105 protein-coding genes and 8 pseudogenes (1 of these 113 running past the window's edge) are annotated in these 111,957 nt (G+C 71.0%); 70 read left to right on the top strand and 43 right to left on the bottom strand.

The annotated features are described in order from the left end of the window. The 6 genes and pseudogenes from ACFZCP_RS21190 to ACFZCP_RS21165 all read left to right on the top strand — a co-directional run. Window positions 1–3,117: the 3' portion of an amino acid adenylation domain-containing protein gene (locus ACFZCP_RS21190; RefSeq protein WP_391428775.1), read on the top strand. Its footprint begins 135 nt before the window's first position; 3,117 of the gene's 3,252 nt are visible here — the last part of the coding sequence; the start codon falls outside the window, past its left edge; it ends in the stop codon at window positions 3,115–3,117. Between the two features lie 47 nt (window positions 3,118–3,164). Beyond that, window positions 3,165–4,169 carry a TauD/TfdA family dioxygenase gene (locus tag ACFZCP_RS21185; protein WP_391428773.1) on the top strand — a complete coding sequence of 335 codons (1,005 nt, stop codon included), beginning with the start codon at window positions 3,165–3,167 and terminating at the stop codon, window positions 4,167–4,169. Then, window positions 4,166–5,236 (top strand): 2,3-diaminopropionate biosynthesis protein SbnB, encoded by a 1,071-nt coding sequence (gene sbnB, locus ACFZCP_RS21180; RefSeq protein ID WP_391428771.1) that lies wholly within the window; start codon window positions 4,166–4,168, stop codon window positions 5,234–5,236. Before ACFZCP_RS21185 ends, sbnB begins: the two co-directional genes overlap by 4 nt. A 37-nt stretch (window positions 5,237–5,273) precedes the next feature. Then, a complete protein-coding gene (sbnA, locus tag ACFZCP_RS21175; RefSeq protein WP_391428769.1) occupies window positions 5,274–6,299 on the top strand; it encodes a 2,3-diaminopropionate biosynthesis protein SbnA in 1,026 nt (341 codons plus the stop codon). A gap of 203 nt (window positions 6,300–6,502) precedes the next feature. Beyond that, on the top strand, window positions 6,503–6,913 hold the full coding sequence (locus tag ACFZCP_RS21170) for a cupin domain-containing protein (RefSeq protein ID WP_391428767.1): 411 nt from the start codon (window positions 6,503–6,505) through the stop codon (window positions 6,911–6,913). Between the two features lie 37 nt (window positions 6,914–6,950). Beyond that, window positions 6,951–7,986 (top strand): annotated as a pseudogene (locus tag ACFZCP_RS21165) (zinc-binding dehydrogenase). 108 nt (window positions 7,987–8,094) lie between these two features. On the opposite strand, the gene ACFZCP_RS21160 reads toward ACFZCP_RS21165, so the two are convergent. Beyond that, the gene (locus ACFZCP_RS21160) at window positions 8,095–8,745 is read right to left on the bottom strand and encodes an NAD(P)H-dependent oxidoreductase (RefSeq protein WP_391428765.1); all 651 of its coding nucleotides are present in this window, start codon (window positions 8,743–8,745) and stop codon (window positions 8,095–8,097) included. A gap of 123 nt (window positions 8,746–8,868) precedes the next feature. Here ACFZCP_RS21160 and ACFZCP_RS21155 point away from each other — a divergent pair, with 123 nt between their 5' ends. Further along, on the top strand, window positions 8,869–9,234 hold the full coding sequence (locus tag ACFZCP_RS21155; protein ID WP_391428763.1) for a winged helix-turn-helix transcriptional regulator: 366 nt from the start codon (window positions 8,869–8,871) through the stop codon (window positions 9,232–9,234). Between the two features lie 200 nt (window positions 9,235–9,434). Further along, window positions 9,435–9,878 (top strand): VOC family protein, encoded by a 444-nt coding sequence (locus ACFZCP_RS21150; RefSeq protein WP_391428761.1) that lies wholly within the window; start codon window positions 9,435–9,437, stop codon window positions 9,876–9,878. A gap of 49 nt (window positions 9,879–9,927) precedes the next feature. Here ACFZCP_RS21150 and ACFZCP_RS21145 read toward each other — a convergent pair. The 3 genes and pseudogenes from ACFZCP_RS21145 to ACFZCP_RS21135 form a co-directional block, all read right to left on the bottom strand. After that, window positions 9,928–10,425: pseudogene (locus tag ACFZCP_RS21145) on the bottom strand (acyl-CoA dehydrogenase family protein); the annotation flags it as partial. Window positions 10,426–10,851: 426 nt separating this feature from the next. Further along, window positions 10,852–11,868 (bottom strand): hypothetical protein, encoded by a 1,017-nt coding sequence (locus ACFZCP_RS21140; protein WP_391428758.1) that lies wholly within the window; start codon window positions 11,866–11,868, stop codon window positions 10,852–10,854. A gap of 127 nt (window positions 11,869–11,995) precedes the next feature. Further along, window positions 11,996–13,534 carry an AMP-binding protein gene (locus ACFZCP_RS21135; RefSeq protein WP_391428971.1) on the bottom strand — a complete coding sequence of 513 codons (1,539 nt, stop codon included), beginning with the start codon at window positions 13,532–13,534 and terminating at the stop codon, window positions 11,996–11,998. A 265-nt stretch (window positions 13,535–13,799) separates the two neighbouring features. Between ACFZCP_RS21135 and ACFZCP_RS21130 the strand changes: the two genes are divergently transcribed. The 3 genes from ACFZCP_RS21130 (at window position 13,800) to ACFZCP_RS21120 (ending at window position 17,149) form a co-directional block, all read left to right on the top strand. Further along, window positions 13,800–14,447, top strand: a complete 648-nt coding sequence (locus tag ACFZCP_RS21130) for a TetR family transcriptional regulator (RefSeq protein ID WP_391428756.1) — start codon at window positions 13,800–13,802, stop codon at window positions 14,445–14,447. Between the two features lie 109 nt (window positions 14,448–14,556). Beyond that, complete coding sequence (locus ACFZCP_RS21125) at window positions 14,557–16,053, top strand: carboxylesterase family protein (protein WP_391428754.1); 1,497 nt, start codon at window positions 14,557–14,559, stop codon at window positions 16,051–16,053. 151 nt (window positions 16,054–16,204) lie between these two features. After that, window positions 16,205–17,149, top strand: a complete 945-nt coding sequence (locus ACFZCP_RS21120; protein ID WP_391428752.1) for an MBL fold metallo-hydrolase — start codon at window positions 16,205–16,207, stop codon at window positions 17,147–17,149. 70 nt (window positions 17,150–17,219) lie between these two features. Here ACFZCP_RS21120 and ACFZCP_RS21115 read toward each other — a convergent pair whose 3' ends face one another. Then, window positions 17,220–17,933 carry an Lrp/AsnC ligand binding domain-containing protein gene (locus tag ACFZCP_RS21115; protein WP_391428750.1) on the bottom strand — a complete coding sequence of 238 codons (714 nt, stop codon included), beginning with the start codon at window positions 17,931–17,933 and terminating at the stop codon, window positions 17,220–17,222. 112 nt (window positions 17,934–18,045) lie between these two features. Between ACFZCP_RS21115 and ACFZCP_RS21110 the strand changes: the two genes are divergently transcribed. Then, the gene (locus ACFZCP_RS21110; RefSeq protein WP_391428748.1) at window positions 18,046–19,479 is read left to right on the top strand and encodes an amidohydrolase family protein; all 1,434 of its coding nucleotides are present in this window, start codon (window positions 18,046–18,048) and stop codon (window positions 19,477–19,479) included. Between the two features lie 100 nt (window positions 19,480–19,579). On the opposite strand, the gene ACFZCP_RS21105 is transcribed toward ACFZCP_RS21110, so the two are convergent. Then, window positions 19,580–19,768, bottom strand: coding sequence for a hypothetical protein (locus ACFZCP_RS21105; RefSeq protein ID WP_391428746.1), 189 nt, complete (start codon window positions 19,766–19,768; stop codon window positions 19,580–19,582). A 319-nt stretch (window positions 19,769–20,087) separates the two neighbouring features. Between ACFZCP_RS21105 and ACFZCP_RS21100 the strand changes: the two genes are divergently transcribed. Together ACFZCP_RS21100 and ACFZCP_RS21095 are read left to right on the top strand one after the other, a co-directional pair. Beyond that, window positions 20,088–20,516: a hypothetical protein gene (locus ACFZCP_RS21100; protein WP_391428744.1), complete on the top strand. Its 429-nt coding sequence runs from the start codon at window positions 20,088–20,090 to the stop codon at window positions 20,514–20,516. 385 nt (window positions 20,517–20,901) lie between these two features. Next, complete coding sequence (locus ACFZCP_RS21095) at window positions 20,902–21,810, top strand: hypothetical protein (protein WP_391428742.1); 909 nt, start codon at window positions 20,902–20,904, stop codon at window positions 21,808–21,810. Between the two features lie 49 nt (window positions 21,811–21,859). On the opposite strand, the gene ACFZCP_RS21090 is transcribed toward ACFZCP_RS21095, so the two are convergent. From ACFZCP_RS21090 to ACFZCP_RS21080, 3 genes are all read right to left on the bottom strand, one after another. Next, window positions 21,860–22,423, bottom strand: coding sequence for a hypothetical protein (locus ACFZCP_RS21090; protein ID WP_362696350.1), 564 nt, complete (start codon window positions 22,421–22,423; stop codon window positions 21,860–21,862). A 285-nt stretch (window positions 22,424–22,708) separates the two neighbouring features. Beyond that, a complete protein-coding gene (locus tag ACFZCP_RS21085) occupies window positions 22,709–23,767 on the bottom strand; it encodes a DUF1152 domain-containing protein (RefSeq protein WP_391428740.1) in 1,059 nt (352 codons plus the stop codon). Continuing rightward, window positions 23,764–25,200, bottom strand: a complete 1,437-nt coding sequence (locus tag ACFZCP_RS21080; protein ID WP_391428738.1) for a radical SAM protein — start codon at window positions 25,198–25,200, stop codon at window positions 23,764–23,766. Before ACFZCP_RS21080 ends, ACFZCP_RS21085 begins: the two co-directional genes overlap by 4 nt. A 216-nt stretch (window positions 25,201–25,416) precedes the next feature. Between ACFZCP_RS21080 and ACFZCP_RS21075 the strand changes: the two genes are divergently transcribed. From ACFZCP_RS21075 to ACFZCP_RS21055, 5 genes and pseudogenes are all read left to right on the top strand, one after another. Then, window positions 25,417–26,670: an ATP-grasp domain-containing protein gene (locus tag ACFZCP_RS21075; RefSeq protein WP_391428736.1), complete on the top strand. Its 1,254-nt coding sequence runs from the start codon at window positions 25,417–25,419 to the stop codon at window positions 26,668–26,670. A 5-nt stretch (window positions 26,671–26,675) separates the two neighbouring features. After that, entirely contained in the window at window positions 26,676–27,929 is a 1,254-nt protein-coding gene (locus tag ACFZCP_RS21070) for an ATP-grasp domain-containing protein (RefSeq protein WP_391428734.1), read from the top strand. Further along, window positions 27,926–29,170: an MFS transporter gene (locus ACFZCP_RS21065; protein WP_391428733.1), complete on the top strand. Its 1,245-nt coding sequence runs from the start codon at window positions 27,926–27,928 to the stop codon at window positions 29,168–29,170. Before ACFZCP_RS21070 ends, ACFZCP_RS21065 begins: the two co-directional genes overlap by 4 nt. Then, on the top strand, window positions 29,167–30,222 hold the full coding sequence (locus ACFZCP_RS21060) for a peptidogalycan biosysnthesis protein (protein WP_391428730.1): 1,056 nt from the start codon (window positions 29,167–29,169) through the stop codon (window positions 30,220–30,222). The genes ACFZCP_RS21065 and ACFZCP_RS21060 overlap by 4 nt, the downstream gene beginning before the upstream one ends. Window positions 30,223–30,317: 95 nt before the next feature. Beyond that, window positions 30,318–30,415 (top strand): annotated as a pseudogene (locus ACFZCP_RS21055). A 142-nt stretch (window positions 30,416–30,557) separates the two neighbouring features. On the opposite strand, the gene ACFZCP_RS21050 reads toward ACFZCP_RS21055, so the two are convergent. Beyond that, entirely contained in the window at window positions 30,558–31,667 is a 1,110-nt protein-coding gene (locus ACFZCP_RS21050) for a hypothetical protein (protein WP_391428728.1), read from the bottom strand. A 130-nt stretch (window positions 31,668–31,797) separates the two neighbouring features. Further along, entirely contained in the window at window positions 31,798–32,583 is a 786-nt protein-coding gene (locus ACFZCP_RS21045; protein WP_391428726.1) for an SDR family oxidoreductase, read from the bottom strand. A 214-nt stretch (window positions 32,584–32,797) separates the two neighbouring features. Here ACFZCP_RS21045 and ACFZCP_RS21040 point away from each other — a divergent pair, with 214 nt between their 5' ends. From ACFZCP_RS21040 to ACFZCP_RS21025, 4 genes are all read left to right on the top strand, one after another. Beyond that, on the top strand, window positions 32,798–33,454 hold the full coding sequence (locus ACFZCP_RS21040) for a TetR family transcriptional regulator (protein WP_362696332.1): 657 nt from the start codon (window positions 32,798–32,800) through the stop codon (window positions 33,452–33,454). A 1,007-nt stretch (window positions 33,455–34,461) separates the two neighbouring features. Continuing rightward, a complete protein-coding gene (locus ACFZCP_RS21035) occupies window positions 34,462–34,866 on the top strand; it encodes a hypothetical protein (protein ID WP_391428725.1) in 405 nt (134 codons plus the stop codon). A 16-nt stretch (window positions 34,867–34,882) separates the two neighbouring features. After that, complete coding sequence (locus ACFZCP_RS21030; RefSeq protein ID WP_391428724.1) at window positions 34,883–35,254, top strand: peptidase inhibitor family I36 protein; 372 nt, start codon at window positions 34,883–34,885, stop codon at window positions 35,252–35,254. Between the two features lie 20 nt (window positions 35,255–35,274). Next, on the top strand, window positions 35,275–36,090 hold the full coding sequence (locus tag ACFZCP_RS21025) for an SDR family NAD(P)-dependent oxidoreductase (protein WP_391428969.1): 816 nt from the start codon (window positions 35,275–35,277) through the stop codon (window positions 36,088–36,090). A gap of 1,340 nt (window positions 36,091–37,430) precedes the next feature. On the opposite strand, the gene ACFZCP_RS21020 is transcribed toward ACFZCP_RS21025, so the two are convergent. The 5 genes from ACFZCP_RS21020 to ACFZCP_RS21000 form a co-directional block, all read right to left on the bottom strand. Continuing rightward, on the bottom strand, window positions 37,431–39,827 hold the full coding sequence (locus tag ACFZCP_RS21020) for a glycosyl hydrolase family 65 protein (protein WP_391428721.1): 2,397 nt from the start codon (window positions 39,825–39,827) through the stop codon (window positions 37,431–37,433). Continuing rightward, window positions 39,824–40,567 (bottom strand): beta-phosphoglucomutase family hydrolase, encoded by a 744-nt coding sequence (locus tag ACFZCP_RS21015; protein ID WP_391428719.1) that lies wholly within the window; start codon window positions 40,565–40,567, stop codon window positions 39,824–39,826. The genes ACFZCP_RS21020 and ACFZCP_RS21015 overlap by 4 nt, the downstream gene beginning before the upstream one ends. A gap of 134 nt (window positions 40,568–40,701) precedes the next feature. Next, a complete protein-coding gene (locus ACFZCP_RS21010; RefSeq protein WP_391428717.1) occupies window positions 40,702–41,793 on the bottom strand; it encodes a glutamate--cysteine ligase in 1,092 nt (363 codons plus the stop codon). Window positions 41,794–42,103: 310 nt separating this feature from the next. After that, window positions 42,104–43,117 (bottom strand): SRPBCC family protein, encoded by a 1,014-nt coding sequence (locus ACFZCP_RS21005; protein ID WP_391428715.1) that lies wholly within the window; start codon window positions 43,115–43,117, stop codon window positions 42,104–42,106. A 3-nt stretch (window positions 43,118–43,120) separates the two neighbouring features. Next, complete coding sequence (locus ACFZCP_RS21000; protein ID WP_391428713.1) at window positions 43,121–44,185, bottom strand: histone protein; 1,065 nt, start codon at window positions 44,183–44,185, stop codon at window positions 43,121–43,123. A 146-nt stretch (window positions 44,186–44,331) separates the two neighbouring features. On the opposite strand from ACFZCP_RS21000, the gene ACFZCP_RS20995 reads away from it, so the two are divergent. The 8 genes and pseudogenes from ACFZCP_RS20995 to ACFZCP_RS20960 all read left to right on the top strand — a co-directional run bounded on the left by ACFZCP_RS20995 (window position 44,332) and on the right by ACFZCP_RS20960 (window position 48,251). Beyond that, on the top strand, window positions 44,332–44,697 hold the full coding sequence (locus tag ACFZCP_RS20995) for a gas vesicle protein GvpO (RefSeq protein WP_391428711.1): 366 nt from the start codon (window positions 44,332–44,334) through the stop codon (window positions 44,695–44,697). Between the two features lie 31 nt (window positions 44,698–44,728). Continuing rightward, complete coding sequence (locus ACFZCP_RS20990) at window positions 44,729–45,217, top strand: gas vesicle protein GvpJ (RefSeq protein WP_391428709.1); 489 nt, start codon at window positions 44,729–44,731, stop codon at window positions 45,215–45,217. A 2-nt stretch (window positions 45,218–45,219) separates the two neighbouring features. Then, entirely contained in the window at window positions 45,220–45,933 is a 714-nt protein-coding gene (locus ACFZCP_RS20985; RefSeq protein WP_391428707.1) for a GvpL/GvpF family gas vesicle protein, read from the top strand. A 12-nt stretch (window positions 45,934–45,945) separates the two neighbouring features. Continuing rightward, the gene (locus tag ACFZCP_RS20980) at window positions 45,946–46,200 is read left to right on the top strand and encodes a gas vesicle protein GvpG (RefSeq protein WP_362696298.1); all 255 of its coding nucleotides are present in this window, start codon (window positions 45,946–45,948) and stop codon (window positions 46,198–46,200) included. A 21-nt stretch (window positions 46,201–46,221) separates the two neighbouring features. Further along, a complete protein-coding gene (locus ACFZCP_RS20975) occupies window positions 46,222–46,665 on the top strand; it encodes a gas vesicle protein GvpJ (RefSeq protein ID WP_391428704.1) in 444 nt (147 codons plus the stop codon). Further along, window positions 46,658–47,485, top strand: coding sequence for a GvpL/GvpF family gas vesicle protein (locus tag ACFZCP_RS20970; protein ID WP_391428702.1), 828 nt, complete (start codon window positions 46,658–46,660; stop codon window positions 47,483–47,485). The genes ACFZCP_RS20975 and ACFZCP_RS20970 overlap by 8 nt, the downstream gene beginning before the upstream one ends. Beyond that, a pseudogene (locus ACFZCP_RS20965) lies at window positions 47,482–47,697 on the top strand (gas vesicle protein); the annotation flags it as partial. The gene ACFZCP_RS20970 and the pseudogene ACFZCP_RS20965, both read left to right, overlap by 4 nt. A gap of 128 nt (window positions 47,698–47,825) precedes the next feature. Then, the gene (locus ACFZCP_RS20960; protein WP_362696290.1) at window positions 47,826–48,251 is read left to right on the top strand and encodes a gas vesicle protein K; all 426 of its coding nucleotides are present in this window, start codon (window positions 47,826–47,828) and stop codon (window positions 48,249–48,251) included. 139 nt (window positions 48,252–48,390) lie between these two features. Here ACFZCP_RS20960 and ACFZCP_RS20955 read toward each other — a convergent pair. Then, window positions 48,391–48,772: pseudogene (locus tag ACFZCP_RS20955) on the bottom strand (TIGR03557 family F420-dependent LLM class oxidoreductase); the annotation flags it as partial. Window positions 48,773–48,914: 142 nt separating this feature from the next. On the opposite strand from ACFZCP_RS20955, the gene ACFZCP_RS20950 reads away from it, so the two are divergent. Then, the gene (locus ACFZCP_RS20950; RefSeq protein WP_362696289.1) at window positions 48,915–49,088 is read left to right on the top strand and encodes a CsbD family protein; all 174 of its coding nucleotides are present in this window, start codon (window positions 48,915–48,917) and stop codon (window positions 49,086–49,088) included. A gap of 229 nt (window positions 49,089–49,317) precedes the next feature. Next, window positions 49,318–50,292, top strand: coding sequence for a hypothetical protein (locus tag ACFZCP_RS20945; RefSeq protein ID WP_391428699.1), 975 nt, complete (start codon window positions 49,318–49,320; stop codon window positions 50,290–50,292). A gap of 375 nt (window positions 50,293–50,667) precedes the next feature. Here ACFZCP_RS20945 and ACFZCP_RS20940 read toward each other — a convergent pair whose 3' ends face one another. Beyond that, window positions 50,668–52,803, bottom strand: coding sequence for a SpoIIE family protein phosphatase (locus ACFZCP_RS20940; RefSeq protein WP_391428697.1), 2,136 nt, complete (start codon window positions 52,801–52,803; stop codon window positions 50,668–50,670). Window positions 52,804–53,334: 531 nt separating this feature from the next. On the opposite strand from ACFZCP_RS20940, the gene ACFZCP_RS20935 reads away from it, so the two are divergent. The 3 genes from ACFZCP_RS20935 to ACFZCP_RS20925 all read left to right on the top strand — a co-directional run bounded on the left by ACFZCP_RS20935 (window position 53,335) and on the right by ACFZCP_RS20925 (window position 55,393). Next, window positions 53,335–53,526, top strand: coding sequence for a hypothetical protein (locus ACFZCP_RS20935; RefSeq protein WP_391428695.1), 192 nt, complete (start codon window positions 53,335–53,337; stop codon window positions 53,524–53,526). 459 nt (window positions 53,527–53,985) lie between these two features. Next, window positions 53,986–55,125 (top strand): inorganic phosphate transporter, encoded by a 1,140-nt coding sequence (locus ACFZCP_RS20930; RefSeq protein WP_391428693.1) that lies wholly within the window; start codon window positions 53,986–53,988, stop codon window positions 55,123–55,125. Between the two features lie 40 nt (window positions 55,126–55,165). Continuing rightward, window positions 55,166–55,393, top strand: coding sequence for a hypothetical protein (locus ACFZCP_RS20925; protein ID WP_391428691.1), 228 nt, complete (start codon window positions 55,166–55,168; stop codon window positions 55,391–55,393). A gap of 361 nt (window positions 55,394–55,754) precedes the next feature. Here ACFZCP_RS20925 and ACFZCP_RS20920 read toward each other — a convergent pair whose 3' ends face one another. Continuing rightward, complete coding sequence (locus ACFZCP_RS20920; RefSeq protein WP_391428689.1) at window positions 55,755–56,315, bottom strand: hypothetical protein; 561 nt, start codon at window positions 56,313–56,315, stop codon at window positions 55,755–55,757. 279 nt (window positions 56,316–56,594) lie between these two features. Here ACFZCP_RS20920 and ACFZCP_RS20915 point away from each other — a divergent pair, with 279 nt between their 5' ends. The 5 genes from ACFZCP_RS20915 to ACFZCP_RS20895 all read left to right on the top strand — a co-directional run bounded on the left by ACFZCP_RS20915 (window position 56,595) and on the right by ACFZCP_RS20895 (window position 59,528). Further along, window positions 56,595–56,717, top strand: coding sequence for a lasso RiPP family leader peptide-containing protein (locus tag ACFZCP_RS20915; protein ID WP_362696274.1), 123 nt, complete (start codon window positions 56,595–56,597; stop codon window positions 56,715–56,717). Window positions 56,718–56,780: 63 nt separating this feature from the next. Then, the gene (locus tag ACFZCP_RS20910) at window positions 56,781–58,523 is read left to right on the top strand and encodes a lasso peptide isopeptide bond-forming cyclase (RefSeq protein WP_391428686.1); all 1,743 of its coding nucleotides are present in this window, start codon (window positions 56,781–56,783) and stop codon (window positions 58,521–58,523) included. A gap of 8 nt (window positions 58,524–58,531) precedes the next feature. Next, the gene (locus tag ACFZCP_RS20905) at window positions 58,532–58,786 is read left to right on the top strand and encodes a lasso peptide biosynthesis PqqD family chaperone (protein ID WP_391428684.1); all 255 of its coding nucleotides are present in this window, start codon (window positions 58,532–58,534) and stop codon (window positions 58,784–58,786) included. Next, window positions 58,783–59,217, top strand: a complete 435-nt coding sequence (locus ACFZCP_RS20900; protein ID WP_362696268.1) for a lasso peptide biosynthesis B2 protein — start codon at window positions 58,783–58,785, stop codon at window positions 59,215–59,217. Before ACFZCP_RS20905 ends, ACFZCP_RS20900 begins: the two co-directional genes overlap by 4 nt. 182 nt (window positions 59,218–59,399) lie before the next feature. After that, the gene (locus ACFZCP_RS20895) at window positions 59,400–59,528 is read left to right on the top strand and encodes a hypothetical protein (protein WP_362696266.1); all 129 of its coding nucleotides are present in this window, start codon (window positions 59,400–59,402) and stop codon (window positions 59,526–59,528) included. Between the two features lie 67 nt (window positions 59,529–59,595). Here the strand turns inward: ACFZCP_RS20895 and ACFZCP_RS20890 are convergent, their stop codons facing one another. The 3 genes and pseudogenes from ACFZCP_RS20890 to ACFZCP_RS20880 form a co-directional block, all read right to left on the bottom strand. Beyond that, entirely contained in the window at window positions 59,596–59,973 is a 378-nt protein-coding gene (locus ACFZCP_RS20890) for a VOC family protein (protein WP_362696264.1), read from the bottom strand. A gap of 79 nt (window positions 59,974–60,052) precedes the next feature. Further along, entirely contained in the window at window positions 60,053–60,667 is a 615-nt protein-coding gene (locus ACFZCP_RS20885) for a GNAT family N-acetyltransferase (RefSeq protein WP_391428680.1), read from the bottom strand. A gap of 116 nt (window positions 60,668–60,783) precedes the next feature. Continuing rightward, window positions 60,784–60,927: pseudogene (locus ACFZCP_RS20880) on the bottom strand (short-chain dehydrogenase); the annotation flags it as partial. A gap of 284 nt (window positions 60,928–61,211) precedes the next feature. On the opposite strand from ACFZCP_RS20880, the gene ACFZCP_RS20875 reads away from it, so the two are divergent. Continuing rightward, on the top strand, window positions 61,212–62,390 hold the full coding sequence (locus ACFZCP_RS20875; RefSeq protein ID WP_391428678.1) for a hypothetical protein: 1,179 nt from the start codon (window positions 61,212–61,214) through the stop codon (window positions 62,388–62,390). 124 nt (window positions 62,391–62,514) lie between these two features. Here ACFZCP_RS20875 and ACFZCP_RS20870 read toward each other — a convergent pair whose 3' ends face one another. Next, complete coding sequence (locus ACFZCP_RS20870) at window positions 62,515–63,363, bottom strand: SDR family NAD(P)-dependent oxidoreductase (RefSeq protein ID WP_391428676.1); 849 nt, start codon at window positions 63,361–63,363, stop codon at window positions 62,515–62,517. A gap of 102 nt (window positions 63,364–63,465) precedes the next feature. Here ACFZCP_RS20870 and ACFZCP_RS20865 point away from each other — a divergent pair, with 102 nt between their 5' ends. Further along, window positions 63,466–63,927, top strand: a complete 462-nt coding sequence (locus ACFZCP_RS20865) for a MarR family transcriptional regulator (protein ID WP_391428674.1) — start codon at window positions 63,466–63,468, stop codon at window positions 63,925–63,927. Between the two features lie 172 nt (window positions 63,928–64,099). Next, on the top strand, window positions 64,100–64,675 hold the full coding sequence (locus ACFZCP_RS20860; RefSeq protein WP_391428672.1) for a dihydrofolate reductase family protein: 576 nt from the start codon (window positions 64,100–64,102) through the stop codon (window positions 64,673–64,675). Between the two features lie 329 nt (window positions 64,676–65,004). Here the strand turns inward: ACFZCP_RS20860 and ACFZCP_RS20855 are convergent, their stop codons facing one another. Then, a complete protein-coding gene (locus ACFZCP_RS20855) occupies window positions 65,005–67,431 on the bottom strand; it encodes a CehA/McbA family metallohydrolase (RefSeq protein ID WP_391428670.1) in 2,427 nt (808 codons plus the stop codon). Window positions 67,432–67,689: 258 nt separating this feature from the next. On the opposite strand from ACFZCP_RS20855, the gene ACFZCP_RS20850 reads away from it, so the two are divergent. Then, the gene (locus ACFZCP_RS20850) at window positions 67,690–68,031 is read left to right on the top strand and encodes a hypothetical protein (protein WP_391428668.1); all 342 of its coding nucleotides are present in this window, start codon (window positions 67,690–67,692) and stop codon (window positions 68,029–68,031) included. 189 nt (window positions 68,032–68,220) lie between these two features. Here ACFZCP_RS20850 and gcvH read toward each other — a convergent pair whose 3' ends face one another. From gcvH to ACFZCP_RS20835, 3 genes are all read right to left on the bottom strand, one after another. Continuing rightward, window positions 68,221–68,601: a glycine cleavage system protein GcvH gene (gene gcvH / locus ACFZCP_RS20845; RefSeq protein WP_391428666.1), complete on the bottom strand. Its 381-nt coding sequence runs from the start codon at window positions 68,599–68,601 to the stop codon at window positions 68,221–68,223. A 196-nt stretch (window positions 68,602–68,797) separates the two neighbouring features. Further along, the gene (locus ACFZCP_RS20840; RefSeq protein ID WP_391428967.1) at window positions 68,798–69,448 is read right to left on the bottom strand and encodes a response regulator; all 651 of its coding nucleotides are present in this window, start codon (window positions 69,446–69,448) and stop codon (window positions 68,798–68,800) included. Between the two features lie 2 nt (window positions 69,449–69,450). Next, window positions 69,451–70,665, bottom strand: a complete 1,215-nt coding sequence (locus ACFZCP_RS20835) for a histidine kinase (RefSeq protein ID WP_391428664.1) — start codon at window positions 70,663–70,665, stop codon at window positions 69,451–69,453. Between the two features lie 268 nt (window positions 70,666–70,933). Here ACFZCP_RS20835 and ACFZCP_RS20830 point away from each other — a divergent pair, with 268 nt between their 5' ends. Genes ACFZCP_RS20830 through ACFZCP_RS20820 form a run of 3 tightly spaced genes read left to right on the top strand, consistent with a single transcriptional unit; the run spans window position 70,934 to window position 73,254 of the window. Beyond that, complete coding sequence (locus tag ACFZCP_RS20830) at window positions 70,934–71,449, top strand: YceI family protein (RefSeq protein ID WP_391428662.1); 516 nt, start codon at window positions 70,934–70,936, stop codon at window positions 71,447–71,449. Window positions 71,450–71,485: 36 nt separating this feature from the next. Beyond that, window positions 71,486–72,451, top strand: a complete 966-nt coding sequence (locus ACFZCP_RS20825) for an ATP-binding cassette domain-containing protein (RefSeq protein ID WP_391428659.1) — start codon at window positions 71,486–71,488, stop codon at window positions 72,449–72,451. Further along, window positions 72,448–73,254, top strand: coding sequence for an ABC transporter permease (locus tag ACFZCP_RS20820; RefSeq protein WP_391428657.1), 807 nt, complete (start codon window positions 72,448–72,450; stop codon window positions 73,252–73,254). The genes ACFZCP_RS20825 and ACFZCP_RS20820 overlap by 4 nt, the downstream gene beginning before the upstream one ends. Window positions 73,255–73,375: 121 nt before the next feature. On the opposite strand, the gene ACFZCP_RS20815 is transcribed toward ACFZCP_RS20820, so the two are convergent. Both ACFZCP_RS20815 and ACFZCP_RS20810 read right to left on the bottom strand, forming a co-directional pair. Next, entirely contained in the window at window positions 73,376–74,464 is a 1,089-nt protein-coding gene (locus tag ACFZCP_RS20815; protein ID WP_391428656.1) for a SpoIIE family protein phosphatase, read from the bottom strand. 276 nt (window positions 74,465–74,740) lie between these two features. Next, entirely contained in the window at window positions 74,741–75,478 is a 738-nt protein-coding gene (locus ACFZCP_RS20810) for an NAD(P)H-dependent oxidoreductase (RefSeq protein WP_391428654.1), read from the bottom strand. Between the two features lie 401 nt (window positions 75,479–75,879). Here ACFZCP_RS20810 and ACFZCP_RS20805 point away from each other — a divergent pair, with 401 nt between their 5' ends. Next, window positions 75,880–78,174, top strand: a complete 2,295-nt coding sequence (locus ACFZCP_RS20805; RefSeq protein ID WP_391428652.1) for an FUSC family protein — start codon at window positions 75,880–75,882, stop codon at window positions 78,172–78,174. Between the two features lie 320 nt (window positions 78,175–78,494). Beyond that, window positions 78,495–78,872 (top strand): VOC family protein, encoded by a 378-nt coding sequence (locus tag ACFZCP_RS20800; protein WP_391428965.1) that lies wholly within the window; start codon window positions 78,495–78,497, stop codon window positions 78,870–78,872. A gap of 89 nt (window positions 78,873–78,961) precedes the next feature. Here the strand turns inward: ACFZCP_RS20800 and ACFZCP_RS20795 are convergent, their stop codons facing one another. Together ACFZCP_RS20795 and ACFZCP_RS20790 are read right to left on the bottom strand one after the other, a co-directional pair. Beyond that, window positions 78,962–80,479: a hypothetical protein gene (locus ACFZCP_RS20795; protein WP_391428650.1), complete on the bottom strand. Its 1,518-nt coding sequence runs from the start codon at window positions 80,477–80,479 to the stop codon at window positions 78,962–78,964. 181 nt (window positions 80,480–80,660) lie between these two features. Continuing rightward, complete coding sequence (locus tag ACFZCP_RS20790) at window positions 80,661–81,392, bottom strand: NAD(P)H-binding protein (RefSeq protein WP_391428648.1); 732 nt, start codon at window positions 81,390–81,392, stop codon at window positions 80,661–80,663. Between the two features lie 167 nt (window positions 81,393–81,559). Between ACFZCP_RS20790 and ACFZCP_RS20785 the strand changes: the two genes are divergently transcribed. From ACFZCP_RS20785 to ACFZCP_RS20770, 4 genes are all read left to right on the top strand, one after another. Further along, window positions 81,560–82,036: an Rrf2 family transcriptional regulator gene (locus ACFZCP_RS20785; protein WP_362696410.1), complete on the top strand. Its 477-nt coding sequence runs from the start codon at window positions 81,560–81,562 to the stop codon at window positions 82,034–82,036. 211 nt (window positions 82,037–82,247) lie between these two features. Further along, complete coding sequence (locus ACFZCP_RS20780; protein WP_391428646.1) at window positions 82,248–82,907, top strand: zinc ribbon domain-containing protein; 660 nt, start codon at window positions 82,248–82,250, stop codon at window positions 82,905–82,907. A gap of 359 nt (window positions 82,908–83,266) precedes the next feature. Then, window positions 83,267–84,769: a glycosyltransferase family 39 protein gene (locus tag ACFZCP_RS20775; RefSeq protein ID WP_391428643.1), complete on the top strand. Its 1,503-nt coding sequence runs from the start codon at window positions 83,267–83,269 to the stop codon at window positions 84,767–84,769. 119 nt (window positions 84,770–84,888) lie between these two features. Beyond that, window positions 84,889–85,296: a hypothetical protein gene (locus ACFZCP_RS20770; protein ID WP_391428641.1), complete on the top strand. Its 408-nt coding sequence runs from the start codon at window positions 84,889–84,891 to the stop codon at window positions 85,294–85,296. A gap of 238 nt (window positions 85,297–85,534) precedes the next feature. Here the strand turns inward: ACFZCP_RS20770 and ACFZCP_RS20765 are convergent, their stop codons facing one another. After that, window positions 85,535–85,921 (bottom strand): DUF6082 family protein, encoded by a 387-nt coding sequence (locus tag ACFZCP_RS20765; protein WP_391428639.1) that lies wholly within the window; start codon window positions 85,919–85,921, stop codon window positions 85,535–85,537. 218 nt (window positions 85,922–86,139) lie between these two features. Beyond that, window positions 86,140–86,427: a hypothetical protein gene (locus ACFZCP_RS20760; RefSeq protein ID WP_391428637.1), complete on the bottom strand. Its 288-nt coding sequence runs from the start codon at window positions 86,425–86,427 to the stop codon at window positions 86,140–86,142. A 453-nt stretch (window positions 86,428–86,880) separates the two neighbouring features. Here ACFZCP_RS20760 and ACFZCP_RS20755 point away from each other — a divergent pair, with 453 nt between their 5' ends. Further along, window positions 86,881–88,197 (top strand): DUF5933 domain-containing protein, encoded by a 1,317-nt coding sequence (locus ACFZCP_RS20755; RefSeq protein WP_391428962.1) that lies wholly within the window; start codon window positions 86,881–86,883, stop codon window positions 88,195–88,197. 159 nt (window positions 88,198–88,356) lie between these two features. Then, window positions 88,357–89,493 (top strand): substrate-binding domain-containing protein, encoded by a 1,137-nt coding sequence (locus ACFZCP_RS20750; RefSeq protein ID WP_391428634.1) that lies wholly within the window; start codon window positions 88,357–88,359, stop codon window positions 89,491–89,493. Window positions 89,494–89,626: 133 nt separating this feature from the next. Here ACFZCP_RS20750 and ACFZCP_RS20745 read toward each other — a convergent pair whose 3' ends face one another. The 3 genes from ACFZCP_RS20745 to ACFZCP_RS20735 all read right to left on the bottom strand — a co-directional run bounded on the left by ACFZCP_RS20745 (window position 89,627) and on the right by ACFZCP_RS20735 (window position 92,941). Beyond that, entirely contained in the window at window positions 89,627–90,904 is a 1,278-nt protein-coding gene (locus ACFZCP_RS20745) for a protein kinase (protein WP_391428632.1), read from the bottom strand. 247 nt (window positions 90,905–91,151) lie between these two features. Then, complete coding sequence (locus ACFZCP_RS20740) at window positions 91,152–91,763, bottom strand: hypothetical protein (RefSeq protein ID WP_391428630.1); 612 nt, start codon at window positions 91,761–91,763, stop codon at window positions 91,152–91,154. A 197-nt stretch (window positions 91,764–91,960) separates the two neighbouring features. Next, complete coding sequence (locus tag ACFZCP_RS20735; RefSeq protein ID WP_391428628.1) at window positions 91,961–92,941, bottom strand: pirin family protein; 981 nt, start codon at window positions 92,939–92,941, stop codon at window positions 91,961–91,963. An 82-nt stretch (window positions 92,942–93,023) separates the two neighbouring features. On the opposite strand from ACFZCP_RS20735, the gene ACFZCP_RS20730 reads away from it, so the two are divergent. After that, window positions 93,024–93,515: a carboxymuconolactone decarboxylase family protein gene (locus tag ACFZCP_RS20730; RefSeq protein ID WP_391428626.1), complete on the top strand. Its 492-nt coding sequence runs from the start codon at window positions 93,024–93,026 to the stop codon at window positions 93,513–93,515. A gap of 74 nt (window positions 93,516–93,589) precedes the next feature. Here the strand turns inward: ACFZCP_RS20730 and ACFZCP_RS20725 are convergent, their stop codons facing one another. The 3 genes from ACFZCP_RS20725 to ACFZCP_RS20715 form a co-directional block, all read right to left on the bottom strand. Beyond that, window positions 93,590–93,814, bottom strand: coding sequence for a hypothetical protein (locus tag ACFZCP_RS20725; RefSeq protein ID WP_391428624.1), 225 nt, complete (start codon window positions 93,812–93,814; stop codon window positions 93,590–93,592). An 89-nt stretch (window positions 93,815–93,903) separates the two neighbouring features. Next, on the bottom strand, window positions 93,904–94,032 hold the full coding sequence (locus ACFZCP_RS20720) for a hypothetical protein (protein ID WP_391428622.1): 129 nt from the start codon (window positions 94,030–94,032) through the stop codon (window positions 93,904–93,906). Window positions 94,033–94,619: 587 nt separating this feature from the next. Next, entirely contained in the window at window positions 94,620–95,639 is a 1,020-nt protein-coding gene (locus ACFZCP_RS20715; RefSeq protein WP_391428619.1) for an ArsR/SmtB family transcription factor, read from the bottom strand. 415 nt (window positions 95,640–96,054) lie between these two features. Between ACFZCP_RS20715 and ACFZCP_RS20710 the strand changes: the two genes are divergently transcribed. Continuing rightward, complete coding sequence (locus tag ACFZCP_RS20710) at window positions 96,055–96,411, top strand: hypothetical protein (protein WP_391428617.1); 357 nt, start codon at window positions 96,055–96,057, stop codon at window positions 96,409–96,411. A gap of 394 nt (window positions 96,412–96,805) precedes the next feature. Here the strand turns inward: ACFZCP_RS20710 and ACFZCP_RS20705 are convergent, their stop codons facing one another. Next, window positions 96,806–97,576, bottom strand: coding sequence for a transposase (locus ACFZCP_RS20705; protein WP_391428615.1), 771 nt, complete (start codon window positions 97,574–97,576; stop codon window positions 96,806–96,808). 119 nt (window positions 97,577–97,695) lie between these two features. On the opposite strand from ACFZCP_RS20705, the pseudogene ACFZCP_RS20700 reads away from it, so the two are divergent. The 5 genes and pseudogenes from ACFZCP_RS20700 (at window position 97,696) to ACFZCP_RS20680 (ending at window position 103,185) form a co-directional block, all read left to right on the top strand. Then, window positions 97,696–98,247, top strand: a pseudogene (locus ACFZCP_RS20700) (hypothetical protein). Between the two features lie 358 nt (window positions 98,248–98,605). Further along, the gene (locus ACFZCP_RS20695; RefSeq protein ID WP_391428612.1) at window positions 98,606–99,364 is read left to right on the top strand and encodes a GNAT family N-acetyltransferase; all 759 of its coding nucleotides are present in this window, start codon (window positions 98,606–98,608) and stop codon (window positions 99,362–99,364) included. 185 nt (window positions 99,365–99,549) lie between these two features. After that, window positions 99,550–100,968, top strand: coding sequence for an MFS transporter (locus ACFZCP_RS20690; RefSeq protein ID WP_391428610.1), 1,419 nt, complete (start codon window positions 99,550–99,552; stop codon window positions 100,966–100,968). A gap of 70 nt (window positions 100,969–101,038) precedes the next feature. Continuing rightward, a complete protein-coding gene (locus ACFZCP_RS20685) occupies window positions 101,039–101,821 on the top strand; it encodes a response regulator (protein WP_391428608.1) in 783 nt (260 codons plus the stop codon). Then, window positions 101,818–103,185, top strand: coding sequence for a HAMP domain-containing sensor histidine kinase (locus ACFZCP_RS20680; RefSeq protein WP_362696200.1), 1,368 nt, complete (start codon window positions 101,818–101,820; stop codon window positions 103,183–103,185). The genes ACFZCP_RS20685 and ACFZCP_RS20680 overlap by 4 nt, the downstream gene beginning before the upstream one ends. A 4-nt stretch (window positions 103,186–103,189) precedes the next feature. Here ACFZCP_RS20680 and ACFZCP_RS20675 read toward each other — a convergent pair whose 3' ends face one another. Next, window positions 103,190–104,158 carry a TAXI family TRAP transporter solute-binding subunit gene (locus ACFZCP_RS20675; RefSeq protein ID WP_391428604.1) on the bottom strand — a complete coding sequence of 323 codons (969 nt, stop codon included), beginning with the start codon at window positions 104,156–104,158 and terminating at the stop codon, window positions 103,190–103,192. A 119-nt stretch (window positions 104,159–104,277) separates the two neighbouring features. Here ACFZCP_RS20675 and ACFZCP_RS20670 point away from each other — a divergent pair, with 119 nt between their 5' ends. The 3 genes from ACFZCP_RS20670 (at window position 104,278) to ACFZCP_RS20660 (ending at window position 105,967) form a co-directional block, all read left to right on the top strand. Next, entirely contained in the window at window positions 104,278–105,048 is a 771-nt protein-coding gene (locus tag ACFZCP_RS20670) for an isoprenyl transferase (RefSeq protein WP_391428960.1), read from the top strand. A gap of 96 nt (window positions 105,049–105,144) precedes the next feature. Further along, window positions 105,145–105,534, top strand: coding sequence for a Rid family hydrolase (locus ACFZCP_RS20665; RefSeq protein ID WP_391428602.1), 390 nt, complete (start codon window positions 105,145–105,147; stop codon window positions 105,532–105,534). 37 nt (window positions 105,535–105,571) lie between these two features. Next, entirely contained in the window at window positions 105,572–105,967 is a 396-nt protein-coding gene (locus ACFZCP_RS20660; RefSeq protein ID WP_391428600.1) for an Imm7 family immunity protein, read from the top strand. Here the strand turns inward: ACFZCP_RS20660 and ACFZCP_RS20655 are convergent. Both ACFZCP_RS20655 and ACFZCP_RS20650 read right to left on the bottom strand, forming a co-directional pair. Further along, the gene (locus ACFZCP_RS20655; RefSeq protein ID WP_391428598.1) at window positions 105,964–107,259 is read right to left on the bottom strand and encodes a glucuronyl hydrolase; all 1,296 of its coding nucleotides are present in this window, start codon (window positions 107,257–107,259) and stop codon (window positions 105,964–105,966) included. The two genes, ACFZCP_RS20660 and ACFZCP_RS20655, sit on opposite strands and share 4 nt — an antisense overlap. Window positions 107,260–107,350: 91 nt before the next feature. Further along, window positions 107,351–107,500, bottom strand: a complete 150-nt coding sequence (locus tag ACFZCP_RS20650; RefSeq protein WP_391428596.1) for a hypothetical protein — start codon at window positions 107,498–107,500, stop codon at window positions 107,351–107,353. A 699-nt stretch (window positions 107,501–108,199) separates the two neighbouring features. Here ACFZCP_RS20650 and ACFZCP_RS20645 point away from each other — a divergent pair. The 4 genes and pseudogenes from ACFZCP_RS20645 to efeB all read left to right on the top strand — a co-directional run bounded on the left by ACFZCP_RS20645 (window position 108,200) and on the right by efeB (window position 111,850). After that, window positions 108,200–108,961, top strand: a complete 762-nt coding sequence (locus ACFZCP_RS20645; protein ID WP_391428593.1) for a polysaccharide deacetylase family protein — start codon at window positions 108,200–108,202, stop codon at window positions 108,959–108,961. A 36-nt stretch (window positions 108,962–108,997) separates the two neighbouring features. Beyond that, window positions 108,998–109,285: pseudogene (locus ACFZCP_RS20640) on the top strand (hypothetical protein); the annotation flags it as partial. Window positions 109,286–109,421: 136 nt separating this feature from the next. Beyond that, window positions 109,422–110,618 (top strand): imelysin family protein, encoded by a 1,197-nt coding sequence (locus ACFZCP_RS20635; protein WP_391428591.1) that lies wholly within the window; start codon window positions 109,422–109,424, stop codon window positions 110,616–110,618. Further along, complete coding sequence (gene efeB, locus ACFZCP_RS20630) at window positions 110,615–111,850, top strand: iron uptake transporter deferrochelatase/peroxidase subunit (protein ID WP_391428589.1); 1,236 nt, start codon at window positions 110,615–110,617, stop codon at window positions 111,848–111,850. Before ACFZCP_RS20635 ends, efeB begins: the two co-directional genes overlap by 4 nt. Window positions 111,851–111,957: the final 107 nt, after the last annotated feature.

Raw genomic sequence — 111,957 nt, 5'->3', positions numbered from 1 at the left:
GTGGCGGAGTCGGTACGGGGGCTGGTGGGGCAGCTCGCAGTACCGGTCAGCGCCCTGCTGCTGGCGGCGCACGCCAAGGTGCTGGCCGCGCTGTCCGGTGAGCGGGAGGTGGTGACGGGGTACGCCGCCGGGGTGCGGGGCGAGCCGCTGCCGTGCCGCCTGACGGTTCCCCCGGGCTCCTGGCGCACGCTGGTCTCGACCGCTCAGCAGGCCGAGGCGGACCTGCTGGCGCACCGGGAGTTCCCGGTGGACGAACTGTGCCGGGAACTGGGCGCGGACCAGCCGCCGTACGAGATCGTGTTCGGTCCCCGAGGGGCCGAGGACGCTCCTGCCCATGAAGGCGTCCTGGACGTGCGCTGGTCCGACCGGGACGGACGGCTCAGGCTTCGGCTGCGCTACCGCACCGACGTGCTGGATGCCGCGGGCGCGGCCCGGATCGGCGGCTACCATCTGACGGCCCTTCGGCTGCTGACGGCCGACGTGGACGCCGAGCACGCACGGCAGGGTCTGCTGTCGCCCGACGAGTTGCACGAGCAGCTGGAAGGGCTGGCCGGGCCCCGCCGTCCGCTGCCGGACGCACGGGCGCACGAACTGTTCGAGCAGCGGGTCAAGGCGCATCCGGACGCGGTGGCGGCCGTCCACGGCGAGCAGCAGTGGACGTACGCGGAGCTCAACGGGCGGGCGAACCGCCTGGCGCGGGCGCTGGTGGAGCGGGGACTGGGCCGTGAGGACGTGGTCGCCGTGGTCACCGAACGCGGCCTGGACTGGCTGGCCGCGACGCTGGCGGTGTTCAAGGCGGGCGGCGCGTACCTGCCGATCGAACCGCACTTCCCTGCCGACCGTGTCGCGGCAACGTTGTCACGCGCCGGATGCCGGCTGGTCCTGACCGAGGCCGGCAGCACCCAGATGCTCGACCGGGCGCTCGAATCGGTGCCCGGAGCCGAGAAGCTGCTGATCGAGACGGCCTATGCCGAACCGCACGCCGCCGGCGATCTCGGGGTGAGGGTCGACGCCGGTCAGCTGGCCTACATCTACTTCACGTCCGGCTCCACCGGCGAGCCGAAGGGCGCGATGTGCGAGCACGCGGGCTTCCTCAACCATCTCCACGCCAAGATCGACGACCTGGGGATCGGCGAGGGCAGCGTGGTGGCACAGACCGCCCCGCAGTGCTTCGACATCTCGCTGTGGCAGCTGGTGTCCTCGCTGCTGGTGGGCGGGCGGACGCTGCTGGTCGGGCAGGACGTGATCGTGGACGTGGAGCGGTTCGTCGACACGCTCGTGCGCGGCCGGGCGGCCGTGGCGCAGCTCGTGCCCTCCTATCTGGAGGTCGTCGTCTCGTATCTGGAGCAGCATCCCCGCGAGCTGCCGGACCTTCGGTGTGTGTCGGTGACCGGTGAGGCGCTCAAGCGGGAGCTGGTCCAGCGCTGGTTCGCGATCCAGCCGGGCGTCAGGCTGGTCAACGCCTACGGGCTGACCGAGACGTCGGACGACACCAACCACGAGGTCATGGACGCGGTCCCCGAGCGCGTCCTGCTGGGGCACGCCGTCAACAACGTGCACGTCTACGTCATGGACGAGCATCTGTCGCTGGTACCGCTGGGCGCCCCGGGGCTGATCGCGTTCTCCGGTGTCTGCGTGGGCCGCGGATACGTCAACGATCCCGAGCGGACCCGTGAGGCCTACCGGGAGGACCCGTACCGGCCGGGTGAGCGGCTCTACCTCGCGGGTGACTGGGGGCGCTGGCACCCCGGCGGCAAGCTGGAGTTCCTCGGCCGACGCGACAACCAGGTCAAGATCCGCGGCTTCCGCATCGAGATCGGCGAGATCGAGAACGCCCTGCTGCGGGTCGCCGGTGTGCGGGACGGTGCGGTGGTCGTCGCGGACCGCGGCGGGCAGAACAAGCACCTGATCGCCTTCTACACGGGCCGGCGTCTTCAGACGCACGAGCTGCGCGAGGCACTGGGCGCCGTCCTGCCCGTGTACATGGTCCCCTCGGCCTTCCACTGGCAGCCCGGCCTTCCGCTGACCGGCAACGGCAAGATCGACCGGAAGGTGCTCACCGCTCTCGCCGAGCAGACGGAACCGGCCGTGGCCGACGAGCCCGAGTCCGCCCCGCTCACCCCGACCGAGCGGAGGCTGGCAGCCGTCTGGGCCGAACTCCTGGGCATCCCCGAAAACCGCATCGGCCGCAAGGACCACTTCTTCCACTCCGGGGGCACCTCCCTGACGGCGGTCCGGCTCACCGTCGCGCTCGACCGCGCGGTGTCCCTCAAGGACATCACCCGGCACCCCGTGCTCGCCGACCTGGCCGCCCTCCTCGACGGCACGGCACGGCAACGCACGGAGCTGCTGCAGCCGCTGACGGCCGCGAGCGGTGCGGCGGAACGCGCCCTGGTGTGCTTCCCCTACGCGGGCGGTAATGCGGTCAACTACCAGCCGATGGCGAGTGCGCTGGCGAGCACCGGCACGGCGGTCTTCGCGGTGGACCTGCCCGGTCACGACCTGGCGGCCCACCACGAGCCGTTCGCCTCGATCACGCAGGTGGCGAAGCAGGTCGCCGCCGAGATCGCCGCGCGCGGCCTGACCCGGGTCCTGCTGTGGGGCCACTCGTCGGGCACCGCACAGGCCATCGAGACGGCCAGGAAGCTCAAGGAGCACGGCGTGGACGTGCCCCGGGTGTTCCTCGGCGCGCAGTTGCTCGGCACCACCGCCGAGCGGCAGGCCGCCGTCGAGGATCTGACGCGCCTGAGCAACGCCGAGATCGCGGCCCGGCTGACCGCGCAGAGCGGCTACACCGAACTCTCGGAACTGAACGCGGAGCACGCCGAGCACATCGGTGCCGCCTACCGGCACGACTGCGTGTCCGCGCACCTCTACTTCTGTGCCGCCCTGAAAGACCCGGCGCCGGTGAAGCTGGCCGCACCGGTCTCGGTGGTCGTCGCCGCCGACGATCCGCACACGGCCGGCCACGCCAAGCGCTATCAGGACTGGCTGCTGCTGGCCGAGCACGTGGATCTGCACGAGCTGGCCGACGGCGGCCACTACTTCCCGCGCACCTGCCCGGCCCAGGCGGCACAGGCCGTCCTGGGCGTCGTGGCTCCCCTGTCCTCCTCCTGACCCAACCCCCACAGAGCCCCCAGACGGGCAACCGAAGGGAAACCGAGATGTCCTCCTCACCCCTCGCAGCACCTCTCGACGTGGAGCTGCGGCCGGACAGACCCGCGATCCTGCACGTCGACTCCCCCGGTGACGCATCGAGTTGGGCAGCCGAGTGGCGCGAGTCGCTGCGTGCGCAGGTCACCCAGCACGGGGCCCTGCTCGTCCGTGGCCTGGAGCTGCGGGAGGAGTCCCGGGCCGGTGCCGTCCTCGCGGGGCTCGCCGGCACCCTCATGCCGGAGCGAGAGGCCTTCGCCCCCCGGCAGGCCTACGGCCCCGGGCTGTACTCCTCCACGAGCTGGCCGGCCAACCAGCCGATGTGCATGCACCACGAGCTGAGCTATCTGCTGGAGGTTCCCGGCCTGATGCTGTTCGCGTGTCTGACCGCGCCCGCCCAGGGCGGGGCGACCGCGGTGGCGGATGCGGAAGCGGTGCTCCAGGCGCTGCCCACCACGCTGACAGAACGGTTCGAGCGCGAGGGCTGGTTGCTGACCCGCTCCTACAACGACGAGATCGGGGCGTCCCTGACGGAGTCGTTCGGCACCGAGGACCGCACCGCGATCGAAAGTTACTGCCGGGCCAACGGCATCGACTTCACCTGGCTGGCGGACGGCTCCCTGCGCACCGAGCAGCGCCGCAGCGCCATCGTGCGGCACCCGCTCACGGGCAAGCGCTGCTGGTTCAACCAGATCGCCTTCCTCAACCAGTGGACGCTGGCCGAGGAGGTGCGCGAGTACCTGGTGGACGTCTACGGGGAGGACGGGCTGCCGTTCAACACCCGCTACGGAGACGGTTCCCCGATCGGGGAGGACGTCGTCCAGCAGCTCAACGCCACCTACGAGGAACACACCCGACGCGAGCCCTGGCAGGCCGGTGACCTGCTGCTCGTCGACAACATCCGTACTGCGCACAGCAGAGAGCCCTTCACCGGAGAGCGGCAGGTGCTGGTCGGCATGGCCGAGCCCCGCCGTCTGGCCGACTGCTGCCCGACCCCGGAGGCAAGTCAGCGATGACCCGTATGTCGTCCACCGCAACCCAGCCCGCCGTCCCGCAGGGGGCCTCGGCGCCGACGTTCGCGGTGATCACCGGTACGCAGGTGCAGCAGGCACTCGACGGACGCGAGAAACAGATCGTGGAGCTGGTCGAGGCCACCTACCGGCTCCATGGCGCCGGGGACACGGTCAACCCGCCGTCCTACTTCCTGCGCTTTCCCGACCGCCCCCGGGCGCGGATCATCGCGCTGCCGGCCTCCGTCGGAGGCTCGGTCCACGTGGACGGCATCAAGTGGATCTCCAGCTTCCCGGACAACGTGAGTGCCGGGCTGCCCCGTGCCTCCGCGGTGCTGATCCTCAACGACGCCGAGACCGGTTACCCCTTCGCCTGCCTGGAGAGCTCCATCATCAGCGCGACCAGGACCGCGGCGTCCGCCGCGCTGGCCGCCGACTGGCTCAGCCGCAGCCGGCGCCGCCCCACCCGTGTCGGGTTCTTCGGCACGGGCCTGATCGCCCGCTACATCCACACCTTCCTGACCGGCACCGGCTGGTCGTTCGACGCGATCGGCGTGCACGACGTGTCCGCCGACAGCTCCGCGGGCTTCTGCGGGTACCTGCGCCAGAGCGACACCACCGCCGAGGTCACCGTCCACGACAGCGCCGAGGACCTCGTCCGCTCCAGCGACCTGGTGGTCTTCGCCACCATCGCCGGCGAACCCCACGTCAGCGATCCGGCCTGGTTCAGCCACAACCCCCTGGTCCTGCACATCTCGCTGCGTGACCTCGCGCCCGAGGTCCTGCTCGCCTCGGCCAACTTCGTCGACGACGTCGAGCACTGCCTGAAGGCCGACACGTCACCCCATCTGGCCGAGCAGCGCACCGGCAGCCGTGACTTCCTGAACGGCACCCTCAACGACGTGATGCTCGGGAGGGCGGCCCCGCCGGCCGACCGCCCCGTCATCTTCTCGCCGTTCGGACTCGGCGTCCTCGATCTCGCCGTCGGCAAGTACGTCTACGACGAGGCAGCAGGGGCGGGCGACCTCCGCCTCATAGACGACTTCTTCCACGACCTGCGCCGGTACGGCTGAGGCCGTTGTCCTCAGCCCTGGTCCCAGGAGGCCCACCGTGCCCGTCATTTCCGCTCCCCATGACTTCAACGAAGGCGGTCTCTTCGTCGATCTGGAGTCGATCTTCGGATGCTCCCTCTACCTGAAGTGCGAGGGATTCAACTTCGCCGGCTCCATCAAGCTGAAGGCCGCGAACGAGATGGTGGAGAGCGCCGAGCGGGACGGAGTCCTGACATCGGACTCCATCCTCGTCGAGTCCTCTTCCGGGAACCTGGGTGTGGCCCTCAGCATGATCGCCGCGAGCAAGGGCTACCGGTTCCTGTGTGTGACGGACTCCCGTTGCAACCTGTCGACCAGACTGCTGATGGAGGCGCTCGGCAGCCAGGTGCACGTCGTGGCCGACCTGGACGCGAACGGCGGCTTCCTGGGCACACGGATCGACTACGTCCGGTCCCTGTGCGAGTCCGACTCCCGCTATGTGTGGCTCAGCCAGTACACCAACGCGGGCAACTGGCGGGCCCACTACCGCACGACGGCCCAGGAGATAGCCCGCTACTTCCCGCAGCTGGACGTGGTGTTCATCGGGGCGGGCACCGCCGGGACCCTGATGGGCTGCGCACGCTACTTCCGCCAGTGGAACCGGCCGGTGCGGATCGTCGCCGTGGACAGCGTGGGTTCGGTGGCCTTCGGCGGCAAACCGGGCCGGCGGATGATCCCCGGTCTGGGCATGAGCATGGTGCCCCCGCTGCTCGACGTGTCCTTCGTGGACGAGGTGATCCGGGTGGAGGAGGCGGACACCATCCGCACCTGTCACCGCATGGCCCGACGCGGCTTCCTGTTCGGCGGCTCCACCGGAACGGTGGTCAGCGGCGCGACGGACTGGCTGACCCGGCAGGACACACGGGACATCACCGCGGTGGCCATCGCGCCCGACCTCGGCGAGCGCTACCTCGACACCATCTACCAGACCAACTGGCTGCAGGATCTGTACGGCGACCACATACTCGACCCCGAGCACGTGACCGCCGCGACCCGGCGGGACAAGCCCGCCTCACCGCAGCCGGAGCGTCGGCCGAGATCCTAGGCTCGGCCCTGCCGGGCAGGGCCGGCCACGGCACCCCCGGGCGGCGGGCTCTTGTTCCGCCGCCCCGGAGGCGAGCACCCGCGGCCCTTCGTGGGCGGCCGTGCCGGGCTCGGATCGTGGGTGGCCGATTCACCGTGCGAGCGCTGCCCGTGTACGGATTCCACGGTCAGGGAAGGGAAACCGATCTCCTGGGAGCATCACCCGTGCACTTCATCGAGCAACAGTCCACCAGCAGGGCGCCGGCCGAGTGGTTCACCGGCGATGCGTGGTGGGACGTGATCCATCCCGCCGGCGAGCCGTCCCGGATGCGGGTGAACCTTGTCCGCTTCGCGCCCGGTGCCCGCACCGCCTGGCACCGCCACGCCCTGGGCCAGACCCTGCACGTCGTCTCCGGCGTCGCACTGATCGGCACCCGTGACGGCACGGTCTTCGAGGCCCGTCCCGGCGAGACCGTCTCGTGCCCGCCCGACGAGGAGCACTGGCACGGCGCCGCCCCCGACCACTTCATGGAGCACCTGGCCATGTGGGAGGGCACGGCCGACGGCACGGCCGAGACGGTCTGGGCCGAGCACGTCACCGACGAGCAGTACGCCCGCCCGCGCACCCGCTCCTGACACCTCCCCCGATCGCGGACACCCGAGGTAACACCCCATGCGGGCAACATTCATGTACGGCGCCGGCGACGTGCGCGTGGAGGACGCACCCGACCCGGTCCTCCAGCAGCCCACCGACGCAGTCGTGCGTATCGTCCGGTCCTGCATCTGCGGCACCGACCTGCACCCGTACCCCACCCTGCCGGCCTCCGGCGAGCGCACCCCGATGGGCCACGAGTTCATCGGCGTGGTCGAGGAACTCGGCTCCGAGGTCTCGGGGCTGACGCGCGGCGACCTGGTCGTGGCTCCCTTCGCGTATTGCGACAACACCTGTGTTCTGCCGCGAGGGCCTGCACACCTCCTGCCGCAACGGCGACTTCTGGGCCGCGGGCGGCGTCGGCGGCGGCCAGGCGGAGGCGGTCCGCGTCCCGCAGGCCGAGGGCACCCTGGTCGGGCTGCCCGTCGGCGAGGACTCCGAGCTGCTGCCCTCGCTGCTGACCCTGTCGGACGTGTACGGCACCGGCTACCACGCCGCCCGGCAGGCGCGCGTGAACCCGCGCACCACGATCACCGTCATCGGTGACGGCGCGGTCGGCCTGCTGGCGGTGCTGTCCGCCAGGCAGCTCGGTGCCGAGCGGATCATCCTCATGGGCCGGCACAAGGACCGCACCGGCCTGGGCCGCGAGTTCGGCGCCACCGATGTCGTTCCCGAGCGCGGCGGAGAAGGCATCGCACGCGTCCGCGAACTGACCGGTGGCGACGGCACCCATGCCGTCCTGGAGTGCGTCGGCTACATGAGCGCCTACGAGACGGCGGTCGGCGTGGTGCGTCCGGGCGGTGTCATCAGCCGGGTCGGCCTCCCGCAGTACGAGGCGGCGCCGGTCGGCTTCACCAGCCTGTTCGGCCCGAACATCACCCTGACCGGCGGCCCCGCACCGGTCCGCGCCTACATCGACGAACTGCTCCCCGGCGTCCTCGGCGGAACCGTCGAGCCCGGCCGTGTCTTCACCCGCACCATCGGCCTCGACGAGGTCCCCGACGGCCACCGCGCGATGGACCGGCGCGAGGCACTCAAGGTCCTCGTCCGCCCCTGACACCGGGCACCTACGGCCGTCCGAGCGGTCCTTGCCCTGCTCTGCGGACCGGCCGGGCAGGGCAAGGGGAGCCGCACCGGCCCGGCGGTCGCGGTCGTCCCGCCGGTGCTACGCGGCGAGGCGTTCCGCCAGGGCCTTGGCCTTGGTGGCCGCCTCCTGGAGGGCCCGGTCGCGGGAGGCTTCGAAGAGCGGCACGAGTTCGGTCATGGCCGGGTTGTGCGGGGCCATGGTCAGCTCCGGAACGATGAAGTCGAGGTCGAGGGCGAGGCCGTCCGCGAGGACCGCCGTCAGGTAGTTCTGGACGTACTCGTAGGACTCGCGCGGGGTGCCCGGTGCGTAGGAACCGCCACGGCTGGCCACGACGGTGACCGGGGTGCCCTTGGCGGAGGGGGTCTCGCCCATCGTGCGGCCGAACAGGATCACGTTGTCCAGCCACGCCTTGAGGGTCGAGGGGATCGTGTAGTTGTACATCGGCGCGCCGATGAGGACCGCGTCCGCCCGCTCCAGCTCCTCGATCAGCCGCACACGGCCGGCGAAGTCGGCCGCCTGCTCGGCCGTGTGGGTGGCGGGATCGGCGAAGCCGGCGGTGTGGGCGGCGGCGGTGATGTGCGGCACGGGGTTCACCGCCAGGTCGCGGTATATCACCGTGCCGCTGGGGTGCTGCTCCTGCCAGGCCTGGCGAAAGGCCTCCGTGACGGCGCGGGAGGCGGACGCCTCGCCCGGGAAGAGGGATGAGTCGATGTGCAGCAGGGTGGCCATGAGTGTCTCCCGGAGGAACGAGCCCCTTGCGCGATGCGGGGGCTAAGGATTCGTACTCAGCTATATGTAACACAGGAGCTTACTTTTTTTCACCCCCATACAGCGGGGTAGTACCCTGACGTCATGGCGGAGCAGACCCATGACACGGCCGAGTGCAAGCGCGTGGACGACGGCATCACCCGTGTCTTCCAGGTGCTGGGCAAGCGCTGGAACGGCCCGATCCTGGCCGTCCTGATGGGGCAGCCGACGCACTTCGCCAATCTGCGCCGGGCCGTCCCCGGCATCAGCGAGCGCATGCTCTCCGACCGGCTCGCCGAACTCGGTGCGGCGGGACTCGTGGTGCGCGAGGTCGACGAGGGGCCGCCGCTGCGCGTCTCGTACCGGCTGACCACGTCCGGAGCCGCACTGGAGCCCTCGCTCAGGGAACTCGGCGAGTGGGCGAAGGAGCATCTGCCGGACACACCGCCGTGCCCGGGGACAGCCGGCTAGGGAGGGGAAGGCCGGTCAGCGACGCCCTCGGGGGGCCGATCGGCGTGCGCCCGGGGGATTCCCGGCGACGCGCCGATGCGCACCCGCGGCCCGGGCAGGGGCGTGGTCCAGGGTGACGACCGGGGTACTCACGGACGCGGGACGAGCCGTCCGGGACGGACCCTCCAAGGCGTGTGCATCCCCCGAGAGGAGCAGCGGTCGTGGAGTACGGACTCGAAGTCGTGGTGATCCCGGTCGGTGACGTGGACCGGGCCAAGGACTTCTACCAGGGGCTGGGCTGGCGCGAGGACGCCGACTTCGCCACCGGCGAGGACTTCCGGGTGGTGCAGATGACGCCACCGGGCTCCCCCGCCTCGGTCATCTTCGGCAAGGGCGTCACCTCGGCCGCACCGGGATCGGCCCACGGCATGATGCTGGTCGTCGAGGACATCGAGGCGGCGCGGGCCGACCTGACCGCACACGGCGCGCCGGTGAGCGGGGTGTTCCACGACGCCGGCGGTGTGTTCCACCACGCCGGAACGCGGGCGCGGGTCGACGGCCGCGCCCCGGACGGCCAGAGCTACAGCTCGTTCCTCTCCTTCGACGACCCGGACGGCAACGGCTGGTTCGTGCAGGAGGTCACCGCCCGGCTGCCCGGACGCTGACCGCACGGCGGACCGGCCGCGCCGCCCGCGAAGTTCGTCCCGGAGCGCATCACCGGGGAGCGTCGAGACCGCCTCGCTCGACCAACTGGCCGACGACCACGTTGCGCTGGATCTCGTTGGTGCCCTCGCCGACGATCATCAGCGGGGCATCGCGGAAGTAGCGCTCCACGTCGAACTCGGTCGAGTAGCCGTAACCGCCGTGGATGCGGACGGCGTTGAGGGCGATCTGCATCGCGGTCTCGGACGCGAAGAGCTTCGTAGTCCTCGAAGGACAGCTCGCAGCTCTCCACGCCCTTGTAGCCGAGCTTGGGCAGGTCCCGGCAGACGGTCGGGCCGGTCCGTGTTCGACCAGCAGGACGGACATGCCCCGGTGTGCGGGGCGCGCCTGCGCATCCGTCTTGCACAGCAGGGCGATCAGCCGGGAGCGGCGTGAGTTGGTGATCCATGTCTTGGTGCCGTTGACGACGTAGCCCTCGGCGTCCTTTCGGGCGACCGTGCGCATGGCCTGGAGGTCGGAGCCGCCGCCCGGCTCGGTCAGCGCCATCGAGGTCGGGGCGGGTGGAGAGGCGCCCGCGCGTGATGACTGCCTTCCGTCCGTCCGACGGGTCGGTGCGGGTGGTCGGATCGGCGTCGTGGAGGAGGAGGTCGGCGGGTGCCCCCGGGGCGAGGGTCCCGAGCGCCGGCTCGCCGAGGCCGGGGCCGAGCGGCCGGGGCCGTCCACGGGAGCGCCTCCGCCGTGGCCACGCTCACGCTCGCCGCCTTCCGCGGGCTGCTCCTCGACTTGGTCGCCACCGGCGACCGCGACCGCACCGCCGCGGCCGCCCGCGCACTGGCGGCGACGGTGGTGCCCTCGCGGTCACGAGGGGAGCGCCGCGTCCCCGCACCCGCCGGGGGAACGGCCGCGTCCCCGCGGCACCCGGACGACGGACGGAGCGGGGACGGGCACTGCGGGGACGGGTGGTGCGGGTGCGGGTCAGGCGCCCAGGGCGTGGACCATGTTGACGATGGCGGTCATCTGCGGTGCGCTCCTGACGGCGTAGTCGGAGCCGGTGTAGCCGAACCAGTCCCAGCAGCCCTGCGGGTTGACGGGCCAGACGCTGGAGACGGCCTGCGGGTACATGACGACGAGGTTGTTGGTGTCGGCGTAGGTGTCGAGGTTGCCCCTCTCGGCGAAGGCCGTGCCGAGGAGTTGCTGGGCGGACAGACAGCCGTGCAGGGCCACCACCAGCTTGCAGGGGGCTCCGGCGGCGCAGGCCGGCGGGACGTAGAGCTGCCCGGTGGAGTCCATGGACAGGGCGTGGGCCGAGCCGCCGGGGGCGTAGGCGTTCTGGTCGAAGTACGAGAGAGTGCCCTTGGGAGCACCGGTGTTGCGTGCGTTGACCCCCCCGAGCCAGGTGGTGAGCATCTCGCGCTCGGGATCGTCGTGGCAGTTGTTCAGGAACGGCGGCAGGGTGAGGGAGCAGGGGACGACGCCGTCGGGGGTGGGCCACGAGTGTCCGGCCGGATCCCAGTCGTGGTAGGTGACGTCGGCGCCGAAGTGTTCGTAGAAGTCGACGCCCGCCCGGGAGACCAGCGGGTTGACGACCGGGTCGAGGTAGCCGTGGTACGTGTAGACCGGCTTGCCCGCCAGGTTCGACACCGGGTCGATGCGGTCCTGGGACGCCCAGTCCCCGGCCTGCCGCTCCAGGTCGTGGACACCCAGGCCGAGATCGCAGGTGACGAACTTGATCACGTGCCCCTGGCCGCAGTCGTACGGTCCGGCGGCGACGATCCCCGCGCCGTCGAAGGTGCGGGAGTAGGCGACTTGGAGCTGGGTGGCCATGAAGCCGCCGGAGGAGACGCCGGTGACGTAGGTGCCGGTGATGTTCAGGTCCGGCAGGGGCGGGGTGGCGGCCCGGGCCGGAGCGGCCGGGCCTGCGGCCGCGAGGGCGAGCGCGGCGCCGAGGGCGGCGACGGCCTGGGCGGCTCTGTGCAGGGAGCGGAATCTCATGGAACACACTCCGATGGTTGGGTGGGTGGGGTGGGGAGTGCTGCCCGGGGGGGGGCGGCTCGTACGGGGGGGCATGCGGGGGCTCGTGCGGGAGGCTCGTGCCGGGGGACTCGTGCCGGGGCCCGGATCAGCCGGGCTCGTCGGCGGGGTCCGCGGACACGGTGATCGCGCGCCGGAGGATCTTGCCGGTCGGACCCTTGGGCAGGTCGGCGATCCGCACCAGTCGCGGGTACTTGTACGGGGCGACCCGGGCGCGGACGAAGTCGCGCAGCTCGTCGGGTGCGGTGGTGGTGCCGCTCTTGAGGGTGACCACGGCGGCGATCTCCTCCCCGTGGGTGGGATGCGGGACCCCGACGACGGCGGCCTCGGCCACCGCGGGGTGCTGGTAGAGGACCTCCTCGATCTCGCGCGGGTAGACGTTGAAGCCGCCTCGGATGATCAGGTCCTTCTTCCGGTCGACGATCCGGAAGAGGCCGTCGGGATCGCGGACGCCGATGTCGCCGGTGCGCAGCCAGCCGTCCACGATCGTCTCGGCGGTGGCCTCGGGGAACCTCCAGTAGCCCTTCATGACGTTGTGTCCCGAGACCGCGATCTCGCCGGCCTCGCCGTCCGGGAGCGGGCGGCCCAGGTCGTCCTGGACCCGCATCCGTACGCCCTCGATCGGGGTGCCGATGGTGCCGGGCCGGCGGGGGCCCTCGGGGTGGTTGAAGGAGGCGACCGGTGAGGTCTCCGACAGGCCGTACCCCTCCAGCACGGTGCAGCCGAAGGCCGTCTCGAAGCCGTGCAGGACCTCGACGGGCAAGGCGGCGCCGCCGGAGACGCACAGGCGCAGCGCGGACGTGTCGACGGTGCGCAGTCCGCCGTGGGCGAGCAGGGCGGCGTACATGGTAGGCACGCCGAGCAGGACCGTCACGCGGTCGCGCTCGATCATCGCCGGTACCTCGGCGGCGTCGAAGCGCGCCAGCAGCGTGAGACAGGCACCCGCCGCGACGGCGCAGTTCAGGCCGACGACCTGGCCGAAGGAGTGGAACAGCGGCAGTCCGCCGAAGATCACGTCGTCCTCGCCGAGCCGCAGCAGGGTACGGGCACAGACCTCGGTGTTGCGCGCGAGGTTGTCGTGGGTGAGTTCCGCGCCCTTGGGGGTGCCGGTGGTGCCCGAGGTGTAGAGGATGACGGCGGTGTCGTCGGCGGCACGGCCGGCCACCCCGGGCACGGGTGCCTGCGAAGCCAGGAGTTCGAACAGGCTGCCGGGGCCCACCACCAGGTGACGGGTGCCGCAGCCCTCCGCCGCCGCGCGCCCTTCGCCCGCCTGGTCCTCCCAGGCCAGCAGCAGCACCGCACCGGAGTCGGCGAGGTAGTGGCGGACCTCGCGGGCCTTCAGCAGCGGGTTCATCGGCACGACCACGGCACCGGCGCGCAGGATCGCGAAGTAGAGGACCGCGAAGGCCGGGACGTTCGGCACCATCAGCCCCACCCGGTCGCCGGGACCCACGCCCCGGGCCCGCAGGACTCCGGCCATCCGTGCCGAGCCGTCCGCCAGTTCGGCGTAGCTCAGCGACTCTGCCGCAAGACGCAGGGCGGTCCGCGAGGGGACGCGTTCCGCGGTCGAGGTCAGCAGGGTCGCGAGGTTGGCGGACGCGCAGGGTTCGGCGGAAGCACCGGGCACGGAGGAGCCGGCGGACGCACCGCTCGCGGAAGGTGCAGCGGGCGCGGCAGGCGCAGCGGGCGCGGCGGGGCGGGTGACGGGACGGCTCACGGGAGGGCTCCCCCAGGGATCACGGCCGGCTGCCGGCACGGACAGCGCAGCCAGGCGTCAGTTTCCAACCAATCGATTGGTTGTTTCGGACCGTTTCGAGCCACCATCCGGCCTCTGCGCTACGGTGTCAACCAATCGATTGGTTGGAAATCTCGCCGAGCCGTCAGGAGCAGCCGTGGAACTTCCCGCCTGGGAGCCCCGCCGGGTCGTCGCGATGGAGGCGGTTCTCCCCGAGGGCGTCACACCGCCCGGCACCCGGGGCAAGATCCTCAAGGCGGGCCTGGAGCTGTTCGCCGAGTCCGGGTTCGCCGGCGCCTCGATCCGGCAGATCGCGGGCATGGTCGGCATCAACTCCGCGACCCTGTACGCGCACTACCCGTCCAAGGGGCACGTCCTGGCCGAGCTGGTGCGCATCGGCCACGAGGAGATGCGCACCCGGCTGACGGAAGCCGCCGCCGGCACCCGCGAGGCCGGCGCCGCCCGGCAGCTGGCCGCGCTGGTCCGTGCCCATGTGCTGCTCCACACCGACTATCCGCTGCTGGCGGTGGTCACCAACGGCGAACTCCACGCCCTGCCCCCCGAACTGGCCGCGCCCTCGCTGCGGTTGCGCGAGGAGTGCCGCCGTCTGCTCGCCGACGTCCTCGAACGCGGCGCCGACGACGGCGAGTTCAGCATCGACGATCCACTGCTGGCGGTCACCGCGATCGGCGGCCTCGGTGTGCAGGTCGCGCAGTGGTTCGGCCCCGCCCTCGAACGGACCCGCGAACAGGTCGCCGACCAGTACGCGCAGTTCGCACTGCGCATCGTGAACGCAGACCGCTGAGCACTACCAGCCCCGGCCCTGCCCTGCCTGCGCGAAGCCGTCCCTGCTCCGCGCGAAGCCGTTCCTGCCCTGCGCGAAGCCGTACCCCTGTCTCTGTGAAGGAGTGCCCATGCGACCGGTCCTCGCGACCTCCCACGGTCTGGTCCACGGCGTCACCGGCCCCGCCGGGATCGCCTGCTTCAAGAACATCCCGTACGCCGCCGCTCCGACCGGCCCGCTGCGCTTCGCACCACCGCAGCCGCCGCCCGCGTGGGACGGGATCCGTGACGCGGGCACCCACGGCCCCACCGCCCCTCAAGCGCCCTATCCCCCGCCGATGGACCGCCTCCTGCCCGAGACCCTCGTCCCCGGCGAGGACTTCCTCAACCTCAACGTCTGGACTCCGGATCCGGCCGGACGCCTGCCCGTCGTGGTCTGGCTCCACGGCGGCGCCTTCACCAACGGCACGGGATCCCTCACCGGCTACGACGGTACCGCGTTCGCCCGCGACGGCGTCGTTCTGGTCACCCTCAACTACCGTCTGGGAGCGGAGGGTTTTCTCCATCTCGGTTCCGGCGACACCGCAGGGGCCAATCCCGGTCTGCTGGACCAGATCGCCGCGCTCACATGGGTCCGGGACAACATCGCCTCCTTCGGCGGCGACCCCGATCGCGTCACCGTGTCCGGCCAGTCGGCCGGCGCCATGAGCATCGGAGCCCTGCTGACCATGCCCGCGGCCAAGGGGCTCTTCCACCGCGCCGCGCTGCAGAGCGGCGCGGCCCACCACACGCTCTCCCCCGCCTCCGCCGCTCTGGTCGCCGCCCGCCTCGCCTCGATCCTGGGGGTTCCGCCCACCCGGCCGGACATCGCCGCCGTGCCCGTCGAACAGCTCCTGGCCGCACAGCTCCAGCTCCGCGGCGAGATCTCGGCCCGCCCCGACCCGGCCCTGTGGGGTGAGGCCGCGCTCAACCTCATGCCCTTCGAACCGGTGGTCGACCACGACACGCTCCCCCGCACGCCCAGGGACGCGATCGCCGAGGGCGCGGCGGCGGGCGTCGACGTACTGGTGGGCTGCACCGCCGACGAGTTCCGCCTGTACACCGTGCCCTCCGGACTGGGCGCCCTGGTGACCGACGACCTCGTGGAACGCACCGCCACCACGTACGGCCTGCCGCCGGGCGCGGGCGTTGCCGCCTACCGTGCCGCCTTTCCCGGAGCGAGCCCGGGCGAGCTGTTCGCGCAGCTCGCCACCGACTGGTTCTACCGCCTGCCCGCGCTGCGCCTGGCCGAAGCCCAGGCCCGCCACGGTGCGCGGGCCTTCGTCTACGAGTTCGCCTGGCCCTCTCCCGCGTTCGACGGCGCACTGGGCGCATGCCATGCGCTCGATGTCCCCTTCGTCTTCGACAACCTGGCCGACCCGGCCTTCGCACCCCTGCTCGGCGACACCCCGCCCCAGCCGATCGCGGACAGCATGCACGCCGCCTGGGTGTCCTTCGCCACCACGGGGGATCCCGGCTGGCCCGCCTACGGCGAACCCCACCGGGCCGTCCACCGCTTCGCGGCCGCACCGGCCACCAGCCGTGATCCACACGGCGAACTGCGGGCCTTGTGGGACGACGTGCGCTGACACGGTGACCGGTACGGCGGCGACCGGGTCACGGGGTACCGGTCGCCACCCGGCCGGTGCGATGATCGCGGCGGTGCCCGACGAGCCCGCCGGGGCGCGGCGGCGCCGTGCCCCGGTGAGGGATCTCCCTCCATCACGTCAGGAGTTCGCAGTGAGCAGTGTCCACCACGACGTCGGTCTCCTTCCTCCGCCCCGGGTGGAGGAAGTCAGCGAAGACGTCTTCGCCTACATACAGCCCGACGGCAGCTGGTGGATCAACAACACCGGTTTCCTCGTGGGGCGGCGGGGCGTGATCAGCGTGGACGCCTGCTCCACGGTGCGGCGCACGCAGGCGTACCTGGACGCGATCGCCACCGTCACGCCGCAGCCGGTGCGGACCCTGATCAACACGCACCACCACGGTGACCACACCTTCGGCAACCACCTCTTCGGCGGCGCCACCATCGTCGGGCACGAGGCCACCCGGTCGAGCATCCTGGAGTGGGGCGGGCCGGGGGCTGCGGCCGCGTTCTGGACCGAGGTCGAGTGGGGGGACGTCACGGTCGAACCGCCGTTCCTCACCTACACCGACGCGGTCACCGTGTGGTCCGACGACCTGCGTGCCGACGTACGTCACGTCGGCACACCCGCCCACACGACCAACGACTCCATCGTATGGCTGCCCGAACGCAACCTGCTCTTCAGCGGGGACGTGCTGTTCAACGGCGGTACGCCTTTTCTCCTCCAGGGATCCGTGGCCGGTGCCGTCCGGGTCCTGGAGGAAGTGATCAAGCCGCTGGGGGCGACGACCATCGTCCCCGGGCACGGCGCCGTCGCCGGCCCCGAACTCGTCGACGACGTCCTCGGGTATCTGCGGTTCGTCCAGGCCACTGCCCGAGCGGGCCGCGACGCCGGGCTCACGCCTCTGGAGACCGCCCGTGAAACGGACCTGGGCGAGTACGCCGGCCTGCTGGACTCCGAACGCATCGTCGGCAATCTCCACCGGGCCTACGCGGAACTGGAGGGCGGCCCCCTCGGCCGGCCCATCGACGCCGCCGCCGCCCTCGGCGACATGGTCACCTACAACGGCGGCCGCCCTCTGACCTGCCTCGCCTAGGGGCTCGGTCCGTCGGCCGGTTCCGCGCAGTCCCTGTCCGGAGGACGGCCGCGACGGGGCGGCGGAACCGCTACAGGGGTCCGGGCGCCGCTGAAGAGTGGCGGATCAGGCCCGTGCGTTTGACGGTCGCCAGGAGGGGAGTGGTGTCGATGGCACTGATCCCCTCCAATGCGCCCACGGAGTCGGTGAGCAGGGCGTACAGGGCGCCGAGGTCGGCCGCGGCGACAGCGACGACGAGGTTGGCGGGACCCGTGGTGGCGGCGCAGAACCGGACCTGCGGATGGACGCTCAGGGTCTGCGCGGTCTCCTGGAGCGCGCCGGGGCGCACGGCGATCCACAGCAGGGCCTCGGCGTGTGCGCCGAGCAGTGCGAGGTCGATCTCGGTCGCCAGGCGCAGGACGTGGCCGCGCACCAGTGCGTCTAGTCGCCGGCGGGCGGTGAGCGCACTGGTGCCTGCGCGGCGGGCTAGGTCCGAGTAGGTGGCCCGGCCGTCCTCGGTCAGCGCCGTGACCAGCGCGGTGTCGATGCCGGCGGATGCGGCCGAGGCAGGCGGGGCAGGCGGGGCAGGCGACGGTTGCGGCGGTGCCGGGCCGGGTTCGAGCCGGGCCAGTTCCTCGGCCGAGAGCAGACCGGCGGTCCAGCGGAACGCGGTCGGGAAGACCCGCAGCAGGGTGTGGGAGGTCCAGGAGCCGACGGCGTCGGTGGCGGGCAGGTCCCGCAGGAGCAGGGTGTTGCGGGCGTCGGGGCCGTCCGGTGCACACTCTGGTGCCCGGCCTGGCCCCACAACGGGCCCTCGCCGTACGGGGCGACCGTGTCGTGGCCGTGTCCCCCGCCCCGAACGGCCTGGACCACTGGCGGGTTCGCGCACCACGGTCCACGACCTGCCCGGCGCCACGGTGCTGCCCGCGTTCGACGACACCCACACCCACCTGGTCTTCGCCGGGCTGGGCGCGCACGACGTTCCCGTCCACCGGGCGCGCACCATCCCCGAGTTCCTCGACCTGATCCGGCAGCGGGCAGAGACCACCCCCGCGGGCCAGTGGATCCGCACCACCACCAACTGGCAGGAACTCAACCTGGCCGAGCGCCGCATGCCCACCGCCGCCGAGCTCGACCGGGCCACCGACCGGCATCCGGTCCTGGTCAAGCGCGGCGGCCACAACGACGTCGTCAACACCTGTGCGCTGCGCCTGGCCGGCATCACCGAGGACACCCCCGTACCGCCCGGCGGCGTCATCGGCCGGGACGCCGACGGCAGGCTGAACGGCAGGCTGATCGACAACGCACTGGGGCTGGTGGAACACCTGGTCCCGACCCCGGACCGGGCCCGGCGCATCGAAGGCCTGCGCCTGGCCGGCGCCGACTACGCCGCGACCGGCATCGGCACCGTGCGCGACTGCGCCGTCTCCCCCGAGGACTACCGGGTGCTGCTCGCCGCCCGCGCGGCGGGAGCGCTGAGCACCAGGGTGCGGGCCCTGGTCTCGGCGCTCGGCATGACCGGCAGGGCCCAGGTGGAGGACCTGCTCGACGTCATGGAGGACTGGCGCTGCAGCTCCGACCCGTGGCTGCTGGTGTGGGGGGCGAAGTTCGGCCTCGACGGCGGTCTGGAGGCAGGGGCCACCGAGGAGCCGTACGCCTGCGACCACGCCTTCTCCGGGATGCTGACCTGGGAGCCCGGCGCGCTCGTCGAGGCGGTGGAGGCCGTGGTCCGCCGCGGCTGGCGGGTCGGCACCCACGCCTACGGCGACCGTGCGGTCCGCGTACTCCTGGACGTCTACGAGCGGGTCCTCGAACGCAACCCGGGCCTGCCCGCGGGGACGCTCGTGATGGAGCACGGCGGGCTGGCCGGCCCCGAGCAGCGCGCCCGCGCCGTCGCCCTGGGCATCCCCGTCACCATCCAGCAGCCGCTGCTGCACGACACCGCCGAGGTGGAGGAGGGCTTCTGGGGCCCGGAGCGCGTCGCGCGTCTCTTTCCCGCCCGGGGCTGGATCGACCTGGGTGCCCAGGTCAGCGCCGGATCCGACTTTCCCGTGGGCCAGTTCGGCGCGATGCGCTCCGTGTGGGGCATGACCACCCGGCAGACCGTCATCGGCGTCAAGGGCCCCGAGCACGCCATCTCCTACGCCGAGGCACTGACCCTGCACACCACGCAGGCCGCCCGGCTGAACGGCGAGGAGCACCTGCGCGGCACCCTCGCCCCCGGCCGCTTCGCCGACCTCACCGTCTGGGACCGGGACCCCGCGCACTGCCCCGGCGACACCCTGCGCGACCTCACCCCCACCCACACCTTCGTCGGCGGCCTCCTCGTCACGCCCTCCGGCGGGCGGTGACGGGTCGCGCCCCGGGACCGGTGGCCCGGCCGCGGGAGCGGTAGACGACATAGTGGGTCAGGTGCAGGGTGCGGCGGCGGCTGCGGTCGAAGGTGGTGACCTACCGGTCCGCGAGATCGAGCAAGGGTGTGCCGGCGGTGTCCCGGCAGAAGCGCAGGAGCGGTTCCGTCTCCGCGCCGGTCAGCCGGCCGAGCGCCTCGGCCACCCGGGCGCGCAGGCCCGGCCATTCCTCGTCCGGGTACTGGAGGAGCAGGGAGGCGGCCTGGTGCACCGCGCGGTGCGCGTGCACCGCGGCCCGTCACGCGAGGCCGATCGCCTCGCCGGCGTCGTCGACGCCCCGCACAACCCCGCTCCATAGGCCGGTTCGGCCCTGCCCCGCAGGCTCCGCTCACCCCTCCCCCGTCAGGGCACCACACCTGCCCGGTCGACCGAGCGGGCCCCGAAGTCACTGCCGACTCACCCATGTCCACGCGCCCAGGGCCCACGGGTGGGGGCGATCCGGTCGCCCTCCCGCCCCGTCGCTCTGTCGCTCTGTCGCTCTGTCGCTCTCCGGCCGGCGTGTGCGACCGTCGCGGCGGTGGCGCGCCCCGCGCCCCGGAGAGGACCGCATGTCACCCAGCCGAGGACCTGGCATCAGCACCGTCACTGCTCACCTGCGCAGGGCCGTGGGCAACGCCGACTGGCAGTTCCTGGGCGAAGCCCTGCACCCCCAGGTCCACTGGGCCGCGCCCCGCCCGGGCGCTCGCGCGTGCCGCGGCCGCTCCCGCGTCCTCAGCCGCTGCGCCCGTCTGCACACCCGCCTGTCGGGGGTGACCGTCGAAGAGACGTTCATGTACCCCGGAGCGATAGTCCTCGGGCTGTGGCTCCACCTCGGTACGTCCACCCCGGATTCGGACGGACTCGGGTGTCAGGTCTCGGACGAACTCGTGTATCAGGTCCTCGACGTCGTCGACGGGCTGGTCGTCCGTATCACCGGCTACACGGACCGCGCCCAGGCCCTGACCGCCGCCTACGACGGGCCTGCGGACACGTTCTGAGCGGTGTGCCGCAGCTGCGCCCCGGGGTGTTCCCTGTACGACTTGCACCGCTCGGTGCAGATGCTCCCCCCGGCCACGCCGGATGTGCGCCACCACCCCGTCAAGGCCGCGAAGGGCACCCTCTTGCTGCTGCTCATGGGGGCTCGCCCGGGCGAAAGGAGGGGGGCCGGCCGATCGCTGCGCATGGTCAAGGCCGATGTCCGTGGGAAGTCGTGTTACGGGGCTGTGACGCCGAACGGACCGTTCGAAGATCGGGGCCTGACAGGCTTTGCTCCTGAGCAGAGCGGCAGGCGGTCGCGTGGCCTTCAACAGCCCCGGGGAACGGTGCAGCGGCTCTGGCGTTGGGCATCATACGACCCGTCGACGTTCCTGGGGGAAATCGGCTATGACCACACGTATCCGAGTCACCGCTGTCGCCATCACCGTGGCCGCCGCCGTGACCGGCACCACACTGCTGGGCGCGTCCGGCGTCGCCTCGGCCGCCACCAGTGCCTCGCACGGGACCCTGACGATCAGCAACGGCAGCAAGTACGTACTGATCAACGGCCACCGGGTGAACTTCGGCGTGCCCGTCCGCGATCTGGCCTGGTCCCCGAACGGTGCCAAGGCCGCCTTCATCGACGGCTCGGGGAACCTGGACGTCGCCAACCCCGACGGCAGCGGGCGCGTCGTCGTCGCGAAGAACCCCGGAAACCAGAACTGGTCCCACCCCACCTGGCAGGTGACGGCGAAGGACTCGCAGATCGGTCTCCCCGCCAAGAACAACCTCATCTTCGCGGCCCGCGCGAGCGGTGTGTCCCGGCTGAAGTACATCTCCGCCAAGGCCGTGCACGGCACACCCAAGACGCTGTCCCTGTACGGCGAGCCCGGCCCGGACGTGCCGCCGATTCCGCAGACCGGCAACGTGTGGCCGAACGCGGCAGGGCACTACGGCACCTCGGTCTACGCCAACGTCAACACCGGTGACGTCTACATCCGCGACGACTACACCCGCCAGCAGGGCGGCAAGCTGACCAAGGGCTCCCAGCCGGCCCTGGCGCCCAGCAACGAAGAGGTCGTCTTCGTGCGCTCCGTCGCCGGCCACGACCACCTCTTCGTCGAGGACTTCACGCACAACAAGGTGAAGGACATCACCCCGCACGCCACCACCGACTACACCGAGCCGGCCTGGTCCCCCGACGGCAAGACGCTCGCGGCGCGCACCCCGTCCGGCACGGTGACCCTGCCGTCCAACGGCACGGGCCACCCGACGAAGGTCACCGGCACCGCGGGGCTGGCGGCCTACCGCCCCTGACGTCGGGCGCCGACACGGGCCGGGCCGGTCCGGGCGGCGGAGTGCGTTCTCACTCCGCCGCCCGCGCGAGCTCGGCCCGCAGTTCGTCCAGGTGCGCGTCGGCCGTGTCGTGCGGCAGGAACTCGACGACGTCGAGGAAGCGGAACAGCACCTGGCTGCTGGTGACGGCGTACTCGTACTCCGCGAACCCCACCACCGCTCCCATCGCGCCCCGGGCGGTGCCCCGCACGACGTGCGAGGTCAACTCGTCCGGCTCGACCGCCGACAGTCCGCGTCGCGCGTTGGGCCGGGCGAGATACGGGCACACCATCGAGGCGTACAGCATGCACGCGCGGTGTCCAGGGCCTTCCAGTGTGGGCGCCAGGTTGCGGTAGGGCCGTCCGGCGGCGAACGCCTCGCCGATCGCCGCACTCTCCGCCGACCCCACCACGCGCCACACCGGCCCCTGCGGCATGCGGCGGTTGCACACGGAACACAGCCGCTTGCGCGCGCACTCGGCGCTGCGCTCATAGTCCGTCAGCGCGAACTGCGGCTCGTCCCCCTCCCACGGCGTGATGGCCGGGACGGGGTACCCACGGACGTCCCGAGGCCGGGCCTCGATCCCCGCGGGCATGGGAACACTTTCGAATCGCACGCCCCATCCCTACCAGTCCCCGCTCCCCGGCACCACCACGGGGGTCGGCCCCGGGTGCGCCGGCGCCGGACCGCGGACCGGGCCGAAGTCCGCCGCCATGGACGTCGGCAGGCAGGAGATCATCCCCACGGGCGAAGCCATGGCCGGACGTGTTCCGCGGTCAAGTCGCCTGAACCACCCGCCCGGCGACGGCGAGTGGCCGGGCGGTGCGCGCGGCAGGACGCTGTGGGCGCCGTCGGGGTCCGACGGCGCCCACAGCGGTGCTCAGTCCCTGTCGTGCAGGGCCAGGAGCGGTCCGCGGGCCTGGAGCAGGGACCGCAGGGCGGGGATCTGTCTCCAGGCCAGGCCGCATTGACGTGCGGCGAACCGGAACGTGCAGTGACCCGCACCGCCGGCGGCCTCCCGGATCACGCCGAGGGCCTGCGCGGCGTCGGCGGGCAGGGCCTTGGGCTTCGGTGGTGCCGCAATGCCCTCCGGACGGTGTTCACGGTTGATCTCGTGGATGCCGGTGATCTTCTCGGACAGGTCGGCGGCCTCGGCCAACGTGCCCGGCCGGGTCTCGGCCAGGGCCTGCGCGACGGGATTGTGGGCCATCGCGTCGGCCAGGGGCAGGTGATGGATCCGCGCGGACTCCTCGGTGAGGTCGAGTCGCCGCTCGACGGTGCGCACCGTGCCCCGTACTCCGTGCACGGCGGCGGCGAACAGCGCGGAGGCCTCCGACGGATGCCACGCGAGGGCACCGGCCACGGTGTCGACGTCGTCGGCCGACACCGTGAGGGCGGGGCCGGGAAGCCGCCCGAGGAGTTCCTCCTGAGGGATCTCCCCGTCGACGCCGGGGCCCGCGACGTACACGGTGGCCGGCGCGCCGGCGAGATGGCAGGCGGCCATGGTCAGGGCGTCGACCAGGGGCGAGCACAGGGTGTCCTCACGGCCGTGCGTGAGGATGTCCCCGCCGATGTCGACGATCCGTACGTGCTCGAATCCGCGGGCCAGCGCCTGGCGGATCTGGTCGGCCAGTGCGTTCACCCCCTGCCACGGGTCCAGGAGCAGCAGCCGGGCGGGCAGCTCGGCCGCCAGCGCCGGCAGCGTGGATCCGGCCGGGGGCAGCACACCGGTCGCCTCGCCGACGAACACCCCGGCCGCGCTGGTGGCGAGGCGGGTGAAGTCGCGGAAGCCGAGCGGTCCCGGGGTGGGGTCGACCTCGAGGCGTTCCCAGGCGTAGGTGGCGATCGTGGAGCGGGTGCCGGGGCTGATGACGGAGGCGGCGATGCAGGTGCCGAGCGGGTCGCCTCCGCCACCGGCGGCGGCGTACAGGTCGCTCACGCGCTGTCCAGGAGGTCGATGCCGGTGATGCGGACCGGGGCGGCGCCCATGTTCTTCCGCGCACGCTGGTTCGCGGCGTGCAGGCCCTCGTAGTACTCGCGGTCGAGGCCCTTGACGTTGTCGGAGTAGAACATCCAGGACAGGACGTCGCGGTACTTGAAGCCCTTCGGGGTGAGCTGGACGCGCTCGCCGAACCGGTGGACGAGCCCGTTGTGTTCGGCCGCGTCCAGGACGGCTTCGACGTCGCCGCGGATCTTGTCCAGGCCGTGGTGTTCCAGCTCCCCCAGGCTGAGATCGAAGGTGTCCAGGACGAGGCGTTTGCGGACCAGTTCCTCGTCGGACAGCTCGAAGCCGGTGGTGGGCCGGAGTTCGTGGTTCTTGGCCTTGCGGATGTAGTCCGCGACCTCGGCCGCCGACGGCTTGACCGAGCCGGTCATGTAGTCGAGCACGCTGGTGTAGGAGCGGGCTCCGACACCGAGGCCGAGCAGGGGAACGCCCTGGAAGGTGAGGACCTTCTGCACGTAGCCGCCGCGTCCGGGCTTCTTGTAGCGGACGGAGCCCTCCTGCACGTAGCCGTGGTCGGTGAACACCTTCCGGGCGTAGTCGTAGCGTTCGTACAGCTCGGGCTGCCACATGTACTGGTAGGCGCCGGTCTTGGAGAACCAGGCGTCGGGGCGGACGGTGAGGAAGTACGTGGAGATGGTGGTGGGGCCCAGCTCGGCCAGCTCGTCGACCGAGTGCCGCCATGTCTCGGGCGTCTGGCCGGCGAAGCCCATGATGAGGTCGGTCGACAGGTCCGGCAGGCCCAGTTCCTGCACGATGCGTACGGCCTCCCGGATGACGTGCTCGCCGGCCTGCCCACGTCCGGCCTCGCGGATCTCCTTCGGAACCAGCGACTGGATGCCGATGTTCGCCCGGGTCAGGCCCATCCGGAGCAGGCGGCCGAACCCTTCCGGATCGGCGACGATCGAGTCCGGGGTGGCCTCCAGCGCGACCTCTTCGGTGGTGGAGCGCCAGTTCGGGTAGACCTCCGTGATCGTGTCGAAGATCTGCTCGAAGTGCCACGTCGACAGCAGCGCCGGCGTGCCGCCGCCGATGTAGATGGTGCGCAGACGCCGGGCGCGGATGATGTCCGCGTGATCCCGGATCTGGGTACACAGGGCGTCGGTGTACGCGTCGTAGACGTCCTGGTCGGTCGAAATGATCGTGTACAGGTTGCAGAAGCCGCACTTGTACTTGCAGAACGGCACGTGCAGGTACAGGTTCAGGGCCGGGGTCCTGTGGTGGAGCAGGTCGCGGTCCCAGACCTCCTGGATGTCGTAGGCGTCGCCGTCCAGCGGCCGGTAGGTGGAGCGGGGCGGGTAGGAGTACTGGTAGGGCGGTATGACGCCCTGGTCGATGTACTCGGCGAGCTGAGTGCGCAGGCTGTTCACAGTGAACTCCCCCGTTCGGGCTGTTCGTTCAGTGACCTTGCACCCGAAATTCGAGCACGCAACGTTTTGTTGAAGCCATGGGCAAGGTCCACCAAGTCGGCCGCTCCGTGAGCCCCCCGATTCAGTTCTTGCTCCAACTGCCGTGCGATGTGGGCGTGTTGATTTCGGACGACATGCCGGTGGACGGTACAATGCCGCCCCGGTTGTAGTGATCCAATGGACACCTACAGGGGGAACACGCCCGCCGGCGTACTCGTCATCGAGCCGATGGGCAACGCCGGACGCTTCCTCGTCGAAGCCGCCCACCAGTTGGGCATCAGCCTGTACGCGGCCACCCACAAGGACATCTACGACACCTATCCGGCCTGGCTGTCCGGCGCGCTCACCGACGTCTGCTTCACGGACCTCACCGACACCGGGCGTGCCCTGGCGGACATGAAGGCCTTCTGTCTGAGCCGTCCCGTCACGGCCGTCGGCGTCTGCTGGGAGCTCCTCAGCCACCTGGCCGCGCCGCTGGCCGCGATGCTGAACCTGCCGGGCAACGATCCCCTCGTCGCACAGGCCCCCCGCAACAAGATCGTCATGGCGGAGGCGTTCCACACCTCCGGCGTCCCCGCCCCCCGCTGGGCTCCCGCCCGGGACGCCGAGCACGCGCACCGCGTGGCCGCCTCGCACGGCCTGGGCTGGCCTCTGGTCGTCAAGCCCGCCGAGCAGGGCGGTTCCTGGGGCGTGCGCGTGGTCGACGGCCCCGACCAGCTCACCGATGCCGTCCACGCCGCCCAGCAGTTCGCACGGGCACTCCCGCACGGCCTTCCCCTGGACCGGCGCGTCCTGATCCAGGAGTACGTGCCCGGTGACGAGTACTCCGCCGACACGGTCGTGGTCGGCGGCGTCCCCTACCCACTGCCGGTGGTGCGCAAGGACACCACCCCGGGCCGCTACCGCATCGAGACCGGGCACACCTGTCCGGCCGGCATCCCGCCGAGTCTGCTCCGCCGTATCCAGCACACGGCCGCCCGCGCTGCGCTCGCCGTCGGCATCCGCAACGGCATCGCCCACACCGAACTCAAGCTCACCCCGCGTGCCGTCGATCCCGTGGTCATCGAGACCGGTGCGCGCCTGCCCGGCGGGAACATCTGCGAGCTCGTCGAGGCGGCCACCGGCATCAGCGAAGCCGCCGCCTACCTCCAGGCGATCGCCGGGCAGATCCCCGACACCGCCCCCACCCGGCAGCAGGCCGCAGCGATCCGCTTCGTCCTCGCCCCCCACGCCGGAACGCTCCAGGACATCCGCATCCCCCCGACGCCCGGGACCCGGCACGAACTCCACCTCACCCCCGGCCAGTACGTGAACGGCCCCGCCGACTCCTCCGCCCGCCTCGCCCACATCATCGCCACCGCCACCCACTCCGCCGAGGCGGCCCGACTCGCCGAGCAGGCCGCCGCCCGCACCATCGTGAAAGTGAGCTGAGCCCCGTGAAGAAGATCGCGTTCCTGCGCTCCGTGGACATCCAGCGCGCCGACCCCTACATCCAGCAGGCCGTCACCGAACTCACCGCCGAGCGGATCGCCTGCGGCCTCTTTTTCACACACGGCGACGCCTTTGACGCCGACTTCCCCGGCGAGCGCATCCGCATCGCCCCGGACATCACCGCGCGCGACCTGGCCGACCGGGTCACCGCATGGGGCGCCGACGCCGTGGTGTCGATCAGCCTTCCCTGCGAGAACGCCGTACGCGACGCCGCGGTCAAGCAGATCCTCGACCGGGCCGGCATCCCCACGATCATGACGCCGCTGGCCGCCACGCTGCTGCTGACCGACAAGTGGGAGACCAAGCAGCTCCTGCTGCGGCACGGCCTGGACGTGCCCGTGGGCTTCCGCGCGGACTCCGACCTGCTGGCCGGACGCGGTCTGCCCGTTCCCGGCTACCCCGACGCCCTGCGTCTCCAGGCCGATTCGACCGGCTACCCGCTGCTGTCCAAGCCGATCTGGGACTCCACCAGCATGGGCATCCGTGCCCTGGCCGGCCCGGCCGACCTCGACGCCTACCTCGCCGACCCGCCGCCCGTGTCCGCCGTGATCGAACAGGCCGTCACCGGCGACCTGTGCTCGGTCGACATCGTCGGCGCGCCCGGCACCTACCGTGTCGGCCCGCTCGTATGGACCGGGCGCGCCGGCGCGAAGCCGGTGTTCACCTTCGCCGACCTGCGCTGGTGCGGCCCCCGCCCGCGCGAGGACGCCGAGTTCCGGTCCGTCGCCGAGCGGCTCACGGCCGTCTGCACCGCCCTGGAGGTCACCGGCTCCGTCAACGTCGACATGATCTACGCCGACGGCAGCTACAAGATCCTGGAGTTCAACCCGCGCATCGGCGGCGCCACCACCCTGACCTGCGCCGCCTCCCGCACCAACACCTTCCGCACCCTCGCCCGCATGGCTCTGGGCGCTCCGGCCGCCGTACCGGATGCGGCGCAGGGACGGCGGTGGGCCGTGGAGTTCCTCACCCCGCAGGGCATTCCGGACGCGGTCCGCGACGAGTTCGCCGCCGCCCTCGACCTGATCACCTGCCATGCGCTCGTCATCGACGGCCACGACCACGGTCACATCACCGTGTTCACCGCCGAGGAGGGCAGCGAGGAGGACGCCGTCCAGACGATCAAGAACCTCCACGAGACGACCGGTTACCCGAACCCGGACACCGTGGACAAGATCCGCGCCCTGCTCACGCCGTGACGGCCACCACCGCACCGGCCCGGCGCAGCGGGCTGGGGCTTCCCGCCCTCGCCGGGCACCGGCGGCTCGTCGCCGCAAACCTCGTCGACTCCATCGGCAACGGCATGCTCCTGCCGCTGGGGCTGCTGTACTTCACCACCGTCCGGCACCTGCCGATGGCGACGGTCGGCACGGCCGTCACCCTCGGCCAGCTCGCCGCCCTGCCGGTCACCCTCCTGGCCGGATACGTCATGGACCGGCGCAGCCCCAAATACCTCACCACGAGCGCGAACATCCTGTCCGCCGCGGGTTTCCTCACGTTCCTGACCGCCCGCACCGCCTGGCAGGCCGCCCTGTGCTACCTCCTCGTGCAGTCCGGCATCAACGCCTTCTACACCGCCCAGCGCACCCTCATCACGCACACCACACCGCCCGAGCAGCGCAGGGCCTGGTTCGCCTTCATGTCCTCGCTGCGCAACGCCGGGATCGGGGCCGGTGCCGCCCTGGCCACAGCCCTGCTCGCCGCCTTCGGGACCCGCGCCCTGACCTGGCTCGTCGCACTCGCGGCTCCGCTCTACCTGCTGGCCGCCCTCTGCTACGCCGGGCTGACCACCACCCCACCACCACCGGCCGCCGAGGCGACGACCGGGAACGTGACCCACACGGACCACAACCGCCGCTACCTGCTCCTGGTGGCCAGCACCGTGCCCTACGTCCTGGCGCAGGCCATGCTGTCGGTCCTCGTCGCCCTCTACACCACCCGCAGCCTGCACCTCCCGGCCTACACCGCCGGCGTCCTCCTCATCGTCAACACCGTCTTCGTGTCCGCTCTCGGCACACCTCTCAACGCCCGCCTCGCCCACCGAAGCCCCCGCGCCGCCGTAGCACTCGGGTACACGCTGCTGATCGCGGCGATGGCGCTGTTCGCGCTCCCCGCGCTGCCCCTGCTGGGGTTCACGGCGTGGCCCGCGCTCACGGCGGCCGTCGTCGTGTTCTCCCTGGCCGAGGTGTTCATCTCCCCGGCCGTCAACGAACTGTCCGTCACGCTCACCCCGCAGGCCGCGAAGGGATCCCGGCAGAGCCTGTTCCAGCTCTCCTTCTCCGCCGGATTCATCGCCGCCCCGGCCCTGTTCACCACACTGCTCGCCCACGGGCAGCTGCTGCCCTGGCTGGCCCAGGCCGCCGCCTGCCTCCTCGCCCTCGCGGCGGTCCCCGCCCTCAAAGCCCCCAACCGGCACCGCAGAAGGAACCCACGCCGTTGAACACCGAGATCGTCCACAGCATCCATGACATCGAACCGGCCGAGTGGGAGCGTCTGGCCCACCGCACCGGCAACCTCTACACCTCCCACCGATGGCTCGCCGGCGAGGAGGACGACCCCACCGCCCAGCCCGCGTACGCCCTCGTCCGCGACTCCTCGGGAACCCTCCTGGCCGCCGCCCCCCTCTACCTCGTCCACGACGAACCCAACACCAACTACAGGCCCGCCACCGATCCGGTACCCCGCGTCATCGCCGGCGGCCGCCGTGGCTACCACAACGCCCCCCTGACCGAGCCCGACCTCTCACAGCCCGGCCGCCGCATGGTCCTGGAGGACCTCCGCGACACCATCCGCACCTTCGCGCACGGCCACGGCACCCACCACTGGTGGCCCTACCTCACCCGGACCGCCGCCGACCAGCTCGACCCCCTCTACTCCCGCCGGCCCGATGTCGTCGAGGACGACGCCACCATCCCCCTGACCGGACACGGCTTCGACGGCTACCTCGCCGGCCTGTCGTCCAAGCGACGCGTCGTCGTCCGCCGCGAACGTGCCGCCTTCGCCGACGCCGGGCACACCGTCAGGATCCTTCCCCTGAGTGACTGTTACGCCGAGGCGGGCCGTCTCCTCGCGCTCCTCCAGACGTCCCACGGCCGCGCCGGCGACACCGAGGACGTCATGGTCAAGGTGCTGCACCGGCAAGCCGAAGCCATGGGCCGGCACGCCCGGGTCGTCGGTGCCTACCAGGACGGCCGCATGACCGGCTTCGCCCTCTACTACCACTACGGGCACACCACCTGGCTGCGCGCCGTCGGCATCGACGCCGACCGGGCGGCCCCGTTCGCCTACTTCAACCTGACCTACTACCTGCCGATCGAGGACGCCTACCGCAACCACACCACCGCCTTGCACGTCGGTATGAAGGCCCTCACCGCCAAGCGCCTGCGCGGAGCCCGCACCTCGCCCCTCTACCACCTGCACGACACCCCGGCCGCCCAGCCGGACCTGCCGGGCTCTGCGCACCTCTCGCCGAGCCCCGGTGCCGTGCAGTAGTCCGGGCGCGTCAGCGTGCCATCAGGCCGCCGTCAGCGTCGACTGTCAGTCTTCTTCGTGTGAACGGCACCGGACACCACCGGGGCCGGGAGCAGGGAGAGGTGCCCGGAGTGGTTGATCGGGGACCAGCGAGCACGCCTCGAGGTCGGGCCCCCCAAGGCCCACGCAGGTTCGAATCCTGCCCTCTCCGCCACCCGGAACGGCCCCAGGACGCAGACGTCCGGCAGGCTCCGGCGCCGCACCTCAGGCGAGGCGGTGGAGCAAGCGGCCCCAGTACGCGCTGTGAGCCGACTGAAGCTCTTCGTCCTCTCGTGAGAGGAGCGCGCTCGGGGTGATCAGGTCGCCCATGCCGTCGATGCCGCTGGCCTTGTGCGCCGAGCGGATACGCGGTCCAGGGCGTAGTGGACCGTGAGGCTGGCGACGGTCCAGCCGGCGAGCAGGGTGAGCCCCGCCGACAGATGTGCCGAGTGGAAGTAGGCCGCGTCCCGCAGCGCACGGACGGCGATGCCGGGTGGCATGGCGTGGGCGAGAGGAGCCAGCCATGCGGGCAGGTACTGCGGGGGCAGGATCCCTCCGCTGGACGCATTGCCGAGGATGAGCAGCGCGATGGAGGCCAGCGGGATTCCGGCGGGTCCGCACGCACGCATGATCAAGCTGGCGGAGGCGGCCAGGGCGAAGGCGAGCAGGGCGCTGATGACGGCGGTGGTGGCGAACGAGGCCGGGATCGCTCCCAGGGCGAGGCAGGCGAGGGAGGCGACGACCAGGCCGGAGGCGACGGAGAAGGCGGCCATGCTGGCGACGCGTGCGGCGAGGGCCATGCGGGGGGCGATCTGGTACGAGGACACGGCGAAGAGGTAGCCGGCGAGGACGACCCCGAAGGACGAGTAGAAGATCGACAGCCCGCGGGAGTCCCGTGAGTCCAGCGGCACCACATCGGTGACGGGGACCGGATGGCCGAGCGCGGCGGTCAGGGTGGCCTGGAGCGAGCCGGTGGCGGAGGGACCCTGGGCGCCGGCCACCATCAGCGTCAGGCGCCGGTGGGTGTCGGTCACCAGGGCGGCGGGGACGTCGTCCCGTCTGATCGCGGAGCGGGCGGCTGCGGCATCCGGGTAGCGGTGGAAGCTCATGGCCTGGCCGTCCAGGTCGTTGACCGCCAGTTCGACACGGGCTGCTGCCGCGTCGGAGGCGGCTATGCCCAGTGGCAGCCGGTGGGAGGTGGGAGCGTGGAAGGCCGCGAGGAAGACCGCGATGAACGCGGCGCCCACGAGCAGCGCGGTGATCACGGGAACCGTGATCGCCTTGCGTAGCGGTGCACCGGCGTCCAGGACCGGGGCGGGTATGCCGTGTTCGATGTCGTCCAGTGGGTGGGGATGCTGGTCGGCGTGGTCCGCCCGGTGACGGGGACGGCTGGGCTCGACGGCTGCCGGGAGGTTCGTGGAGGCCATGGTGCTTTCTTGTCGGCTGCATGGCCGCGGGGACCGGGACGCGCCGGGGCGGGAGCCGGTCTCGCAGCAGGGCATGGGCAGGTTGACGTGCATTTACATGCGATGACATGCGGTTGCAGGTGCAGGGGCTTCAGAAGAAGCCGCCGTCCAGGGGGAGGGTGCGGCCGGTGAGGTAGGCGGCGTCGTCGGAGGCGAGGAAGGCGTATCCGGCGGCCACCTCGTCCGGCTGCGCGAGGCGGCCGAGCGCGCCGTGGACCTCGACCCACTGCTGCAGGGACAGGGTGCCGCGGAGTTTGGGGTGCTGGTAGCTCGGGCCGTGTTCCGCCGCCATGTCGGTGGCGGTGCCGCCAGGGGCGATGGCGTTGATGGTGATGCCGCGCCCGCCGAGTTCGGCGGACAGGTTGAGGACCGTCGCCTCCACGGCCGCCTTGGATGCCGCGTACAGGGTGTGGCCGAAGACGGCACGCGAGGCGCTGACGGACGAGGTGAGCACGATCCTGCCGCCGGCCGCCATGTGGGCGGCGGCGTGCTGGGCGGCGAACAGCTGGCCGCGCGTGTTGACGGCGAAGACGTGGTCGAAGTCGGCCGGGGTGATGCTCTCCAGGGCGCCGAAGTGTTCGATGCCCGCACAGGACGCCAGGACGTCGAGCCGCCCGAACTCCTGCGCGGCCCGGTCGAGGAGGCGCTTGGTCTGGTCGGGGTCGGCGACGTCGGCGCGGAGCGCGAGGGCGCGGGCCCCGTCGGAGGTGAGTGCGGCGACCAGGGCCTGTGCCGCCTGCTCGTTGCCTCGGTAGCCGATGACGACGGCGGCTCCTTCCCGGGCCAGCCGGGTGGCGACCGCCGCGCCGATGCCTCTGCTGCCGCCGGTGACGACGGCGACCTTGCCGGTGAATCGCGAACGGTCCGCTGCTGTCATCGGATGTGTTCCTCTCGCCGCTGGTTGAGGGCCTGCCCGGCTCACGCGTGCGCTGGTGCGGGTGTGCCCGGCGCAGCAGGCGTTTCCGGCGCCCGCTGCCGTCGCGCCGCTGTGGCCGTGATCCGAGGCTAGCACTAACCGCAGGAAATCCTTCACTTCTGGCTCGTGCCGTACTCTCGACGGGCAGACCACGACGACAGCAGAGGTGACCCCGGTGACCGCCAGCCCGGCCCAAGGGCGCCCCACGGCACGGTTGCGTACCGACGCGGCGCGCAATCGCGCCCAGATCCTGACCGCCGCCCGCAGCGCCTTCCTGGAGGCGGGAACCGCCGTTCCGCTGGAGGAGATCGCCCGTCGCGCGGGCGTGAACATCGCCACGCTGTACCGGCGCTTCCCCAGTCGCGACGCACTGATCGCCCAGGTCGTCATCGAGGGTTTCGAGCTCGTGCTCGCGTCCGCACGCGCGGCCGCCACGGCAGCGCGGACGGATCCGCCCGCGGCCGTCGAGGCCTTCCTGCAGAGCGTGATCGACCACCGCGACTCGCTGGCCCTGCCCCTGATCGGCGGACCCCAGACCGACGCCCCGCAGGCCCGCGAACTGCAGAGGGAGATCTCCGCCGCTCTGGAGGAGATCCTGGCTCAGGGGCGTCGCAGCGACGTGATCCGTGCGGACGTGACCGCGGTGGACCTGATCACCACCGCCGCACTGCTGTGCCGCCCCCTCCCCCACCTCCCGCCGCCGCAGGCCGTCGCGCTGACGGCACGCCACCTCGGCGTCTTCCTCGACGGGCTGCGTCCCGGCCGTTCCCGCTCGCTGCCCGCGCCCCCGAGCAACGAGGAACTGGCCGACCATCTTCACGGGCACGGTTGAGACACACCCCGGTCCGGCAGATTGCTCACGCCGGCGAGTCGTCGACGGCGAGTGCCGGTCCGGGGCGGGCGTGAGGGTGCAGGTCCCGGAAACGACGGTGATCGTGCCGCGGCCGTCGGCGGTGAGGGAGGCGGCGGCTTTGTGGCCCATGCGCCCCGATGACAGCCTGGACACTCATACCTGGGCGCGACTGAGAGCAGAGTTGTAACCAGCCTGCTTCCTGAGTTCCCACCGCGTTGACCGCCCTTGCTGACACCGGCCTCGGGCTGGACGCCGCCGTACCCGGCCCGGCGGCGTCGCCCATCGGTTCGGCCCGGCTCACACCCCATCGTGCTGTCACTGACCCCGTCGAACTTCGTGACCCTTTTCCGGCGATCATGGGGTGTGCGCAGCGATGGGAGCGCGTCAGCCGACGTGAGGCCGGGCCTGGAAGTGGACGCCTGGGCGGCACAGTTGGCCTGCGTGACGCGGATCCCGCATCCGCACACACAGGGCACACATGCGGCGCCGGTGTCCTCGCCACCGACGGGGGCGCGGCCTCGGGGACGACAAGTCCCGCGTCGCATGCGGTGCCGGTGTCCTCGCCAGCGACGGCGGGCGGCCTCGGGGGCGGCGAGTTCCGCGGCCGGCATTTCCGAGAACCGTGAGGACGAGGCAGTCCGCACCGATCACTCCAATGGCCTATACAGCGGCAGGTCGCCAAGTGGTGGGACTGGCACACAAGTTGATGACCCGCCCCGAGCCCCACCCACAAAGGTGGCCACCGACCTGTGTCGTTCCGGCACCGGCTCGCCCCTCTCTCTGCCGCAGGGCAGCAGCAGACGGCGCCGCGCGGCGGAGGCAGCAGGACCGAGAGCACACCTCACCCTCCGAGGCCGCCTCCCCCACGAGTCACCGGATCACCGAACGGCCCTCAACTCCTTTTCTCAGGCCTGCTTCTGGCCGCCTCGCTCGCTCTGTCGGGCTGTGCATCCCGGACTCCTCCACCCCGCCTCACCCCGGACGATGTGATCAAAGCCGCTACACAACGTCTGACCGACACCTGCCTGCCCCGTCAGGGCCTGACGCCGCCCCGCCCCGGGCACAGCCCATCGCGCGGCGAGCAACGGCGCCTTGACGCGGCCCTGTTCGGAACCGGTCCGGCAGAGCTGTCCCTCACCCTGCCCACCGGATATGTCGTACGCGCACACACCGACGGATGCCTGGCCGCAGCCCAGCAGCGTCTCTACGGAGACCAACGCCGCTGGTTCCGCGTATCCGTGACCGTCAACAACCTCGGCCCCGAGGCCCGTCACGCCCACCGCAGCCTGGCAGCGATCCGCGCCCGGCACCGCGCCGACATCACCGACTGGCAGCGGCTGCAGGCGCACGCCCTTGCCCAAGCCACTACCGTCCTCGACCGACCCAACTGATGGGAGACCCACGACCATGCAACGCCTCGCCGCTCTTCTCGCCGCAACCGCGCTCGCCGCGGGCACCTTGTTCGCCACCTCGGCCACGGCACAGGCGGTGCCTTGCGGTTCCGGCAACTTCTGCGTCTGGACCGACGCCAACTTCACCGGCCTGAAGATCGAACACAGCGGTGACGACCACTGGTGGGAGGGCGACATGTTCAAGCACGACTCCTCGTGGGCGAACCACGGCATCTCCGGTCCCGGAGTCAAGGACCACGTCAAGGTGTACGAGGGCCGTGAACAGCTGGGCCGCGTCACCATCTGTCTCGCCCCGGGCCAGGAAGTCGGCTACAACTCGGGGGCTAACAACCAGAGGTCCGGATGCGCTTCGGCCAGCGGCGCGTGAGAGGCGAATCGGCCCGGCAGATCCGGGTTGGAGATGAACGTCTGCCCGTAGGCAACCACTCGTTCGGCGAGCACGGCGACCGCCTCCTGACCCTCACCCTGGACGTCACCCGTGCGGACGCGGCCCGTGACGCCGTCGAAGCGGCGGTCGCGCACTTCGGACGGATCGACGTCCTCGTGAACAACGCGGGGTACGCGAACGTGTCGCCCATCGAGACGGCGGACGACGACGACTTCCGCGCCCAGTTCGAGACCAACTTCTGGGGTGTCTACAACGTCACGAAGGCCGCCCTGCCCACCCTGCGCCGACAGGGTGCGGGCACCGTCGTGCAGTTCTCCTCCATCGGGGGGCGGGTCGGCGGTTCTCCGGGCATCGCTTCGTACCAGGCGGCCAAGTTCGCGGTCGACGGCTTCAGCCGCGTCCTCGCCACGGAGTCCGCGCCGTTCGGCGTGCGGGTCATGGTCGTCGAGCCCAGCGGCTTCGCCACCGACTGGGCCGGCTCCTCCATGACGGTCCACGACATCCCCGACGCCTACGACGAGACCGTGGGCGAGATGAACCGGCGCGTGCGACAGGCCACGGCCGGCGCGGCCGGGGATCCCCGCAGGGCGGCCGAGATCATCGTGCGGACCGTACGGAGCGAGCGGATCCCGAGCCATCTGCTTCTGGGCGTGAATGCCGTGACGATGGCGCAGGACCACTCCCGGCGCCGGCTCGCTCAGGCGACCGCCTGGGAGAAGGTGGGCCGCTCGGCCGACTTCGGCGAGCCCTACCCGGCGCAGCTCCCTCCCGAGGAGCCGGCCGACCCGTCGGAGACGGACGCCCAGGGACGCTGAAACGCCGCAACTCCGCGGGCCGCGACCGATCGCCCAACCCGCCGATGCACCGCCGCACCGGCGGCGGGCCCCGCACCGGGTCCACACCTGCGCGTATGTGCTGACGGCGTGGGTCCGTGGCTCATGCCGTCGCTTCTGAACCGCACCACCAGCCACCCCCCATTACCGTCTTCGTAGCCCTGCAACAGGGCTACCGGCCCTCGGAGTTGGCATGACTACCTACCCTTGTCGATTGGGGCACCGCCTGCACGGCCGCCGGTCTCACAGCCGCCGGGGTGACCGTCCTCGCCTCTCGGTCCCCGGCCCACCCGGCAGGACGACCGATCGACGGCTGGCGGTTCACCGAGTCGGACGGGGTGAGGACGGCGACCACGTCGCGGCCGCTGCGCGGCACCCTGCTGCTCCCCGGCGGCGGTGGACGACCGGTCGCCTACCCCGAGGGCACCCGGCCGCCGGACTGCACGATTCCTCTGCTGCACCACCGCAGGTGCCTCCCCTTCACGGCCCGGCACACGACGTTCGAGTCCCGGCAGGGCGCCGTGGTCGTACGCCTGGACCTGACCGGGAAAGCGTCAGGACGACGCCGCCCCCGTCCACGGTGGCCTGCGCGGCGAACCTGCGGTCCGTCCTGCCGCGGACGGCCCGCGGCCGGCTCACCCGGGGACCGGCCCGAGGTGTCCCGGAGCGGATCCTGCCGCCTCTGGTGGCCGGTGGCGTGCTGGTCGGAGTCGTGGGCGGGTGCGTGTGCGGTGTCCACCGGGCCCTGAGCGTGCCGTCGGACATCATGCGGGCTGCCGGTCCCGGCTCCTCCCTGCGGACGGACCGGACGGCGTCCTTCACTCGCGGGGGCGTGGTCGCGCTGCTCGCCGCCGCCGTCTCTGCGCCGGTGGTGGCACTGCCCGGCGACCGGGGCGGGCTCGCGAGCGTCGGTACCCAGCTGTGGCTGCCACTCGGCACGGCTGCGCTCGCATTGAGTGCCTGGGGGCGCTTCACCGTGGCCCGGTCTGGCTCGCAGTCACAGGGCGCTTGCCCTGGCGGCTGATGAGCTTTCTGGAAGACGCTCACCGACGCGGTGTGCTGCGGCGGTCCGGGGCGTGCTTCGAGTTCCGGCACCAGTGGCTGCAGTCCCACCTCGCGGGCAGCGGGTCGCAAGGCCACGACGCTCCTGGCACCGCGAACCGCGCTCGGGGCCCCCGCGACAGCTGGGATCCCGCCTCCCGACCGAACCGTCACCCCCGCGCCCATGACACCCTCCGGGTCCCGGCACCCCACCGTGACGTCCGGCTGCGCGGACCGCGCTCGCCCGCCGCCTCCGGAGCGTCCCAGGGGGCCGCTTCGTGCTAGTCCCGCGTCTCCGGCTGGGGTTCCTCCCCACCGGGCAGGCGCGCCGGACCACGGCCATGCGGCTGCTGCGGCTCCGGGCGCGCCGTCGGGGGCGGCATCCGGCGGTCCACCGGCGCGTCGGCGCTCACGGTCACCGGCTCCCCGTGATGCAGGACCACCAGCGGTTCGCCGTCCACCAGCCGGTAGCGGACACGGGTCCGGCCGATGTCCACCGTCAGCCTGCGCCCGCGTACCTGCACCGTGAAGGCGAGCTTGGACAGTGCTTCGGGCAGTCGCGGCGCGAACCCCATCTGGTCCGGCTTCCCGTCGTCACCGAGGTACCTGCGCAGGCCCCCGAAGCCGACGACCAGGGCGATCCATGTCCCGGCGAGGGAGGCGATGTGCAGCCCGTCCCGGGTGTTGTGCTCCAGATCGTCCAGGTCCATCAGCGCGGCCTCGCCCAGGTAGGCGTAGGCCAGCCGCAGGTGCCCGGTCTCCGCGGCGAGCACCGCCTGGCAGGACGCGGACAGGGAGGAGTCCCGCACGGTCAGCGCCTCGTAGTAGGCGAAGTTGCGCGCCTTCTCCTCGTCGGTGAACGCGTACGGGCACTCCATCATCGCCAGCACCATGTCGGCCTGCTTCACCACCTGCTTGCGATACAGATCGAAGTAGGGATAGTGCAGCATGAGCGGGTAGTTCTCGGGCGGCGTCGCCTCGAAGTCCCACCGCTGGAACTGTGTGAAACCGGCGGACTGTTCGTGCACGCCGAGCGTCTCGTTGTACGGCACCGCCATACGGGACGCGGCGTCCCGCCAGGCCGCGGCCTCCTCGTCGTCGACGCCGAGTTCGTCGGCCCGCTCCGGATGGCGCATCGACGCATCGGCCGCGGCCAGCAGGTTCTGACGGGCCACCAGATTGGTGTAGAGGTTGTCCCGGGCAATCGCGCTGTACTCGTCGGGTCCGGTCACCCCGTCGATGTGGAAGACGCCGTCCGCGTCGTGGTGACCGAGGGAACGCCACAGCCGGGCGGTGTCCACGAGGAGGTCGAGCCCCTCACCACGCTCGAACTCCTCGTCCCCGGTCACCATGACGTACCGGACCGCGGCCAGCGCGATGTCCGCGTTGATGTGGAAGGCGGCCGTCCCCGCCGGCCAGTACGCGGAACACTCCGCACCGTCGATCGTCCGCCAGGGGAACACGGCCCCCGACAACCCCAGCTGCCGCGCCCGTTCGCGCGCGGCCGGCAGCGTGCTGTGCCGCCACCGCAGGGCGGACGCGACGGCCTCGGGCGCGGTGAACGTCAGGACCGGCAGCACATAGGACTCGGTGTCCCAGAAGGAGTGCCCGTCGTACCCCGTTCCGGTCAGTCCCTTCGCGGGCACCGCCCGCTTCTCGTTCCGGGCCGCCGACTGGAGCACATGGAAGAGAGCGAACCGTACCGCCTGCTGGATCTGGGCGTCTCCTTCCACTTCGACGTCCGCACCGGCCCAGAACCGGTCCAGATAGGCCCGCTGCCTCGCGACCAGCCCGTCCCAGCCGGTGCTGACCGCGGCCGCCACCGCGCCGTCCACCTGGTCGTGCACGGCCGGCAGCGAACGCTCCCCCGACCAGCCGTGGGCCACGAACTTGACCAGCCGCAGCGGCTGCCCGGGCACCAGATCCGCCGTCACCGTCAGACGGCTGACGTCGGGCTCGCTCTGCGCCGTCCACCGGGTGCTGTCGGGGCCCTCGACGAGATGGTCGGCGGCCGCTCCCACGCGCAGCGCGCTGCGCTCGGTGCAGTGCACGAGCCGCAGCCGGGTCTCCTGCGCGAAGTGCTCCTCGGGCACCAGCGGGGACTCGGTCGCCGCGGCGACTCGCGGGTCCCCCTCGAAGCGGGGCAGCTGCTCGTTGGCGACGAGTTCGGACTGTACGGCCACCGTGGCCGGTCCGTCGACCGGCTCCACCTCGTACACGACCGCGGCCACGGCTCGCTGGGTGAAGGACACCAGCCGCCGCGAGGTGATCCGGACCGTGCGGCCGCCGGGCGAGGTCCACCGCGCGGTGCGGCTCAGCACACCGGTGCGGAAGTCCAGCACCCTCTCGTGCGCCAGCAGCCGTCCGTACCGCAGGTCGTAGGGGTGGTCGTCGACCAGCAGACGGACGATCTTGCCGTCGGTGATGTTGATCGTCGTCTGCCCGGACTCCGGATAGCCGTAGCCCGCCTCCGCATACGGCAGCGGGTGCCGCTCGTGGACGCCGTTCAGGTAGGCGCCGGGCAGCCCGTGGGGCTCCCCCTCGTCGAGGTTCCCGCGCCACCCGACGTGCCCGTTCGACAGAGCGAACACCGACTCGCTCTGGGCGAGCACGTCCAGGTTCAGTTCGGTTTCACGCAGGCACCACGGCTCGACCGTGAAACTGGGATGGGTGATCACTGCGACTCCAGGAGTTCGGCCAGGTCACGGACCACCACATCGGCCCCGTGCGCCCGAAGCTGCGCCGCCTGGCCCACCCGGTCGACCCCCACGACCACGCCGAAGCGCCCGGCGCGCCCCGCCTCCACGCCGGCCAGAGCGTCTTCGAACACGGCCGCCTGTGCCGGTTCCGTGCCCAGTGCGCGGGCCGCCTCCAGATAGGTGTCCGGAGCGGGTTTGCCCCGCAGACGGCGCTCGCGCGCCACCACCCCGTCGATCCGCTCGTCGAAGAGGTCCTCGATACCGGCCGCCACCAGCACATCGCGGCAGTTCGCGCTGGACGACACCACCGCGCGGCGCAGACCGGCGTCCCGCACCGCATGAACGAAGCGCACCGAGCCCTCGTAGGGTTCCACGCCCTCCTCACGGATCCGGCGCAGCACCAGGTCGTTCTTCCGGGTGCCCAGTCCGTTCACGGTCTCCGACTCCGGCGGATCGTCCGGCGATCCCTCGGGCAGGCGGATCCCCCGTGCGGCGAGGAACGTGCGCACGCCGTCCTCACGGGGCCGCCCGTCCACGTACTCGTCATAGTCGTCCACCGCGTCGAAGGGCACGAACGCGGTCCCCTCGCGTGCCGCGCGCTCGCGGAGGTAGCCGTCGAACATCTCCTTCCAGGCAGCCGCGTGCACCTTCGCGGTCTGGGTGAGCACCCCGTCGAGGTCGAACAAGCAGGCACGGACGTGCGCAGGAAGCCCCAGCATGCCTCTGAGGCTAGGAGGCGCCCGCGGACGGCGGCGGCAGTGCGCCCTGCGGCACGCCGCAAGCCACCCGCTCGGTCCAGACGCGAACGGCGGCCGACCCGCGGGCCCCGTCCTCGCGCGCGTGGAGCGCGGTTTCACTCCCCCTGGGTGTGGCGCACGCACTCGGCGACGAGGAGCGGCAGGCTGCCCGTGCGGTCCATGAGCAGCCTCTGCTCGCGGGCACCGTTGCCCCGGCCGAGCAGTTCGGCCACGGTCTCTTCGGCGAGGGCCGCGTCGCCGCAGTCGGTCAGCGCGTCCCCGGTGTGCTCCAGCAGCGAGCGCATGACGTCAGCGGCGGGCCGGGGCCGCATGTCCCGGGGGTCGAGCAGGTCCTGCTCCAGGCCCGACCGGGCGGCCCGCCAGGCGGCCAGCTTCAGCAGGCTGACACTGTGGTCGAGCGGTGGCCTGCCCGCCCGCCACTCGCGCGCGGCCGTCTCCACCAGGGCCCGGGCGAGCGCCGCGACGAGAACGGCGGTGTCCGCACGCAGGCACACGTCCGCCACCCGGATCTCCACGGTCGGATAGCGCGCGGACAGACGTGCGTCGAAGTACGCCATCGCCTCGTCCAGGATGGCCCCGGTGGCCACCATGTCCGCCACGCGCCGGTGATATCGCTCGGCAGACCCGAACAACTCGGTCGGCCCCGCCGACGGCCAGCGCATCCACAGCCGGCTGCGGTAGGCGGCGTAGCCGGTGTCCTGCCCCTGCCAGAAGGGCGAGTTGGCGCTGAGGGCGCACAGCAGGGCCAGCCACGGACGCAGCCGGTCGACCACGGCCACGCCCTCCTCGTCGGACTCCACCGACACATGCACATGACACCCGCACACCAGCTGCTCCTGGGTGGCGAACCCGTACTGCTCGGCCATCCACTGATAGCGCTCGTTCACGCTGATCGACGGACTGACCGGCAGGGGGGAGGTGGCGAGCGCGGCGACCGCACACCCGATCTCGCCGGCGTGCCGCGCCGCCTCCTTGCGGCACCGCACGATCTCGGCGCCGAGGGCCGCCATCTCCGACTGCGGGTGCGTGGCGAACTCCAGCATCTGCCCGAACAGTTCCTTCTCGAAGACGTCCTGTCCGGGATCGTCCTGGGCGGCATGCGCGAGGACGGCGGCCGACAGCGCCTTCGGCTCCCCGCTGTCCGGGTCGACCAGAAGGAGCTCCTCCTCAACTCCTACGGTGCGCACCGCGTGCCGCCCTCCTGCCCGCGCCGCCCAGGGATGTCCGGCGCCCACGGGGACGGCGCGGAGCCGGTGAAGCCGGTGCCGGGGTCGCTGCGCCGACCCGGGCCACCCGGTGCGTGGACGCGCCACCCCGGCTGCCCCCGGCAGAGCCGTCGACATCCGTGGGTGTCAGGGCACGGCCCCGGAGACCCGTGGGGCCGGCTGTGGCCGACCGGTTCCCGGGTGTGCGACGCAGGCATCCGACCGTCAGCCGACGCCCGGGGCACAAGATCACCGCGCCCCTCCGCTGTCGCCGGGCATCCGCCCTCCGCTCTCACGCCCGCTCGTCCTCGTACCCGTCTTCTCCCTCGTCCTCCTCGTCCTCGTAGGAGCCCTCATCCTCATCCTCGTCCTCGTCCTCGTACTCCGTATCGGCGTCCTGGTAGCCGGCCTCCGACGGCTCTTCCTCGTCCTCTTCCTCTTTCTCTCCGGACTCCTCCCCGGGCTCTTCCTCCTCGTACTCGGCCTCTTCCTCCTCCATCGCCTCCTCGTGCGTGCGCACCACTTCGCCGTCACGGATCTCACCGCGCCAGCCGTCGGCATCCTCGTCGGACAGCGTGACGTAGCGCTGGAAGTGCTTGGCGTCGAGCCGCAGTCTGCGTCCCTGGGCGCGCCAGAGGTTGCCGGTCTTCTCGAAGAAGCCGGAGGGGTAGTACTCGACGACGAGCACGATGCGCGTGAGCGTGGGGGTCAGTTCGTGGAAGCTGACGCATCCGCGGGTGCTGCCCTTGGCGCCGTCCGAGGTCCACATGATGCGCTCGTCCGGGATCTGCTCCTGGACGGTGGCCTTCCAGGAACGGGTGGAGGGCCCCACCTTCACCTTCCAGTCGCTGCTGGTCTCGTCCCCCTGGGACACGCTGCGCACGCCCTTGGTGAAGGAGCTGAACTTCTCGAACCGGGTCCAGTGGTCATAGGCGACGCGCACCGGTACCCCAACATCCAGCTGTTCGATGATGGTCGTGACCTTGGGATTCCCGGACTTACGGCCTTTGCCGCCACCGAACAGCTTCGAGGCCTTTTCGGTCACGGTGTCCTTGATACTCGACGCCTTCTCACCGATCAGGGCTTTGAGGGGTGAATCCCCCTGGAGAACGCGCGCACCGATTTTCGGGAGGACTCCCCCGTTCTCGGCCACGTCCAGCAACTGGTCGGTGAGGTCCTCCACTTTGTCGCCCGCCACGTCCGTGAGGTGCTCCATCTGGGCGCCGAGGTAGTCGACGAGTTCGTCCCGCAGCCGGTCGAGGCCGGTGAACTCAGCCTGCTCGCTCTTCTGTGCCGTCCTGGCCATGGCCTACCTCCGCCGCGCGGACGACTTCTTGGCCGTCGTCTTCTTCGGGGCAGCCTTCCGGGGCGCGGTCTTCCTGGGGGCAGTCTTCTTCGCCGCGGACTTCCTCGCGGATGCCGAGGTCTTCTTCGCCGCGGACTTCCTCGCCGGCGCCGTGGACTTCTTCGCCGCGGACTTCCTCGCCGGCGCCGAGGTCTTCTTCGCCGCAGTCTTCCTCGCCGGCGCCGAGGTCTTCTTCGCCGCAGTCTTCCTCGCCGGCGCCGAGGACTTCTTCGCCGCAGTCTTCCTCGCCGGCGCCGAGGACTTCTTCGCCGCGGACTTCTTCGCGGCAGTCTTCTTCGCCGCGGACGGCTTTGCAGCGGTCTTTCTCGGCGGAGCCGCACTCTTCGTGGCCGCCTTCTTCGCCGGCTGCGCCTTCTTGGCGGCACTCTTGCGCATCGCCGCCTTGCGCGGCGCGGTCCGCGCGGACGGACGCCTGGCCGTGCGACGGTGCCGGGTGGGCTCAGCCTCCGGCTCCTCCCTGGCCTCCGCAGCCCGACGGGTGAGATGCCTGCGCCTGAACATACGCCCCTTCGCCCGCGGCTCCGCCGCCTCCTCGGGCTCTTCCTCTTCCTCTTCCGGCTCTTCCTCCTCCGCCTCTTCCTCCTCCGGCTCTTCCTCTTCGCCCGCCTCCTCGGTCTGGCCCTCCTCGTCCTCGTACTCCTCCTCTTCGCCCTCCGGCCCGTACTCCTCCTCGTCCTCCTCCCCTTCCTCCTTCTCACTGCCGATCCGGGCGGTCCGTTCGTGCAAGGCGTCCGCGAGATCGGAGAGTTTGCGGTCGGCCGCGGCGGCGAGCGCCTTGCGGCCCGCATCCTTGAACTCGCCGCGCATCTGCTCGTTGAGGTCGGCCACCTGCGGCAACTCCTGGAGCCTGCGCAGCCCTTCGGTGAGCAGTTGCTGGGGTTCGAGGCCGAACCGACGGCCCGCCAGGTAGGTGGCCACTCCGAAGGCGAGCCGTCCCTTCTTGGCACGGCCGAGGACGTAGCCACCGGCGAGTGCGGCGGCGAGAGCGATCTTCGTCGAATCGTTCATCGATCATTCCCTCCGGCGAGCCGCTGCGCGGTCGCGGGCGGCGCGTGGCCGTCGGCGATCCATCGCAGCACACTTTCGAGGTGTATATGTTGAAATAGTACGTTTGAGTGACAGGAGAGCGCCGCTCAAGCGACGGAGTTGGGAACATGGCCGCGTCAGAAAAGGACGGCACAGGGAGTGGCAGGCGGCCCGCCCACGGTGACGACACCGCGCGCCGCTCACACAGCAGCAGGGCCGCGAGGCCCGCAAGGCAGCACTCGGCGGCATGGGCCATGCGCCGCGCCGCAGGCCAGCTGGAGGAACTCCTCGGACGCGGCCCCGAATCGGTCTCGGCAATAAAACCGACCGAGGAGGGCTGGGAAGCGGATGTCGAGGTACTCGAACTGGAGCGAGTCCCCGAGACCACCAGCGTCCTGGGCACCTACCACGTGACGCTGGACAAGGAGGGCGACCTGCTGGCGTACGAACGGACCCGCCGCTACACGCGCGGCCAGATCGACCGGCGCCGCTGATACGCACGAGGGGGTGGTGAAGGGAGGCGCCATGACCGTGGTGCCACAGGGCGGAAGCAGCGTCTCGCGCGGAAGCACGAGCAGCCTGTACGACGTTCTGGATCTGATCCTCGACCGAGGCCTCGTCATCGACATCTTCGTCCGCGTGTCCCTGGTCGGCATCGAGATACTCAAGATCGACGCCCGCATCGTCGTGGCCAGCGTGGACACCTATCTCCGCTTCGCCGAGGCCTGCAACCGCCTCGACCTCGAAGCCGGCAGCAAACAGCCCACGCAGCTCACGGACCTCGTCGGCGAGATCACCGAAGGCGGAGCCGAGGGCAAGTCCAAGGGGGCCCTGACCGGCGCGGTCGAGGCCGTCAAGGACACCCTGACCGGTGGCGGTGACGAAGAGGAGGACGAGGGCGAAGAGGACTATCAGGAGAACGGGGAGGACCAGGAGGAGCCGGAGTACGAGGAGGAGCCCAGGCAGCAGCGCCGCCGGCCGGCCAGAAGAGCCTCACGGCGGCAGAGGGAGTGACCATGGCCGTCTACGTCTACTCCATCACCTCGAAGGACCACCCCGCGAGGCTCGACGACCTCCACGGTGTCGGCGAACCACCGTGCCCACTGCGTACGGTGACCGCCGGGGTGCTGTGTGCAGTCGTCAGCGACGCGCCCGAGGACCTGCGCGCCAGACGCCGCGATGTGCTGGCGCACCAGGAGGTCCAGGAGCGGCTGATGAAGGACGGCCCGGTGCTGCCGCTTCGGTTCGGCATGACGGCCGACGACGACGAAGCCGTTCGCGGGGCCCTGGAAGACAGGTCGGACGAATACCAGGAACAACTGCGGAACCTGAGGGGCGCCACCGAGTACAACCTGAAGGTCTCCTGGGAGGAGGAGGCACTGCTGCGCCGGATCCTCCTGGAATCGGACGAGGTCCGCGAACTGAACACCGCCACCCGCAGCGGCTCCGGCACCCCCGAGATGTCGATCGCGCTCGGCGAACTGGTCGCGCAGGAGGCCGAGGCGCGGCAGCAGGCGCTCGCGGCCGGCATCGTGGAGGCGTTGCGCCCCTACGCGCGCGACGAGAACGTCTCGGCGCCCGGCGGCCGTGACTTCCTCAACGTGTCCTTCCTGGTCCAGGACGACCAGGAGGAGATGTTCCTGGCCACGGGGATAAGCCTGGCCAACCAACTGGGCGAGGAATGCGAGTTCCGGCTGCGCGGACCGCTGCCCCCGTACAGCTTCGTCTGAGAGGCGCTGTTCATGGGCCTGCTGAACCAGATCCTCACGTTCCCGCTGGCACCCGTGCGGGGCGTGTCCTGGGTCGTCGACCGGGTGGTCGAGGCCGCCGAACGGGAGTACTACGACCCCGAGCCGGTGGAGCGTGAACTGGCCGCGCTGGAAAGAGCGCTGCTCGATGGCCGAATCGACCAGAAGACGTTCGAGGAGCACGAGGAACTGCTCCTCGACCGACTGGAGGAGATCGCGGCCTTCCAGCGGGGCGACATCGCTCCCTGAGCCGGAATCGAGGTGCCTGCCGTGTCGGAATCCCCCTCCAGGCGGCTGAGCTCGTACCCCTCCCGGGCCGCCGCGCCGTACGGCTCCGGACAGGGCTCCTCGGCGAACCTGGCCGACATCCTGGAGCGCGTCCTGGACAAGGGGATCGTCATCGCGGGAGACATTCGGATCAACCTCCTCGACATCGAGCTGCTCACCATCAAGCTCCGGCTCATCGTCGCCTCCGTCGACAAGGCCAGGGAGATGGGAATCGACTGGTGGGAACACGATCCGTCGCTCTCGTCGCGCGCCGACGAGCGAGGGCTGGCCGAGGAGAACCGGCGGCTGCACGCCGAGATCGAGGCGCTGAGGAGGGAACGGGAACTGTCGCCGGGCGAGGAGTCGGGCAAGGAGCAGCGGACCGGCGGCCGGCGCGGCACCTCGCGGCCCTCCACCCGGCACAGGAGCGGAGCGGCTGATGACTGAACCGGTCACCTACGCCTACGCCGTATTGCGGGGCGACGAGGAGGGGCTCGCCGCGGTCCTGGACGGCGTGGAAGGCGTGGCGGGGGCCCCGGTCCATCTGGTGACGGCGGGCCCGGGGAGCGAACTCACGGCCGCCGTCAGCCCCGTACCCGCCCAGGACTTCGAGGAGAGCGCCCTGCGACGCCATCTGGAGGACCTGGACTGGCTGGAGGCCGTCGCCCGTGCCCACCACACCGTGATCGAGGCGCTGTCCGCACACACCACCGTGCTGCCGCTGCGGCTGGCCACGGTGTATCTGGACGACGGGCGTGTGCGGACGATGCTCCGCGCGGACGCCGAGCAGTTCTCTCAGGCCGTGCGGCGGCTGACGGGTCACCTCGAATGGGGCGTCAAGATCTATGTGGAGCCGCTCCCGGACACGCAGGCCGGCGACGAGGCGGGCGCGCAGGCCACCGCCGACGGGTTGAGTCCCGGCCGGGCCTATCTGCGCGCTCGCCGTTCCCAGCGGATGTCCCGGGACGAGTCCTACCGGGCCGCCCGGCAGGCCGCCGAGCGCGTCGAGGCGATCGGCCGGGACCTGGCGGCCGACCACGCCCGGCACCGGGTGCAGCAGGGGGTGCTCGCCGCCGGTGCCGGGGAGAACGTCGTCAACGACGCCTATCTCGTCGCGCGCGAAAGTGCGGCGGATTTCCGCGCACGGGTCCTGGAGGCAGGCCGGGGACTGCCCGGCGTACGTATCGACGTGACCGGCCCCTGGGCGCCGTACTCCTTCGCCGCCCCGCCCGGCGCCGAGGGTCCGGAAACGGCCCCGGAGCCATGAGCGGCGTGGAGCGGGAGAGCCGGGCCGAGCCGCTCGCACAGCGCCAGGTGGCCCTCATCGATCTGCTCGACCGCCTGCTGAGCGGCGGTGTCGTCCTCACGGGGGATGTGGTGCTGTCGATCGCCGACATCGACCTGGTACGGATCTCCCTGCGCGCCCTGATCGTGTCGGTGAGCGCCCGGAACCCGTCGCCGTGGGAGAACTCGTCACCGCCGCGGGAGCCAGCGTCGCTGTGGGAGAACTCGTCACCGCGGGAGACACCGTCGCTGTGGGAGAACTCGTCACCGCCGCGCGAGACACCGTCGCCCCGGGAGACCGCCGCACCCCTCGAGGACGAGCCGTGACGGGCGCGGCCGGCGGCAGGCGCTCCGATCCGCCCGACCGCCTGCGCGAGGTCGCCGACGCCGCCTCCCGGGCGTTCCGGCTGCTGCCGGCCGTACCCGACGACATCGCACCCGCCGGACGGTCCGGTCCCCCGCGCCCGGCCCGCCGCATCAGCGCCGACCCCGACACGGTCGAACGCGACCTGATCAGGCTCGTCCTCACCCTGGTCGAGCTGTTGCGGCAGCTCATGGAGCGGCAGGCGCTGCACCGCGTCGATCAGGGCGACCTCACCGAGGAGGAGGAAGAACGTCTGGGGAGCACCCTGATGATCCTCCACGACCGCATGAGCGATCTGTGCGCCCGCTACGGCCTGACCATGGACGATCTCAATCTGGACCTCGGCCCGCTCGGGCCGCTGCTGCCGCCCGGTCCCACCGACTGACGACCGACGGCTGAGAGCTGACGGCTGACGACCGACGGCTGAGAGCTGACGGGTGACGGCTGACGGCTGACGGCTGACGGCTGCGCCAACTGCTAGGACTGCGACTGCGACTGCGACTGCGAGCAGGGCTACCGCTGGCGAGCATCTCCTGGCGGACGTCGACGGCGGGCCAACCACCGCCCATGACGTGCTCGTTGAGGCTCTCCCCGATCCCATGCCCAGCCTGAAGCGGCCGCCGGACATCAGCTGAATCGTCGCCGCCTTCTGTGCAACGACCGCCGGGTGGTAGCGCATCGTCGGGCATGTCACATGCGTCATCAGGGGGATGTGCGAGGTGGCCTGCACTGTCGCGCCGAGCACGCTCCAGGCGTACGGGGAGTGCTCCTGCTCGCCAGCCACGGAGAGTAGTGGTCTGAGGTCACCGAGAAGTCGAACCCGGCCTCCTCCGCCCGGGCGACGTGCGTCACCAGGTCGTGCGGACCGGCCTGCTCGGTCATCGTCGGGTATCCGATGCGCACCATGTCCGGCGAGTTTCGGCCGCGTCCCCAGAAAACGGCGCAGCGCATTCGCCCCTTCCCGGAGACCTCGGCGTTTTCCCGCCACGCATGGGTACCCGGTGTGCGTGGAGAATGCCGCCGTATTCGGTGAGGAAGGTGAAGGACCATGGCCAAGAGTCAAAAGGCCAAGGCCAAGATGGAGCAGACGAAGGGCAAAGCCGAGGAGACGGTCGGCCGCGCGCTGGGCAATGAGCGTATGAAGGCCGAGGGACAGGTCGAGAAGTCGAAGGGCGATGCCCGCCAGGCGAAGGAGAAGGCGAAGGACGTCTTCAAGCACTGAGGCGCCGTGCCCGCAGCGGGATCCCCTTTCCTCCACCACGGGGATCCCGCTTTTCGCATGCCGGACGCACCGAGGACGGTCCGCCGGGGTCACGGGCCGTCACTGGCATGGCTCCATCCTCCGACCCGCGAGATGCGGGGACGGTCGTTTCGGGGCAGCGTTGGGGGGGCCGGGCCGGCCGTCTGCCGGTCCGATTCTTGCGAGCATCGCACGATCCGAAGGAAACGTGATGACCGTAGCCACAGACATGCTCGTCCGAGCGCTGCGTGAGGTTCGTGAGGCCGAAGCGGCGCTCGCCGACCGTTTCAGAGCCCATCTCGCCGTGACGCCTTCCGGGGAGTACCGGGAAATCCTGGAGCGCCGCATGGGGGACGCGCGTGGACATGTGTACCTCATCGACGAACGGCTGAATTCGTTGGCGCCCCGAGGGCTGGTACAGACAGTTGCCGGGAATGTCCGGCACTTCACCGAGCAGGTGGTCCGCCTGCCCCTGGAGATGGCGAGGACCGTCCCGAACGACCTGCTGCAGGGCCGGCTCACGGCGACGGAGCATCAGATGCTCAGGAACGCCCAGGACGAGTACGCGGTCACCGCTTTCGGGGTGGCGATCTGCCGGGCGGCCGAGCGGATCGCGCAGAAGGCCCAGGACGCCGTCACCTCGGATCTGCTGCGCTCCGTCCGCCACGACGGCGAGGAGACACTGGAAGCACTCGGCAACAGCCTCGAACAGCACGCCGAGGCGGCGGTCGTGGCCACCGAGAGCCTGGGCATCGGCGCCGCCGCGCGCGCGGTGCGCGACTGGGGCGCCTGGCTGCGCGAGACGGCGGAGCGCATGCCGGGGATGGACCGGCTCCGGGGTACGCCGGAGGGAGCCCTCATCTCGGAAATGGAACTGCCGATCTCCGACTACCGTCGGCTCGGCGCACGGACGGTCATCGAGCGGCTGCCGCAGTTGTCCCAGACGGATCTCGCCACGGTCGGCGCCTACGAGCGTTCTCATGCGGCGCGCATCACGGTCCTGAACAGGATCGCGGACCTGCTCGGGCCCGAACCGTGGCCCGGCTACGACGGCATGCACGAGGACGAGGTCGTCAAGCGCCTCGGTGAGGCCAACGAGCGTGTGACCCGGCGGGTGCTGGACTACGAGCGCCGGCATCAGGCACGCGCCACGGTCCTCATGGCGTCCGAAGGGGTACCCGCCTGAACCGTTCCTGTCCCTGTGGCTGTCCTGTGACTGCTGGACGGCTCACCGATGCCGTCCCGGCCCGGCCCGTTCCACACCCTGACGCCCTCGGTCCCCCGCGCTGTGCCGCGTGGATCGGGGGCGTCGGTGCCGAGCGGCCCCTCAGCAGCCAAATCGGCTGGGACCTGGAGTTCTGCCTGCGGCGATCCCTGGAAGGTACTCAGCCGCTGCCGCCGCTCTCTCACGAAGGCCCGACGGCGTCTCGACGACGTCCTGTGAAGTGGCAGGAAGGGGCTCGGGCTCCCTTTCCGTCGATCTCGCTCGCCGCCGCGCAGCCGACGACCACCGTCGAGAACCCCCGGTGACCACCTGACTCAACGGTCTCCGCCCCGGGCTTCACGCAGCGGGGGCCGACTGGCAGATGAGGAGCAGGGCGATGTCGTCGCTGCGGGACGCAGACGGCTGGGCATCGCCGATGAGACCGTCGGCGAGGTCGTCCATGGTCCGGCCGCGGGTGTGCCCGAGCCTGTCGGCGAGGGAGGCGATGGCGTCCTCGATGTCGGTTCCGGGCGATTCGACGAGACCGTCGGTGTAGAGCGCGATCACGGAGCCGGGCGGCAGGGGGATCTCCGTCGTGGGGTAGTCGGCGGCGGGGTCGATGCCGAGCAGAATTCCGGGCGGCAGGTCGACGACTTCGGTGCGGCCGTCGGGATGGCGCAGGATCGGCGGGAGGTGTCCGGCGGTGGCCAGGCAGGCGCGGTGACGGGCCAGGTCCAGGCCGAGGTAGAGGCAGCTGGTGAACAGCCCGGCATCGAGGTCGGTGAGCAGGCGGTTGGTGCGGGCGAGGACCTCGCCGGGTGGTACGCCGGCGGTGGCGTGGACGGCGGTGCGGACCTGTCCCATCAGGGTGGCGGCCTGCACGTTGTGGCCCTGGACGTCGCCGATCGCCGCGGCGGCACTCGTCTCGTCCAGCCGGATGAGGTCGTAGAAGTCGCCGCCGATGCCCATGCCGCGGCTGGCCGGGAGGTAGCGGGCGGCCACGTCGAGGCCGGCGATGCGGGGCAGGGTGTGGGGCAGCAGACTTGCCTGGAGGTTGCGGGCGAGCTGGTGCTTGGCGTCGTAGAGACGGGCGCGGTCCAGTGCTTGGGCGATCAGTCCGGCGGTCGAGGTGAGGGCGGAGCGCTCCTGCGGAGGAAACACCCGGGGCCGTTCGTAGGCGAGGACCAGCGAGCCGACAGGGTGTCCGGAGGTGATCAGCGGGAGGAAGGCCCAGGACGCCATGGCGTCCTGGTGGACTGCGGGAGGATAGGCCCGTTTCAGATCGGCGAAGGTGCTGAAGAAGCAGGGGACGCCCGTCGTCAGCACGTGCACGGCGGGGGTGTCGGAGGTCAGCGGCGCGTTGTCGAAGCGATCCATGAGTCCGGCGGGGTAGCCGCGGTGGCCGATGATCCGCAGCCGGCCCTCTTCCGCGGCCATGAGCGCGAGGGCCTGGGCACCGAAGGCGGCCAGGACCTGGTCGGCGACCGTGTCGACCACGTCTCGCACGCCCACCGCCTCGGTGAGGGTGGTGGCGAGGTGCATCAGGTGGTACAGGGCCGTGACCCGGCCGGGTTCGGCGGCCGGCGCGGGATGCAGCAGCCGCGGAGGACCGCCGGCACGGGGTGAGGCGGCAGGGACGATGCGCACACTGATGCCGGACCCGTCCGGGTAGAGGTGGAAGGAGAGCCATCGGTCCGGTGGGCGCCGAGCGGTGAAGGACGTGGCCTCGAGGCTGAGGGACGCCGCCCGGTAGCGGTCCTCGGCGACGGGGTCGCCCAGCCACGGAAGCACCTCCCAGGGCCGGGCACCCAGCAGGTCGGGCCCGGCGACCCCGAGGAGGTCTGCCGCGGCGGTGGTGATGAAGGTGACCCGGCCGTCCAGGTCCAGCGCGCAGCAGCCGCTGGGAAGGCGTTCGGCGAAGTCGACGGCGGCCTGTGCCTCGGCCGGGCCGGCGGTACGGGTCCGCGGCGAACGCAGGACGCGCGGTTCGCGTCCGGCCACGACCGGGCGGCCGCTGCGGGCGGCCTGCCGCAGGATGAGGCCGATGCGGTGGCAGACCTGCGCGATGCCCTCGCGCTCGTGCGAACTCAGTGTGGCCGGGTGCGTGCTGGGCCAGTGCAGTACCAGGCCGCCCCATCTGGTCCGCCCGGTGCTGATCGGGACGGCGGCCACGGTGAAGGGGTGAGGCAGGGCGAGTGCCATCTGCGGGTAGCGGCGCGCCAGCTCCTCCTGGCTGCCGATCCACACCAGACGTTGTTCTCGCACGGCGTCGCTCACCGGGGTTGAGGCTGTCAGCGCCACTCTGCCCCAGGGCCAGGCGATCTGCCACGAGACGCCGCCCAGCACCGCCAGCTGCAGCACCTGCCCGTCCGGAGGCAGCAGATAGACGGCGCTCACATGGGCACCGGCGTCCTGCGCGAACCTGCTCAGGACAAGGTCCAGCGATTGCGGGCCGAGGCCCGCGGAGGGAGTGCCGGTGGCGGCGTCGGACACGCTTCACCTCCGTGTGCAGGCGCCGGTCGGTTCCCCGCACCCGCCCGCGGCGTCCGCGGGCCGGGGCTGCGCCGGCACTCCGGGGTGCCTGCCCGCGGTCCGGCAGGCAGTACCGGCCAGGCTTGCCGGATCGGTCCGCGCCATGCCGCACCAGCCGCACGGAGCGTCGCTCATACCCGGACAATACGCCCCGCCCCGGACGTGAGGGCACAGCGCTGTCGGGCGGCACAGCGCTGTCGGGCGGCGCATCGCCTCCGGCGCTCGACGACGGGCGGCAGGGTATCCGCATGCGTCAGGTGTGCGCTCTCCGCCTGTGAAGGTCTACTGGACCGGACGACCTGCCAACCTGCCAACATGCCGCAGCCACGGCAGCAGAACACCGGGTGTACGCAACCAGCTGCCATGCACCGTCGGCGCGGGCGATGAGCGCCAAGACCGGCGCGGAGTCCGCGGTCGGCGCGAAGTCTGCGGTCGGCGCGTTGCCGTGCCGAGGCCGGACGGTCGCCGTACCGCCCTGGGCCGGACGACGTCGTGGTCACCGCCGACACGGACGGAACGGGCATCGCCTTCGCTGCCCCCGAGGGTCCCGCCACCATCGAGAGCGATGCTGCCGTGCGGGTTCTCCTTCTCTGGAGACGGCGCCCGGCCGACCCCACCCGCTGGCACAGCGACGCCGGGCCCGAAGCCCTGCGCGCGGTGCGCACACTGCTGGGCGGCTACTGACCGCCTGCGCAGTGCGGCTCTGGACTGCGTCTCCTGCCGGGTACCCAGCACGCGGTGAGGAGTGCCGAGTGGGGAACCCTGCAGGGAGCGCGAGTACAGCGCCCCGGACGATGCGCGAGCGCTCGGTCCGGCGCGTGCCCGTGATCGACGACGGTGAACCCGTGGGCCTGCTATGCCTCGACGCCCCGGCCGTCGAAGCGCCCTCGGCGCCCACGGTCGCTCCGCCCCCGGGTGTCCACGGCAGCGCCGGACCCGGCGGCTGACGAAGCGGACACCTTCACGGTGGACGAGGCCACCGTGGATTGCTTCGGCGGATCGTCCTCGTTCATGAGCGGTGCCCCAACTGGGCCACGCCGCGGTCGCGGGCTCCGGAAGCGCCGCTTAGCGTGGAAAGGCAGGCACGTCCGGGCGGGCACGCACGGCGGGCGCGAACTCCGGCCTGCCTCGGGAGGTTTCCCCGTGGGTTCCGTCTCGTTCCTACTCATCGTCGTCGTTCTGACGGCTCTTGCCTTCGACTTCACCAACGGCTTCCACGACACGGCCAACTCGATGGCGACCTCGGTGGCCACGGGGGCTCTGAGACCACGCCTCGCCGTCGCCGTCGCAGGTGTGCTGAACCTGGTGGGCGCATTCGTGTCCACGGCCGTGGCCAAAACCATCTCGGGCGGCATCGTGAACGACGCCAAGGTGTCCCTCGTGATGATCTTCGCCGGTCTTGTCGGCGCCATCCTGTGGAACCTCATGACCTGGCTCGCCGGCCTGCCGTCCAGTTCGTCGCACGCGCTGTTCGGCGGACTGATCGGCGCCGTCTGGGTGGGCGCCGGCGGATCCGCGGTGAAATTCGGGGCGATCGTGGAAAAGATTCTGATTCCTGCCGTCCTCTCCCCGATCGTCGCCGGCATCGTGGCAGTCCTGGCGACCTACTTCGCCTACCTCATCACCCGGCGAACGACTCCCGATCGGGCGCAGCGCGGGTTCCGTCGGGGGCAGGTCGGTTCGGCCTCGCTGGTTGCACTGGCACACGGCACCAACGACGCGCAGAAGACCATGGGCGTCATCACCCTCGCCCTCATCTCCGCCGGGGTGCTGGCCCACGACTCCGGGCCGCCCTGGTGGGTGGTGCTCACCTCCGGGCTGGCGATCGCGCTCGGCACCTACACGGGTGGCTGGCGGATCATCCGCACCATGGGCAGAGGGCTCACCGACATCGAGGCGCCGCAGGGCTTCGCGGCCGAGACCAGCGCGACAGCCGTGATCCTCGCCTCGTCCCACATGGGATTTCCCCTCTCGACCACGCAGGTGTGCACCGGCAGCATCCTGGGCGCGGGCCTGGGCCGCAAACTGGCCGAGGTGCGGTGGGGGACGGCCGGACGCATCGCACTGTCCTGGCTGCTGACGCTGCCCGCGGCTGCGGCCGTCGGCGGCGCGGCGGCGTGGATCGCCGGCCACGGCACCGCGGGCGTGGCCCTGGTGGCTGCCGCGGCGGCCGCCTCGGCGGCCGGCTTCTGGGCCCTGTCGCGCCGTCGACCGGTGACCCCCGACAACGTCAACGAACTGCCTGCCCCCTTGCCCCAGCCCGCGGGAGAGACCGCGGCGTGAGCAGGGCGACGTCTTGTCCGCCGGCGGAAGGAGCCGAACGATGGACATCCACTGGAGCACTTTCGGCGGCGTCTTCGGTGTGAGCCTCGGTGTCACGCTGCTCACGGTCGTGCTGTTCTCTCTCGGCATCGCCGCCTGGCCCGACGGCGGCGGCCAGGGACGAGCCCGGGGCGGCCACCGGGCGACGCGCACCGCGGCAGCGGCGCTGTGCATCTGCGCGTGCCTGGCGGTCGCCGCCTACGGGCTCTTTCTGATCGTCGCCGTCTGACAGGGGCGCCGTCACCCAGGAGTGTCGTCACCGGTCCTGATCACCGGCGTCCCCGAGCGCCTGGACAGTGGTGGCCGAGTACCGGGCGGGGCACGGACAGGGACGCGGTCGGCCGACGACGGACGAAGGAGAGAGCCACCGCGGATTCCGTTTGGCTCAAGAGGACAGCTTCGCCATCGCCGAAGACGATCAGAAGACGTCGACGGTGACCTCAACACCGCAGGTGCCCGCCCGGTTCACGCAGCCGGCATCGGCCCGGCTGCCCGACGGATCGCCGATCTTGCGCACGGCGTCCGGGACACGATGCTGGCGTACTACGTCGTCGCCCGCCCCGAGACCCACCACAAACCCGAGCGCGAGATCACCGCACTGCCGGTCCGGACGAGCCGCGGTTGCCTCGGGGGACTCGCTGGTCGAGGTTCCAGCGCGCGGGCAGGTCCGAGTCGCAGAAGACGCAGACGAAGTGACCCTCCCGCACGATGGTGCGCTCCTGGCAGCCGGGACAACGCCGGAAGATCACTTCATGGGTGAACGAGTCCGGGTGGTCGAGCCCGGCTCGATCGAGCGCCTCTGCCACCGACGCCCAGGACGTGGTGTCCGGGCAGTACCCGGTCGACTGGTTGCTGACCTCGTCCACTCGCCAGCAGCCGCCGTCGCCGCAAAAACTCATCTCCCCGGCGCTGAGCACGCGGTCCTCGCCCGCGCAGGCGATGTGTTCGCTGCGCCGAGGGGCCAGCCGCAGGACACCGTCCATGCCGACGACGAAGGTGAAGGGCTCCGCCAGGTCCCCGGCGGTCTGTGCAGTTGCCCAGTTCGCGAAGTCGGCCGCTGTACGGATGACGGCCCCGCCGTCGTCCGGACCGACGGCGGCCCTGACATCCTCCGGGCCGACGTACCGGTAACTCCGTCTCGACGCTTGCACGTCGACACCGTAGGGCACGGCGCCGGTACGCCGACATGCATTTCTGGTGCGTGATCAGCACTCGGGCGCGTGGGTCCCGGCGCCCGGCAGGACGACGTCCTCCGGGCGGAGATGTGCAGCCCGGCCGGCTGCGACCGCACGCGGCCGGCACCGCTCCGGACGACCCGGTGGCCGACCCGAGATCGCAACCGCGAACTGTGACGACCAGCACAACGGTTGATCACAATCGTCACGAACTTGTAGGCTCCGTAAGGTAGTTGACGTCTCCAGGGAGGTTCTGTGGAAGAGCAGGAAGCTGAGCCGTACGTTCCTCCGATGCTGGTCGAGGTCGGCGAATTCAGCGAAGACACGCTCGGGTTCGGCGGTTTTCATCTCGACTCGATCTTCGGTCTCTACACCTGATTGACGATGCCGGCATTTGTGATCCTGCCGGACACGACTGCTGCTGCGGCGATGCGGACGCGGATGACGTTCGCATCGCCGCGGGTGGTTCTGCACCTGTCGGGCCGGCCGTGGCTGGTGGGGTCCTGGGCGGACGACCAGATCGCGACGGCCACGGCGGGCCAGGTGCGTCTGGCCGTGTTCGGTGACTGCCCGGTCGGCGAGGAGCGGCTCTCAAAACTGGCGTCGGCGATCACCACCCTCACGGACGTGGACGCACTGGCCTCGCGGCTCCCGGGCTCCGTCCACCTGCTGGCGTCGGTGGACGGGCAGGTGCGTGCGCAGGGCAGCATCAGCGGACTGAACCGCATTTTCCACACCCGCCTCGACGGCGTGCACGTGGCGTCGGACCGGGCCGACGTGCTCGCCGGGATGATCGGCGCCGCGGTCGACGAGCAGTCCCTGGCCGTACGGATGGCCGGCGGCCTTGCTCTGGCACCCCCGCTCAACGAGCGGTCCCTGTGGACGGGCATCTCCTCACTGGCACCCGACCGGTGTCTGGAGTGGACCCGGGACCAGGCCGACGAGAGAGTCTGGTGGAACCCTCCTGCACCGCAGCTGTCCTTGCGCGACGGCGCTGTCGGGGTACGGGAGGCGCTCACCACAGCGGTGCAGGATCGCGCTCCGGCCGACGGGCGGGTGAGTGCCGATCTGTCCGGCGGCATGGATTCGACGTCGCTGTGCTTCCTGGCCGCCCGCCACACACCGACGATGCTGACGCTGCGCTGGGCCGAGGCCGACGCGGCCAACGACGACGCCGACTTCGCGGGCCGGGCCATCCGGGCACTGGACCGTGCCGAGCATCTGGTGATCGCGCAGCGCGAGCTTCCGTCGATCTTCGACCTCGAGAACACACCGGTCGAAGCCGAACAGCCCCTGGTCACCAACCGCGCCGCCGCCCGCCTGCGGCACAACGCACAGCTGCTGGCCCGCCACGGCTTCCGTCGGCATCTGGCGGGCCACGGCGGCGACGAACTGTTCGTGCCCTTCCCGGGATACCTGGCTCCGCTGTTGCGGCACCACCGCGCGCTCGCCCTGCGACGGCTGCGCCAGAACCGGGCGCTCAAGCGCTGGCCGTTGCGCCCGGCGCTCACGGGATTGCTGCGCCCGGGAACCGTGGCCGGATGGTGGCACGCCCAGGCGGACAACCTTGGCACACCCCTACCGCCGCGGGCACCGGCCCTGGGCTGGGGCCTGCAGGCCGTACAGGCACCGCCCTGGATGACCCCTGCGGGCCTCGACCTGGTCCGCCAGGCGCTGAGGGACACGGCCCAGCAGGCCCGGCCGCTCAGTGACGACCTCGGCCAGCATCAGACGCTGCTGGCCGTACGCACCACGGCAGCCCACTACCGGCTGACGGCACGCATCTTCGCGGACGCCGGGGTGCGCCTGGATCTGCCCTACTACGACCCGCGCGTCCTCGAAGCGGTTCTGCGGGTCCGGACCCATGAGCACGCCGATCCACGGCACTACAAACCACTGCTCGCCGAGGCGATGCGCGGCATCGTGCCGTCGGCGATCCTGGGCAGGTCCACCAAGGGCGAATTCGGCCAGGACCTGCGTCAGGGACTCACCGACAACCTTCCCGCGATCCTGAACCTCTTCGCCGACTCCGCACTGGCCCGGCGCGGACTCGTCGACGTGGACACACTCCGCACCCGGCTCCTGGCGCCCCAGCGCGACCTCAGCACGGTCTTCGCACTGGAAGCCCTGCTCGGCTGCGAACTCTGGCTGCGCACGGCCACTTCACCCCGTCCCACGGCCTAGGGAACACGATGCTCCTGCACCCTGACGTAGTCTCCACCGACACCGACGACGGAACCGTCCTGCTGCATCTGACCACCGGGCGGTACTGGCAGCTCAACAGCACGGGCGCGGGCGTGCTGCGCCGGCTGCTCGACGGCTGCACACCCGACGACATCGCCGCCGAACTCGCCGACCGTCACGCGATCCCGCCCGAGCGGGCCGAGCGCGACGTGCGGTCCATCGTCTCCCAGCTGAGTTCATCGGGCCTGGTGGTGACCTCGTGACCGTGCCCGTCACCCTGTCGGAACAGCGGCGGCTGCCCCCGCACCGACGCGTGCTGCCACTGCTGGCCGTGGCTCTCGCCCGCCCTCTGGCCCGCCTCCGGCCGGCGCGACTGCGCCGGATCCTCGAACTGGCCCGCCGTGGCGCGGAGCCCGCCACCATCGCCCAAGCCCTCGCCGCACGCGACGCGGTGGTGTCGGTCAGCCTGCGCTGCGCCGGACAGCACTGCCTTCAACGCTCGATCGCCACCGCCCTGCTCTGCCGGTTCCGGGGCGTGTGGCCGACCTGGTGCACCGGGGTGCGCACCCAGCCGTTCGCCGCCCACGCCTGGGTCGAAGCCGAGGAGCAGCCCATCGGTGAGCCCTGTCCGAAGGGCCATTACCGGCCACTCCTGACCATCGGCCCCGCGGCCCGCAGACGCCCCCGGCCCTGACGACCGACGACAGCTCGCAGGGAGGAACACCGTCGCCGAGCGGCTGAAACCACCGGCGAAACCGCCGGCCGAGCGGCGTGTCCGTATGGGCGAGGCCGTCGGCCCGGAGCAGGGTGGTCGGCATCGTCGTCGCCCGGCAGAGTGGCCGGCGCCGTCGGCACCGTCGTCGCCCTGGAGGAATCATGAAGCGCCGTGTCGTCGCCGTCCTGGCCGTTGTCGTCGCCGGGATGCTGCTGTCCGCGGTACCGGCAGCGGCTCGGGACGGCGAGAGCAACGACTGGAACATCCCCCTCACCAACATCGGCTTGTAGGGCCGCTGCTGAAGGAGCGTTGTGCCCCCTGTGGGCCCGAACCCACGACAGGCAACGTGCCGTACGGTCAGTGACGGACCAGACAGAACGGATGACCCGCGGGGTCGGCAAAGATCCGCCAACTCCGGCCGTCCGCACCGTCGTCCAGCACCCTGGCGCCCTGGTCCAGCACCTCTTCCTGAGCGCGGTCCAGGTCGGCGACACCGAAATCCAGATGACACTGCTGCGGCCGGCTCGGGTCCGGCCACAGCGGCGCCTGGTACTCCGTCACCCGCTGGAAGGCCAGGACGAGACCGGACGCCGTGTGCAAAGTGGCCCAGTCCTCGCTGAGCGCCCATCGCCGGTCCGGCTGGTTGACGGTGCCGCCGAGGAGCGACTGGTAGAACTCGGCGAGTTCACCGGGATCCGGGCAGTCCAGCACCACACACTGCAGATCAGCGATCACGAAACAGATCCTAGAAGACTGTCCGCCGGCTCGGCCACGTCATGGCTGGGACGTCTCCCGCGACAGCTGCGGCCTCGGTCTACGACGACCGGCCGGCCCGAGCGGGACGGCCACGGTGTGTGAACCACTCCGGCGCAAGGATCGACATGACGGTGGCGTCCACCCGGTCGCCCTCCCACAGCAGCGCGTCCCGCAGCACCCCCTCGGGGACGAAGCCCGCCTTCTCGTACACGCGGCGGGCCCGCGGATTGAACGCGTAGACCTCCAGTGAGATGCGATGCAGTCCGAGCGTCTCGAAGCCGTGACCGACGATCAGCCGGGTCGCCTCGGTCCCCAGCCCGCGCCCCTGGGCGCCGGGCACGAAGGCGATGCGGAAGCTACAGCTCTCGTTGTCGGCGTCCCACTCGTTGAGCACCGCCTCCCCGACGACCTGCCCCGTCGCCTTCTCCACCACGGCGAGGTCCAGTCGGTCGTCCTGGTCGCCACGCGTGCCGTACCAGGCCCGCAGCCGTGCCTCGTCCGGCTCGTCCGCGCCGTGACTGCCGGTCAGCCGGGCGGTCCGCGCGTCCTGGAACATGGGCAGCAGAGCGGCGACGTCGTCCGCCCCGACCGGCCGGAGCAGGACCTGCTCGCCGTCGAGGGTGGGCTTGCAGCGGAATCCGGGGACCGGAACCTCTTGATCAGGATGAGCCATGCCTGCAGTGTGGACGGTCTGCGGACTTGCTGTCCTCGGGTTATCGGCCCCGGGAGCCGGCCGCGGGACGGGCGTACCACCGCGCTCCGGGTGGTCGGCCGGGTGCCGCAGGGCGGTCAACGGGTGGTGTAGCCGCCGTTGACGAACAGGGTCTGGCCGTTGGCCCACCAGCCGTCGGTGAGCAGGTGGCGCACCCACGGGACGATGTCCTCGATCTTGGTGAGTTCGCCGTTCATCGCCGACGACTTGTGGTACGCGACGGAGTCCTCGTCCTCGGCCGAATCACCACCTGGGCCTCTGGGCATCCCGAAGGATCCGATCGGCTCTGGAGCCGCCGGCCCCGGCCGGCCGGGCACGGGACGGCTCCGGTCGTCGGCGCCTCCTGGTAGGCCGAGGCGGGTGCGCCGTCATCCTCACGATCAGCCGTCCGACGCCGTCCCAACCTTCGGGCGCCCTTGGGAAGAATCTCTGGGCATCGCGTCGACCGCCCTCTACCCTCTCGGGGCGCGCACTCGGCCTCTTCCCCCAAGGAGGGCGTACGACGATGAGACGTGGAACGGACACAACTCGCTCACGGAGACCGGCGGCCGGTCTGGTCGCCCTGATCCTCGCTGTCGCGGCCATGATGATCGGCCACGGACCTGCACAGGCTGCCCCGGCCGCGCCGGCGGGCCGGGCCTCTGCCGCGACGGTGGACCTGTCGCGCTGGATGGGCGACATGCACGGCTACCTCGACGACCGGCCGCTGAACCGGATCGCGATGCCCGGCAGCCACGACTCCGGCAGCTGGAGCATCCCGGCCGACCCCGGGCTGTGCACCAGCGGCTGGTCCTACAACGCCGCCTCACTCGACCCGCGGCTGGCCGCCAGCATCTCGCGGTCCCAGAGCGGCAGCCTCACCGACCAGCTCGACGAGGGAGCCCGCTATCTCGACCTGCGGCTGTGCTTCGAGGGCGGCCAGTGGAGGACCTTTCACGGTGCCCCGATGGGAGGAGCGTTCTTCGACGATGTCTCGGGCGAGGCGGCCTCGGTCGAGCGCTGGGTCGCCGAGCACCCCTCGGAGGTCGTCGTCATCAGTGTGTCGCTCACCGCTCCGGCGGGTGCCGACACCAAGGAGCCGCTGACCAGGCTGCGGGACCTGTTCGGCTCCCGGGTCGCCACCAGGACCGACCTGTCCCCGGCCTCCACGTACGGCGACTTCGTCAAGGCCGGGAAGAACGTCGTGCTCATCGACTCGTCGGCAGCGGTCGACGAGCCGTGGGCCTGGCACGCGGACAGCGTCTCCGACCGGGGCAGCTACCCGGCAGGAGACCCGTCCTGGTGGGAGATCCTCAAGGCCTTCTTCAACGGCAGCCCGCCGCAGCAGATCTACGACCAGACACTGTCCCTCAACCAGGCGGCACTCGCCCGGGACCCGGGGGCGGACACCGGCCGCTTCTTCGTGCTGTCGAGCATCGTCCAGCCGGACCTGCAGATACCCCAGCTGTTCCTGATCCGGTTGCTCTCGCCGTTCTTCCCGGCGTCCGTCCGGGACAACTACCTCATGTACCTCGCCAGTGGTCTGAACCCTCAGCTGCTCACGAAGCTGCGGACGGACTGGCGGGCGCCTGATCTGGCCCGCAACGTGAACATCGTGGCGATCGACGACCTGGGCCACCGGCCTCAGGGAGACCTTCAGCGCGCCGTCATCGACATCAACACCGCTACGGGCCGCACTACCTGACGATCAATCACGTCCGTCGGGCCTGGCGGGCCCGACGGACGTCGGTGCGGTGCCTTGCAGCCGCCGAACTGCGGATACCCGCCGGGGGCACTTGTCCGGCGCCCCCTCGCCGGGTGTGTACGGGTCAGGCGACCCAGCCCTTGGTGATGCCGACGACCGCGGAGCCGTCCAGGTCGGTGATCTTGGTGCCCACGAAGCCCCGGGCCCAGTCGGAGGTCTGGAGGCGGAAGGCGGGCTCGTCCGCGGTCAGGGCCTCGATCACGGCCTCGGCGGCGCCCTCGGCGGTCTGTGCGCCGTCCAGGAACTGCCCCACCGTACGGTTCACGTAGGCGCTCAGCTGGGGCGCGTACACCCCGGCACCGGCCACGGCCTCTTGCAGGTCGACGCCGACGTTGGCGACGAACTCGGTGGCGACGGCGCCCGGCTCGACCACGGAGACGGAGACCCCGTGCGCCGCGGCCACGGGGGCGAGGCTCTCCATGTATCCCTCGACGGCGAACTTGGCCGCGCAGTAGGCCTCGTTGAAGGGCTGCCCGATGACGCCGCCGACGCTGGTGACGGTGATCAGACGGCCGCCGGAGGCGCGCAGGTGGGGCATGGCCGCCTTGGAGACGTGGAGCACGCCGAAGAAGTTGACCTCCATGACCTTGCGGACCTCGGCCACGGACTCGTTCTCCAGGGTGCCGAGGTGTCCGGCACCGGCGTTGTTGACGAGGGCGTCCAGGTGTCCGTAGTCGGCGAGCACGCCGTCGATCGCGGACGTGATCGAGGCCTCGTCGGTGACGTCGAGCCGGCGGATGTCGAGCTCCACCCCCGCCTCGGCGGCGGCCTTGCGCAGGGCGTCGGAGCGGCTGGGGTCACGCAGCGTGGCGACCGTCGTCCAGCCGGCGCGGGCGGCGGAGACGGCTGCCGCGAGGCCGATGCCGGAGGAGGTGCCGGTGATGAGGACGACCTTGGGGGACTGGGAAGACATGGGGAGGCCTTTCGTGGCACGAGAATGTCGACGCATTTGAGTGCGTGTACACACACCATAATGCATTTACGTGCGTGTACACGCAACCGCTAAGCTGGTGATATGGCGAAGAAGAAGCTCTCCCAGGCGGAGATGCCTGTGGCCGACCATGCCTTCTACGGGCTGGTCTGGGCCGGGACCGTCCTGACGGACCGCGTGGACCGCGCCCTGAGCAAGGCGCACGACCTGCCGGTCTCCTGGTTCGAGGTGCTGCTATGGCTGGCCTCCAGCCCCGACCCCGTTCCGGCCTCGGTCCTGGGCAACAGCACCATGCTCAGCCGCAGCCAGGTCTCACGCGTCGTCGACGCCCTCCAGAGCCGCGGCCTGGTCACCCGCACGCCCTCGCCACGCGATGCCCGCTCCGTCGAGGTCGCGCTCACTCCGGAGGGACACCGGCTCTTCGAGGCGGCCGACGCCACCCGCCGCGAGTGCCTGGCCCCTGTCTTCACGGATCTCCTCGACCAGGACGATCTGCAAGCACTCAGCACGGTGTGGGGGAAGCTCAAGGCCAACAAGGACGCGTAGGCCGCGTCTGGACCGCGCCCAGGTCTCGCCCAGGTCGTGTTTCGACAGATCGTCGTCCTTCGTGATGATCTTCGCGTGGGGCGGGCAGATCTGAGCGGATCCCGCGAGCCGCGATGAGTCCTGCGGCGGCGGGCGGTCGTAGTGTCGAACCCGTTCCGGAGGAGGACTTCTGATGCGCAGCGTGACCTACTCGATGGGCATCTCCCTCGACGGCTACATCGTCGGGCCGCACAACGACTTCGGCTGGACGGCGCCCGACGAGGAGGTCTCTCGCTTCGTCACCGACGAGATCCGGGAGACGGGCGTCCACCTGCTGGGACGACGGCTGTACGAGACGATGCTGTTCTGGGAGACCGCCGCTCAGGATCCATCGCTCGACGCATCGATGCTCGAATGGGCCGCGCTCTGGAAGCCGCTCCCCAAGGTGGTGTTCTCCACGACGCTGTCGACGGTGCAGGGCAACGCCCGTCTGGCCTCCGGCGGCCTGGCGGAGGAGATCGAGCGGTTGCGAGCCGAGCCGGCGCAGGGCGACATCGCGATCGGCGGCGCGACTCTCGCCGCCGAGGCGGCCGCGCTGGGTCTGATCGACGAGTACCGGGCCAGGGTCTACCCGGTGCTGGTGGGCGGTGGCATTCCGTTCTTCCCCCAGCACGAGCGCCGGGTGGATCTCGAACTCGTCGAGACCCGCACCTTCGGCTCAAGAGTCGTCCACCTCCGCTACCGCGTGGCACGCCAGGCCGTGGTCTAGGAGTTCCAGAACACGGACCGGGCGGCTCCCGCGAGATCACCGGATCGTCGGCGCGTGCCGGACTTCTTTGCCCGAGGCTGCGGTCACGCCGGGATCCCAACGCGGGCCGGGCTCCGCGAGCCGGGCACTGCGAACCGGCGCCCCGGGCGGCCACGCCGGGCGCGGGGCGACCGCGCCCGGCCGAGGGGAGCCGTTCCCGGCCGGGGGCCGTACCCGGCCGCGAGGGGGGCCGCCCTGTCCGGGCCGGGGCCGCCCTGTCCGGGGCGGGGTGGCCTGCCGCCGGGCCGGTCGTCTTCGGTCGGCGCCAGGCCACCAGCCCTCCCGGCCCGCTACCCGGCGCTGATGCCCAGGACCTGTGCGGTGCCGTCGGCGAGGGCGGTGATGCGGACCTGGCCGGCCGGGAACGGGGCGGCTCCGCCCGGGCCCGCGACCTGGGCGAAGGCGGTCCAGGAGACGTTGTCCTTCCTGATGGCGTACCAGACGTTGCCGTCGCGGCCGACGGCGACCACCTGGGCCGAACCGTCGGGCATGCCCGCGATGTCGACGCTGCTGGCGCCCATTCTGTTCGCGTGGACGCCCGCGGGAGGAGCAAAGCCGTCCCACCGCCCGTCGGGATGGCGCACCTGGTGGTAGACGCACCCGTCGAGACCGATCGCCGCGACCTGGGAGGAGCCGTCGGGCAGACCCGTGATCGCCAGGGCCGGGCCGGAGAAGGCGGGAGCACCGCCGAACCCGGCCGGCCGGGTCCAGGCCGTCCAGGATCCGTCCGCGCGGCGGACGCACAGGTACATGGCGCCGTCCGTGTTGTAGGACAGGACCTGCACCGAGCCGTCGGGCATGCCGGCCAGCGCGGCCTTCGTGGCACCCCAGGTGCTGCCCGGTGTGAGGCCGGGAACCGGGCGGAAACCGGTCAGCGTGCCGTCGGTGCGGCGCAGCTGGTGGTACAGCGTGCCGTCCGTACCGGTGGCAACGAGCTGGCTGGTTCCGTCGGGCAGAGCCGTGACGGCCGCCTCGCGCACGGGGAGGTCGTTCTGCTCGTCGGGTCCGTCCAGACGCTGCCAGGGGCGGGACACGGCGGAGCCGTCGAGGGTGGCGATCCAGAGGCTGTTGTCGGGTTTCAGCCCCAGGACCTGTACGGAACCGTCGGGCATACCGGCGGCGGAGACCTGGATTCCGGCGAAGGCGGCGTCGCCCCCGGCACCGGGCAAGGGCCTCATTCGGGTCCAGCTTCCGTCCGGCCTGCGGGCGCTCTGGAACAGGACGCGCTTCTCGATGGCGTACGGCGGACGGTTCGCGCTGTAGAACCAGACGGGGTTGGTGATGGCCACCATCTGGTCGAGCGTGGTGGAGCCGGGTTGCAGGCGGCGCACTTCGGCGCGGGCGAACAGCGAGGCCTTGCCCCATCCGCGCCAGTGCAGTTGCCCGGATCCGCTGTCACCTATGGATGCCGATGCCATGATCCCCCACTCCGTGTAGAGGGTGACCACGGTGTCGGGGGCGCCGGAGACGACGGCGGTGACGTCGACCGCGTCGAAGGCACCCAGCGGCAGTTCCTCACCCGGACCGGCGGTGCGGCCGGCACCTGAGGCCGTGAAGTCCACGGTGACGGCAGCCGATTCCGCGGCGTAGGACCTGCCGTGCCGCAGTGAGTCCAGGATCGCCGTCGTGGACAGTGCGGAGGCGTTGACGACGTTGTGCGGGAGGCCGATGGTGTCCGTCGTGGCGTGGGCGTCGCTGTTGCCGAGGCCCGGTATGCGTTTGCCGAGACAGAGAGCGCCGTGCCAGAGGACGACGTTGGCGGCGTCGTCGAGGGTCCAGGGGCCGTTCCACACCTCCATGGCGTCGACGTGATCGAGGCCGAATTCCCAGAAGGACCCGGGCCCCGGAGTCATGGGGTGTGCGGCAACCACGCATCCGCCCAGACTGTGGACGCGCCGCACATGCCGGTCGAATTCACCCTCGTCGCTGGGGGCGTAGCGCCAGTCCACCCACTCCCCCTGCGGCAACCCCAGGGCCAGCCAGTGGCCGTGCCGGGTGGTGACCTCCTCCGCGTTGATCACCAGGAGGTCGGAGGGAATGTTGCCGTGCCAGGACACGCCGGTGGAGCTGGTGTTGTGGTCCGAGGTGGCGATGAAGTCCAGCTTGCCGGTGCGGGCGTCCGCGACCATCTGGTCCACGGTTCGCGCGCCGTCCGAGTGGACGCTGTGCAGGTGCAGGTCGCCGCGGTACCAGCCGGTGTCCCGGCCACGGACCGAGCCGGGCAGGACGTCGTACGGGACGGGCTGGAGCGGGGAGCCGTGGTCCAGGGTGACGCCGACCTGCCAGCCCATGCCGGAGGCCTTGTAGACGATGGGCCCGAGGGCGACGGTCCACTTGCCTGCTTCGACCGGCCCGGGAAGGTAGCCGGGCGTGGCGTCGGCCGCCGAGAGGGTGAAGTCCCGCCTGGCTCCGCCGGACCAGCCTCGGAATCCCGACGGGCCGAAGATCCCTATGTCCAGGACGTTGGACATGACGCCCGGGACGAGGACATAGGGATCGAAGCTCGAGGTGACGGAGATGCGGTTCACGCCCGCGGGGACGTCGAAGTCGATGTAGGCCCACTGGTCGAATCCCAACGGGGAATGGCCTTGATAGGTCTTGGTCACCCGGCTGCCGTCGGCTTGTGTGTCCGCCCTGGCAACACCTGCGGGCACCATGGCCGCAAGGCCGCCGGCGGCGAGCAGCGTGCCCAGGCGCAGCACGTCACGGCGGTCCACCGGCCTGCCCGCCTCTGCCCTGCCCGCCTCTGCTTCTCTGTGTCTGTCGAATCCGAGATCACTCGGCACGGCACGACCTCCAAATGTCATGCATACGTCAATCGAGAAGGCCCGGGCACCCGTCGACCTCCCTGCGCTGCCCACCGGCCGACGGGGCGCTGCGGAGACTTCCCGTTCGTTCGAACGACCAGCAGGGTACCGGGAGATGACCCAACAGACCTCTCCTGCGGGCACAGGCCTCCGAGTGTTCAGTTCCAGTTGGCCAGTGAGGTACGGCAGCTCCGACACCGCCGTTGCGGCCCTACCGGCCGGTACACGGGGCCGCCCTGCGTATGCGTCGGCAAGCAGGCCAAGGCGTACGGCACCTGCCGACTCGCGGAGGGTGCCGAGGTCGCCGGCCGACGAGTGCTGGTCGTGGAGGACGTGGTCACCAGCGACGGACAGATCGTGCTGTCGACCGCGGACCTGCGCGGCCTGGGGGCGCAAATGCACGAGGCCCTGTGCGTGATCGACCGCGGGCAGGGCGGCACCGATGCTCTCGCGGCCGAAGGCATCCGCCTGCTGTCCCTGCCGACGGCCGAGGATCTGCGAACCGCCTGACCTGCCCTACCGTGGGCCCGCGGACCACGGGTGTGGCGCCGAAGACCGGCGCCACACGGGTCTCGGTCGACCCCAGTCGTTCTCGGTCGCTCTGGGTCGCCCTGGGCCGACCTCAGTCGTTCCGAGCCTGTCCGGCCCGACTCAACCGGACTCCGTCGGTCCTGCCGGTCTCAGCCGGTTCTGCCGGCCTCAGCCGATCAGCTTGCGGTAGGCGGCGGCAGTCAGCAGGTCGGCAGTGGTTGCGCCGTCCACCAGCTTGATCTTGAAGAGCCAGACATCGTACGGCTCGCTGTTCACTTCCTCGGGGATGTCGAGCGCGTCCGCGTTGACCTCGATGACCTCCCCGGCGACCGGGCTGTAGATGTCGGACGCCGCCTTGACGGACTCCACGACGCCGATCGCGTCTCCGGCGCTCACCCGGCGGCCGACCTTGGGCAGTTCCAGGAAGACGATGTCTCCGAGCGCGTTCTGGGCGTGATCGGTGAGCCCGACGGTCAGAGTGCCGTCGGCCTCCGCCCGGATCCACTCGTGCTCGTCGGTGTACTTGAGGTCGGCAGGAACGTTCGACATGCCGGACTCCATTCGCGTAGTGACACTGCGTCGACCACCCGTCACGGATGATCACTGAGCAGTGTGCTACAGCGCCTGCCTGTCGGACGTTGATTCGGGCGGCGCCACGCGAGACGGACCGAGGGGTGGTCGGGCCCGACGCGCGGTGACAACGGTGACAGCCATAGCTCCGCCCCGATCGAAGGGCCGGAACACGCTAGGTGTCGGCGATTCCCGCATCGTGGGCGAGAAGGCCGGCCTGGGTGCGGTTGACGCAGCCCAGTTTGTCCAGCATGCGCGAGACATAGCCCTTGATCGTGGCCTCGGAGAGATGGAGCCGCCCCGCGATCTGCGCGTTCGACAGGCCCCCGCCGAGACCGGCCAGCACCTGGACCTCCCGTTCGGTCAGCGAGCCGACCAGTTCGCGGGCGCGGTCGCGGGCCGAGAGGCTGTCCGTCGACGCGGCGATGAGCCGGCGGGCGGCGGAGGGCGACAGGACGGTGTGTCCTCGGGCGGCGGTCCGTACGAGACCGATGAGGTCCTCGGGAGGGGTCGACTTCACCAGGAAGCCGGTCGCTCCGGCCCGCAGCGCACGCAGCACGTACTGGTCGGCGTCGAAGGTGGTCAGCACCACGATGTGCGGCGGGCCGTCCAGCTCGTTGATGCGTTTGATCGCGGTCAGCCCGTCCATGCCCGGCATGCGCAGATCCATCAGGACGACGTCCGGGCGGCTGCGCCGGACCGCCTCGATACCGGCCGCGCCATCGTGCGCCTCGTCGACGACCTCGATGTCCGGGGCCGAGCCGAGAATGGTGCGCAGAAACCCGCACACCATGGGCTCGTCGTCGACCACCACCACCCGGACCACGCTCACACCTCCGCTTCCGCGGTCGGGACGAACGCGGGCAGCGTCGCCTCCAGGCTGAACCCGCCGTCGGAACAGGGTCCGGCACGCAACGTGCCGTGCACGAGTTCGATGCGCTGCCGCAGATGGGCGATGCCGAGACCGGAGCCAGTGCCGGCGAGGCCGCTGCGCGGTCTGCCGGTCGGTGGCGTGTTGTGGACCGTCAGCCGCACCTGTGCGCTGCCGTACTCCACTCGCACGTTCACGCGGGCGCCGGGAGCGTGCTTGCGCACATTGGTCAACGCCTCGCGCAGCACGCGGTAGGCGGTGCGTCCGACCACCGGTGAGGCCAGCGCGGGGTCGCCCTCCTCGATCAGCTCGGCCGGTGTCCCCACCGCCACCGACTCGGCGATCAGATCGGCGAAGCCGGCCACCGAAGGGGTCCGGTCGCCCTCCGGTGCGGTGCGCAGAATGCCCACCAGGTCCCGCAGCTCCTCCAGCGCCTGGCAGCCCGCGGCGCGCAGTTCCTCCGCCGCCCGCCGGGTCGCCTCGTCCGGTGCCGTCACCCTCAGGGCGCCGGCCTGCAGCACCATCAGGCTCACCCGGTGGGTGACCACGTCATGCATCTCACCGGCGAGCCGGGCGCGTTCTTCGGCACGCGCCTGCTCGGCCAGCAGATGACGCTCCCGTTCGGCGCGCTCGGCGCGCTCGACCAGTGCCCGCATCAGCCTGCGGCGGGCGTCGAAGTACAGCGCCAGCAGCGGCCCGACCGCCGTCCGCAGCAGCCCGATCGTCATGTTCGTGACGGACGGCTCCCAGGGCCGCATGACGACGAGGGTGAAGGCGGCCAGCGCGAGGTACGCCGTCCGGCGGTTGCGCTGGTAGAACAGCGGGCCGTAGGCGGCCGGCAGGGTCGAGAGGGGAGCCCATACCTGCCCCTGGTGGGCCGGCGTCAGCACGCCCGCCGGTGCGATCAGCAGGGTCACCGCGAGCGTGAACGCACCGAGCACGCCGACGACGGTCAGCGGGGCGCTGCGCCGGACGGCGAGCGAGGCGCAGGCCAGCGCCTGCACGCCCAGCAGGACCCAGGCGAGCGCGCCCGGGTGAACCGGCCACCAGGTGGCGCCGGTCAGTGTCAGGCCGGTGTCGACGAGCACGAAGACGGCTGCGATCGTCACGTCCACGGCGAGCCGGTGCCGGCCGTGCCATGGTCTCGCGCACGCCCCCCGGTCATCGGTCATGACGCTCACGGTAGGGCATCCGCCGCGCGAGCCCGGGCCGGCCGGCAGGACCGGGTACCTCGGACTCGGGCGGACCCTACGAAAGTTGTGTGCCGGGGCATCGTGAGCAGGCTTTCGGGGGTCGTGAGCAGGCCCTCGCGGGGTGAGGGAGCAAGCCTTCGCGGGGTGAGGGGCAAACCTTCGCGGGGCGGGAGAGCATGCCGTCGGCGGGTGAGGAGGCAACGGTTCGCCCTGCCGCGCGGCGTGCCCGCCGCCGTGGAATGGGGGCATGGATGCAACAGGCAACACCGTCAACACGACTCCCCGGCTCGGTCGCTACACGATCGACTCGGACACTTCGTCCCTCTCGTTCAGGACACGGCATGTTTTCGGCCTTCTGCCGGTGCACGGCACGTTCGCGATCCGCGGCGGTACCGTCGAGGTGGCCGAGCCGCTCTCCGCGTCGCGGGTGCACGCCGAGGTCGACGCGGCGAGTCTCCGCACGGGCAACGCCCAACGGGACGCCGCCGTACGGTCGTCGAAGTTCCTGGACGCCGGCCGGTATCCGCTGATCACGTTCGCCTCGGACCGGGTGGATGCCACCACGGTCTCCGGCACGCTGACGGTGTGCGGAGTCTCCCGTCCGGCGAGCCTCTCGGTCGTGCGCTCCGAGGTGTTCGCGGACGGCTTCACCGTCCGTGCCGTCTCTCGGGTCGACCGCACCGAGTTCGGTGTGACGGCGGCCCGTGCCATGGCCGGGCGCCGGCTCGACCTGACGTTGGAGATCCGTTGCGTGCGAGCCTGACGGCCGGGGCCGCCCATCGGGCGTCAGGGGGCGGCCGTGCCTGACGCGGTCGTGGTGGAGGGCCTGCACAAGCGGTACGGCGGGGTGCGGGCGGTGCAGGGGGTGAGCTTCGCCGTCGAGCACGGGGAGATCTTCGCGCTGCTCGGCCGCAACGGGGCGGGCAAGACCACCACCATGGAGATCCTGGAGGGGTTTCGGGCCCGCGACGCGGGACGGGTCGACGTGCTCGGCCTGGACCCGGGTGAGAGGGCCACCGGCCGTGCCCTGCGCGAGCGGATCGGGCTGGTGCTGCAGGACATCGCGGTCGAGCCGTATCTCACCGTCCGCGAGACGATCGCCCGCAACGCGGGGTACTACCGGGCGCCCCGCGACATCGCGGAGGTGATCGGCCTGGTCGGTCTCGCCGGGCTGGAGAGGAAGAAGGTCCGGACGCTCGCCGGTGGCCAGAAGCGCCGCCTGGATCTCGCGCTGGGCATGATCGGCGACCCGGGCCTGCTCTTCCTCGACGAGCCGACGACCGGATTCGATCCGGGCGCGCGCCGGGGCGCCTGGCAGTTGCTGCGGGACCTGCGCGACGCGGGAACCACCATTCTGCTCACCACGCACTACATGGAAGAAGCCCAGGAACTGGCCGACCGGGTGGCGGTGATCGCCGACGGGCAGATCGTGGCCGCGGGCCCTCTCGCGACCCTGGGCGGACGCGACACGGCACGGGCCCGGATCCGATTCGGGCTGCCACCCGGAACCACCGTCGCCGATCTGCCGGTTCCGGCCGTCCCCGGCGAGGACGGTCTGGTCACCGTCGAGTCCGCGGAGCCGACCGAGACGCTGCACCGGCTCACCGACTGGGCGCTGCGCCGCGACACCGTGCTGGCCGGGCTGACGGTCGGCCGGCCGAGCCTGGAGGACGTCTATCTGCGCCTGACCGGCCACGACGATCAGCGCCGAACCGACCACGACCACAGCGCGCCGGAGCGCGCGCCGGAAGGGAGCGCACCGTGAGCTTCGCAGCTCCCCACGCCGCGGCCGGGCGGGCGCCGAGCCGGGTCCTGGGCCTGCTCGGGCATCAGATCCGCTACGAGCAGCTGTCGTTCTGGCGCAATCCGCAGAGCGCGTTCTTCACGTTCGTCTTCCCGGTCGTCGTCATGGCGGTGTTCGGCGCGCTGTTCGGCGGCATCGGGAAGAGCGGGTTCTACTACGGGCGGTCCGCGCTGCAGTACTACCTGTCCACGATCGCCGCGGTGTCCGTGTTGGGGTCCTGCTACAGCCAGTTGGCGATCGTGCTCGCGACGCGACGGCAGAACGGGATCCTGAAGCGGGTCCGGGCCACCCCCCTGTCCGCCTCCGTGTACTTCGTGGGTCTGCTCGCGCACTGTGTCGTGGTGAGCGTCGTCGATGTCCTGCTCATCACGGTGGTCGGCGGGCTCTACGGCGTCTCGCTGCCCGCCGTCTCGCAGTGGGCCGCGCTCGCGGTGCCCGTGGTGCTCGGCGCGGCCGCCTTCTGCGCCCTCGGCGTCGCGGTGGCCTCACTGATCCGCAACGCGGAGGCCGCGCCGTCGGTCGTGCAGCTCGTGCTCTTCCCCCTCGTGTTCATCTCGGGCACCTACATGCCGATCCACTCCGCCCTGCTGAACGGCATCGCCGGTGCTCTGCCGGTGAAGCCGTTCAACGACGCCCTGCTCCGCGCGTTCACGACGGACCAGGCCGGTCTCCCCTGGCGGGAGTTCGGCGTCCTGCTGCTGTGGGGGGTGGCTGGTGCGGCGGTGGCTGTCCGACGGTTCCGCTGGGATCCGCGGGCGGAGTGAGTCCCCCTTGGGAGAAGCGCGCCAGCTTCCTTCCCACCCGCGGATCAACCCCTGCCCACTGATCAGCCCCCACCTGCTGACCAGCCCTCACCCTCTGATCAACGTCGGTCCCGGCGAACCGCTACCCCGCCCCTGCCCCGCCGCGGGGTGTCCGCGGCTCGCTGCCGAGCCGGTCCGCGAGGATCATCGCCACATCGTCGGCCAGGTCGCCCCCGGTGTGGCGGATCAGCGCCTGGTGCAGTTGCTCCAGGAACTCCGCCGGGGTGGTGTGGGCGGGCATCCCTTCCATGATCTCCGGCAGGGCGAAGAATTCGCCGTCGGGGTTGCGGGCCTCGATCACACCGTCGGTGTACAGCAGCAGACGGTCGCCGGGAACGAACGGATAGTTCTCCACCTTGACGACGAGGCCGGGGGTCAGGTCTTCGAGGCCGAGCGGCGGCGAGGGCACGGCCGGCACCAGTGGCGTGGCCCTGCCCTCGTGCAACAACAGCGGCGGCGGATGGCCTCGGTTGATCAACTGCACCACGGGCTCGTCCGGCACCTGCGCGATGAGTGCCGTCGTGAACCCTTCCAGCAGAACTTCCTGGCCGTACGCCCCCGGTACGGCGACCTGACGTCGCAGCGCAGCCGCGCAGCGGTTCATGACCTCCACGAGATCGTCGTCGTAGTGCACGGCTTCCCGGAACGCGCCCAACGCCGCCGCAACGGCTCGCACGGCGGACAGCCCCTTGCCCCGGACGTCCCCGACGATCATCCGGACGCCGTGCTGCGTCTGAACGGCCTCGTACAGATCACCGCCCACCCGTGCCCCGGTCCCTGCCGCCAGGCACAGGCTGCCCGCCAGCACGGGGCCCAGTCTCCCGGGCACGGGACGCAGTACGACGTCCTGGGCCGCCACGGCGATCCGGCGGACCTGGTCGAGCTCCCGCTGCCGGCGCGCCTGCACCGTGCTACTGCTGATGAAACCCGCTACCGAGACCAGGCCCAGCGCCAGGAAATTGGTGTAGACCTGAAGTGAGCCCCAGGCCGCGTTGTAGGTCGCGGTGGCCACACTGATGGCCAGAGCCAGAGCCGCCGCCGCGGTGGTGCCCTTGGGCCCCATCGTCACTCCGGCCAGCGCCGGGACTGCGGTGAGGAGCGGCCCGGTATAGATGAAGTGCGCAGGCGTGAACTCGATGACCAACACGGCCAGCGCAATCAGGAAGGGCACGCACTGCACCAGCGTGAAGAGAACCCGGCTGTGGCCGCCGGCTCCTCGCCGAGGCGGTGAGCGCAGGAGCGCCTTCATGCACCAAGCCTGCCTCGCCGACGCCCCGGGCTCCACTCTGCCGCCGACCGCCCTGGGCAGCCGGGAGACCGTCCCGGCCCGTTGCGGGCGGCCCTGGCGGAGTGTGATCCGGGCCCGCAGCCTTCCCGACCGGTGTCCGGCGCCGCCGGGACAGGGCCGGACACCACGGCTCGGCCGCGGCCCGCCCGTGGCGTCTCGCTACCGGTGTTCGGGGTTGTCGGAGTCGCGGCGGCAGCCGGCGTCCCAGGCGCTGCGCTGGTTGCCGTAGGCGGGGATGCCGCCAAGGTCCTTCAAGGCACGGGCGAGGTGCAGCAGGTTCCAGGTCATGAAGGTGGTGTTGCGGTTGGTGAAGTCGTTCTCCGGACCGCCCGAGCCCGGATCGAGGTACGAGGGGCCGGGACCCGCCTCGCCGATCCATCCGGCGTCCGCCTGGGGAGGGATCGTGTAGCCCAGGTGCTGCAGGCTGTAGAGCACGTTCATCGCGCAGTGCTTGACGCCGTCCTCGTTGCCTGTGATCAGGCAGCCGCCGACCCGGCCGTAGTAGGCGTACTGCCCCGCGTCGTTGAGCAGGCTGGAGCAGGCGTAGAGGCGTTCGATCACCCGCTTCATCACGGAGCTGTTGTCGCCCAGCCAGATGGGGCCGGCCAGGACGAGGATGTCGGCCGCCAGGACCTGCCGGTACAGGTCCGGCCAGGCGTCCGTCTCCCAGCCGTGCTCCGTCATGTCCGGCCATACGCCCGTCGCGATGTCGTGGTCCACCGCCCGCAGGACATCGACGTGCACGCCCTGTGCGTCCATGATGGCGGTGCTCCGGTCGATCAGCCCCTGGGTGTTGCTCGTCTCCGGCGAGCGCTTGAGCGTGCAGTTGACGACCAGGGCACGCAGGTCGTCGTACTGGGCCGGCGGTGCGTCGGCGACGGGCGGTGCAGCGGTCATACGGTCCTCCCAGAGCCCTGCGGCAGGGTGCGCGGCGGCACGTCCGGATCCAGCGTCGGAGCCCGCGCGGGCTGACGCCACCACGGTGCATCCGAATGGCCCGCCGCCCGCCCCCGGCTCGCCGAGACCGCCAGGGCGAACGAGGATGGACAGCTCAGGCGCACCGGCTGCCGCGCACCGGCAGGCGCCGTGGGCGACGCGATGCGCGGTGCCGTCGACGTCGCCATCGGAAACGATCGCTGCCCCGTATGGCTGCACCGCTCTGCTCCACGGCACGGCTGCACCGTATGGCTGCACCGCTGAACGCCGAGGTTGTGGCCCCACGGCGGCGCATCGCGGCCCAGGATGGATGAGAGACATCGTCCGGTTGCCGTGCCACCACCTCGACGAGGCGGATTGTGATGATCCAGATGCGTCAGCTCACCGAGTGGCTGCGCCGCGAGGATCCGGTCCTGGCCGCCGTGCGACGGGCGGCCAGGGCAGCGGTGGTGATGCCCTCCCTCTTTGCGCTGTGCACCCAGGTCTTCCACGCGCCCGTCACGGGCACCTTCGCCGCATTCGGCGCATTCGCGATGCTCCTGCTGGTCGAGTTCACCGGCCCACCGGTGCAGCGGCTGCGTGCCCATGCGGCGCTCGGCGCGGCGTGGCTGGTGCTGGTCTCCCTGGGTACCTTCGCGTCGCGTTCGGTCTGGACCGCGACGGGGGCGACGGTCGTGGTGGGCTTCGCCGTGGTCTTCTCCGGCGTGGTCAGCTCGGTCCTGGCAGGCGCCACGACGTCGCTGCTGCTGGCGTTCATCCTGCCGGTGTCTGCGTCCGCTCCCCTGGCGCAGCTGCCGGACCGGCTGATCGGCGTGGTGCTGGCGGCCGGGGCGTCGATGATCGCAGTCTGCCTGCTGTGGCCGAGGACGCAGCCCGATCCGCTCAGCGCACCGGCGGCACAGGTGTGCCGAGCAGCGGCGCAGCAGCTGCGTTCGGACGCGGACTATTTCGCGGGCCGAGCCGTCGGCGCGGGCTTCGGGGAGTGCCGGGCCTGCGCCCAGGAGACCAAGGCGAGCACCCTGAAGCTGCGGGAGGCCTTCACCGCCACCCCCTACCGGCCCACCGGCCTGTCCACCGGGTCCCGGGCCCTGGTCCGCCTGATCGACGAGCTGACCTGGCTGAGCGCGATCCTTGTGGAGTCCGCCCCCGCCGCCGAGGACGGTTCGACAGGCACCCTGCAGTCCTCGGCGGTCCGCAGGGCCGCTGCCGCGGTGCTGGATCTGTCGGCGGAGATGCTCGACGATCCGGGCGTCGCGCCGGACCGACTGCGCGCCCGTACGCAGGAGCTCCGCACGGCCCTGACCGCGTTGGAGGACGGAGCGGTCAACCGGCTGCCGGGGCCCGGCGGCGGGGCAGGCGACAGGCGTGAACTCGAGGCCCTCGTCGACAGCCTCGATGTGACCTTCCGAGCCCAGGAGATGGCCTTCGTCGTCCTGCAGATCGCCCAGAACGTCGACACTGCCCGGGCCGCTGACCGGCGCGGCTGGCCGGACCGCCTGCTCGGACGCGAGCCGGCATCGCCGACCGGTCCCCTGACCAGCGCAACGGAGCGCGCGGCGGCGCATCTCGCACGACGCTCGGTCTGGCTGCACAACAGCATCCGCGGCGCCATCGGCTTGGGCATCGGGGTGGCGCTGGCCAACGTGACCGGCGTCCAGCACGCCTTCTGGATCATGCTGGGCACCCTGTCGGTGCTGCGTTCCAACGCCCTCAACACCGGGCAGACCGCCTTCCGGGCCCTCCGCGGCACCCTGATCGGCTCGGTTCTGGGCGCCGGACTGCTCCAGCTCATCGGGCACCACACGACCGTGCTGTGGATCCTGCTGCCGCTCGCGGTGATGACCGCGGGCGTCGTCCCGGCCGCGATCTCGTTCGCCGCCGGTCAGGCCGCCTTCACGCTCACCCTGGTGATCCTGTTCAACATCGCCCAGCCGGTGGGCCTGTCGGTCATCCTCTTCCGCATCGAGGACATCGCGCTCGGCTGTGCGGTGAGCCTGGTCGTCGGCCTGCTCTTCTGGCCGCGCGGCGCGTCCGCCGCCCTCACCAGGGCGTTGGCGGAGGCGTATGTCGACAGCGCGCGCTATGTGCGCGGCGCGGTGGGCTATGCGGTCTCGTGCTGTGCTTCCGGGCCGGGGACCCTTGAGGCACCGCCGGAGGGCCGCCGGGCGGCGGCTGCGGCGCGCCGGCTGGACGACGCCTTCCGGACGTATCTGGCCGAGCGCGGAGCGAAGGCCGTCCCGTTGTGCGAGACGACGACTCTGATCACCGGTGTTGTCGGCCTCCGGCTGGCCGCCGACGCGGTCCTGGAGCTGTGGCGTCGGGCCCCGGGCGGCGGACCGCTCGAGGACCGCGCCGCCGCACAGGGGGAGCTGTTGATCATGGCGGAACGGGTCGTCCGGTGGTACCAGAGCCTGGCCGAGGGGCTGGAGAGCCAAGGGCCGGTGCCGGAGCCGCTGAAGTCCGACCGGGTGAACAACTCCCGGCTGGTCGAGGCGGTCCGACGGGACCTGCATGACGCGGAGGGGCGGGCCACGGGGACCGGCGTGCGCATCATCTGGACGGGCGACCATCTGGAAGCCGTGCGGCGGCTTCAGTCGCCCGTCGCCGCCGCGGCCGGTGACACGGACGCGCGTGTCGCCGTGGCCGGATCCGCTTGAGCCCCGCAGGTGCCGACCGGGTGGGACCCTCGGCGCAAGGCTCTGGTTCACGAACTGCTCGTGCCGGCACCGACTCTCCGATCGTGCTCGGAAGCCCGTCGGGGCAGCCGTCCGCGAAACCGGCCGCCTCCGGCGGGCAGCCCCTGAACGGCAGCCTCTGGACAGCAACCTCCGACCTGCGGTCCCTGGCACAACAACCACCGGACAGCAACCTCCGACCTGCGGCCCCCGGCACAACAACCACCGGACAGCAACCTCCGACCTGCGGCCCCTGAACTGCAAGCTCTGGACGGGAGATGGCATTCGTGATCGAGTTAGGCATGAGTTCCTTGATTCGCCATGTCACCATCGACTCCACCGATCCCTATGCTCTTGCGGGCTTTTGGGCCCAGGCCCTGGACGGCTCGCTCTCCGACGACGACTTTCCGGGGGATCCGGAGGCCTTGGTGAAGGCTGCGGCGGCCACCCTGCTGTTCGTCAGGGTCGATGACCGCAAGACGGCGAAGAACCGCGTGCATCTGGACCTTCAGCCCCAGGACCGTTCCAGGGACGAGGAGGTCGAGCGCCTGCTCTCGCTCGGTGCCACGCTTCAGGGCGACCACCGACGGCCCGACGGAACGGGCTGGGTGACGCTGCATGACCCCGAGGGCAACGAGTTCTGCGTGGAACGCAGTGCGGCGGAACGGGCGAAGGGCTGAGGTCCGACCCTCAGGCGGACAGTTCAGGGCCCTCTCTTCCGGTCGGCACAGCCTCGTCGAATGTGACCATCTCCGTGACGAACCGCTCCTCAGCAGCCCAGTCGCCCGGCTTCGTGCGTCATTTCCGTTCTGATGTCGGGGACGGGCTCCCGTGCGGCAGCGGCAAGGAGGACCCGACGAGCCACAGGAGGAACGCACTCGGTCGGCCACCCCTTGAGCGCCCGGAGCGCCATGCGGCGGTTCCGGCTGGTGCGATTGCCGAGGGCTGTCTCGATCAACTCCCAGCCGTGGCCGGGGTGCTGGTCCAGTCGGCTCACGATGAGGTCGAGGACCCGATCGTCCTCGAACTCCCTTCCCAGGCCGAGTTCCGTGGTCGGACCGGTACGCAGACTCCTGAGGGGCAGGAGCCGTTCCGCCGCCCGGACGACGGCCGAGATGTCCTCGCTCGGGCAGTCGTGGATGAGCAGGTACCAGACGGTGCTGTCGTGAGGTTCCAGCTCCGCCCTGCGCAGCAGGGCCGGGCGGGCTGGAATGTCCATCCACTGTGCGGCCCACGCGGCGAGTCGGAAGGTGCTCGGCTCCTCGGCGGTCAGGGCGTCGCGTACGAGTTTCCGTGACACCGGATCGGCGAGCAGTGTCGTGAACCGGTGGCGAACACGGCGCCACTCGTGCTGCTCCTTGCACATCGTGCTCGCACGAGGGTCGTTCAGAAAGCGTCCGATCGACAAGAGGCTCCACAGTCGCTGCAGCGTGACGCCTCCTGCCGTGCAGTGGAGCAGGTAACCGTTCAGCGCGCGCACCGCGTCGTCGTACGACGTCAGTGCAGGTCCTGGTCCGTCGACATCCGTGAGTGCTTCAAGGACCCTGCCGGCGCCGGCCAGGGTTTCCTCGTCCAGGGTCTCGCGGGCGAGGACACCAGCGAGGTCACCGAGTCTTGCCGCGTGCAGTGCGAAATAGCTGTCCAGGGTGTCGCCTGTGCACGACTCACGGATCAACCAGTCCCGGATGTCGGTGTCGACCGCTCCTTCGAGTCGGCCAACGGCGTCGACGCGAGCCCAGCCTTCCGCCTGCCGGGCCAGTTCGGCCAGAGCCCGGTTGGGGTCGGTCTGGGAACGTACCAAGGACGCACAGGCCTCGGTCGAGAACGCCCAGAAGGCACCCAGCGTCTTCAGGATGCCACCGTCGTCGTCGGTCCCGGCCATGCCCAGCAGCAGGATGCCGAACCGGACGGCGTTGGGGTGTTCGCCGTGCACGGCGAACCACCGGCCCAACTCGCGTATGCGGTCGGAAGGAAGAGGGCTCGCGCGCAGAGTTGCTTCGACGGTGTGTGCATGATCCCGCCACACGATGCGTCGAAGCCGCGTGTCCAGGACGGACAGCATCGCGCGATCGGGAGCGGAACCGATGAGACGTGTGGCAGAGGCGGCTATCCGCGCAGCGGCGTACGTCGAACGGTTGGCGCGGCGGCTGGGCCGGGGCGCCTTCTCGGGGAGTTGCTGATGCCGCGGCCGGTCCGAGCGGTGACGCTCAACTGCCAGGGCGTTGCTGTAGAGGGAGGGGTGGCCGCTGAGAGTGCCGCCCAGGTCCCACGGCTGTGTCCGGGTCACCGGTCGAGGACCCGGGTGTCCTTTCGCTTGTTCATGCGGTGATCTTCACAGATGGGCGGGGAGGCACGCAAGAGCCGTGCCTCTGAACGGGATCAGCAACCCCGCTGTCGCCGAGGCCCCCCGCCCATGACGACGGACTGCCGACGTCCTGCGGTCGGCGGTTCCGTCGCAGGGGGTGGGTTCAGGACAGCCAGTCGGTGTAGTGAGTGGGGGCGATCCGGGCCTGTTCCGGAGCGGTGAGAACATCGCCCGGGGCGGCCGCGAACAGGCCCGCGGTGTCATCGGTGACGACGGAGCGCTTGTCGCCCTTGGCCGTCAGGGTGAGTCGGCCGAGCTCGTCGAGGGGGTAGACGTCGGGGCCGGCGATGTTGACGATGCCGTTCAGTGGCGTGCCCGCGGCGACTTCGGCGACGCCGGCGGCGACGTCCGCGGCCGCGATCGGCTGGATCGGCGTACGCGGCAGTCGGACGGTGTCGCCGTCGGCGGTCATGGACAGGGTCGCGTCCATGAACTCCATGAACTGCGTGGCGCGGACGATGGAGTACGGGATCGGTCCGGCCTTGAGGATGTCCTCCTGAAGCACCTTCGCCCGGTAGTAGTCCAGTGCGGGCACTTGGTCCACGCCGACGATCGAGAGAATGACGAAGTGCCCGACCCCGCCCTTCTCACTCGCGGCGAGGAGGTTGTCCATCGAGGCCTGGAAGAAGGGGAGCGAGGCGGCGTCGAAGGTCGGTGAGTTCGTCAGGTTGATGACGACGTCGGCACCCGCCACGGCCTCCTGAACGCCCTGACCAGTGAGGACGTCCACTCCCGTGGACAGGGAGTGCGGTACGGCCTGATGTCCGGCCGCGTTCAGGTTCTGCACGACCCGGGACCCGATCAGCCCGGTTCCGCCGATGACTGCGCACTTCATGGCATGCACCTTCCTCCGGTGATTGATGTCCGATATGTACCGCATGTGACCGAAGTCACACCTCAGAGCCGCACCGCGACGGATACTCGGACACTTTCTATCCGAGATATTACCCGGACATCGAGTGTCCGAGTCAACGGGAGCCCGGGTAAAGTGAGGGCGTGAAGATGTCCGGTGGGGTCGAGTGGGCCTTGCACTGCTGTGTCGTGCTGACCTCGGTGGAGGCACCGGTGCCGGCCGCGCGGCTGGCGCAACTGCACGACGTCTCGCCGACTTATCTCGCCAAGCAGCTCCAGGCCCTCTCCCGCGCCGGGCTGGTGCGGTCGGTTCAGGGGAAGTCGGGCGGCTACGTCCTGACCCGAGCGCCGGCATCGATCACGGTCCTCGATGTCGTCGAAGCAATCGACGGGCCCGACCCGGCCTTCGTATGCACGGAGATTCGCCGGCGCGGCCCCATGGCCAGCCCGCCCGAGTCCTGCACTGCGCCCTGCGCCATCGCCCGCGCGATGGCCGCCGCCGAGTCGGCGCGTCGCAACGTCCTGCGGTCCGTCACCATCGCCGACCTGGCCGACGACGTCGAATCCGACTCCGGGGGCGGCGCCCTGGCCGGCATCGGCACCTGGCTGAGCGCACCCGAAACGTAACGGCGCTGAACCCGCCCAAGGGCTACCACGGTTCGTCATTCGTGGGCCGGTCGGACGGGGTCGTCCGTCAAGGACGGCGAGCATCCGCGGTCGCGGTGGCCGTGTGCCGGACTGTCTCAGGGGCCCATTGCCTTGGCGATGGCCAGAACCAGTAGCCTTCCGCCGGCGTCGTAGGGCAGTGTGCCGACGGCCTGAACTGTGGGGGGACCACGTGAGCGGCGAGATCTACTTCAGCAACAACTACCGTGACTTGTGCGAGCGCAGTGGCACAGGGGCCGGTTTCCAGTTCGAGTTCTCATGCTCGCGCTGCCATGACACCTGGCGTTCTCCGTTCGAGGCGTACGCCGGTGAGCGGGCCGCCAGCTGGCTGAGGAAAGGCACGGACCTGGCCTGGAACCTGATGGGCAATACGGGCCGAGGGGTCACGTCCGCGGCCGACGGGCTGGCGGGAGCCGGCTGGGGGCAAGCCCGCGACCACGCCTTCGAGCGAGCGATCAGCAATGCGCAAGGACACTTCAACCGCTGTGCACGCTGCACCGACTACGTCTGCGGCCGCTGCTGGAACGCAGCACAGGGCCTGTGCCTGCACTGCGCCCCCGACACCGCAGCCGAGGCCGTGGCAGCCCAGCAGCGCGGCCTGAACGACATGGCGGCACAGCGGTCGTACGCGGCGGGACAGCAGGCCGGGCAAAGCTACGACCCCACCAGGCCCCGGCAGCTGGTCTGCCCCCAGTGCCGTACCGAGACCCACGGAGCCGCCTACTGCTCCGGCTGCGGTTATCACCTGGCCCAATCCACGCAGTGTGCCTCCTGCTCCGCGGTCCTGCCCGACGGTGCGGCTTTCTGCCCGGGGTGCGGGACACGGCGGTAGCGCAGTCGGCCCTGGTGCCGGTCCTGGCCCGGTCGGCGGCCTTCGCGCGGGCGCTGGAGACCGGGTGCCCTGGTGTCGGCGGGCGCGCGCGAGGAGGCACCGCCCGAGAAGCAGGTGCCGCTGGGCCAGACGCTGCCGATCACCAGGGCCGGGCTCATGCCGGTGCCCTGCTTGCGTTGCGCGGACGGCAGTTCGGGCGCCTCGGCGACGGACCGACAGTCCGAGCCGCTCGGCGGCGGGAGAGGTAGGTGCAGGCCAACACACCGAGACGTCCGCAGGAACCCAAGGCTCACCGGCACAGAGCGACCCTCGTCTTCCGGGATCTTCTCCGGCCCCGTCCGGACTGTCAGAATGCCGACATGCACACTCGGGGGGATGCGCAGCCGTGCCTTCGGCCGTTCGCCGCCGGGCCGGTCGGGGGGATCGCGGCTGCGGCCACGACGCTGCTGATCGCACTGTCCGGCCGCTACGGCTTCCACCGCGACGAGCTGTACTTCCTGCTCGCCGGCCAGCACCCCGCCTGGGGCTACCCGGACCAACCACCACTCACCCCGCTGCTGGCCAGGCTCGGCGCGGAACTGTTCGGCCCCACCCCGACCGGCGTGCGAATCCTGCCCGCGCTGCTCACCGCGGTCACGATCACGCTCACCGCACTGATCGCCCGAGAGCTGGGCGCCGGACGCGGCGGGCAGGTGTTCGCGGCAGGAGCCGCGGCCTGCGCGGGCTATACGCTCGGAATCGGCCATCTGCTCTCCACCGCGACCTTCGACCTGATGGTCTGGGTGGCGATCATTCTCGTGGCGCTCCGACTGATGCGCACGGGCGCATTCCGCTGGTGGCCTGCGCTGGGAGCGCTGGTCGGGATCGCGCTGTTGAACAAGCTGCTGGTGCTGGGACTGTTGCCGGCCCTGGCGCTGGGCGCGCTGACGGCCGGACCGCGCGGCTTCTTCCTGCCGCGTCCACGCGCACTGCTGGGCCCGCTGACCGCCGTCCTCGCGTCGCTGCCCTTCGCGGTCCCGACCCTGTGGTGGCAGGCCGTACGCGGTTGGCCCGAGCTGACGGTAGCTCACGGAATCAGCGCCGAGGTCGGGATCGGCGGGCGCCTGCTCGCCCTGCCGACGCAACTGCTCCTGTTCTCCCCGGTGCTGGCGCCCCTGTGGCTGACCGGGCTGAGCCGGCTGGTGCGCCGTCCGGAGCTCCGCTGGGCCCGACCGGTCACGGTGGCCTGGGTGGTGCTGTGCCTGCTGGTGCTGGCCGGCGGCGGCAAGGGGTACTACCCGATTCCGCTGCTGTACGCGATCAGTGCCGCCGGCTGCGAGCCCTACGCGCACTGGTTCCGAGAGCACCGCGCCAAGCTGGCAGGCGGACTGCTCGCGGCCCTGCTCACCGGCGCTCTGGCCGCCCTGCCGGTGCTGCCCGCCTCGGCCCTGACCGTGCCGATGGCCGTCGACCCCGACCTGGGCGAGGAGGTCGGCTGGCCACAGCTCGCACGCGCCACCGCCACGGGCTGGGAGACGATCCCCGCCGACCAGCGCGCCACCGCCGTGTTGCTCACCGCGAACTACGGCGAGGCCGGGGCCGTCGCACGGTACGGGCCCGCCCTCGGCCTGCCCGCACCGTACTCGGGCCACATGGGCCTGCACGCCTGGGGCCCGCCGTCGGCCACCGCCACCGGTCCGGTGCTGCTCGTCCATCCGGCGGGCTATCCCGAGTTGGAGCAGCACTTCACCGCCTGCCATCCGGTGGCACGCGTCGACAACGGGCAGGGCACCGCGAACCAGGAGCAGCACGCGGCCGTGGTGCTCTGCGCGGGGCCGGACCGGCCTTGGCCCGTTCTCTGGCCGCTGCTGCGCCGATACTGAACCTCCGCTGCCCGCCCACCCGTACGTGGCTCTGCACTCCTACGGCGAGATTTCGTGTCGAGCCCGCTCACCGCGAGATCGGTCTGATTCAGTGCGGCGGAGCTGCGAGGATGCGCCCTGTGGTTACGGATGCGGAGTGGGAGCGGATTCGAGGAAATCTGCGTGTCGGGCAGGTCTTCCAGGGCACTGTCGTGAGGGTGCCCGATCCTGGGGCGATCGGGACCTTCGTCGACATCGGTCTGGATGTGGGGGGCTTCGTCGACGTCCTGCTGTTGCCGGAGCAGGCAGAGCGCTGGCCCGCCGAAGGCACCGTCACGGATTTTGAGATCTGGTGGGCGGACAGCCGTCAACAGGTCCGGCTGAAGCCGTCCGATCCGCGCTACTTGCGGGAGGCCTTCACTGGCTTCGCTGCGCTTGTCAGGCCCAGTTGGCCATCCGAGGTCGGACAGCCGATTCCCGTCGGTCGGCACGCCGCTCGGCAGGTGATTTCCTCACGCCCCGATCCGCAGAAGCGCCGCGAAGTGTGAAACGCGGGCGCGGGCACCGGGCGTTTGAGTGAAGTCAGCGTTGCGACGGACCAGGTTGATCGCAGCACCCCCGTGAACTGTCGCCCAAGGCCTCGGTAGCGGGATCTGCGCAGGCCGCAGATGAGCGCCGTGCAACGGGCCTCACACCGGCCGCACCGTGATCATCCCGCCCGAGGCCGACAACCCCTGGCGTCCGCTGCGCAGCAGGATCCGAGCGCCAGTCCGGCACCCAGCCCGATCAGGGCACCGACCGATGTCCGCAACGCGGGCGACGCCCCCGCAACGGGCACGGCGGGCGGAGGGGAGGCAATGGGTGAGGAGGTCGTGGTCCGGAAGCGACCGCGCGAGCGTGCTCCTCGCCCACAATGGCCAGGAAGCGACGACCGACACGGCTGCCGGACGAGCTGGCGATCCAGGAGGCGTGAGCCCTGCTCCAGTAGTGCCGCCCGGCCTCTCCGGTGAACGTCCCGGCGAGCATGTCCCGCAGCAGACTCTGGCGAATGGTCCCGATCACGAAGCCCATCCATGCGTAGTTCATCATGAGGTCGGCATAGACACGCCGCTTCTGCGCGTGGGGATCGACATGAGTGCGGAAAATCCGGGAGCCGTGTGTCAGGCAACCCACGCCTCACTGCGCCGGTGCCGTTCCAACCCCACGGCTGAGAATTCGTCCTCGCCGGCGCCGGCCGTGGCGCCCAACTGCCGCAGGGTGCCCGTTGCGCGTACGTGCCGATTTTTCCGAATTGCCCGTGAATTCTGTGAGTTCGGCCAGTAGTGTGCGACGGGAGGTTTTCGGGATTCAGGAAGTTGCCGTCGCCCGATCCTGCTCACCGGCCGGTGGTGTCAGACGTCTTCCCGATCGTTCGTCCCTTCGACGGCGGCGGCCCGGGCGCCACGGCGGCCCAGCACGGTGCATCCCACAGCCACCAGACCGATGGCGATGATCCTGGCGGCCGAGTAGTAGCCGGACGCCAGTTCCTGTGGGGCGCCGGGCAGCCGGAAAAAGACCCAGGCTACCGCGAGACCCCCCAGGACGATCAGTGCGACAGCCCCCCACATCCCGAGGTCCGCCCACCACGGCGCCGGGCCGTAAGCCCGCTCGTCAATCTGCTCAACGTCCTTGTCGGCCACGGTCTGTTCTCCTGGGCGTGTGGTGGGCGGTCACGCGGGAAGACGCCGCCCCCGCGCGGAGGGTTCATCGGGCCGCACATTCCCCGTGCCCGCCAGCCGTGTACTCCACCGGCCCCACCGCCTCCCCGACCCGTGAGCTCGCACCCCGCCCCTGGCTTCCGGTAGCGGGCGAAGTGCGGACCACTGCAGACCACTATCTCGCCCTCGGCTCCGCGGTGCGCGCAATCGCACCCGGATCGGCCGACCTTCGCGCCACCCCTGACCAGCGAAATCCGCTCGACCACTCCGATAACATATTCGAACTAACGATGATCACCCGTTCATCCTTCACTGGACGACCAGGCCAGCCAGCACGAACAGCGACCTGGTCAACTAAATGACAAATCGGCCATACAGTTGATACCTAAAGCATCGCGGGCGCTTTCGCGAATGAACGACAGAACGACGATCGCCATGTGGCGTCAGCCACGGGCGATGTGGTGGGCCACGGTGGGTGTGGCCGCACTCGGCTTCCTCGTCACGCTGGAAATCGTCGCGCGTCGCTGCGGCGTACCGGGGCCGATGGCCAGTCAGGCGAAAGAGGTGATATTCGCCCCCAAACCAGGACCGGTGTACGCCGGTCTGATGTTGATGATGGTGGTGCTCACCTGGCGGCAACGGTTCGTCGCGGCCGGCGTCGCGATCGGCATCGACGTCGTCCTCGCACTGGTGCGGTGGGCGGTCGACGCCAGGACGAGCGACGGCCATTCCTTCGGTAACGGCGCGTTGTGGGTGATGTTGGGTTACGCGGTCATCGCCGTCACGCGCCGCACCGGCACAGAACGCGTCCTGCTGCTGAAAGGCGTCGGGCTGGGCCTGCTGATGGTGACCGGCCGCAAGATCGGCGACACCTGGCTGCTCATCACGTCGAAGACACGCCCTGCGGTGCTCGACCAGTACGTGGCAACCGCCGATCACGCGCTGGGCAATCCGTCGTGGCTGGCAGGCCGGGCCCTCAACGCCACCGGCCCGATCGGCACCCATCTTCTCGGCCTGGTCTACGCGCAGCTTGCGGTGGCCGCGATCGTCGTAGCGCTGTACCAACTGCGCAATGTGGGGGTCGAGCGCCGATTCCCGCGCCATCATCTGATGCGCACCTTTCTGGTGATCGGCCTCATCGGACCGGGCATCTACATGCTCTTCCCGGTGGTCGGACCCGTCTTCGCCTACGGCCCGGGCGCCTCCGGGACCGGCGGCGTGCACTGGGCGGTGGCCAATCTGTGGCCCCACACGCCGCCGCCGGTCAACACCCCGCACCCGGTGCCGTACGACGGGATCACCCCCCGCAACTGCATGCCCAGCCTGCACACCGCGTGGGCTACCGCGATCTTCATTCATTCCCGCAAGGGCCCACGAACGCTGCGATTCGCGGGCGCTTTCTGGCTGATTGCCACGCTCGCCGCAACGCTGGGCTTCGGCTACCACTACGGCACGGATCTGGTGGTCGGCGTGGTCTTCGCGCTCACGATCGAGACGGCTGTGCGCTCGCTCGAACGCGGCTGGGACCGGTCAGGAACCCAACTGGTCGTTTACGGCGCAACGGTCTTCGCTGCGCTCTTGGTGTCCTATCGCTATCTGCCGATGGAGATGGCCGCGCATCCGTGGGTGTTCGGCCCCCTTCTCATCCTGGCCATGGGCTCAGTGATCCACGGCTACGTACGGACCACCAGACTCTGGGATCCGACGGCCGCACCGGCGTGGCAACCGGAACCGCAACCCGAACCGGCATGAGTCGGGGAACAGCCGCGCGGTCGCGTCGTCGGGGAGCGCTGTGAACGGTGTCCCTCGACAGGCTTATTGTCCTTACGTCTTGACGTACGGGGTGTCTGTGCGCTTCCTTCCTACACATCATTGACTGCGCACGATGCTCCCCCTCGGAAGGCACTTGATGTGAGCGCTTCTACCGCCGGCAGGACCCCCGTTGCCCGTATCGCGATAGCCCTGGCCGCCTCCACCTCGGCGATCACGCTCACCGCGTGCGGCGCCGTCGACAGCCTCGGCGGGAACGACAGCTCCGCATCCCCCACGAAGGGCGACGACATCACGGTGGGACTGCTCCTGCCCGACAAGGACACGGCTCGCTTCGAGGATTTCGACTACCCCGTCATCAAGAAGAAGGTCGCCTCCCTCACGCACGGCAAGGGCAAGGTCGCCTACGCCAACGCCGGGGCGAACCCGGCCACGCAGAGTCGGCAGTTCCAGCAGATGGTCGACCAGAAGGTCGACATCATTGTGGTGGACGCGCTGGACGCGAAGGCCATCGCGCCGGACGTCCAGAAGGCGAAGGACGCCGGCATCCCCGTCATCGCCTACGACCGGCTCGCGCAGGGTCCGATCGACGCGTACATCTCGCACGACAACGAACTCGTCGGCGAGGTCCAGGGCCGCGCCATCGTCAAGGCGCTCGGCAGCAAGGCGGCAACCGACAAGATCGTCATGATGAACGGCGATCCCGCGGACCCGAACACGGCGAAGTTCAAGGAGGGCGCCCTGAGCGAGCTCCGGGACAAGGTCCAGATCGCCAAGGCGTACGACACAGAGAAATGGTCCCCTGCGGTCGCGAAGGCGAACATGAAGAAGGCGATCGCCGCCGTCGGCCTCAACAACATCGCCGCCGTCTACTCGGCCAACGACGGCATGGCGGGCGCCGTCGTCGACGCGCTGAAGGACGCGGGCGCCACCGCGATTCCTCCGGTGACCGGGCAGGACGCGAACTTGGATGCCGTGCAGCGGATCGTCTCGGGCCAGCAGTACATGACCGTGTACAAGCCGTTCCTGGACGAGGCCGCCCATGCTGCGGAAATGGCGGTGTACAAGCTCCAGGGCCGCGACATCCAGTTCGACGCGCTGACGCAGAACACGGTCGACAGCCCGACCGAGAAGAAGATCCCCGCGATGCTCGTGCCGGTGGTTGCTCTCACGAGGGACAACATCAAGGACACGGTGATCGCGGACGGCGTCTACTCCGTCAAGGACATCTGCACCCCGAAGTACGAGGAGGCCTGCGCAGCCGTCGGCCTGAAGTAGCACCTGTCCTCTGCCGTACGCGCCAGCGCATTCCCCGCCCCTCGGGCAGCCAAGGCTCCGGCCCTTGCCGGCAGGCACGACAGGCCACGAACCAGCGTCCTTCCTGACACGCGGTGCGCCGGCTCTGTGAGCCCTACTGACGCGCGCCGAGAGACAGGGTGACCCGCACGATGCCGTGACGTGACACCTGGGCCCCGGGTGACGGTGTCTGTTCGCACACCTCGCCTGCGGGCGTGGCGGGCTGGGGACACGTCCGGTGCCACACGCGCTGAATGCGTACCCCTGCCACCTGAGCGTGCGATCGGGCTTCGGCCATCGTCATGCCGACCAGTGACGGCGCCGAGACGGAGGGCCGGGCCGTAGCCTGCCACCCGCTGATCAGGTAGGTGGCCAGGCCGGCTGTCAGCAGTGCCGCCATTGCCTGGAGGGCCCGGCGGATGCGTCGTCGTCGCTTGGGGCGCGTCTTTGGCGAGCCCTGACGCGGCAGTTGTCGCGGCTGCTGGACCGTTGCCGGCGGAACCGGCAACGGCGGGGTGACTGCCGTGCGGCGGGCTGCACGTATCTCCGCGAGGGCGCCGAGCATCTCTTCGGCCGTCTGATACCGCTCCCCGCGATCCTTGGAGAGGGCACGGAGCACCAGGGTGTCGTAGGCGCCGGGGAGCCCTGGAACGTGGGCGGACGGAGGTACGGGCGGTTCCGAGACGTGCTTCATGGCCACGGTCAGCGCTGTGTCGCCGGTGAACGGGGGCAGGCCGGTGAGCAGTTCGTACAGCAGACAGCCGGTCGAGTACAGGTCGGTTCGACGGTCCACCTGCTCGCCTCGCGCCTGCTCCGGTGAGAGGTACTCCGCTGTGCCCACAACCATCGACGTCCGGGTGAGGGCCGTGTCCGTCGGATCCGTCGAGCGGGCGATGCCGAAGTCCATCACCTTCACCATGCCCTCGTGGGAGACCATGGCGTTCGCCGATTTGATGTCCCGGTGGACGATGCCATGGTGGTGGGCATGCGCGAGCGCCTCCAGAACACCGACGGTGAGCTCCAGAGCGTGCTCGGGCCCGGTGATCCGCTTCTCGCGCACCAGCTGGAGCAGCGTGACCCCTTCGACGTACTCCATCACCAGGTAGGGGGCGGGTGCCCCATCCGCCAAGTCCTCGCCCGCGTCGTAGACCGCGACAATGGACGGATGGCCGAGCAGTGCCGCCGAGACGGCCTCACGGCGGAAGCGTGCCCACTGTGCGGCGTCGGCCGCCAGTTCCGGGCGCAGCATCTTCACTGCGACCGAGCGAAACAGCAGCAGGTCGTACGCCAGCCATACCTCGGCCATTCCTCCCTGGCCCAGCATCCGTTCCAGACGGTAGCGCCCGCCCGGACAACGTGTGCGATCCACTGTGCTCCCCCTCGTTGCCGGCATCCGCCGACGCACAGTAGGGACAGACTTTGTGGGATCTCTGTGATTCCGGATCCCGGCAAACCCCGATCGCCGGCACGGCGTTGACCGGGTGCAGGTCCCCTCCGGCTGCGGGAACGCAGGGGCTGAGAGCGGGTGCCGTTCCGTGGTGATCCGGAGGAGCAGCCGGGCTCGCGCGCTGAACACGACCGGAACACCGAGTCCTGCGGCGTGGGCGACCGGAGCTGGTGCGTCAGCTCGTCGCGTGCCCTCAGGTTGCGAACCGGCGGCCCGTGATGACGGCGGCGGCGACCATCAGGGAACAGCCGGTCAGCGCGCCCGCCCCCCAGATGGCGACCTCATGCGTGTAGGAGGACTTGGTGCCCAGCAACGGGCCGCCGATCCCGTCGTCGGTGTAGACCATGGTGACGGGCGTTCCGTCCGGGTGCGGGCAGGCGCCGCCGGACGGCAGTTGATCGACATTGCCGTCGGGGTCCTGGACGTAGCACTGCACGTACGTGCCGTGGCTGCCCTTCTGACGGTCCTGGTAGGCGATGGAGCCGACGCCCTCCTTCCCGAAGGCCACCAGTCTGACGGGTGATGCGTAGACGGCGCTCACGGCGAGCGCGATCGACGCCAGCGTGTAGCAGACCTTGACCCGCCTGGGCACCGCGTTCCGGCGCAGGATCAGGCGCCGGACGATCAGGTGATAGCTCAGGACGAGGGCGATGCCTCCGAGGACCCCGCCCAGGCCGGCGTCGAGGGCGCCCAGCAGCGAAGTGGTCAGGGCGGCCAGCAGCAGGACCAGGAGCCATCCGATGACCATGCGGCTCCGGGTCGGCGCCGGCAGGTCACTCACCGTGCCGGAATCCGTCGTCGCCACGCTCGCCCGCCCCTCGTCCATCCAGGTGATCGGCGAAGACTCTAGCCCGCCGCCACGCACCCCGGAATCCGGGGCGCTTGCAGCAAACCCGGGCAGCCGCAGCGATGGCCGTACTCCGGGCGATCGGAACCCTCGTACATGACCGCCGGCGCAGTCTTCGATCGACCTGCTCCGTGAGAGCAGCGCCTTTCAGCAGGTCACTGGGCTCGTCGCCGTGGCTTCAGCGGCACCTTGGGGAGCTCGGGCGCCGGCAGTGGGTCGCCGTCGTACCCCTGCACCGAACCGAACCGGTCCCCCGCCGCCCACTCCTCACGGGCCTGTACGACCTCTTCGTGCGACCGGCAGATGAAGTTCCACCACATGACGATCTCCTCCTCGAACGGTGTCCCGCCGAGCAGGACCGCGCGGGCGGTGTCGTCGGACTCGTTGGTGAGGGTGAGTGTGTCGGGGCCGGGTGCCGCGTAGCCCAACTCCGCGGGGCGCAGCAGGGCATCGGCGAGGCGGACGTCTCCCCGGTCGACGAGGAGACCGTGCTCGAAGCGGGGGTCCACGGCGAGGGTGAGCGCCGAGCGCGGCGGGAGGAGGATCTCGGCGCCGAGCAGGGGCGTGAACGTCCGCACCGGGGAGACGGCGCCGGCGAGGGCGCCGAGGAAGACCCTGAGTTCGGCGCCGTCCACCCGAAGGCGCTCGGGGACGTGGTGCTGGAAGTCCCGTTCGGTGTTCCGGTGCGCGTCGGGAAGCGCCACCCACAGCTGGACGCCGTGCAGGACGGTGGTCTTGGGGGTGGAGACCTCGGAGTGGGCGATGCCGTGCCCGCCGGTCATGAGGTTCAGCTCGCCGGGCCGTACGAGGGCGTGGCTGCCCAGGCTGTCCCGGTGCTCGATCTCCCCGCTGAACAGCCAGCTCACCGTCTGCAGTCCGGTGTGCGGATGCGGGGCGACGTCCATGCCGCCGGTGTCCGAGACGTCGTCGGGGCCGTAGTGGTCCGCGAAGCACCAGGCGCCGATCATGGTCCGGGCGCGCTGCGGTAGCGTGCGCCGCACGGTCATGGCCCGTGGGCCGCCCAGGGGCACGTCCCGCGCGGTCAGGACCTGGACAGGCGGTACGGCGGACGGACGGCCGCCGTCCGCGGGGGTGCCGCAGCGCACCGGCGCGGGCGTCGTTTCGGCATTGCTCACTGTGAACCGCCTCTCAGTCCCATTATTTGTTTTATGTTCAACTACTATCTCTGATCATAACCCCCTGCGAAGGAGTCTCGGGTTGAGCACCTACACGACCGGGTCCGCGGTCCGGCGGATCTTCGTCGACAAGCAGAGCCCCGCCGCCTATCAGGCGCTCGTCCACACGTCCGAGGCGGTGCATGCGGTCGCCGCCGAGGCGGGCTTCGACCGTGTGGTCGTGGAGCTGATCAACCTGCGCGTCTCGCAGCTCAACGGCTGCGCGTTCTGCCTCGACGTCCACACGAAGGCCGCGCTGCGCGCGGGCGAGACGACGCAGCGACTCGGCGTGCTCGCGGCCTGGCGGGACACCGAGCTGTTCACCCCCGAGGAGCGCGCGGCGCTCGCGCTGGCCGAGGCGACCACCCACCCAGCCGACGCCGGCGCCCAGCAGGCGGCGTACGACACCGCCCACGAGGTGCTCACCGACGACCAGGTCTCGGCCGTGATCTGGGTGGCGATCACCATCAACGCCTTCAACCGGGTCTCGATCATGAGCAAGCATCCGGTCCGCCCACGGCCGGCCTCCGCCTAAGAGCTGTCCCGCAATGATCTTTGGCGGATAGCGGAGGGCCTCGGACCCTTTGTGGCCTGGAGGTAGGTGAGCAACTAAGCAGTGCCTGGCGTCAAGTACAGCGCGGCAAGTCGGGGCAGGCGGCGGCGCATCTCTTTCGGATCGTCAAAGTCAAAGTCCTCGCCCATGTCGACACTGTCGCGCTCGGGGCCCGGCTGTGCAGCGCTGTGCCGATCCCCTGCCTCGTAGAAGTCCTCTTCATCACCGGTGAGGACGGGGCGGCCGTCGCGCCGCCGGAGGGCGTGACCTTGGCGCAGCATTGCGGGCACCTCACCGGCGCTGCGTGCGTGGTGGCACCGGGAGCCGGTCGGCCCGCCGCTTTCCCCGTAGCGGCGGGCCAGGCCTTTGTTCAGCGCGCGAGGGTGACCTCGACGGGGCTATTCGGGCAGGCGCCGAGGATGTCTGTGAGCGCGGACTGCTCGACGGGGTCGATCGCCAGGCCCCACCCGGGTGCGGCCTGGGACGGTTGGCATGGCATGCGCCGAGGTGCCAGCAGCCTGCTGCCCGAAGTGGTGATGAGGCTCCTTGAAAATTGGCTCTGGTCGGAATTTCGTGACGGTCACGATCGCAGCCCGACTCGGGACACTGGAACACGCTGTTCCCGTGCCAGGCATCACTGGGGTCGTTCTGGATCAGGTTCGGGGGCAGTGGGATCGCCAAAGGCCGTGGTGCTTTCTCCGTCTCGCAGCGGGATAGAGAGCTCGCGCTGGGATACGAGCGAGCGTTGAGCGGCGGCCTTGACGCTGCACGTGTTCGTGGATGACGGGCCCTCGTGCCACCGACGCCTTCAGTGATCTCCTCGCCAAGGCGTACATCCTCGACGGCCATGATGCTGGACCGCGGCGTCACTGGGCATGGCAGTTCGCGGCATACATTCCGACGGGATCGGCCGGCAGGGGAGTGAGGCAGCTCCGACGGCGCCGGCCCGTCGTCCGGCTTCCCGAGGACCGAGGCGCCCTCTGGTTGGGGCATCGGTATCCGTGTGCCGAGAGTAGAGTCCGCGAGACCCATCAAGCAGTCCAGGTCACAGGCCGGCCCGTCGAGGTTCACGCTGCTGCGCCATCGTCAAAGCGCTGGAGTGTGTCTTTGGAGGAGGGATAGACCCAGCGGGGTGAGGGTGTGCCAGACCTTGTTTCCGTCGCGGCGTGAGGCGACGAGTCCTGCGCTGCGGAGCATGCTGAGGTGTTGGCTGGCCGCTGCGGTTGTGACGCCGAGTCGTTGGGCGAGCATGGTGGTGTTGGCGGTGACGGCCAGTTCCGCGAGGGCGGTGGCGCGTGTTCGCCCCAGCAGTGCGGGGAGTGCGGCTGATGGGCCTGCGTCGGGGGGTGCCAGGATCGAGCTGATGGCGGCCGCGTCTTGGCTGGCTCGATACATCAGGATCGGCGCTGCGTCGTCCTGGGTGGGTGTGAAGATCTGCGGTTCAGTGGGGCAGAACAGGGAGGGCGCGAGGATCAGGCCGCGGCCGTCCAGGTGGATGTCGGTGGTCTGGTGGGTCCAGGGCTTGTAGGCGGGCAGTTCCAGCACTGGGGTATTCCAGACCAGCAGGGGATGCAGCTCGCTGAGCAGTTTGTCGACGCCGCCCTCGATGGTCTTGCGTGCGCTCGCCATGCATTCGGCTTCCAGGTGCAGGCGTAGTCTCGGCCAGACCGGGCCGATGAACGCGTCGTGACATTGCTGGAGCGCGCCGAGGAAGTCCTCTCGGGCGCGGCGGTCCCCGGTGACGGCGGGGCTCAGCCAGGGCGGCATCCGCCGGGCGACGCCCGGGATCGCGGCGAACTCCGCGTGCAGGCGTTCGGCGGGGAGAGACCGTAGCTGCTCCAGCCCCGCATCCAGAGTGTCCACCCTGCCCGCCAGGGTGAACAGGTCGGTGGCACCGCTGTTGTGTGGCGCCAGGAATCCCGCCAGTGAGGCGGCGGTCGGCGGCGCCTGCCGCAGGACACGCGTGCGCCAGCCTGCGAACAGGGACACGTTGGGTGTCTGCTGTCTCAGGATCCGCAGGCTCCACTGCGTCTCGGCCAACGGCCCCAACACCCACACCCGGACCCTCACGAGGTCCTCAGCCGTGAAATGCAGACGCAGCACCACACCCCCAGTCCCCGGCAAACCACCGCCGTGTCCAACCGTCACGTCCCGGGCTGCGCTGGGAAGGGCTGTTTTCACGCCGGCTTCCCCCCAACAGCGACCTCACGCCATGATCATGACATACGGTTGCCCGGTTTGGTGGCGAGTGTCGTTATTAAGTCCAGGCGGTAAAGACTTCCAGACGCCCCTGGGCGCCTGCCAGCGTTGGCCACGCGCCCGGACACCACCGGGCTGCGACCGGCCAACCTAGGTTCAGGCCGAGGTTCGGAGACTTGTACGGACTTGTACGGGAAACGAGACTCCACACGGCCACCCGAGGCAGCCTGATCGTGCCGCTTCACGCAAGGCTGGACCGAGCGGCAACAACGGGGAAAGTCGAGCGGCCATGCCTGGCCGTGATCGCACACAAGGGGAACTCATGAAGCTCAGGAACCGACTCGCGGCCGGCGCCGCGGCCATGGCTGGCCTCGCCGCCACCGGCCTCGCCGCCGCAACCCCGGCCAACGCCCTGGTCGTGAACTCCACGTGCAACCTGTCGAACGTCGTCACGGTCAACTCCGCCAGCGGCGACTACTGCTACGTCTGGGACGGTAACTACGCCAGCGGCTACGTGGGCGGGATGAACATCAGGACTTCCACGTATGCGTGCTCTCATGGCAATTACATGGGATTTGTGACGGACCAGGCGGGCCGCACGTACTCCTTCCCCCGGGGCAAATGCAGCCCCTACACTGGAGGGGCGACACTGATCTCGATCACCTTCACCGGTAACTGAGCCGGCAAGGGCCCGAAATCTGTGCGCGCCGGGCTGTTATCTGCCCGGTGCGCGCCTTTCGTTTGAGTCGACCGCTATCAGTCAGGGAGAAGGTTGTTGCCCCCGAGTTGGTGAAGCGAAGAGGCCACCTCCGCCCGGCTGGGGTGGCCTCTTCGTCGACCGGTAGCCGCAGGGACGTGGAGGCGGCCCCCCCCAGGTGTCGCAGCCAGTTGCCAGCGATCTGGCCGGACGATGCGCGACGGCGCTCAGTGCGCTCTACGGCTGCAGCGCGAGCGAAGCGAGCTGCCAAGGGTCGCGCGGCCGTAGGCCGCACCTCATTTCGTGCTAAAGGCTGTCCCGCAATGATCAACTGAGTCGATCCGTTCAGCATCGGGCATGGCCGCCTCGGGCCGGTCTATCCGGCGAGCGCGAGGTTGTGCAGGTGGGCTATGCCAAGCATGGCGTGATGAACGCCGTCTCCCTTCAAGCGGCAGTCGCGGAGGATCTTCCAGCTCTTCATGCGGGCGAAGGCGTGCTCGACGCGAGCACGGACCTTGCGGTGTGAGCGGTTGTGCTCCTCTTTCCAGGCCGGGAGTTCGGCCTGGCCAGGCTCGCGACGGTGCGGGATCACCAGGCCAGTGCCACGGTAACCGCCGTCAGCGATCACCGTGGCGTTGCCGACGGCGGCCTGCGCTCCGGACAACTCCCACGCCCTGCAGTCGTTGCGGTTACCGGGTAGAGGCCGGCCCACGGCGACGACCAGCCGTGTATCAGCGTCGATGACGACCTGGTGGTTGGTGGAATACCGATAGTTCTTCGACTGCTCGGCCACCGTGTGGTCACGCGTGGGCACCAAGGTGCCGTCCACGATGAGCACGGTGCCCTTCCGGAACCGTCGGCGTGGCCGCAGCGCGAGCAGCGGACCGAGACGGTTGATGATGCGGTCGGCCGCAGACTTCGAGATTCCGAACAACGCCGCAAGCTGGCGCAGCGTCAAGTTGGTTCTCCAATACGCCGCTACCAGCAGGACGCGGTCCTCCAGCGGCAGGCTCCACGGCCGGCCTCTACGGACTACGTCAGCTCCCTCGCGACGCAGGGCGTTCACGAACTTGCCGAAGCAGCGCGGGCTCAGCCCCGTGAACGGGCCTATCCAGGACGGCTGCGACGCCGTGATCACACCAGCCACGTCAAGAGCGTCCCATTGCCCCCGAGCCCAGAGTTACAGAGATCATTTGCCAGAATTCTGTTGGGCGCTCTCGTCACCGGCCGGTACGGTGCCACGCACGCAGAACCAAGGGGGATGAGCTGGTGCGCCCAGTGCTGTTGGTGGATGTGGACGGACCGCTGAACCCGTATGCCGCGAAGCCGTACCGTCGACCCTAGGGTTATCAGACGCACCGCCTGCTGACCCCTCGGTGGGAGGCCGCCAAGCGGCGCCGGCTGACTGAGTGGGGGCTGCCGAACAAGCCCGTGAAGCCGCTGCGGGTGTGGCTCAACCCGGATCACGGCCCGGCGCTGGACGCGCTCCCCTTCGACCTGGTGTGGGCGAAAACGTGGGAGGAAGAAGCCAACACCTTCGTCGCGCCGCTCCTGGGATTGCCCGAACTACCCTTCATTCCCTGGCCTTCGCCGCGGCCCGAGCCCGGGGACGGTGTGTTCTGGAAGACGCCTGAGATCGTCGCGTGGGCGAAGGGCCGTGCGTTCGCCTGGGTCGACGACGAGATCACAGAGGCGGATCGTACCTGGGTGGAGGAACACCACGACGATCCCGCCCTACTGCACCGGATCGACCCACGACGCGGCCTTGCCATCGACGACTTCGCCGCGCTGACGGCATGGGCGACCGGCCTTGACTGACTCTGCAGCCGATCGACAACCGGCTGCTACGCCCTGCTCCGTGAACGTTTACGGGACAAGTCTTAGGCCCCGGCCAGGCCGGTCCCAGCCGCTCGCCGCGGTCAAATCGCTTGCCGCGTTGTCGCGGGGTGTGGCAGCGTTGTGCCCGGTTGATCTTTTCCCACCTCTGCACGGCGAAGGACTGAAGCCTTTGATCCCGGCGTCCCCCAGCGGCCGCCGTCGGCACCGACACCGCCCGCCTCCCCGGCGGCGGACACCACCGGTGCCCTCGCATCTCTCACGGCGGCCCCACGCATGTCCCGTGTTCCCGGCTTCGGCCGGTCCCGCAGCCTTCGTGGCTGCCCTTCACCGTGAGGTCATGATCACCGTGCACACCGATGTCCAGAGCTTCGCCGTCGCCAACCTGCTGCGCCGTCCCGCGGCGGTCGAAGTCGGAGGCTTCGTCGTGGGTTTCGATCCCACGACGACCAGCCAGTACGTCAACTACGCGACCCCGGTCCCCGGCGCCGAGCCGACCGACCGGGACGTCAGCGCCCTGATCGAGGCATTCCGCGAACGCGGCCTCAGGCCCCGCCTGGAGTTCGCCCCGAACGCGGCGCCCGCCGTCGAACCGGCGCTCCTGCGGGCCGGGTTCACCACCGAGGCCGTCCACGAGTACCTGGTCTGCACCCCCGCCACCCTGGCGGTGCCGGCCGGGGCGATCGGCGTGGAGGTCCCCGCCGGCGAGGAGGACTACGTGGCGATCGACGCCGCTCTGGCCGAGGCGTTCGGCGGCGAGTTCCCGGCCTCCCCGGAGGGCGCCGCGCGGCTGCGGCGCACCCAGGAGAGCGGCGGCGCCGTACGCTTCGTCCGCGCCGGCGACGGCGGCTGCGCCGGGGCTGCCCTCTGCTCCGCGCCCGCCGAGGGCACCGCCGAGCTGGCGGGTGTGGGCACCCGGCCCGCCCACCGCGGCCGGGGCATCGCGGCCGCGGTCACGGCGGCCCTGGCCGAGGCCGCGTTCGAAAGCGGGGCGCTGTCCGTCTGGCTGGAGTACTCGGGCGAGGGTTCCCACCGCGTCTACGAACGCGTCGGCTTCCGGCCCGGGGGAACCCGTCTGTACCTGGCCCTGGAAGGATGACGCCCCCGGAGGGGCCGAGCGCGGCTCGGCCCCTCCGGGCAGGGGGTGTTCTTCCTTAGCGGCACGTTAGATCTGCGCGGCGGCTCTTGTCCGGGTGCGGCGGGCGCCCGCATGCTCGGCGCACTCAGGTTCCGGGGGCACCTTCCGCTCCCCGTTCCCACCGGACTTCCCCACCTGGAGCCGCCATGTCCGCTTCCGCCGCCCTGCCCGGAAAGCCTCCGTCCCTCTCCCCCGCCGGGCGCCGTCTCGCCCTCGTCGGCGGGTCGCTCGGCAATCTCGTCGAGTGGTACGACTGGTTCGTCTACGCCAGCTTCGCGATCTACTTCGCCGACTCGTTCTTCCCCGGCGACAACCCGACCACCAAACTGCTGAACACGGCCGGCATCTTCGCGGTCGGCTTCCTGATGAGGCCGGTCGGCGGATGGATCCTCGGACGGGCGGCGGACCGGAACGGGCGCAAGAGCGCGCTCACCCTCACGGTCAGCATGATGTCGGTGGCCGCCCTGCTCATCGCCCTGGCGCCGACCTACGGCCAGGCCGGCTACTTCGGCGCGCTGGTGCTGCTCCTGGCCCGGCTGCTGCAGGGGCTGAGCATCGGAGGCGAGTACGCCGCCAGCGCCACGTACCTGACCGAGGCGTCGGCCCGCAACCGGCGCGGACTCGGCTCCTCCTTCCAGTACGTGTCGATGACGTGCGGACAGCTTCTCGGCCTCGCCGTCCTCATCACGATGCAGCACACCCTGAGCACGGCTCAGCTGGAGAGCTGGGGCTGGCGGATCCCCTTCGTGCTCGGTGCGCTGTTCGCCGTGGTGGTGTTCTGGCTGCGGCGCCGGCTGACGGAGACGGAGGCCTTCACCGAGGAGTCCGGTACGGACGGGGGTACAAACGGGCGGACGGACACCGCGCGCGGCACGCTCAGGGCGCTGTGGCAGCACCGGCGCGAGGCCGGGCTGGTCATGGCGCTCACCCTGGGCGGCACCGTGGCCTACTACACGTACACCACGTATCTCACCAAATACCTGATCGGCAGCGCCGGGATGGCCAAGTCCACGGCCACGCTGGTGAGTTTCACCGCGCTCACCGTCTTCGCACTGCTCCAGCCCCTCGCCGGGCTGCTCTCCGACCGGATCGGGCGCCGGCCGCTGCTGATCACCTTCGCGGTCGGCTGCACGGTGGGCACCTACCCCATCATGACCGCGCTCGGGTCGGCCTCCTCCTACTGGTCCGCGCTGGGACTGTCCCTGCTGGCCCTGGTGATCGTCACCGGCTACACCTCGATCAACGCGGCCGTGAAGGCGGAGTTGTTCCCCACCCGGGTCCGCGCCCTCGGTGTGGCTCTGCCGTACGCCGTCGCCAACGCCCTGTTCGGCGGGACGGCGGAGTACGTCGCCCTGTGGTTCAAGGACAGCGGCCACGAGAGGATGTTCTTCTGGTACGTCTCCGGGTGCGCGCTCGTCTCGCTGGTCACCTACGTCCTGATGCCGGACACCCGCAACGCGGCGCTCAGCCGCGCCGAGGCGCAGGCCGAGGCCGGCCCCGACGACGGCGAGGCCGGTCCCGGAACCGAGGCCGGTACGGCCGCCTCGGCCGAGGCCGCGCGCTGACGCGAGGGTGACCCGGGCCGTACCGCTTACGTAAGCTGCCGCCCAGGTCACCACGGCACGAGGACATCCCATGCACGCGCTGCTCGTCGAGGACGACGACCGTATGGCCCAGGCCCTGACCACCGCCCTGGCCCAGCGCGGGCACACGGTGCGCAGGGCCGGCCGGGCCCTGGACGCCCTGCGGCACGTCCACGAGGCCGAGTTCGTGCTGCTCGACCTCGGCCTGCCCGATCTGGACGGACTGGAGCTGCTGCGGCGCCTGCGCACGGTGTGCGACGCACCACTGATCGTGGTGACGGCCCGCTGCGAGGAGCGCGACATCGTGCAGGGGCTGCGGGCCGGTGCCGACGACTACGTGGTCAAGCCGTTCCGGATGAACGAGCTGATGGCCCGGATCGACACCGTGCGCCGACGCACCGGTGCACCGGCGTCCCGTGCGGACGCCGCCGGCCGCGGCACGGGCCCCGTGCGCACCGGCGACGTCGAGATCGACATCGCGGGGCGTACGGTCACGGTCGCCGGGGCGGGCGTACGGCTCACCCGCCGCGAGTTCGACGTCCTCGCCTTCCTCGCGGCACGGCCGGGCGAGGTGCACTCCCGCGAGGTGATCCTCGACCGGATCTGGGGCGACGCCTTCCTCGCCGCGTCCCGTTCCCTGGACGTGCACGTGGCGGGCATCCGCGCGAAGACGGGCCGTGCGGAACTGGTCCGTACGGTGCGGGGCTTCGGCTACCAGCTGGGTGCACCGGCAGTGCACCGGAGCGACCGGAGTGACCGGGACGACCGGAGCGACGGGAACAACCGGGACAGTCAGGACGACCCGGACAGCCACAGAGACCGGGACGGCCGATGAGACGCAGGCTGCTGGCCGTCCTGATGGTGCTGATGGGGGCCGCGACGCTGCTGCTGTCCGTGCCCCTGGCCGACTCGTACGCGAGCGGGCGCACAGAGCATCTGCTGCTGCAACGGCGCGCCGACGCCGTGCGGTTCGCCGACCTGGCCGACCGGGTGCGCACCGCCGCCGACCGCGCCGAACTGTCCGCCGAGATCCGCCGCTACGCCGAGCTGTACGGGGCCGGGGTGAGCGTGGTGGACCCGGCGGGGCGGGTGATCGCCCGGGCCGGGCCCGGCATCACACGTCGTACCGCGGACGACGTGCTGGGCCGGGCGCTGACCGGCCGCTCCACCGAACAGCTGCCGACCGTCCGGCCTTGGGGCCCGGACCGGGTGGTGCTCGCCGAGCCGGTCGGCCGGGACGAACGGGTCGGCGGGGCGGTCCTGCTGGCCGTTCCGACCACCGCCGCCCGCCGGGACGTGACCGTGCGCTGGGTGCTCGTCGCCGGCGGGGCGCTCACCGCCTTCGCGGCCGCCGCACTGGTCGCGGTGGGCATCACCCGCTGGCTGATGCGCCCGGTGCGCGATCTCGACCGGGCCGTCGCCGGTCTGGCCTCGGGCAGCCTGCAGTCGCGCGCCGTCTCCGACACGGGGCCGCCGGAACTGCGCAGCCTGCGCCGGCACTTCAACGGCATGGCCGAGGCGGTCGCCGACTCGCTCGGCCGCCAGCGTGCCTTCGTCGCCGATGCCTCGCACCAGCTGCGCAACCCGCTGGCCACGCTGGTGCTCCAGCTGGAGAACGTCGAGCCGCACCTGACCCCGGGCCCGGGCCGCAAGGAGCATGCGCGCGCCCTGGACGAGGCGGAGCGCCTGGAGGAACTGCTCGACGGTCTGCTCGCGCTGGCGCGCGTCGAGGCCGGTGCGGCGGAGCGAACCGTGCAGGACGTGGCGCGTGCGGTGCGCGAGCGGGTGACGGCGTGGCAGCCGGTCTTCGAGGCCTCGGGGCTGACGCTGACCGTCGCAGCCGTACCCGAGGGGCTGCGGGCGCGGGCGGTGCCGGACGCGGTGGGCCGGATCCTCGACGCGGTCCTGGACAACGCCGTGAAGTTCGTGCCGGCCGGGGGCAGCGTGACCGTGTGGGCCGCGTGCGCGGACGGCTCGGCCGTGGTGCGGGTGAGCGACGACGGTCCGGGCGTGCCGCAGGATCAGCTGCCCCTGCTCACCCGCCGTTTCGCCCGGTCGCCCGAGCACCAGAACGTGCCCGGCAGCGGTCTGGGCCTGGCCATCGCCGACGAGATCGCCCGGCTGAGCGGGGGCAGCCTCGGCACGGCCGGACACGAACCCCACGGCCTGGTCGTGGAGCTGCGGCTGCCCTGCGCCTGACCGGTCAGCCGTAGACCGAACGGTAGTAGGCCACCGCGCCCGGGTGCAGGGGAACGTCCCCGGTGGCGACCGCGAACCGGGGTTCGAGCCGGGCACCCGCCGTCACCTCCCTGAGCAGCGCGCGCCAGCGGTCGAACACCACCCGGAGGACCTCGCGCACCGCCGGCTGCGGGACCCCGGAGCGGGCCAGCAGATAGTTGCCGACGCCGATGGTGCCGACCGGCGCGGTGAGCCCGTAGGCGCCGGCCGGAAGGGTGACGGCCGTGTAGACGGGACCGTAGGTGTCGCGCAGTATGACGGCCTGCTCGTCCAGCGGCAGGAAGCGCAGGGGCAGTTCGCGGGCCAGGTCCGACAGGGCCGGGGTGGGCACTCCCCCGGCCCAGATCAGCGCGTCGACCGTCCCGGTGCGCAGCGCCCGGACCGAGTCGGCGAGCCCGAGCTGCCGCTGCCGTACCGCCCGCTGCCCGGTCAGCTTGCTCACCTGGAGCAGCCGCCTTGCGAGCACCTGCCCGCCGGATCCGGCCGCGCCGGTGGCGACCGACCGGCCCGCCAGGTCCCCCACCGACCGCACCGGGCCGTACGCCGGTACGACGAGATGGGTGTAGTTGACGTAGACACGGGCGAGGGCCGCGAGGGCTGCCGGGCGGGAGAACGGTGCCCGCCCCCGGGCGGCGTCCTCGGCGGCGTCCGCCATGGCGAGGCCCAGATCCGCCGATCCGTCGCCGAGTCTGCGCAGGTTGTCCACGCTCGCCGAGGTGCTGACGGGGGTGATGTGCAGACGGGGCGCCGCCTGGGCGGCCTCGGCGGCCAGGGCCTTCCCGAAGGCGTTGTACGGCCCGCCCGGCGCACCCGTGGCGAGCCTGAGCCGCCACACCGGTCCGGTGTCCGCGGAGCATCCGGCCAGGGCGGCCGCGGGGCCGGCGAGGACAGCGGCCTCCAGCAGGCCCCGGCGGCTCATCGGTCGACCGGTCACGCCCGCAGCGTAGCCGCTCCGGGTGCATCGGCCGTCCGCTCCCGCGTGGCCCCGGCGGGCGGCGTGGCACTATCGTTGCGCCCTCAAACACGGGTAGGAGAAGGGACATCGGTGTGGCGATGAAGGCCTTGCGTTCGGCGTTGGAAGCGGTCTACGTACGGCGCCTGAACCGCAAGCTGGAGGGCCTGCCCCGGCCACGGCATGTGGCGATCATGCTGGACGGGAACCGGCGCTGGGCACGGGGTGCGGGACACCAGGACGTCCGTGAGGGCTACCGGGTCGGCGGCGCCAAGGTCTCGGACTTCCTGCACTGGTGCACCGATGCCGGGATCAAGCACGTCACCCTGTGGATGCTCTCCGACGACAACCTCCACCGGCCGGCCGACGAACTCGGCCCCCTGCTCGACATAATCGAGGAGACCGTCCAGGGCATCTGCGCTGCCGGGGAACCCGGGGAGATCGAGATCATCGGGGCCCTGGACCTGCTGCCCGGGAACACCGCCCGCGTCCTCAAGGAAGCCGCCGCCCGGACCACCGGCCGCGGCGGTCTCAAGGTCGACGTGGCCGTCGGCTACGGCGGCCGCCGCGAGATCGTCGACGCCGTCAAGGCCGCCTTCGACAGGCACATCAGCGCCGGCGGCGACCCACGCGAGCTGGCGGCGGACTTCGACCTGGAGCACATCACCGACAACCTGTACTCGCCGGCCGGGCACGACACCGACTTCATCATCCGCACCTCCGGCGAGCAGCGGCTGTCCGGATTCCTGCTGTGGCAGTCGGCCTATGCGGAGGTGCACTTCGTCGACGTGCTGTGGCCGGCGTTCCGGCAGATCGACCTGTTGCGCGCCCTGCGCTCGTACGCCGCCCGGGAACGCCGTTACGACCGCTGACGGGCCCGGGGCGGGGCAGGGCGTCGCGGTGCCGGGCGACCTCGGCACCGTCCCCCGTGTTCGACGGGTCGGCGCAGGCCACCTACTGTTCCGTGCATGACAGAGCGACGTGCGATCCTCAGCGGTTCCACCTTCGAGGCGCAGATCGGCTACGCCCGTGCCGTGGTCGACGGCGACTGGGTGCATGTGTCCGGGACGACCGGGTTCGACTACACCACGATGACGATCCCGGACGGCGTGGTGGAACAGGCCGAGCAGTGCCTGCGCAACATCGAGGCGGCGCTGGCCGAGGCGGGCTGCGGCTTCGCGGACGTCGTGCGGGTGCGTTATCTGCTGCCCGAACGCGAGGACTTCGAGCCCTGCTGGCCGGTCCTGCGGCGCTGCTTCGGTGACATCCGCCCGGCCGCGACCATGCTCGTGTGCGGACTGGCCGACCCCCGCATGAGGATCGAGATCGAGGTCTGTGCGCGCCTCCCCGCCAACTAACAGGAAATTCCACTTACTTGGACCCTAGGATCCCGGCATGTTCGAGTACCACGGCTCGATCACCGTCAGGGAGAGCGCCGGCGACGAGGACGAGGGCTCGCGGTTGCGGCGGATCGTCGACGAACTGCGCGCGCACATCTGCCGGATGAACAGTCCCTACCTCCTGGATCTGCGGTGGATGAACGGCGAGCCGTTCATCCACCTGGGAGGCCACTCCAACCACCGCTCGGCGCCCGACGTCCTCGAACTCTTTCGCCATGTGGCGGCGATCGCCCCCGGCTCCTACGGACTCCTCCACGTGCGCGACGACGAGGACCCGGGTCACGAGAACGAGATACAGGTGCTCAGGCTCGCCCGGGGCACGCTCACCGAGCACACGGAGCCGCTGCTCTCCCCGTGCGTCCCCGCCCTGGAAGACCCGTTCTCCGGCTAGGTCCGGCTCGCACGGCGGCGTTCGGAGCGCTCCGCACGGTCGGGCGCGCCCCGGCCGCGGTGCCCCCGCTTCGGCCCGGACAGGTCGATCGCCCGGTCGACGTCGTGCGGCCGCAGCACGCGCAGGATGCCTTCCAGCAGGTAGTAGTCGGCGTACGGGAGGGAGATCTCGATGCCGTCCTCGGCGGGGCGGTTGCGGGTGCAGCGGGCGACGACGGCCTCGGCACGCGCCGAGTTCCTGGTCAGGCAGGTCTCGGCAAGTGCGGTCAGCAGGCGAAGCGCGGCCTGCTGGTACTCGGGTCGGCCGGTCGCCGCGGACAGGTCGAGCAGACCGCAGGCCATGATCGCGCCGGCGGAGGCGTCCTTGACGTCGTTCGGCTGCTGGGGCGCCCGGTAGTCCCACACGGGGACGTGATCGGGGCTCAGGGCTCCGAGCGCGTAGTCGGCCAGCCTGCGTGCGGTCGCGAGGAACTGATCGTCGCCGGTGCGGCGGTGGATGGTGGTGAACCCGTAGATGCCCCAGGCCTGTCCGCGCGCCCAGCAGGAGGTGGGGCTGTAGCCCTGGACGGTGCCGGGGCCGATCGGTGCGCCGGTGGCGGGGTCGAAGTCGTACACGTGGGGCGTGGAGCCGTCCGGGCGCGGGAACACCCGCTGGGCGGTGCTCGCGTGCGCGGTGGCGATGTCGAGGTACTTCGCGTCGCCGGTCTGCTCGGTGGCGAAGGCGAGCAGGTCGAGGTTCATCATCGTGTCCATGATGATGCGGCCCGCGTTGGCCGGGTCGTTCAGCGGGCCCCAGGCCCGGATGAAGCGTCCGGTGGGGTTGTAGCGCCGGCTCAGCGAGTCGGCGGCTCGGACGGCTCCGGTGCGCCAGGTGTCGTCGCCGGTCAGGCGCCAGGCGGTGACCCAGGAGGGGTAGAAGAGGAACCCCAGGTCATGGGTGCTGGTGTCGTTCTGGCGGGGGGCGAGTTTCCTGGCGGAGTCGATCGCCAGGGTGCGGAAGGTGTCGTCGCCGCTGTGCAGCCAGGCCATCCAGAGGGTGCCGGGCCAGAATCCGCCGACCCAGTCGCCGTTCTGGGCGTACACCCACTTCTCGGACTTCGTGCCGACCGGGAAGGCCGTCACGTCCGGGGCGACGGCGCGGAGTTTGCCGATCGCGTAGTCGGCGGCGGACCGGAGCGTGCGGACGACGGCCGCGGGGGTCTGCTCGGCCGCCCGGGCCGTCGTCATCGGCGCCGTGTACAGCGCGGCGGCCGAGGCCGCCGTGGTCAGTACGGTACGTCGGGAGAGCTCCATCGGCCCGCATCCTCCAACTCGGCATCGAAGAGGGGAAGTTGATGGAGCCTTGCACGGCCCACCCTGCCATGTACACCCATATGAGCAAGGTTCAGGGATGTGAACATGACCCTCGCACGGCGCCCACGGCACGCTCGACGGCCAGCATGTCGTCGACCTCGGCGGTGGTGCCGGTCCGCAGCCCGGTGAAGTACCTGCCGGAGGTGCCGGTGACGATCCGGCGGCCGTCCTCGTGCTCCATGCGCACGATGTACTCGTCGCCCAGAACGGGAACACCGTGGTACGTCTGGCGCAGCCGTACGGCCTCGTGTCCGCCCGCCGTTTCGGTCCCGGCGGGTGTGAGGTCGCGGGCGGGATCCGCGATCCGGTAGCGGTCCCGCTGCGCGGCGAGGTAGGCGCGCGCGGCGCCCGCCGGGTCGCCGCCGCCGGAGACCGCTCACTGAGGCCGTTCACCAGCGCGGGGGTGTCGGTCGCCTGACCTGCCGTCACCCCTTCTCCCGGCCCGGGCGGTGCCGTGCCTGCCGGTGCAGCGCCGGCGGGCACGGCCGCCACGACGAGTGCGGCGACGCCCAGGAACGCCGCCGCACCGGACAAGCCCCTTCTTCGTCGTCCCGATGATCCCACCGAGCGCCTCGGGCGCCTTCTGGAAGGACGCACGTGTCCCCAACCCCCCACGGATGTCGGCCGAGTGCCGACGGCGGGCCGCCGCCGGGCAGGGGCCATGGAAGCGGTGACGCGTCGGCACATCAACAGGGCGAATCGGACGACAGGTGGATTCCAGCCCTGTGGAGCGAGAGATTCCGAAGCGGACAGCGGGCCCCTTGTCGCAGAATCACCGCGGAATTGTCCGTGATCGGTAACAGCGGGATCCTCCGGCCGTCCCCCGTCCATCCTCACAGGTGCGCGGGGACCCAACGACGACACGAGAAGCGGGGCAGACATGGCACGGCACGGCGGGCGGGGATGGTACGGCCGGTTGGTCGCGGCGGCGGTCGGCGTCACGGCAGTTGCCGCGGCCACGTCGGTGTGGACCGCACAGGCGGGCTCCGTCGGCGGACAGCAGGCGCCGGCGAGCCCGGCTCCGTCGAAGGCGGCGCCCGTGTCCCCCGTCATCGCCCATGCCTCCGAAGGCGGCGCCCACGCCGTGAACATCACCATCGACGACGGCCCGGACCCGGTCTGGACCCCGCAGGTGCTCAAGTTGCTGAAGGACAACGGCGTGAAGGCGACGTTCTGCATGATCGGTCCCCAGGCCGAGGCCCACCCGGACCTGGTCAAGCAGGTGGTGGCGGCCGGGCACCGGCTGTGCGACCACACGGTCTCGCACGACACCGCGATGGACCACAAGCCCGAGGCGTACCAGTCGAAGGAGATCCTGGACGCCGAGCGCCAGATCATCAAGGCGTCCGGAGGCGTCAAGCCGATGTACTACCGGGCCCCGGGCGGCGCGTTCACCCCCTACAGCCGCAAGCTCGCGGCCTCGCACGGCATGCGGCCGCTGGGCTGGAACGTCGACTCCAAGGACTTCGAGCGGCCCGGCACCAGTGCCATCGTCGCCACGGTCCAGCGCGAGCTGCACCTCGGCCCGACCCTGCTCTTCCACGACGCCGGCGGCGACCGCTCCCAGACCGTGGCCGCCCTGCGTACCCTGCTGCCCTGGCTGAAGCAGCAGGGCTACTCCTTCGGCTTCCCCGAGCACTAGGAGTCCCTCTCCGGCCTTCCCGCTGCACAGGGGTACCCCTTCGGCTTCCCGCTGCACAGGGGTACCCCTTCGGTTTCCCGGTGCACCAGCGGCTACTACCCGGTCCTGTGGACGAACACCAAGTACCGCATGCTTTGCGCCAACTTCGGCCACAACGCCATGGACTACTCCACCGACACGCCGCTGTCGTCGACCTTCGCCAGGGCCACACAGAATCGGTTCGTCCTGGACGGACTGACGTGGCTGGGCTGGGCGGCCGGAACCCGCCGGGCCCTCCCGGCCGGAGCCGCCCACGGCCGCGCGCACGAGGGCGACGGCCGGTGAACCGGGAGGGAATTCCAGGTCAATGAATCGTTGGGACGGCTGTTCGGGTGTTCCGGACTGCATACCATGAGGCCGTCCCTGCGGTCCGTGCACCACTGCGGGGACAGTTGCGTACGTCGTTCCGGAAAGGCTCGCCATGCCGTTGCCCCGCCTCGGCACGCGGCCGGTCCGGTTCCGGGCGGCCGGCGTGCTGGTCTTCGTGCTGGCCCTCGCCCTCGGAGGAACCCTGCTGGCGTTCTCCCTCGGCGACGGGCACCGCGCCCGGCCCGCACGGCCCGTCACGGTCGAGGTCTCACCGAGCCACTGCGGCCGGGGGTGGACCCGGCCGACGCCCGGGGTGCAGACCTTCGCCCTGCACAACGCCTCCGGCGGCGGCGCCGAGGTCTATCTGGAAGACCCGGGAGACCACGTCGTGTACGGCGAGGTGGAGGGCATCGGCCCCGGTACGACCCGGCAGTTGACCGTCCGTCTGGGGAAGGGCACGTACGCCTTCAAGTGCGTGCCCGACGACGCCGACGCCGTCACCGGGCCCAGCGTCCGCATCACCTCGGGCCGGCGCGGTCCCGGCGCGGCTCCCGTCACCGAGCACGACCTGATCCCGCCGGCGCTCGCCTACCAGAAGTGGGTCGGCGGCGGGCTCGACGAGGTGGTCCGGCTGACGGCCGGGCTGCGCCGGGCCATCGACCGCGGCGACCTCGCCGGCGCCCGCAACGCATGGCTGCCGGCCCATCTGCAGTACGAGCGGCTGGGGGCGGCGTACGACGCCTTCGGGGACGCCGACGGCCGGATCAACGGCACGGACGCGGGACTGCCCGGCGGGACGGGCGACGAGAACTTCACCGGCTTCCACCGCATCGAGTACGGGCTGTGGCACGGGCAGTCCGCCGGCCGTCTGCGCGCCCCGGCGGCGGCGCTGCTCAAGGCGGTGACCGCACTGCGCGACAGCTGGTCACAGTCCCGTATGGACCCGGCCCAGCTCGGCCTGCGCGCACACGAAATCCTGGAGAACACCGTGCAGTTCGAGCTGACCGGCCGGACCGACTACGGCAGCGGCAGCAACCTCGCCACCGCCCGCGCCAACCTCGACGGCACCCGCGAGGTCCTGTCCCGGCTGCGCCCCCTGCTCACCCCCCGGTACGCCGACCTGCCCGGCCTCGACACGGACCTGGACAACGCCCGGGACACGCTCGACGGGTTCCGTCACGGCGGCCGCTGGACCCCGCTGCCCTCCCTGGCCCGGGCCCAACGCGAGCGCGTCGACTCGGTCTTCGGGGACCTGGTGGAGCGGCTCGCCTCGGTGGCGACCCTGTGCGATCCGAGGAGGACGGCATGAGCGCCGAGGAGGACGGCATGAGCGCCGACGGCCGGCAGGACGGAGTGGGCCGGCGCAGGTTCCTGCGCGGTGCCGCGCTCGCGGGAGCCGGGCTCGCCACCGGTGCCGCCGCGCCCGCCGCCCCCACGGCGGCGGTGGCCCCCTTCCACGGCGGCCACCAGGCATCCGTGCTCGCCGCCCCACGGCGCACGAGCGTGTTCGTCTCCCTGGACGTGACCGCGGAGCACCGGGCCGACCTGGCCGACCTGCTGCGCACGCTCACCGACCGGGCCCGCTTCCTGACCTCGGGCGGGACGCCGTCCCCCGTCGGCATCACCGGGCCGCCCGCGGACTCGGGCATACTCGGCGACCGGCTGCCCGCCGGCGAGCTGGCCGTGACCGTCGGTGTGGGGGCCTCGCTCTTCGACGACCGGTTCGGGCTCGCCGCGCGCAGACCCCGGCGGCTGACCGCCATGCCCGCCTTCCCCGACGACGACCTGAACGCCGACTGGTGCCACGGCGACGTCAGCCTCCACCTGCACGCCGACGACCCGGACACCACCCTGCACGCGCTGCGCGACATCGCCCGGCACACGCGGGGCGGCCTCCAGGTCCGCTGGCGCCTGGACGGCTTCTCCAGCCCGCCCCGGCCGTCCGGCACCCCGCGCAATCTGATGGGCTTCAAGGACGGCACCGCCAACCCGGACGCGGCAGCGGCCCGCGAGATGGACCGTCTGGTGTGGGTGGGCCGGGGCATGGGCGAGCCGGACTGGGCGGTCGGCGGCAGCTACCAGGTCGTCAGGCTGATCCGGATGCTGGTGGAGTTCTGGGACCGGGTCTCGCTGAGCGAGCAGGAGCGCATGTTCGGCCGCTCCCGCTCCTCGGGGGCGCCGCTGGACGGCGACCGCGAGCACGACACGCCGAAGTACGCGGACGATCCCAAAGGCGACGTCATTCCGCTGGACGCCCACATCCGCCTGGCCAATCCCCGCACGGCCGTCACCGCCGACCAGCGCATCCTGCGCCGCGCCTACAACTACGACCGCGGCATGGACGCCAACGGCAACCTCGACATGGGCCTGCTGTTCTGCTGCTACCAGCAGGACCTGGCACGGCAGTTCGCGACCGTGCAGCACCGGCTGGCGGGCGAACCGCTCACCGACTACATCAGCCCGTTCGGCGGCGGCTACTTCTTCGCGCTGCCCGGCGTGCGGGACGCGTCGGACTGGTACGGGCGGGCCCTGCTCTCCTGAGCCTGTCCGGACAAGTCGGCGGCCGAGAAGAGTCAACACACCGTCAAGCTTTACCCCAACATCCCTGACTCGGTGTTCACTCGCAGGTCATCATGGCTCCGCCGTCG

It is taken from the genome of Streptomyces sp. NPDC007971, from assembly GCF_042958635.1.
Lineage (GTDB): Bacteria > Actinomycetota > Actinomycetes > Streptomycetales > Streptomycetaceae > Streptomyces.
Note: the sequence above shows the minus strand (reverse complement) of the source record. Positions and strands in the feature narration are given on the sequence as shown.

What these genes read in the sequence shown, in the direction of transcription:
- ACFZCP_RS21160 (WP_391428765.1), bottom strand. Translation starts at nt 8,745, where the DNA reads ATGGCCACCCTGCTGCACATCGACTCATCCCTCTTCCCGGGCGAGGCG.
- ACFZCP_RS20925 (WP_391428691.1), top strand. Translation starts at nt 55,166, where the DNA reads ATGGACATCCACTGGAGCACTTTCGGCGGCGTCTTCGGTGTGAGCCTC.
- ACFZCP_RS20655 (WP_391428598.1), bottom strand. Translation starts at nt 107,259, where the DNA reads ATGGAGCTCTCCCGACGTACCGTACTGACCACGGCGGCCTCGGCCGCC.
- ACFZCP_RS20725 (WP_391428624.1), bottom strand. Translation starts at nt 93,814, where the DNA reads ATGCTGCGCCAAGGTCACGCCCTCCGGCGGCGCGACGGCCGCCCCGTC.
- ACFZCP_RS20835 (WP_391428664.1), bottom strand. Translation starts at nt 70,665, where the DNA reads ATGACCGATGACCGGGGGGCGTGCGCGAGACCATGGCACGGCCGGCAC.
- ACFZCP_RS21140 (WP_391428758.1), bottom strand. Translation starts at nt 11,868, where the DNA reads ATGAGATTCCGCTCCCTGCACAGAGCCGCCCAGGCCGTCGCCGCCCTC.
- ACFZCP_RS20785 (WP_362696410.1), top strand. Translation starts at nt 81,560, where the DNA reads ATGTCCGGTGGGGTCGAGTGGGCCTTGCACTGCTGTGTCGTGCTGACC.
- ACFZCP_RS21125 (WP_391428754.1), top strand. Translation starts at nt 14,557, where the DNA reads ATGCGACCGGTCCTCGCGACCTCCCACGGTCTGGTCCACGGCGTCACC.
- ACFZCP_RS21075 (WP_391428736.1), top strand. Translation starts at nt 25,417, where the DNA reads ATGGACACCTACAGGGGGAACACGCCCGCCGGCGTACTCGTCATCGAG.
- ACFZCP_RS20690 (WP_391428610.1), top strand. Translation starts at nt 99,550, where the DNA reads ATGTCCGCTTCCGCCGCCCTGCCCGGAAAGCCTCCGTCCCTCTCCCCC.
- ACFZCP_RS21050 (WP_391428728.1), bottom strand. Translation starts at nt 31,667, where the DNA reads ATGGCCTCCACGAACCTCCCGGCAGCCGTCGAGCCCAGCCGTCCCCGT.
- ACFZCP_RS20985 (WP_391428707.1), top strand. Translation starts at nt 45,220, where the DNA reads ATGGCCGTCTACGTCTACTCCATCACCTCGAAGGACCACCCCGCGAGG.
- ACFZCP_RS21100 (WP_391428744.1), top strand. Translation starts at nt 20,088, where the DNA reads ATGTCACCCAGCCGAGGACCTGGCATCAGCACCGTCACTGCTCACCTG.
- ACFZCP_RS21090 (WP_362696350.1), bottom strand. Translation starts at nt 22,423, where the DNA reads ATGCCCGCGGGGATCGAGGCCCGGCCTCGGGACGTCCGTGGGTACCCC.
- ACFZCP_RS20950 (WP_362696289.1), top strand. Translation starts at nt 48,915, where the DNA reads ATGGCCAAGAGTCAAAAGGCCAAGGCCAAGATGGAGCAGACGAAGGGC.
- ACFZCP_RS20905 (WP_391428684.1), top strand. Translation starts at nt 58,532, where the DNA reads ATGCTCCTGCACCCTGACGTAGTCTCCACCGACACCGACGACGGAACC.
- ACFZCP_RS20995 (WP_391428711.1), top strand. Translation starts at nt 44,332, where the DNA reads ATGGCCGCGTCAGAAAAGGACGGCACAGGGAGTGGCAGGCGGCCCGCC.
- ACFZCP_RS20745 (WP_391428632.1), bottom strand. Translation starts at nt 90,904, where the DNA reads ATGCCGGCAACGAGGGGGAGCACAGTGGATCGCACACGTTGTCCGGGC.
- ACFZCP_RS21155 (WP_391428763.1), top strand. Translation starts at nt 8,869, where the DNA reads ATGGCGGAGCAGACCCATGACACGGCCGAGTGCAAGCGCGTGGACGAC.
- ACFZCP_RS20830 (WP_391428662.1), top strand. Translation starts at nt 70,934, where the DNA reads ATGGATGCAACAGGCAACACCGTCAACACGACTCCCCGGCTCGGTCGC.
- ACFZCP_RS20805 (WP_391428652.1), top strand. Translation starts at nt 75,880, where the DNA reads ATGATCCAGATGCGTCAGCTCACCGAGTGGCTGCGCCGCGAGGATCCG.
- ACFZCP_RS20670 (WP_391428960.1), top strand. Translation starts at nt 104,278, where the DNA reads ATGAAGGCCTTGCGTTCGGCGTTGGAAGCGGTCTACGTACGGCGCCTG.
- ACFZCP_RS20945 (WP_391428699.1), top strand. Translation starts at nt 49,318, where the DNA reads ATGACCGTAGCCACAGACATGCTCGTCCGAGCGCTGCGTGAGGTTCGT.
- ACFZCP_RS20885 (WP_391428680.1), bottom strand. Translation starts at nt 60,667, where the DNA reads ATGGCTCATCCTGATCAAGAGGTTCCGGTCCCCGGATTCCGCTGCAAG.
- ACFZCP_RS20895 (WP_362696266.1), top strand. Translation starts at nt 59,400, where the DNA reads ATGAAGCGCCGTGTCGTCGCCGTCCTGGCCGTTGTCGTCGCCGGGATG.
- ACFZCP_RS21000 (WP_391428713.1), bottom strand. Translation starts at nt 44,185, where the DNA reads ATGAACGATTCGACGAAGATCGCTCTCGCCGCCGCACTCGCCGGTGGC.
- ACFZCP_RS20970 (WP_391428702.1), top strand. Translation starts at nt 46,658, where the DNA reads ATGACTGAACCGGTCACCTACGCCTACGCCGTATTGCGGGGCGACGAG.
- ACFZCP_RS20695 (WP_391428612.1), top strand. Translation starts at nt 98,606, where the DNA reads ATGATCACCGTGCACACCGATGTCCAGAGCTTCGCCGTCGCCAACCTG.
- ACFZCP_RS21005 (WP_391428715.1), bottom strand. Translation starts at nt 43,117, where the DNA reads ATGGCCAGGACGGCACAGAAGAGCGAGCAGGCTGAGTTCACCGGCCTC.
- sbnB (WP_391428771.1), top strand. Translation starts at nt 4,166, where the DNA reads ATGACCCGTATGTCGTCCACCGCAACCCAGCCCGCCGTCCCGCAGGGG.
- ACFZCP_RS20685 (WP_391428608.1), top strand. Translation starts at nt 101,039, where the DNA reads ATGCACGCGCTGCTCGTCGAGGACGACGACCGTATGGCCCAGGCCCTG.
- ACFZCP_RS20980 (WP_362696298.1), top strand. Translation starts at nt 45,946, where the DNA reads ATGGGCCTGCTGAACCAGATCCTCACGTTCCCGCTGGCACCCGTGCGG.
- ACFZCP_RS20660 (WP_391428600.1), top strand. Translation starts at nt 105,572, where the DNA reads ATGTTCGAGTACCACGGCTCGATCACCGTCAGGGAGAGCGCCGGCGAC.
- efeB (WP_391428589.1), top strand. Translation starts at nt 110,615, where the DNA reads ATGAGCGCCGAGGAGGACGGCATGAGCGCCGACGGCCGGCAGGACGGA.
- ACFZCP_RS20720 (WP_391428622.1), bottom strand. Translation starts at nt 94,032, where the DNA reads ATGCCATGCCAACCGTCCCAGGCCGCACCCGGGTGGGGCCTGGCGATC.
- ACFZCP_RS20645 (WP_391428593.1), top strand. Translation starts at nt 108,200, where the DNA reads ATGGCACGGCACGGCGGGCGGGGATGGTACGGCCGGTTGGTCGCGGCG.
- ACFZCP_RS20775 (WP_391428643.1), top strand. Translation starts at nt 83,267, where the DNA reads ATGCACACTCGGGGGGATGCGCAGCCGTGCCTTCGGCCGTTCGCCGCC.
- ACFZCP_RS21015 (WP_391428719.1), bottom strand. Translation starts at nt 40,567, where the DNA reads ATGCTGGGGCTTCCTGCGCACGTCCGTGCCTGCTTGTTCGACCTCGAC.
- ACFZCP_RS20875 (WP_391428678.1), top strand. Translation starts at nt 61,212, where the DNA reads ATGAGACGTGGAACGGACACAACTCGCTCACGGAGACCGGCGGCCGGT.
- gcvH (WP_391428666.1), bottom strand. Translation starts at nt 68,601, where the DNA reads ATGTCGAACGTTCCTGCCGACCTCAAGTACACCGACGAGCACGAGTGG.
- ACFZCP_RS20800 (WP_391428965.1), top strand. Translation starts at nt 78,495, where the DNA reads ATGAGTTCCTTGATTCGCCATGTCACCATCGACTCCACCGATCCCTAT.
- ACFZCP_RS20665 (WP_391428602.1), top strand. Translation starts at nt 105,145, where the DNA reads ATGACAGAGCGACGTGCGATCCTCAGCGGTTCCACCTTCGAGGCGCAG.
- ACFZCP_RS20870 (WP_391428676.1), bottom strand. Translation starts at nt 63,363, where the DNA reads ATGTCTTCCCAGTCCCCCAAGGTCGTCCTCATCACCGGCACCTCCTCC.
- ACFZCP_RS20680 (WP_362696200.1), top strand. Translation starts at nt 101,818, where the DNA reads ATGAGACGCAGGCTGCTGGCCGTCCTGATGGTGCTGATGGGGGCCGCG.
- ACFZCP_RS20755 (WP_391428962.1), top strand. Translation starts at nt 86,881, where the DNA reads ATGTGGCGTCAGCCACGGGCGATGTGGTGGGCCACGGTGGGTGTGGCC.
- ACFZCP_RS20710 (WP_391428617.1), top strand. Translation starts at nt 96,055, where the DNA reads ATGAAGCTCAGGAACCGACTCGCGGCCGGCGCCGCGGCCATGGCTGGC.
- ACFZCP_RS20635 (WP_391428591.1), top strand. Translation starts at nt 109,422, where the DNA reads ATGCCGTTGCCCCGCCTCGGCACGCGGCCGGTCCGGTTCCGGGCGGCC.
- ACFZCP_RS20790 (WP_391428648.1), bottom strand. Translation starts at nt 81,392, where the DNA reads ATGAAGTGCGCAGTCATCGGCGGAACCGGGCTGATCGGGTCCCGGGTC.
- ACFZCP_RS20910 (WP_391428686.1), top strand. Translation starts at nt 56,781, where the DNA reads ATGACGTTCGCATCGCCGCGGGTGGTTCTGCACCTGTCGGGCCGGCCG.
- ACFZCP_RS20810 (WP_391428654.1), bottom strand. Translation starts at nt 75,478, where the DNA reads ATGACCGCTGCACCGCCCGTCGCCGACGCACCGCCGGCCCAGTACGAC.
- ACFZCP_RS21185 (WP_391428773.1), top strand. Translation starts at nt 3,165, where the DNA reads ATGTCCTCCTCACCCCTCGCAGCACCTCTCGACGTGGAGCTGCGGCCG.
- ACFZCP_RS20650 (WP_391428596.1), bottom strand. Translation starts at nt 107,500, where the DNA reads ATGGAGCACGAGGACGGCCGCCGGATCGTCACCGGCACCTCCGGCAGG.
- ACFZCP_RS20990 (WP_391428709.1), top strand. Translation starts at nt 44,729, where the DNA reads ATGACCGTGGTGCCACAGGGCGGAAGCAGCGTCTCGCGCGGAAGCACG.
- ACFZCP_RS20860 (WP_391428672.1), top strand. Translation starts at nt 64,100, where the DNA reads ATGCGCAGCGTGACCTACTCGATGGGCATCTCCCTCGACGGCTACATC.
- ACFZCP_RS21095 (WP_391428742.1), top strand. Translation starts at nt 20,902, where the DNA reads ATGACCACACGTATCCGAGTCACCGCTGTCGCCATCACCGTGGCCGCC.
- ACFZCP_RS20865 (WP_391428674.1), top strand. Translation starts at nt 63,466, where the DNA reads ATGGCGAAGAAGAAGCTCTCCCAGGCGGAGATGCCTGTGGCCGACCAT.
- ACFZCP_RS21045 (WP_391428726.1), bottom strand. Translation starts at nt 32,583, where the DNA reads ATGACAGCAGCGGACCGTTCGCGATTCACCGGCAAGGTCGCCGTCGTC.
- ACFZCP_RS21030 (WP_391428724.1), top strand. Translation starts at nt 34,883, where the DNA reads ATGCAACGCCTCGCCGCTCTTCTCGCCGCAACCGCGCTCGCCGCGGGC.